Raw genomic sequence first — 112795 nt, forward strand, 5'->3', positions numbered from 1 at the left:
TGCCCGCGGTCACGCACGCGATCGACACGCTCGGCGTCGCCGATTCGACGCTCGTCCTGCTGCTCCAGCCCACGTCGCCGCTGCGGACGGCCGAGGACATCGCCGAGTGCCTCGACATCCACGCGGACCGGCCCAGCGGCTCGGTCGTGCAGATGTGCCGGACGGCCGAGCACCACCCGCTGAAGGTGTGCCTGGAGACGCCGGACGGCGGGATCGCCCCGGTCCGGGACTGGGCCGACCTCGAAGCCCCGCGGCAGACGCTGCCGGTCGTGCTGCGGCCCACCGGCGGGATCTACCTCGTCCGCGCCGGCGACCTCCGCCGGCACGAACGGTTCTTCATCCCCGAGGTGCGGCCCCAGTTCGTGCCGGTCGAGCGCGCGATCGACGTCGATTCCGCCGCCGACCTGGTCCTGGCCGAGCAGCACGCCGCCGGCTAGCGGTCCACGAAGGCCTTGTACAGCGAAGGCCGCCAGATCTCCTCGCCCTCGAGCAGGTCGATGATCCGGCGGTGCGCGCCCGGCTCGCCGAACTCGGTGTGCGGCTCGCAGCGGCCCATGGCGCGGGCCTTGCCGATGCCGGCCGTGACGGCTTCGGCCGTGGGGTCGACCGACAGCACGCTCGGGGCCATCGTCCGGTTGCGCTGCCGGGTGCCGACGGTGACCGACGGCGTCCCCAGCACGGGCGCCTCCCGCACGCCGGCGCTCGAGTTGCCCAGCACGACGGCCGCGTTTTTCATCAAGGTGACGAAGTACTCGAACCGCATCGACGGCAGGCGGACGAACCGGGGCCCCTCGAGCCGGTCGAGTTCGCTCCTGATCTCGCGGCAGCCTTCGTCGTTGTTCGGGTCGATGACGACCCAGTTGCCTTCGGTGAGCACGGCGTCGACCACGGCCGCCGCGTTCCGCCGGTTCTGGTCGCGCTCGGTCGTCACCGGGTGCAGGGCGAGCAGGCCGTAGTCGGTGAACGGGATCTCGTAGTGGCGCCGGACCTCGTCGAGGTCGGGCAGCCGCGCCGACGTCAGGACGTCGACCTCCGGACTGCCGACGACGAAGATCCGGTCCTCCTCCTCGCCGAGCTGCAGCAGCCGGCGCCGCGCCTGCTCGTTGGCGACCAGGTGGACGTGGGCGTGCTTCGACAGCGAGTGCCGGATGACGTCGTCGATCGTGCCGCTGACCTCGCCGCCCTCGATGTGCACGACCCGCACGTTCGCCAGCGACCCGACGATCGCGCCGGCGAGGGCCTCGACCCGGTCGCCGTGCACGACGATCGCGGCCGGCTGCTCCTCGTGCACCAGCCGGGCCAGCGCCTGGACGGTGTTGGCCAGCACGAGCGCCATCGGCTCGTCCTCGATCTGGTTCGGGATCAGGTGCAGCCGTTCCAGCCCGGCCAGCTCGATCTCGCGGACCGTGTAGCCGTAGCTGCGCAGCATGTGCATGCCGGTGACCACGATGCGGGCGGACAGCACCGGGCTCTTCTGCACGGCGAGCATGACGTCCCGCAGCTTGCCGAAGTCGGCGCGGGTCCCGGTGAGGAACAGGACCTCACGCCGCCCGGTCTCAGCCAAGGTCCGCCCAGCTCACCTGCGTGTTCGCGGGCAGCGCCCGCACGGTGGTCCGGCCGAGCAGGCCGTCGAAGTCCTTGGCCTTGATCTCGCCGGTGCCCGGGCGCTTCACCCAGATGTTGTCCGTGGTCAGCGACTCACCCTCGGCGACGTCCTTCGTGGTGACCACGCAGGCGTAGGCGAAGTCGATCGTCGGCTGTTCCTCGGCCAGGATCTGCTTCGAGCCGCCGCGGGACGCGTGGATCAGGCGCGAGCCCTCGACGAGCTGCTTGAACTCCGCGGGCGTCGACGAAACGGGGATGTCCGGGCCGGGCCAGCTCATGTCGGACGTGAAGTGCCGTTCGAGCACGGACGCGCCGAGCGCGACCGCGCCCAGGCACGGGTAGATCGTGGTCGTGTGGTCGGAAAGCCCGAGTTCGGCGTCCGGGAAGGCGGCGTGCAGCTCGGCGAGCGCACCGAGGCGCACCTGCTCCGGCGGCGTCGGGTACAGCGACGTGCAGTGCAGCAGCGCGAACCCGACCCCCGCCGCACGCAGGATCTCCACCGCCGGGGTGATGGACGCGATGTCGTTCATCCCGGTGGACAGGATCACCGGCTTGCCGAAGGACGCCACGTGCCGGATCAGCGGGTAGTTGTTGCACTCCCCCGAGCCGATCTTGAAACCCTCGACGCCGAGCTCGGCCAGCCGGTCCGCGGCCGCGCGGGAGAACGGCGTCGACAGGAAGACGAGCCCGCGCTCCTCGGCGTGCGCCTTGATCTCGCGCTCGTCCTCGGCGGTGAGCGCGACGCGGTTCATCATGTCCCAGATCGGCTCGTCGGCGTTGCCGGGCACGACGTCGTTCGGGATCATCTCGTCGTCGACGACGTGGGTCTGGATCTTGACGACCTGAACGCCGGCGTCCGCGGCGTCGTCGACCATCTTGTGCGCCTTTTTGGGGTCGCCTTCGTGGTTGATCCCGATCTCGGCGATCACGAGAGGGGGGTGGTCGGCACCGACCGGGTGCTCGCCGAGCATGAACATGGAAACCTCCGGGTCGCTGCGGGGCTGCGGTCCGTCCCCGACCCTATCCCGTGGCCCGTCCGGGCCGGTCCCGCCCGACGCCAGTGCCCATCAAGGCCGCCGCACATCCTCTCGGTACCCTCGTCCACGTGCATGCCACCAGCACGGTTCAGGCCGCGGACTCACCTGTAGCGACGCCGGCGCCGCCGACGTCGGACAGCAAGACGTTCTCGCGCGCCTTCGCCGACATCAAGGCCGGTTTCCGCGCCCGCGAGCTGTGGGGTCACCTCGGCTGGCAGGACATCAAGCAGCGCTACCGCCGCTCGGTGATCGGGCCCTTCTGGATCACGATCAGCCAGGCCGTCATCGCGCTCGGGCTCGGACTGCTGTACTCGCAGCTGTTCAACTCGCCGATCCAGGTGTTCCTGCCCTACCTTTCCACCGGGTTCATCCTGTGGGGCTTCATCAGCGGCTGCCTGGCCGAGGGCATGGAGACGTTCATCTCCAACGAGGGGCTGATCAAGCAGCTCCCGGCGCCGCTGAGCGTGTACATGCTGCGCACGGTGTGGCGGCAGACGCTGCTGCTGGCGCACAACATGATCGTCTACGTCGTCGTGCTGGTGATCTTCTTCGGCGCTCTCGACAACCCCTACTCGCTGGGCTCGAAAGACGGTCTCTGCACCGGCGACCTGTTCTGCCACCCCGGCCTCAGCTGGAAGATCCTGCTGGCCATCCCCGGCTTCCTGCTGCTCGCGCTCAACGCGGGCTGGGTGACGCTGCTGCTGGGCATCATCTCGACCCGGTTCCGCGACATCCCGCAGGTCATCAACTCGCTGATCCAGCTGCTGTTCTACGGCACGCCGATCGTGTGGCCGGTCGACCAGCTGCTCGGCGGCGGGGCGCGCGAGGGCATCTCCTGGGTGCTGCCGATCATCCAGCTGAACCCGCTGTACCACTTCATGCAGGTGGTCCGGGCGCCCTTGCTCGGGCAGTCGTTCACCCTGGGCAACTGGATCGTGGTCGTCTCCATCACCATCGTCGGCTGGGCGCTCGCGCTCGTCGCGATGCGCAATTACCGTGCTCGCGTCTCCTACTGGGTGTGACAAATGGTCAGCATTGACGTCCAGAACGCCTTCGTCGACTTCCCCATCTTCGACGCGAAGACCCGGTCGATGAAGAAGAAGGTCCTCGGCAAGGTCGGCGGCAAGATCGGCACCGAGACCAAGGTGCCGATCATCGAGGCCCTGCACGACGTGACCCTGAACCTCCGCGAGGGCGACCGGGTCGGCCTGGTCGGGCACAACGGCGCCGGCAAATCCACGCTGCTGCGGCTGCTGGCGGGCATCTACGAGCCGACCCGGGGTTCGTCGCGGATCCAGGGCAAGATCGCGCCGGTCTTCGACCTCGGGGTCGGCATGGACCCGGAGATCTCCGGCGAGGAGAACATCATCATCCGCGGCCTCTTCCTCGGCATGACGGCCAAGGAGATGGAGAAGCGGGTCGACGACATCGCGGAGTTCACCGAGCTCGGCGACTACCTGCAGATGCCGCTGCGGACGTACTCGACCGGTATGCGCGTGCGGCTGGCTCTTGGTGTCGTCACCTCGATCGACCCCGAGATCCTCATCCTCGACGAGGGCATCGGCGCGGTCGACGCGGCGTTCCTCAACAAGGCGCGCGACCGGCTCAAGGACCTGGTGAAGCGCTCCGGCATCCTGGTGTTCGCCAGCCACTCGGACGAGTTCCTGTTCGAGCTGTGCGACTCCGCCCTGTGGATGGACGAAGGCCACATCAAGCAACGCGGTTCGCTGCGGGACGTCCTCACGTCGTACAAGGGGCGCGACCCCTTCGAAAACATGAGCCAGGAAACCCTGGACCGCTTCGGCATCGAGCCGGTGGCGACGACGAACGGCGGGGAATGATGGCGAGCGAGACCCGGCAGCTGCCCGACGGCGCGGTCGTCGGCGTGGTCGTCACGCGGCACCGGCGGGAGCTGCTCGCGGACTCGCTGAAGGTCATCGCGGCCCAGACCCGGCCGGTCGACCACCTGGTGGTCGTGGACAACGGACCGGACGACTCCGCACGCGAAGTCGTCGCGAACTACCCGCTGCCGTACACGTACCTGCCGTCGCACCGGAACCTCGGCGGCGCCGGCGGGTTCGCGCTGGGCATGCTGCACGCGCTGTCGCTGGGCGCGGACTGGGTCTGGCTGGCCGACGACGACGGGCGTCCGGCCGACGAGAACGTGCTGGCGATCCTGCTGGAGGAAGCGGAAAAGCGGGACCTGGCGGAGATTTCGCCGGTGGTGTCGAACATCGACGCGCCGGACAAGCTGGCGTTCCCGCTGCGCCGCGGCCTGACCTGGAAGCGTTCGCAGTCCGAGCTGGGCGTGGACTTCCTGCCCGGCATCGCGTCCCTGATGAACGGCGCGCTCTTCCGGGCGTCCACTTTGGACGTCGTCGGGGTGCCGGACCTGCGCCTGTTCTTCCGCGGCGACGAGGTCGAGCTGCACCGCCGGCTGGTCCGCTCGGGTCTGCCGTTCGGCACGTCGCTGAAAACGAAGTACCTGCACCCGGACGGCTCGGACGAGTTCAAGCCGATGCTGGGCGGCAAGTTCCACGCGCAGGACCCGGAAAACGAGGTCAAGCGCTACTACACCTACCGCAACCGCGGATACCTGTTGTCCCAGCCGGGGATGCGCAAGATCGGCGCGCTCGAGATCGTCCGCTTCGGACTGTACTTCGTGGGCGTGAAGCGGGACCCGAAGGCGTTCCTGCAGTGGCTGAAGCTGGTGCGGCAGGGCCGCGCGGAGAAGTTCTACCGGTACTGACGAAAGGGCCCCCGCTCTTCAGCGGGGGCCCTTTTGTTTGCCTTATTCTCCGATGACCGGCGGCGCTGTGCGCATGTCGGTGCCGAAGACCTCGTCGGGGTCACCCTCGACCAGGTACGTCGGACGCGAGTGCTCGGTGTCCTCGTCGCCCTCGCCCTTCTGGCCGCGCGCCATGCCCCCACCGGGTCCCATGCCACCACGGCCGCCGGCGCCCGCACCGAGGCCACCCATCCCGCGTCCCGCGGCCGCTTCGGCCGCCCCGATCCCGCCCGGCCGGGCGGCCCCCGACGCGGCGCCCGCGCCGGTCGCGTTGCCGGCGGCCGAGCCGCCGGGGCCGAAGCCACCGCCACCGCGCCCGCCGCCACCGCCGCCGACCTTGGAGTTGTAGGCCTCGTCGCCGCCGAAGTTCATCCCGCCCATCGGCATCGGGCTCATCGGCGGCATCCCCCCGAACTGCTGGTTCGGGTTCGGCGCCGACGTGCCGGGGATCGAGCTGGGCGAGAAGCTGGACGGCGTGGTGGTGCCAGCCGGGACGAACCCGGAGCCGGTGGTCGAGCCCGGCCCGGAAAAGTGCGCGGCCGGCCCGCCGGTGCCGCCGGGGACGTTGCCGGACACGAAGCCCTGAGCGGTGCCGCCGGGCGTGTTGACCAAGTTGCCACCCGGCATGTTCACGCCGGAGGGGTTGTTGATGCCGTTCTTGTCCCCGGTGCCGTTGGGGTCATCGCCGCCACCGCCGGTGCTGAAGCTGGGCGGAGGCGCGAAGGCGGGCTGCTTCGACGCGGCCTCGTAGAGATTCTTGTCGTAGGTCGCCATGACACCGGCGGCTTCGTCGTGGGCTGCCTGGCTGTCCTTTTGCTTCTGGAGGGACTTGTCGACGTTGTCGGGCAGGTTGAACGGGTTCGACGTGGCCCAGCCCTTGAACTCGTCGGTCCAGCTGAACGGGATGGGCGCCGGCATGGAGTTCTTCGCCGTGGCGGCGGCCTGGCCCTGGTCGTAGATGGTTTCCGACGCCAGTTTGGCGTTTTGGGAGTTGGCGTCGGACCACTTGCTGAGGCTGGTGAAGTACTGCTGCGCGTTCTCGGCGGCACTGCCTTCCCAGGTGCCCTTGGAGGCGTTGACCGCGGTGGTCATCGACTGCGCGAACTTGTCGAAGACCTGGTGGACCTTGTGGTACGCCGTCGAGACGTCCGAGACCTGCTCGACGTTCAGGTTGCTCTCGAGGAAGGCCTGCAGCTGGGCGTGGTCGCTGCCCTTGTAGTCCGCGTTGGGCGCGTTCAGGCCCTGGACGTACTCGACGTCGCGCCCCTTGGTGGCCTCCGCGACGTTCTTGTCGCCCATCTGCTGGGCCTGGTTCTTGGCCTGGGCCTGAGCGATCCACTGCTGGACGGGCCCGAAGAGCCAGCTGCCGGGGTCGACGCCTTCTTCGGCCTTCTGCTGCAGGTAGGCGTCCCGCTCGGCCGGCGCCATGTTCTGGACTTCTTGGGGTGTCTTGTCTTCTGTCTTCGGCGTCGGGCCCTGTCGCGTCGTCATCTGGATCCCCTTACCCCTTGGGCAGCTTCGGCTCGACGGTCTTCGTGGCCACGTCTTCGGCGATCTGGCAGGCTTTCTCGACCGTGTTCACCGAGGTGACGTTCACGTCGACACGCCCCTTGTCGCCCACACCGAGGGCGACCGTGCAACCGAGCGGCGTGTTGCCGGACGCCTCCTTGGCCTTGCGGCCGTTGACCTCCAGGTCCTTGACGCCGTTCCCCGTGTCGTTGACCGAGTCGAGCGAAGCGTCGTCGCGGATGGCGACGTTGATGCCCATGCTTTCTTCGCTGGCCGTGGTGGTCTTGTTCAGGTAGCTGCAGACCCGCGCCGCGCCGAGCTTCTGCTCCTCGGCGTCGCCGAACGTGCTGTACGGGCTGACATCGGAAGCGGTGAGCAGGGTGCACGGCTCGAGCGACGCGGTCGTGGCACTGCCCGGGTCCGCCGAAGCCGAACCACCGGACGTGGGCGCGGCCGGCTCCGAGTTGGCGGGCGACGCGGTTCCGGGCTGAGTGGTCGTGCAGCCGGCCAGCAGGAGGGCACCTGCGGCGACGGGCAGGACAGCGCGTGCGAGGAGTTTCATCGTTCCCTACGGCTTGGACTTCATGGCGTCGAGAGCAGCGTTCTCGGATTCGTGGTAAAGGCCGGCGGCGCGCGCGAGTGCCTCGTCAGCCTGCTTGGCCACCTCGCGGAGCTGGGTCAGCACGACACCCGCAGAGCCCTCCGCCTGCGTCGCGCCCTTCTGGTCGTGGGCCGCGATGGTGTGTCCGTAGGGGTGGTTGCCCAGCTGCGGCGATTGGTTGAGCGTGTAGGTGGTCTGCTCCAGGCCACGGAGGTCGGTGACCAGGTCGTTCAACGCGTCCCGGATCGGTTTCACGCCCTCCGGGGTGATCTTGAAGCCCCCGCTCGCAGCCGCGGCGACCAGCTTCTCGGTCTCGGCCTTGACGCTCTGCACCGCGGCAACCATGCTCGCCGAAGAAAGCGGATTGACGATGTTCGCGATCGAGCCGCCCCCGCCGTCAGCCATCTGCATCGCTGTTCACCCCGATATCGCTTCGCCCGTGCGTGTGCACCCGGAAGTCTACTAGCCGGGCACCCTCTGCCACTGCCGTTCACCGATCTTCACCTTCGACGCGGTCACGCGGCGAGCGGTTCCGGAAGGATCAGAACTGGCCTTCGAGCTGGGCGTACAGCTGCTGGGCCAGCCGGGCGTTGTCCGCCGGGGCGTAGGTGATCCACCGCTGGCCGTCGGCCGCGGCCCGGGAGGACATCAGCCAGCGGCCGTTCGGGGTGTCGAACCAGGCCAGCGGGGGGAACGTGCCGCCGCGGGTTTGGGCCGTGAACTGGCCGACCCGCTTCTTCGGCTCCTGGAACACCCGCTCGATCATGCGGACCTGCGGCCCGCCGGCACCGCTCTGGGAACGCGGGCCCGTGACGCCCGCGAACGGGTCGTACGCGTCGTCGCGGCGCTGGTGGCGGGGCTGCTGGACCGGCCGGGAAATCGTCACCGACTGGCCGGGCGCCGCCGGGGTCAGCGGGAGCAGGTCGACGATCGCCGGGACAATGCCCGTCGGGCGGACCTCCTCGAAGACGATGAGGTTCTCCTCCTGGCGGGCGAGCACCGCGAACTGGCCGTCGGTGGCGACGCGGGCGAACAGGTGGCGGTCGCCCAGCTCGGCGGCCGCGCTGATGGTCACGCTGCCGCGGACGAACGTGGCCAGCGCCAGCTCCGCGTCCGGGTCCAGGCGGCCGCGGCTCCACAGCCCGCGGCCGGTCAGGTCGCGGACGACGGCGTCGCGGATCATCGCGCGCTGCTCGACGGTCGTCCCCACGTGCGGGACCTCGAACGGCGTCGGCGCGCGGCCGAGCCCGAGCTGTTCCAGCAGGATGTCCACCGCTGCCAGCGACAGCGAGAACGAGTGCGGCATTCGCTTCCAACCCCCCGCGGATGAGTCCGGCCTTCGCCGAAAACGGTAGTCCACCGGAAAGCTCCGCCCTCAGCGAACCCACTTGCCGGGGCAAGATCGCCGCTGGTCCGATGGACGCATGGCTGATCCGAAACCCGCCCTCGTCCTGCACCTCGCCACCGGCGGGGAGCCGCTGCTGTTCGCGCTGACCACCGAAGAGTCCGGGAAGCTGGCGGGCAAGCTCGCCCAGCTCGTGCAGACCGGCACCGTCGAGACGGTGACCACCAAGGACGGCTCCGAGGTCGCGATCAACTTCGCCCACGTCGCCGCCGCATACGTCGACGACCTCGCCCGGAAGAGCACCGTGTTCGGCATGCACGGCTAACGGCGAAGGCCGCCTCACGACGTACGTGAGACGGCCTTCGCGAAGAGCCTCAGAGCTTGTACAGGCGCTTCCAGTTCTCACGCGAGGTGAGCTCCGGCATGGCGCGCTTGTACTGCTCCTGCACCGCGGCGCCTTCCTTGCGCAGCCGCTGGACGACCTTCGCGCCCTGCTTGGCCAGCGCGAACATCTTCACGCGGTCGTAGGAGCGGACGCGGACGCCTTCCTGGCTCGCGTCGGTGACCACCGCCGTGTCGAACAGCGCGATGTGCCACCAGTTCGCCTCGTCGATCGGCACCGCGCCGAGCCCGAAGCGGCTGCGGCCGAGCACCCGGTCGAGGACGCGCTTGATCAGCACCAGGCGCTGCATGCTGGGCCGCGGCGCGCTGTTGATGATGCCGATGTCGTTGGACGCGATGCCCGGGACGTCGGTCGCCTTGTGGCGCTTGGTCTCCGGGTACTCGTCGCGGATGCGGCGGATCTCCTTCATCGCGTCGACCCCGCCGTCACGCAGGATCTCCGGGCCCTTCAGGAAGTCCTCGACGGCCTTGATCAGCGTCGCCGACAGGCCGTACTGCATACCGAGCAGGTAGCGCACCAGCTGCGCGATCAGCACCCGCGAGAGCAGGTTCAGGTTGAACGGCGAGTGCAGGGCGGCGGTGATGATCGAGTTGCGCAGGTTGAAGTACCGGTGCCACTCGTCCCAGTCCTTCATGTGGAAGTCCGCGTGCCACACGCCCGCACCCGGCAGGGTGACGGTCGGGAAACCGTGCGCGCGGGCCCGGTAGGAGTACTCGGCGTCGTCCCACTGGAAGAAGAACGGCAGCGGGTAGCCGGTGGCCTGGACGACCTCGTAGGGGATCAGGCACGACCACCAGCCGTTGTAGCCGGCGTCGAGACGGCGCTCCTGGCGGTTCGGCTTCAGCGTCTCCTCGTCCACGCCGAGCAGGTCGGCGGTGGACAGCGAGTGCTCGACCGGCTGGCCGGGCTCGAGCGTGTTGAGCCGGGCGTACTCGGCGCCGACGTGCAGCTGGTTCGGGTGGAACAGGTTCAGCATCTGGCCGCCGACGATGATCGGGTTGGCGGCGCGGTTGGAGAACGCCGTCATCCGGATCACCAGGTCCGGCTCGAGCAGGACGTCGTCGTCCATGAACAGGACGTTCGCGTGCTCGGTGGCGGTGTGCCCGGCCACCTCGAAGAGGCCGCGGGTGAAGCCGCCGGCGCCGCCGAGGTTCGGCTGCTTGATGTAGTGCAGCTTGTCGGCGAGGTCCTTGGCGACCTGCTCGAAGCCCTCGCGGGACTCGACGAGGTCGGTGCCCTGGTCGGCGACGTAGATCGCGTCCAGGGTCTCCAGCGAGGAGACGTCCGCGGCGAGGGCCTGGAGGTTCTTCAGGCAGTCGTCGGCGCGGTTCATCGTGCAGATGGTCACCGCGGTCGGGCGGATCTTCTCCGGGGCGTCGACGGTCCAGCGGACCTGCTCGACGCGCAGCGTCTGGCCGCCCTCGGTCTCGAGGTCGAGCCAGAGCGCGCCGCCGTCGTAGAACTTGTCGAGCTTGCCGGTCAGCGACACCTTCGCCTGCTTGGCGTCCTTGACCTGCTCGGCGGCCACCACGCGGGGCTCGCCCTCGACGTCGGAAGCGCCCATGGACAGCAGGCCGGTGCCGGTGACGACGGCCTCGACCGAGACCTCGGTCACCGTCGTCCAGCGCTGCCAGTAGCTGGCCGGGAACCGGCCGAAGTAGGTGTTGCCCGACACCTTGGAGGCGGGCTCGAGGGTGATCGACGCACGTTCCCGCACGGCCGCGCCCCACTCGAGCTCGGCGTACAGGTCCTTGCTGACGATCGGGGCGGGGCCGGCGTAGAGCCCGCGCTGCGCCGTCAGGCGGCCCTGCGGAGTGTGCTCGGTGAACCGCGTCTCGGCGGCCGCGCCGGCAGTGGTGGTCGGCGCCGGGGTTGCTGTTTTACCGGGCATTGAGTTCCTCAGTTCTCCTCGGTCGACGGCTCGCGGAAGACGACCCACTTGAGCATGACGAAGTTGATCACGGTGGCGGTGGCCTGGGACACGGCCCAGCACAGCGTGTGCTGCCACGCGGACTCCGGCAGGACCTGCAGCATGAGCTGGTTCACCCCGACCGCGACGAAGAACGTCACGGTGTAGAGCAGGACGAACGAGCCGATCTGCGCCTTGCCGTCGCGGCGGCCGCCGGCGAAGGTGAACTTCCGGTTCAGGAAGAACGCCGTGGTCGTGCCCACGATGAAACTGATAGCGCGAGCGATGTCGACCCACGGTGAGGTGGCCATCCCGGCCACCTGGGTCAGCAGCGTGTAGGTGCCCAGGTCGACCAGGGCGCAGAAGCCCCCGACCAGGGCGAAGCGGATGAGCTGGCCCAGCAGTCCAGGGGAGGACTGAGCAGCCGTCATGTCGGCTTGCGGATCGGTCGCCACCACTGCGTTACCTCGTTGCCTGAGTCATGGTCACCCGCGCGGGCGCTTGTGCCTTGATGCGCAAAGTGTAGAGACGAGCACTTCAGGGTCACGTTCCGGGCGTCGGTCGGCGTGGCTACCCTGGTCGGGTGACCCACGTACCCAACACACAGCGTCGCACGCTCATGGGCTGGGCGCGGACGGCACCGACCACGGCCGACGTCCTGACCACGCCGGACGTCGAGACCATCGCGCGCGCCGTGGCCCAGGCCGGTGCACGCGGCGTCATCGCCCGCGGCCTCGGCCGGTCCTACGGCGACCCGGCGCAGAACGCCGGCGGCCTCGTCGTCGACATGACGGCACTGAACCGGATCCACTCGATCGACCCGGACAGCGCGCTCGTCGACCTCGACGCCGGCGTCAGCCTCGACCAGCTGATGCGCGAGGCGCTCCCGTACGGCCTGTGGGTCCCGGTGCTGCCCGGCACGCGCCAGGTGACGATCGGCGGCGCGATCGCCAACGACATCCACGGCAAGAACCACCACAGCGCGGGCAGCTTCGGCAACCACGTCGTGTCGATGGACCTGATCACCGCCGACGGGCAGATCCGCACGCTGACGCCGGAGGGCCCGGACGCCGAGCTGTTCTGGGCGACCGTGGCCGGCATCGGCCTGACCGGCATCATCGTCCGGGCCACGATCCGGATGACGAAGACCGAGACCGCGTACTTCATCGCGGACAACGAGCGCACGAACAACCTCGACGAGACCCTGGAACTGGTCAGCAACGGCTCCGACGACAACTACACGTACTCGTCGGCGTGGTTCGACACGATCTCCACCGGCGCGAAGCTGGGCCGCGCCGCCTTCGGCCGCGGCTCGCTCGCCAAGCTGGACGAACTGCCGCCGAAGCTGCGGGCGAACCCGCTGAAGTTCGACGCGCCGCAGCTGGCGACGCTGCCGGACATCTTCCCGAACGGCCTCGCGAACAAGCTGACCTTCGGCACGATCGGCGAGCTGTACTACCGGAAGACGCCGAAGGACGCCCGCGGCGTCATCCAGAACCTGACCGCCTTCTACCACCCGCTCGACATGTTCGGCGAGTGGAACCGGGCCTACGGCTCGAAGGGCTTCCTGCAGTACCAGTTCTCGACGCCGCTGAACGCGCACGAGCCGCTGCGGAACATCGTCCGGAAGATCGCCGAGTCGGGGCACGTGTCCTTCCTCAACGTCTTCAAGCGCATGGGCGAGGGCAACGCGGCGCCGCTGTCGTTCCCGCACCCGGGCTGGATGGTCTGCGTCGACTTCCCGATCAAGGACGGCCTGAGCCGGTTCTGCCAGGAGCTCGACGAAGACGTCCTGGCGCTGGGCGGGCGGCTCTACACCGCGAAGGACTCGCGCACCTCGCCCGAGACGTTCGCGAAGATGTACCCGCGGCTCGAAGAGTGGCGCAAGGTACGCGCATCCATCGACCCCGAAGGCGTTTTCGCCTCTGACATGAGCCGGAGGCTCGAACTGTGATCGACGCGGTGGGCAACCCCCAATCCCTGCTCCTGCTCGGCGGCACGTCCGACATCGCGCTGGCGATCGCCGAGAAGTACCTGGCCGAGAAGCCGCTGCGGGTCGTGCTGGCCGCCCGGCCCTCGCCGCGGCTCGACGCCGCCGCCCAGCGCCTGAAGGACCGCGGCGCCGAGGTGTCCACTGTGGACTTCGACGCGAAGGACACGGCGGCGCACCCCGGCGTGCTGGCCAAGGCGTTCGAGGGCGGCGACATCGACGTCGCGGTCGTGGCGTTCGGCCTGCTCGGCGACCCCGAAGAGGTCTGGCAGGACCACACGAAGGCCGTCGAGCTGGCGACCGTGAACTACACCGCCGCGGTGTCGGTCGGCGTCGCGCTGTCGGAGAAGCTCAAGGCCCAGGGCCACGGCACGGTGATCGCGCTGTCGTCGGTGGCCGGCGAGCGCGTCCGGCGCTCCAACTTCGTCTACGGCTCCACCAAGGCCGGTTTCGACGGCTTCTACCTGGGCCTCGGCGAGGCCCTCGCGCCTTTTGGGGTGCAGGTGACGGTCGTCCGTCCGGGTCACGTCAAGACGAAGATGACCGAGGGCCTGAAGGACGCTCCGCTGGCGCAGACGGCCGAGCAGGTCGCGGAAATCGCCGTCGGCGCGGCCCGCGCGGGCAAGGACCTGGTGTGGGCGCCGGCGCAGTTCCGGCTGGTGATGTCGGCGCTGCGGCACGTCCCGCGGCCGATCTTCCGCAAGCTCCCGATCTGAGCCTTTCCCGGCTGTCGGGCCTGAAGCGCTCAGCCGCCGACGGCGTGGGCGGGCACCAGGTAGAGGTTCTGGCTGCCCATCCACGGCGAGTCGATGTGCCAGCTCGCCAGCGCGGCCGGCGGGGGTGCGCGGCGGGTCGTCGCCAGGACCAGGTCCGGGCTGATCGGGGCGACGCTGTGGTCGAAGTTGTGGAAGTTGGCTTCCAGCAGCGCGCGGCCGAGATCGTCGCTGCGGCGCTTGGTCTCGGTGATCGCCGGGTCGACCGCGCCGCGGTCGGAGAACTCGTCGACCAGCTCGCAGTCGCACGCGTACGCCAGCGCGCCGACCTCGCCCGCCGTCTCGACCTTGCGGCCGTGCGCGATCGCCGCCAGCTCGTGGCCGATCTCGCGGTACTCCGTCGTCGACGCGTGGTTGCTCGTGATCGGCGCGAACTGGCGGGGGACGCCCGGCAGCGCGTACACCGCGACGCTCGCCGCGAGCGCCGCTCCGGCCAGCGTCCACGTCCCGCGCCGCACCCGCTCTGGGACCGCTGAAGCGCAGGCGGCGAGGAAGATCGTCGCGCAGATGATGCTCGGCGCGTAGTACCAGTGGTACGGCGGCACGCCGAGCCGGCTGTACGCCACGTAGTGCAGCGCGCCCCCGACGGCGAGCGCCGCGAACGGCGTCAGGCGGCGGGCCGTCTCCGAGCCACGGCGGAAGTGGGCGATCCAGGCCACCGCGGCCACGCCCGCGAGCAGCAGCGGCAGGAACGAAAGTGTGGCCGCGGCCGGGAAGTTGCGCCAGTACAGCAGCGGGCCGTTGGTGAAGCTGAACGGGCCCCACGCCTGCTGGCTGATCTTGATCACGAGCGTGTCCGGCACGGCCGAGCCGAGCACCACCCAGCTGAACCCGAACCAGGGCAGCGTCACGGCGAGCGCCGCGAACGCCGTCCGCCAGATCCCGGTCCAGAACTCGCGCCGGGCCGCGAACAGCACCGCGGCGATCAGCAGCAGGTCGATCCGGACGAGCGCGAGCAGCCCGACGACGACACCCAGCCGCCCCGGCTGCCGCTCCCCCGCGTAGACCAGCGTCCACACGACACCGGCGGCGCCGAGCGCCACCTCCAGCCCGATCGAGGACAGCAGCAGCGGGTTCACCAGCAGGAGCCCGAACGTCAGCGGCGCGAACGCCGCGGGCAGGCCGGCGCGCTCGCCCACGCGGCGCAGGCCCAGCACGAGCAGCACCTGCGCGGCGACGAACACAACCCCGGCGGCGAACACGGCGTCGCGCACGACGAACGTGACCGCGCCGAGGGCCAGCACGTTCAGCGGCGACGTCGCGGTGTTCGCCGTCCCCTGTTCGATCAGGCCCCAGTGGCCGTGGAAGGCGAGGTTCTTCGCGTAGGACAGCGTGATGTAGGTGTCATCGATGAGATGGCTGCTGACCAGGGCGAACACCAGTGCGGAAGCGGCCGCGGCCCCCGCGGGCAGGGCCCACGAGCGGGCGACCGGACCGGCCGCCGGCAGCGCACGGACGGCTTGGGGGAGTTCTGCGGAGGCGCTTCGCATCCGGGACACCATACCTCGCCCGTGATGCTTTTGTGATCTGAGCCGGGTAGGGGTGGCCCAGGCCACAGTCGGCGATCAGATGCCGTCCCCCGAGCCGGAGTTGCCGGTGTTGCCGGTGTTTCCCCGGCCGCCGAAGCCGGGACCACGGCCGTTGAAGCCCTGGTTGCCGTTCGGGCCGTCGTACTGGCGGTGGATGCCGGGCCGGCCGTCGCGCGGACCGTGGTGGGTGGCGGCCGCGATGCCACCGACGATGCCGCCGCCGACGAGCAGGCCGAGCACGCCGACCCCGACGAGCTGGGTGGCCCGGTGGCCGACGAACCGCCGGAAGCCGCCGGGCTGCCGTGGGGCCGCCTGCGGCCCCCAGGCGGCGTAGGCCTGGCCGGGGCCGGGCTGCGAGAGCTGCGGAGTCGGCGGCGCGGGCGGCGGCTGCTGGCCGTGGACAGCGGTCTGGTCGGCCGCGCCGGCCCCGGACGCCTGGCCCGCACCCGCCGTCCCGCCCGCCGCACTTTCACGTGAAAGTGCGGGGTCGGGACCCGAGCTTTCACGTGAAAGCTCGGGCTCGGTCGGTGTGCCGTGGGCGGCCGTTGGCTGTTCGGCCGTTGGTTGGTCGGCCCCGGACGGGGGCTTCTCCTCGCGCGGCTGGTCGTTCATCGTCGCTCCTGTGGTCACGGGGACGGGCGCAGTGCCCGCCCCCACCACCTCAGGGTGCGCCGGTCAGCTGTGTGTCACCTGAAGCGAACCTGTCGATCCGCCATGAGAGCTCACAGGTAGAACGCCAGGAACAGCGTGATCACCCAGGTCGCGCCGAGCACCTGCAGGATGCGGTCCTTGAGCGCGATCTCCTCGGGCTCGCCCGCGATGCCGCCGTCGACGTCGACGGCGTAGCGGAGCACCGCCACCAGGAACGGGACCATCGAGATGAGCGCCCACACCGAGTTGTGCTCGGTCTGGCGGATCTCGAACGCCCACAGGCAGTACGACATGATCAGGATCGCCGCCGACGTCGCCCAGACGAACCGCAGGTAGCTGGCCGAATACTTCTTCAGCGACGAGCGGATCTTCGCGCCGGTGCGCTCGAACAGCATGATCTCCGCGTAGCGCTTGCCGGCCACCATGAACAGCGAGCCGAACGCCGTGACCAGCAGGAACCACTGCGAAAGGGCGATACCGCCCGCGACACCACCGGCGATCGAACGCATCAGGAAGCCCGAGCCGACGATGGCCAGGTCGACCACCGGCTGGTGCTTGAGGCCGAAGCAGTAACCGAGCTGGACGGCCTCGTAGACCCCCAGCACGACCGCCAGCTGCCAGCTGGCCAGGAACGACACGCCGAGGCCGGCCAGGAAGAACACGACCGCGGCCCCGTACGCGACGGGGACCGGCACGAGCCCGGCCGCGATCGGCCGGTTGCGCTTGGTCGGGTGGGCCCGGTCGGCCTCGACGTCGATCGCGTCGTTGATGAGGTAGACCGAGCTCGCCACCAGCGAAAACGCCACGAAGGCGACGATCGCGTCGAGCAGCAGGCCCGTGCGGTCGGTCGACTTCGAGAACGCGAAGAACGGGGCCGCGAAGACCAGGACGTTCTTCACCCACTGGCGCGGCCGCGCCGTCTTGAGGACGCCGCCGACCAGGCCCAACGGCCCGCGGGTGGCGGTCGCCGTGGTCGCCTCCGAGGACTTCACCGTCACCGGGGTCTCCGGTGCCTCAGGAGTCACGGCCGCTTCGTCGCTGTTGCGCTGCTCGGTCGTCTCGCTCATGGGTTCTTCTTCAGCTTCCGTCGTATCAGACCACCGACGAGCCCCCCGAGAGCTGCACCGGCCAAAACGTCTGTCGGATAGTGAACGCCGAGCACGAGCCTCGAGGCCAGCATCGGCGGTACCAGGGCGGGCACCAGGTTACGCCCGGTCAATCCGGAGTAGAGCACCGCCGCCGCCGTCGTGGACGTCGCGTGCGACGACGGGAAGCTCAGCTTGCTCGGCGTGCCGACCAGTACCTCCACGCTCGGGTGGTCCGGTCGGGGCCGCCTGACCACGCGTTTCACCGCGATCGACGCGGCGTGCGCACCGACGACACCCACCGAGGCGACCAGCCAGTCCTTGCGCCGCTCCTTGTCGACCGCGGCTCCGATCAGGCCGAGGGCGAACCACCCGGCGCTGTGCTCGCCGAAGTGCGAAAGCCCGCGCGCGGCTTTCACCGAAGCTTCACTCTTCAGAAAGCCCTGCGCCTTGGCCAGGACCGCCACCTCTCCGGTGGACTGCCCCTTCTCAAGCATCGAGGGACCCGTCGAGCGGCGCGCCGTCGGTCAGGTGCGGGGCGATCTTGTTGTCGAACGCCGACAGCGCCGAGCCGATGGCCATGTGCATGTCGAGGTACTTGTAGGTGCCGAGCCGGCCGCCGAACAGCACGTTCTTCTCGCGGGCCTCGACCTTGGCCAGCTCGCGGTAGGCCTCGAGCTTCTCGCGGTTCTCCGGCGTGTTGATCGGGTAGTACGGCTCGTCTTCCTCGCCCGCGAAGCGGGAGTACTCGCGGAAGATGACCGTCTTGTCCTTCGGGTAGTCCCGCTCCGGGTGGAAGTGCCGGAACTCGATGATCCGCGTGTAGGGGACTTCCTGGTCGTTGTAGTTGACGACCGAGGTGCCTTGAAAATCACCGCAGTCACTCATCACCTCGGACTCGAAGTCGACGGTGCGCCAGGTGAACCGGCCCGCCGAGTAGCCGAAGTAGCGGTCCAGGGGCCCGGTGTAGACGGTCGGGGTGCCCGCCGGGATGTGCTCGCGCACGTCGAAGTAGTCGACGTTGAGCCGGATCTCGATGTTCTCGTGCTCGGCCATCTTCTCGAGCCACGCGGTGTACCCGTTGACGGGCAGGCCCTCGTAGGTGTCGTTGAAGTACCGGTTGTCGAAGTTGTAGCGGACCGGCAGGCGCGTGATGATGTTCTCGCCCAGGTTCTTGGGGTCGTTCTCCCACTGCTTCGCGGTGTACCCGCGGATGAACGCCTCGTAGAGGGGACGGCCGACCAGCGAGATGGCCTTCTCCTCGAGGTTCTGCGCGGCGCTGGTCTCGAACTCCGACGACTGCTTGGCGATGAGCTCGCGCGCCTCGTCCGGGGTGTGGGACTTGCCGAAGAACTGGTTGATCAGGGCCAGGTTCATCGGGAACGAGTAGACCTGGTCCTTGACCCGCGCGAACACCCGGTGCTGGTAGTTCGTGAACTCGGTGAACCGGTTCACGTACTCCCACACGCGCTTGTTCGACGTGTGGAACAGGTGCGCCCCGTACTTGTGCACCTCGATCCCGGTCTCCGGGTCCGGCTCCGAGTACGCGTTGCCGCCGAGGTGGCTGCGCCGCTCGAGGATCAGGACCTTCTTGCCGAGCTCGGCCGCGGCCCGTTCGGCGACGGTCAAGCCGAAGAAACCGGACCCGACGACGATGAGGTCGTAACCTGCGAAATCGTCTTCAGTAATCTGTGCGGGGTTCGTGTGCGCGCTCACGGGCGTCGAGGGTACGCAGGTCGGTCACACGGCCCGCACCCGACTATCACATTTCGGCCTACGACACACCTGGAAAGCAGTGCCTGCACCCGAGGACTTCTGGAGCTACTTCGCCGCGGTGGCCACCTACCTGGCCGTGCTGGCGGTCCCCGGCGGGGTCGTCGGGTGGGCCGCCGGCCTGCGCGGCTGGGCCCTCGCCGGGCTCGCGCCGCTGCTCAGCTACGCCATCACCGGCCTGGCCGGTCCCTGGCTGGCCATCGCGCACATCCCGTACGGCTCGCTCAGCGTCGCCGCGGTCACCCTGCTGCTCGCCGCCGTGCTCTACGGCCTGCGCCGCCTGGCGACCGCGCGCGGCTGGCTCACGCCGGGTGCCGAGGAGCCCGCGGTGCCGTGGACGCGGCGGGCCCACTTCGCCGTGGGCGCCTGCGTCGCGATCGCCGTCGCCGTGTCGATCGCCGTCGTCGTCTCCGGCCGCGGCGGGACGACGGCGGTGTTCCAGCGCTGGGACACCGTGTTCCACGCGAACGGCATCCGCTACATCGCCGAGACCGGCGACGGCTCCCTGACCGGCATGGGCACCATCAACTGGTACCCCGACGGCTCCTTCTACCCGAACGCCTACCACCTGGCCGGCGCCCTGGTCTACGAGCTGTCGGGGACGTCGATCCCGGTCACGCTCAACGCGATCACGATGCCGATCGCCGGGCTGTTCGCGCTGGCCATGGCCGCGCTGGTGCGCCAGCTCGGCGGCCGCGCGGTGTTCGCCGGCAGCGCCGCGCTGGTCGCGGGCGGCGCGACGACCGGGGCGTACGAGTCGGTGTCCAGCGGGCTGCTGCCGTTTGCGCTCGGCATCGTGCTGACGCCGCTGGCGGTGGTCGCGCTGCAGCGGTTCGTCGTGCGGCCGGGCGTCGGCACCGGCGCGGTGCTGGCACTGAGCGCGACCGGCCTGCTCGCCGCGCACTCGAGCGCGCTGTTCGGGGCGATCCTGTTCGCCTTCCCGCTGGTGGTGCAGCGCTGGTACCGCGCACTGCGCGGCCGCCGCGTCGACGGCGTCCCCGACGCCAAGCGGGCCTGGCGGGTCGTCGGCGGCGACGTCCTGCGGGTGGTGCCGGTGATGGTGGCGGCCGGGCTGCTGGCCGCGCCGATGATCCTCGGCGCGATCGGCTTCACGTCCGGCGCGTACCCGTACCACGCCTGGGGCTCGCACATGCCGGTGTGGAAGGCGCTGGCCATGCTGGCGACGTTCAAGCAGGTACTGCCGGTGCCGCAGATCTGGCTGACGGTGTTCCTCGCCATCGGCGTGTTCACGCTGGCGCGGCTGCGGCAGATGCGCTGGCTGGTGCTCTCGGCGCTCGCGCTGTCGGCATTGTTCGTGGTCGTCGCGTGCTTCGGCGGCGAAGACTGGGTGATCAGCCTGTCGCGGCCCTGGTGGAACGACCGGTTCCGGCTGATGGCGCTGGCGTCGATCCCGATGTGCCTGCTCGCCGCCCACGGCATGAGCGAGGCCCAGCAGTGGCTGGCGAAGCTCGCGAGCGCACGCGCCTGGGTGCGGGCGCGGCCGTGGCTGACCGGCCGCGTCGGGCTGGCGACGGCGGTGCTGCTGGTCGTCGCGATGGGCGTGCTGACCGGCGGGTTCTACCGCGCGGCCAACGCCAAGACGGTGTCGCTGCTCTACTACAACGGCCTGCCCGGCGAAACGGTCCCGCCGGTCAGCCAGGACGAGATCGACGCGATGGACCACCTCGGCACGCTCGGCATCCCCGCCGACCAGAAGGTGCTCAACGACCGGCTCGACGGCACGGCCTGGATGTACGCCCTGACCGGCGTGCACCCGGTGGCCGGCCACTACGACGCGGGCGTGGCGCCGCCGGACGCGCTGTACCTGGCCCAGCACTTCGCCGACTACGACAGCGACCCGCAGGTGCGCGCGGCCGTTCAACGACTCGACGTCCACTACGTGCTGGTGGGCAGCGGCACCATCCGCCGGGACACGCCCATCGCGCGGGGCCTGCAGCACCTGGACGGGCACGACTTCCTGAACGTCGTGTACCGGAACCCGGGTGCGGTCATCTACCGGATCGTGAAGTAGAACGCCCTCGTGGCCGCGGCTCCCCCGCCGCGACCACGAGGGCCCCCGCACCCCCCCCGGGGCGATCTCGGTCGTCTGCAAGTACCGACGCCACAGGAACGACAATCGGTTTCCCGATCGCCCCAATGTCACTCGTTCGGACTAGTGGAGCTCCGGCAGGACGTCGCTCGCGACCTGCTCCAGGACGGCTTCCCGGCCCTCGTAGGGCGACGACGACCGCGGCCAGTGCGAGATCACGTCGGTGAAGCCCAGCTCTTGCGCCCGGCCTGCCGCATCCCGGAACGCCTCCACGCTGCTCAGCGAAAACACCGGGGACGCGTCCAGGCTGAGGTGGCGCTGGATGCTCGCGCGGTCGCGGCCCGCCGCGTCCAGCCGCTGGTCGAAGACCTCGGTGAGCTGCTTGATGCCGGCCCACCACTCGTCGGCGGTCGCGCCGCCCTTGCCGGTGGTCACCCAGCCCGCGCCGAAGCGCGCGGCGAGGGTCATCGTGCGCGGGCCGTTCGCCGCGACGACGAACGGCAGCCGCGGCCGCTGGACCGGGCCGGGCAGGTTGCGGGCCTCGCGGGCCCGGTAGTACTCGCCGTCGAAGTCGAACTTGTCGGTCATCAGCAGCCCGTCGAGCGCCTCGACGAACTCCGTGAAGCGGTCCACGCGCTGCTTCGGCGTCAGCTCGGGGGCGCCGAGCACCGCGCCGTCGTAGTGGTGGTGGTCGACGCCCGCGCCGACGCCGAGGACGAGCCGTCCGTCGGAGACGTCGTCGAGGGTGTTCAGCTCGCGCATGAAGGGCACGGGGTGCCGGGCGACCGGGGACGCCACGAACGTGCCGAGCCGGATGCGGGACGTCACCATCGCCGCCGCGGTCAGGGTGGGGATGGCGGAGAACCACGGGCCGTCGACCAGGTTGCGCCAGCCCAGGTGGTCATAGGTCCAAGCGTGGTCGAAGCCGTACTCCTCGGCGGCGCGCCATTTCGGCTCGGCGGCCCACCAACGATCTTCCGGAAGAATGACGATGCCTACTCGCACAGTTCCGGACGCTATCGGTTACCACCGGCAGTCGCACGGACGGGGAAGCCTTCCCCCGAACGAGTCAGGGACAATGGTCGGGTGGAGAGACCCCAGTTGATCGCGTCCGACGTCGATGGCACCCTGCTCGGCCCCTCCGAATCCCTCACCGGCCGCACGATCGCGGCCGTCCGCCGGGCGATCGAGGCCGGTGTGCCGTTCGTGCTGGCCAGCGGCCGCCCGCCGCGGTGGATCGCCCCGATCGCGAAGCCACTCGAGCTCACCGGGTACGCGGTGTGCGCGAACGGCGCCGTCCTGTACGACTGCGCCAGCGAAGAGATCATCGAGGTGCACGGCCTGCTCGAGCCCACCCTGCTGCACGACATCGCACACGCGCTCGACAAGGCGCTGCCCGGCTGCCGGCTGGCGACCGAGCGCGTCAGCACCGGCGCGGTGGACCACGACATGCGCAACTTCGTGATCGAGCCGGACTACCACAACCCGTGGGGCGACGGCGAAGGCCGCACCGGGCCGCGCGCCGAAGTCCTCGGGCACCCCGCGATCAAGCTGCTGGTCAGCCACCGCGGGATGTCGTCGGAGGAGATGGCGGCGGCGATCAACGCGCTGTTCGACCGGGACGTCGACGTGACGTACTCGTCGTCGGGCGGGCTGGTCGAGCTGTCCGCGCACGGCATCACCAAGGCGACCGGCCTCGCCGACGTCGCCGAGCGGCTGGACGTCGACGCCGAGCAGGTGATCGCCTTCGGGGACATGCCCAACGACGTCGAGATGCTGCGCTGGGCCGGCCACGGCGTCGCGATGCAGAACGGGCACCCGCAGCTGCTCGCGGTGGCCGACGAAGTCACCGGCCCGGCCGGCGAGGACGGCGTCGCGCAGGTCCTCGAGCGCTGGTTCTAGCGGCGGTCGAGCTCGGCCGCTTCGGCCGGGGTCGGCGCCGTGCCGCCCAGGTGGGCGGGCAGCCACCAGCGGTCCTCGTCCGACGCGGGCCGGTCCGGGTACTCGGCCTGGGCGCGCTCGAGCAGCGCGCTCATCCGGGTGCGCAGCTCCTTCGTGACGACGTCCCAGTCGTCGCCCTTCGCCGGGTGCATCGGCTCGCCGATGAGGATCGAGATCGGCACGTGCCGCCGGGTCAGGTCCTTCGGACGGCCCTTCGTCCACAGCCGCTGGGTGCCCCAGAGCGCCATCGGCACGACCGGGACGTGGGCCGCCGCGGCCATCCGGACGGCGCCGGACTTGATCTCCTTGACGGTGAACGACCGGCTGATGGTGGCTTCGGGGAAGACGCCGACGACCTCGCCCGCCTGCAGCTTCCCGAGTGCCTCGCGGTAGGAGGCCAGCCCGGCGGAGCGGTCGACGGAGATGTGGTGCATCCCGCGCATCAGCGGCCCGGCGATGCGGTTGTCGAAGATCTCCTTCTTCGCCATGAACCGCGTCAGCCGCTTGGCCGGGCGCGCGCCGAGCCCGCAGAAGATGAAGTCGAGGTAACTCACGTGGTTGCACGCGATGACCGCGCCGCCGCGGCGCGGGATGTTTTCCGCGCCTTCGATCCGGATGCGGTTGTCGAGCACCCGGAACATCGTCCGGGCCGCGCCGATCACGGGCGGGTAAACCAGGTCAGCCATCCGGCAAGGTTACGGGACCGTAGGTTCGGAACGGCGGTTCAGCGGGGAAGAACACAAAACGAGGGCGATCAGGATCGCGAACAGGGCGACGGACTGGTGCTTGATGCCCTCGATGCCGTCGCCGAGCGCCGCCGTGCCGAACTGCGTCACCGAGACGGCGAACAGGAACGCCGACGCGACGCCGAGCGCGGTCCGCCGCCGCAACCAGGCCCTGACCAGCACGAACAGCCAGATCGGCACCAGCGCGAACAGCCCGAGCGGCGCGATCAGGCCGGTCAGCCACGACACCACCGGCACCCGGTGCTCCTGCGCGTGCGGCGGGAACCCGGCGCTCTGGTCGAAGCTGCCGAGGTAGTCCGGGCGCGCGGTGAGCTGGTCGGTGGCGGCGCGGTCGAGGACCTCCAGGGTCCGGCCGGGGTGGGTCGCGAAGTACGTGACGATGTTCCGGCGGCTGATCCGATCGCGGTACTGCGGGTAGTGCGGGTCCATCGTGGCCGGGTGCGGGTGCCACCAGCCGTTGCCCGCGTACTGCGCGAACGACGGCGGCAGCCCGAGCTCCGCCAGGTCGGCCCGGGTGTCGTGCTTGCCGTCGACGATGTTGAGGAAGATCGAGTTGGAGGCGTTGATCTCGCGCGAGTCGTCGCCCGGGAACTCGGTGTACGTGCCGTCGGGGGCGCGCGCCGGCTCGACGCTCTGCTGCGCGTACAGCGTCACAGCTCCGATGGCCCCGATGACCAAGGCCGCCGACGCCCACCGCCGCACGCCCCGCAGGTCGCCCGGCCGGACGAGCAGGATCGCGACCGCGAGGATCGGCAGGACGGTCAGCGTCTGGACCTTCGCGTTGACCGCCAGGACCCCGCCCACGAACGTCACGGCCATGCCCGCGTAGCTCCACCGGCCCTCGCGCGCGGTCAGCAGCAGGCCGCCGACGGCGAGCAGCAGGCCGAGGAAGGCCGCGCCTTCGCCGAGGATCGCGGCGAAGTAGCCGAAGAACGCCGAATCGGCGACGACCAGCAGCAGCCCGGCCGCCACGGCCGGCCGGGTCCGCGGCGCGCACGGCAGGCCGAGCACGATCGCGGTGATCGCCGCCGCGGCGATGACGCTGCTGAGCAGGCCCAGCACGACCAGGCTGAGCGTCCCGTGGAGGCCGATCAGCCGCCCGATCCGGACGGCCAGGTCCGCGAGCCAGCTCTGCGTCAGCAGGTACGTCGGCCGGCACGGCGCTCCCGGTGCGGGCGGGTAGGCGAGGTGGACGAACGGCTCGGGCAGGCCCTTCCAGGTGATCCCGGCGCCGCACAGCACGCGGCCGCCGTCGCCGTTGTTGGACATCGCGATCGGGCGGGGCACCAGGAACCGCACCACGAACAGGGCGAGCGACGCGCCGAACACCCCGATCCCGAGCCGCGCGTCCGCGCCCAGCTGCCGGTCCGGGGCCTCGAGCTTCACGAAGGACAGGGTACGTAGCGGAAGTCCGGGCCCTTGTCGAGGTCGGCGACCAGTGCCTTCGCCTGTTCTGCCCGCGGGTACACGGCCACCCAGTACGGGGTGCCGACGCGGCGGAACGTCGCGACCTCGTACTTGCCCGCGTACACCGGGTCGATCGCGCAGTGCTGGCGATCGGCGTAGCCGCCGTCGGCGGGCACGGCGACGGTCGGGCGCCGGCCGTTGACGACGTAGTCGTAGTCGGTCGCGACGCCGTCGTCGTACCGGCCCTCGCGGGCGATGTGGTCGTCGGTGCGGCCGAGGACGTCGATGATGAGCAGCTGCCCGCCGCGGTCGGCGAGCGCGCCCGGCGCGGCGGCGCTGACGACCGATCCGGGCGGCAGGTAGTCGCCGAGCCAGCCGCCGATCTCGGCGAGCTCGGTGCCGTGCGAGCGCCAGTCGCGCACGCGGTCGAGCATCTCGGGGCTGAACACCGAGACGAGGACCGCGATGCCGGCGAGTCCGCAGGCGGTCACCGGCACCAGCCGCGACGCGAGGGGCCGGGGCTGCGGCGACGGCTTCCCGGCGACGTCCGCGGCGAGCACGCCGTACACCCCCGCGGCGGCCACGGCCAGCAGCGGCGGCACCGGGGCCAGCAGCCGCCACGACGGCCCGGGGTCGCCGCCGATCAGCACCGCGGCCACGGCCAGCCCGGCGCTCGTCGCGAACAGCAGCCAAATTAGGGCGCGGCCCTCCACGGCTGCGACAAGCGGGGGCTCCGCCACCCGGACCCCCGAAGAGCGGGCTGTGCCAACCGGGGGCTCCGCCACTCGGACCCCCCGAACCGCAGCTGGCGTGCGCCGCAGCACCAGCGCGACCGCGGCGACCACGCCGAGCAGCAGGAAACCCTGGTGCGCCAGGGCGAACCCGGACAGGTACGGCCAGCCGGCGGCGAGGTGCGAGCCGAACGGGCCGCCGAGCTTCGCGACCAGCGGCGCGGGGAGGAAGTGCTGGTAGAACGTCGCGCGCCAGGCCAGCCGGGGAATCAGGAAGACGAGCGCACCGAGCACGTACCCGACCGGTGCCCACCAGCTGTGCTTCCGCTTCAGCGCGGCGCCGGCCAGCCACAGACCGGCGAGCACGGCGACCACCAGGCCTTCCGGGCTGGTCATCACGGCGAAGGCGACGAGCACCCCGGCGACCACCGGCCGGCGCGCGGCGAGCGCGTAGCCGACGGCGAGGACGAGCAGCACGAACAGCGGGACTTCGGAGCCCGAAGCCCCGTAGACGGCGAGGCCGCCGGCGCTCGCGGTGAGCACCGCGGCGGCCACCCCGATGGCGGGCCGGGGCTCGGCGCCGTCCGGTGCGGCCGCGGCGACGATCCGGTTGACCAGGAAGCAGGACAGGAGCACGCAGCCGAGCGCGGCGAGGACCCCGAGCCCGACGGCGGCGGCGCGGACGTCCGCGCCGAACGCGGCCCGCGGAAGGGCGATCAGCACCAGCCAGAGGAAGTTCGTGTACCCCTCGACGCGTTCGCCGGGGTTGAAGACCGGCCCGTTGCCGTCGGCGATGTTCTGCGCGTACCGGAACGTGACGAGCGCGTCCTCGGTGATGGTCGCGAACAGCAGCTGGTGCAGCAGGGACAGCCCGAGCGTGAGGGTGAGGACAACGCCGCGCCAGCCGCGGTCGGTGTCGAGGCGGTTCCAGGTCAGCACCACGATCGCGGCGACGACCAGCCACGCCACCACGACCGCGTAGACCACCCGGCCCCCTCCACGTCGTCACCGCACCCGCCCCGGCCGGCTCTTCGCCAGGTTATCGATCGCCGGCGGCGAGGCGTTTCCCGTGGACCGGTCACTTTGCCCGAATGGGTTGGAGCACTTCGCCGGCGACAGTCAAGCAGGGATATTCACCCGTCAATATAACCCGATCGGGTGTTGCCTCCGACGGTTGAAGTGACGTCTCGGAAAAGCGCCGCCCGGGGTATCGCCCCGAGCGAGACCGGCGGGGCGGTGCCAGCGGGCGCGGTCGCCGTGACGGCGGTAGGGCCGATGATGGGCGTCTACGTTTGCCGAGAATTCGAACGGTTGTTGCCGGCGAACCGCTTTCAAAACCATTGGACGGACCCCGCGGTGCGGCGGTTGAACTTCCATTCGGTCGTTTTGGGAAAGTCGTCGAGCGAACCGGGCAATCCTCATCAGCCGGGCCGGCCGGGAGCCGCAACCGGACGCGGTGATCTACCGGCCAGCGCGAGTTGTCCACATGTGCGCAAGCCCTGTGGACAACCGGTGGACAGCTGGGTCAGGCGGCGGGGACCGGCGGGCGGGTCGAGCGGGCCGCGATGGCCGCGAAGCCCGCCGTCAGCAGGTCGGCCACCGTGAACATCACGCGGGAGGCCACCGCGAAGGCGGTGGCCTGGCCGACCGTCAGGCCGCTCGCCGTCAGGACCGCGACCTGGGCCACTTCGCGGACGCCGACGCCGCTCGGGAGGATGAACGCGAACGTGCCCACCGTCATCGCCACGGCCATCGCGCCCACGCACAGCACGAAGCCGCTGAGGCCCGGGGTGCCCACCGAGTTCGCCAGGAGCCACAGGTGGACTCCCTGCAGGCACCACGCCGCCGTCGAGGCGCCGAAAACCTTGCCGATCACGCGCCAGCCCAGCGGGTGCGCCAGCGGCGGGCGGCGGAGGATCCGCAGCACCAGCGAGGTGCCCCAGGTCAGGACCTTCGGGTGCAGCATCGCGAGGCCGAGCGGGATGAGCACGAACAGCCACAGCGCGCGCGGGCTGTTGCTGAACACCGCCGGCGCCGCCAGCAGCGACACCACCAGCGCCGACACCATGCCCACGCCGAGCTGGATCAGGGAGCCGGTGAAGATGCGGGCGCGGGCCAGGCCCGCCTTGCGGCCCAGCTCCATCTGCAGCAGGTACGCCCAGACCGAGCCCGGCACGTACTTGCCGAGCGAGCCGACCAGGCAGATCTGCGCGCCGCGGGCGTAACCGACCGGCTCGCCCAGGTCGTCGACCATCACCTGCCAGCCCCAGGTCGACACCATGATCGCCGCGACCAGGGCCACCAGGCTCAGCAGCGACGACTCCCAGGCGACGTCGCGCAGGGTGTGCCAGAACTCGCCCCAGTTGGCCGCGAGCTGTTTGGCCGCGAAGCCGATGACCAGCAGGATCGCGACCCACCGGACGACGTCGAGGATCTTCGCCCTGGTGGACTTCGGCTGCTTGCCCGCAGCCGGCAGGTCCTCAACCGTCGTCATCGACTGTCTCCTCAGGCCTGGACCGTGACCAGGCGGCTGAACTCGGAGAGCAGATCGTAGCCGTCCCACACCGCCGAGAAGGTCAGGGCGGAGCCGAACGGCACGATCCGGTCGACACCGCGGCCCGCGAGCTCATGGGCGAACGCCGTCAGTTCCTCGGCCGAGAACCCGAACTGGCTGACCGTCTGGTCCTTGCGGAGGACGATCGGCACCAGATCGGACAACGAGGGCACCCGCGCGTTGGCGAACGTGCCGGCACCGAGCCACTCGCGCGGCAGCACCGCCGGGTCGGCCAGCTCGAGGGTGGCCAGGCCGTTGCCCTGGAACTCGATCTCCTTGACGAGGCCGTCCACCGCCGCGCCGTACGCCGAGACGCGCTTCTGGACCGCCATCGCGGGCTCGGTGACGTGCTGCTTCGTCTCCAGCACCGCCGCCAGCAGCGTCCGGAACTCCTGGCCGGCGGCCTGGGCGCCGGCAGCATCGCCGACCCAGAACACCGCGCGCGGCGACGAGCAGGCGGCCTGGTCGAACCAGTACGAGTCGTTGTAGAAGCCCTCGGCGGCCGCGCGGCGCTCTTCGGAGGACGCCCGCTGCCAGCCCGCGACCGACGCGACGGCGAAGGACGAGCGGTCCGGGAACGTCAGGTCACGCGCGTGCGGGGCGAGCGGGTACTTGCGCAGGGCCGCGACCGAGCCGTCGCCACCCCAGATGACGCGCAGGTCGGCGGCCAGGGACAGGGCGCCGCTCACCTCGTCGCTGCGGTCGTAGGTCACCATGCGCTGGGTCGCCCGGACGACGTCGGCGACCACAGGGTCCACTTCGGACAGAGCCGCGTTGAGCGCCTCCAGCACCGCTTCCGCGGCACCGGCCGAGCGCGACGAGACCCGCACGACGTTGTGGTTGCCCGCCAGCGCCGACAGCGCCCACGAGTAGACGAAGATCGTGTCGACGTTCGCCGGCGGCACGTGGAACACCAGCCCGCGCGGGAACCGCAGCGCGTTCCCGGAAGTGTCCAGTGTGGACAAAGCCTTGGCGATTTCGCCCTTGCGCAGGAAGAAACCGAGCGACGCCAGCTCCGGGAAGCGGCGGGCGGTGGCCGGGGCCAGCAGCTTGCGCGCGAACTTCGTGACGAACTCGACGATCCGCGGGTCGCCCACGCGCAGCCGGCCACCCGGCGGAGACGCACGCAGCTCGTCGACCAGGTCGCTCACGGGAACCGGCGGAGCAGCAGGAAAACGCTGGGTCAGAGAAGTCACGCCGCCGCTCCCGAGAACGTGTCCGAGCACCCGCGGGCTTCGGCCTTGGGCAGCCGGCCGAGCACGGAGAAGTGCTTACCCGGCCAGTCGCCGTCGTCGATGCCGTTGTAGACACCGAGGTCTTCGGTCAGCAGGACGTGCCCCGGGTAGGACCGCGGCAGCGTCGAGACGACCTCGATCACGCCCGGCTCCCCGACCGGCTGCTCTTCCCACGTCTCCGGGTTCCGGATGACGACGTCGGCGAAGTCCGGGCAGTACAGCGAATTCCCGGACGGGCCCTCGAGGAACACGGTGCCGATCTGCTCGATCATCCCGTAATAGTTGTGGATCCGGGTGAGCCCGGTGTCCTCTTTGAAGCGCCGCCGGAACTCCGTGTTGTCCACCGCGCGGTCGATCAGCTTCTTCCAGCCACCGCTGTGGATCAGGATCCCGTTCGACAGGTCGAGCCCGTGGTCGCGCGCGACCTCGTACAGGTACAGCCACACCATGAACGTGAAGCCGAAGATGAGGAACGGCTTGTCGCCGTACTCGGCGAGGAACTTCTTGACCGCCTCGACGTCCGGCTGGTCGTTCTCGTCGAGCACGTACGTGTGCTTGCGGCCGAAGTTCGCCATGCCGAGCACGCCGGCGCCGCGCGCGGAGAACGAGCGGCGGTTCTTGATGATGCCGATCGTGTCGACCATCAGCATCGGCAGCCGCTCGCCGCCGAGGACCTCCTGCAGCGTCGCGCCGAGCTGCTTGGTCTGCGCGCCCGCCGCTTCCTTGTCGAGGTAGATCCGCGAAGCACCCGCGCCGGTGGTGCCCGACGACGTCAGCGTCTTGAACACCTCGCTGTCCGGCACCGACTTGAGGTCGTGCGTCTTGAACATCCGGACCGGCAGCCACGGCAGGTCGGCGATCGAGCCGAAAGCAGCGTCCGGCGCGATTCCCAGCGACGCCAGGATCCGGTCGTAGCCTTCGGAATTCGCCCGGTGGTGGGCGGTGAGCGAAGCCAGCTCGGGCAGCAGCAAGGCTTCCCGGTCGGCCTGCGACCGCGTGAACACACTCATACCCGCCCCTCCAAGGTCCGGTAGTCGATCTTGCCGCTGGCCAGCAGCGGCACGGTGTCGATCGGGCGGACGTCGAACCCGCTGACGTGCAGGTGCAGCCGCTCGGACAGCGCCCGCGACGCGTCCTTGCAGATGTCCTTGTCGACGCCCTCGGCGAACAGCACCACCTTGTCGCCAGCGGGCACCGCCGCCACCACGTCGATCCCGACCGCCGCCGTGCGCGCGGCGTGCTCGAGGTCGTCGAGGCTGACGCGGTTGCCGAACACCTTGCCGATGCGCTTGAGCCGCCCGGTGATGAACAGGTAGCCCTCTTCGTCGAGGTACCCGAGGTCACCGGTGGCCAGCACGCCGCCGCATTCGTCGCCCTTGGCCAGTCCGGACTCGTCGTCCGCATAGCCCATCATCACGTTGGGCCCACGGTAGACGACCTCACCGACAATTTTCGGGTGCGTGGTCTCGGAGCCGTCGTCCCGGCGGACCGCGAACTTCCCGCCCGGCAGCGCCGGCCCGGCGGAACCGAGCTTTTCGGCCAGCCGCTCGGCCGGCACGGTCGTCATCCGCGGCGCGGCCTCGGTCTGGCCGTACATGACGTACATCCGCCCGCCGACGGCGAGCATCTTGCCGTTGAACTCGGCGATCAGGTCGTCGCGCAGCTTCCCGCCGGCCTGCGTCAGCGTGCGCAGCGTCGGGTACTTCGCGGGGTCGAACTTGAGCCGCCGCAGCATTTCGTAGTGGTACGGCACACCCGAAAGCGACGTGACGCCGTAGGTGTTGACGGCGTCCCAGAAGCCGCGGCCGAGCACGCCGGACGGCTCGATCACGATGGTCGCGTCCCGCACCAGGTGCGAGTTCAGCACCGACAGGCCGTAGCTGTAGTGCAGCGGCAGGCAGGTGGGCGCGACCTCGTCGGCGTTGATGTGCAGCACCTGCGCGATGGCGTCGGCGTTGGCCAGAAGACTCTGCCTGCTGAGCCGCACGAGCTTGGGGTTGCCGGTGGACCCGCTGGTCGGGAGCAGGACGGCGAGGTCGGGGTGGGGCCGGACGCCCTCGGCGGCGTCGCGAACCCAGTCGGCGCCCTGCGTGGTGTACCCGTCCGGCGCGTCCCCAGAGGCCGACAGCACGGCCGCCGGCCGGAAGCGCGAGACCAGGCCGGCGAGCACGTCGGCGTCGAGCGCCGGGTCGATCAGCGCGATCGCCCGCCCGGACTCGAACGCGCCCAGGTAGGTCAGCACGCTCGGCAGGTCGATCGCCATCCGCGCGAACACGACCCCGGCCGGCAGCGCGGCCAGCTCTTCCATCCGCCGGCCGACCTCGGCCGACAGTTCCGCGCCCGCCAGCGTGCGGCCCCCGGCCACGTCCACCAGCCGAGCTCCCGCACCCAGCAACGTCACAGCACCAAGCCTCCGTCGATCCCCAGCACCTGGCCGGTGATGAACGACGCGTCGTCGCTCACCAGGAACCGGATCGCGTTCGCGACTTCTTCGGGCCGGCCCAGCCGCCCGAGCGGCGTCTTTCCGGCGTTTTCGGCCTTCGCGTCCTCGCTCAGGCCCGCGGTCAGGTCGGTTTCGATCACGCCCGGCGCGACCGCGTTGACGCGGATGCCGGACCGGCCGAGCTCCTTCGCCGCCGAGCGTGCGATGTTCGCCACCGCCGCCTTCGACGCCGCGTACAGGGTCTGACCAGCACTTCCGTGCTCGCCGACGATCGAGGCGAGCACGACGATCGAGGCTGTGCTTGAGCCTCTATCGCCGGCGGGCGAGGCTTTCTTCCGCATCATCGCCCGGGCCGCGGCCTGGACGGTGTGCAGCGTGCCGGCGACGTTCGTGCTCAGCGTCGTGTCGACGGTCTCCTCGCGGATCATCCCGAGGAGCGCGTCCTCCATGATCCCGGCGTTCGCGACGACGATGTCCAGCTTGCCGTGCTCCTTGGCAACCCCCCTGACCAGGGAAGACACCGCTTTTGCGTCGGTGACGTCCAGCGCGAGCCCAGAGGCGCCCACGGAGGCCGCCGCTTCCTTGGCGCGCGCCTCGTCACGGCCGGTGAGCACCACCGTCGCGCCCGCCTCCGCCAAAGCGCGGGCGGTGGCCAGGCCGATCCCCCGCGTCCCGCCGGTGACGAGTGCGACGCGACCCGACAAATCAGTCATTCTTCGACTGCAGCTCGGTGACCATGTCCACGGCGACCTTGAAGCTCGACATGTCGATGACCTGGTCGGTGTCGAACTCGACGTCGAACTCGTCCTCGATGGCCGCGACCAGCGCCATGTGGCCGACCGAGTCCCACGCCTCGATCTCGCGGTACTTCAGGTTCTCGACGTCCACAGCGCCGTCGAGGTCCAGCGCCTCGACGAAGACCGCACGCAGCTTGGGGGCGACTTCCGACATCTGCACAGCTCCTAGTGCTCGTCGCGCGGGCGAGCGTCCCACGCCTTTACCAAGGTAGAGAGGTCTTCGGGCAGCGTGACGTCCGGGAGAGCTTCCTTACCCTTGAGCCACGGCCCGAGCGCCTCGATCGTCTCCTCGTCGAGACCGCGGCGGGACAGGCCCACGACGTTGACGCCGGTGACGCGGGCCGGGTTGCCGACGGCGATGGTGAACGCGCCGATCTCACGCCGCACCGCCGAGCCCATCCCGATCATCGCGCCGGGGCCGATCACGACCGTCTGGTGCAGGATCGCGCCCATGCCGAGGTTCGCGCCGTCCCAGATGTGGCAGTGGCCACCCGTGACGGCGTTGGAGGCGATCGTCACGCCGTCGCCGACCAGGCAGTCGTGCGCGATGTGGGAGTTGCGGAGGAAGTAGCTGCCGTTGCCGACCGTCGTCGTCCGCCAGGTCCCTTGGTGGACACTCACGTACTCGCGGATCCGGTTGCGGCTGCCGATGACGACACCGTGTCCGTCGAGATCCGGGTCACCGGTCGGTGCGTCTTCCCAGGCCGCGGGATGCGGACGGCTACGGTGCTCGCCGGGCGTGCCGATCGTCACGTGCGGGCCGATCCAGTTGCCGTCGCCGATCCGCGTGGGCCCGGCGATCACCGCGAACGGGCCGATGACGTTGTCCTCGCCGAGTTCGACGCCTTCGCCGATGACGGCGGTCGGGTGGATGCGGTTGGCCACGGGCGGGTATCCGTTCGTCGGCGGCTGGGTACTGGGCGTGCTACCGCGCCCGGTAACGTGTGGCCCGCGTTGCTGCAGGGCGGCCGGGCGCAGAACCGGCGGCTCACTGTACCGGACGCGCCGAAATCGCCTGCCGAGAGAGACTGCCCATGATCCCCATCACTGTGGTCGACGTCCGCGACGCGGAGGACCTCGTCGTCGAGGTGCTGCGCTCCGGCGCCATCGCACAGGGACCGATGGTCAAGCGCTTCGAAGACGCCTTCGCGGCGGTCTCCGGGACGAAGCACGCGATCGCGGTCAACAACGGGACCACCGCGCTGGTCGCGGCCCTGCAGGTGCTGGACCTGAAGCCGGGTGACGAGGTCATCACCTCGCCGTTCACCTTCGTGGCGACGCTGAACGCGATCCTCGAGGCCGGCGCGACCGTCCGGTTCGCCGACATCCGGCGCGACGACTTCGCGATCGACCCCGACGCCGTCGCCAAGGCGGTGACCGGCCGCACGAAGGTGCTCATGCCGGTGCACCTCTACGGCCAGACCGCGGACATGGGCAAGCTCGCTCCCCTGGCCGCCGAGCACGGCCTGCAGGTGATCGAGGACTCGGCGCAGGCCGTCGGCGCCTCGTTCGAGGGCAAGCAGGCCGGTTCGTTCGGCATCGGCTGCTTCTCGCTGTACGCGACGAAGAACATCACCACCGCCGAGGGCGGGGTCATCACCACGGACGACGACGCGCTGGCCGACAAGCTGCGCGTGCTGCGCAACCAGGGCATGCGCGCCCGCTACCAGTACGAAGTCGCCGGCCACAACTACCGGATGACCGACCTGCACGCCGCCGTCGGCATCCCGCAGCTGGCGAAGCTCGACCAGCTGACCGCCGCCCGCCAGGCGAACGCGAAGCGCCTCTCGGACGGTCTCGCCGGTACGCCGGGCCTCGAGGTTCCGAAGGTCCTGCCGGGCCGCGAGCACGTGTGGCACCAGTACACCGTGCTGGTCGGGCCGCACGCGTTCCTCTCGCGCGACGAGCTGGCCGCGGCGTTGACCGAGCGCGGCATCGGCAACGGCATCTACTACCCGAAGATCGTCTTCGACTACGACTGCTACACGGGTCACGACCTGATCCCGGGCGCGCGCGTCGAGGACTTCCCGGTGGCTCGCGCCGTCTCGGAGCAGGCGCTGTCGCTGCCGGTGCACCCGCACCTGACCGAGTCCGACCTGGACACCATCATCGAAACCGTTCGCGAGGTACTGGGCGCATGACGCATCGGATCGCTCTTGTCGGTACCGGGAACATGGGTTCCCTCCACGCCCGCGTGCTCGCCGGGAACGAGCGCGTCGACCTGGTCCGCGTGATCGATCCGCGTGCGGAAGCGGGCAAGGCCGTCGCCGAGCGGTACGAAACGCAGTGGACGCCGGAGATCGGCGAACTGTCCGATGTGGACGCCGTCGTGCTCGCGTCGGCCACCGAGGTGCACTACGACCTGGCGCAGGAGATCTTCCGGCAGGGCAAGCCGATGCTGGTCGAGAAACCGGTCTGCAACAGCTTCGAGAAGTCCCAGGAAATCGTCGCGCTGTCGGCGAAGAACGACATCCCGCTGATGTGCGGGCTGCTGGAGCGCTACAACCCGGCGGTGATGACCGCGCGGGCGCTGGTGCAGGAGCCGATCCACCTGATGGCCCGCCGCCACGGCCCGTACGCGCCGCGCATCAAGACCGGCGTCGCGTGGGACCTGCTGGTGCACGACGTCGACCTGGCGATCCAGTTCTTCGGCGGCGCGACGCCGTCGCGCGTCACCTCCGGCGCGGGCTACTTCCACCCGCAGTCGGCCGAGGGCGCCGAGGACACCATCGAGACGGTCCTGACGTTCCCGACCGGCCTGGCCACCGTTTCGGCGTCCCGCCTGGGACAGCGGAAGGTCCGGTCGCTGATGGTGTCGGAGCTCGACCGGCTGATCGAGATCGACCTGCTGCGCCGCGACGTCACGATCTACCGCCACATCTCGCACGACTCGGTCACCCCGGACGGCCTCGGCTACCGGCAGCAGACGGTCATCGAGATCCCGGAGCTCGTCACGGCGCGGGAGCCCCTCGCGACCCAGCTGGACCGCTTCTGCGACCTCCTCGAAGGCAAGATCGACGCTCAGACCGAGCGCGACCTGATCCTGCCGTCGCACCACGTCGTCGAGCAGGTCCTGACGCAGGCCGCGGCCTAGGGCGGGTCCGGCCAACCGGCAGGGCTCAGGTGGACAGGCAGAGGGGGCGGATTGTTCGGCCGGAAGAAGAAGCGCCACGATCTGAACGATCTGAACGATCTGATGGCGCAGCTCAAGCCCGAACTGAGTCGGGAATCGCTCGGCGTCGGGCCCAACTTCCCGGGCGTCGCCCCGAACCCGCTCCTGAGCGGTGAGGCCCGGAAGCGCACCGCGGAACTGCGTACGGGGGCGCTTGCGCTCGGCGTTCTCGTCGACTGGCGCGAGGTCAACGCCGGCAGTCCACGCGTGGTCCTGATGTTCGACGTGGAGACCGCCGACGGCAGCTCGTTCCGCGGTGTCGCGGACGAAGACCTCACGATCACCGAGCTCACCCGGCTCGCCCCAGGACAGACGTTGCCCGTGCGCTACCGGCCGGCCGTCATGGACCACTACGTCGCCCTTGCCCGGGACGCGGACCCCGCCCGTGTACAGCAGCTCTCCGACGAGATCGCGCGCCGCAAGCGGACCTGACCCGAAGCCACCGGCCGGGTGCCCGGTGATCAGCTCACCGGTGCCGGGAACGCGGCCGGGCTCCGGCGACCACCGGGGCCCACCGCGCGGACGCCGAAGAAGACGTTGTCCTTCGACAGGTCGATCTTCGCCGTCAGCGCCGGGCCGACGTCGATGACGTGCGTCCAGTCCGGTGCGGTCGTCTCGCGCCAGAGGACTTCATAGCCCGACGCGCCCGGCGTGGCGTCCCAGAGCAGTTCCGAGTCGTTCGTCAGCGCCGTCGTGCGGATCTTCACGCCCTTCGGCGTGCCCGGTGCCGTCGCGAGCGACCACAGCGCGGCGCCGTTGACCCGCGCGACCCGCGCGATGAACGGGAAGTCGCAGAACTCCGGCAGATCGCCGTACTGAACGCCGTTTTCGACGCGGACGTCCTGGTGCTGGTGCGCGAAGTCCTCGTTCGGCTCGGTGAACCGCGCCGCCGGATAACCATGCTCCAGGAAGCCGATGTGGTCGCCGCCGCGCAGGTAGCGGTCGCGGCGGTAGATCACCCGGACCGTCATGCCGGTCGCGTCGTTCTCCGCCACCGACTTCACGAACCGGGCCAGCTGCCGCGGCGGCGAGTCGTTCTCGCCGCCGATGCTGCGGCGCAGGCTCGCCTCGGCCGGCGTCTCCGCCGTCGGGACGCCCTCGGCGAACAGGCGGATCGTGAACTCCTCGCGCGTGCCGTCGTCGGCGCGGCTCGAGCCGACGATGTCGTCGGTGAACATCGCCTGGACGTCGGTGCCGGCCGCCTTGAACTGCTGCGCCATGAACCGCGAGCCGTACAGGCCCTGTTCTTCGCCCGCGACGGCGGCGAAGACGATCGTCGCGGCCGGCTGCCGCGTCGAGAGCACCCGCGCCAGCTCCAGCGAGACCGCGACGCCCGAAGCGTCGTCGTCGGCTCCCGGCGCGTCCCCGGTGAAGTCCATGACCTCGGAGCGGCGCGAGTCGTAGTGCCCGGAAACGACGTACACCCGGCCGGGATCGGTGGACCCGCGCAGCGTCGCGACGACGTTGGTGATCTTCGTCGGCACCGGGATCCGGTCGGCGGGCGGCTGGACGTACGACTGCAGCTCGACGCTCAGCCGGCCGCCGGAGGCCGCCGCGACCCGCTGGAACTGCGCGAAGAGCCAGTCACGCGCGGCGCCGATGCCGCGGGCCGGGTCGTCCTGGGCGGACAGCGTGTGCCGGGTGCCGAACGCGGCCAGCCGCCGCACGGTCGCTTCGATCCGCCGTTCGTCGACCTGGCGCAGCAGGGCCCGCAGCTCCGGATCCGGGCGCTGCGGGCGCACCGGACGGCCGGGACCGCGGTCCCCCAGTTCGGCGGCACCCGCCGGGACACCGGCCGCGGAAGTCAGACCGAGAGCGGCCGACGCGGTGAGGAACGCTCGTCGAGAGGTCACGATTCACGTCTTACGCCCGCGCAGCGTGGCCGGGTACCGCCTACTTGGTGAGCCGCTTGCCGTCGGCGTCGTAGGCGATCAGGGGCGTCATGACGGCGGAGTCCGGGACGGCGTCGGGGTTGAACCAGAAGAAGACCACGTTGGGATCCGCGGACCACTTCGCCAGCTTCGCCTCGACGGTGAAGCCGTGGACCGTCGTGGTGATCCGGGCCGCCGGACCGGCGAAGTAACCGAAGACCGGGATGAGCTGGTCGCGGATCACCTCGCCGCCGTCGGTGGCGTGGAAGCCGAACGACCGGTCGGAGCCGCGGAACTCGTTCGCCACGAGCAGGGACTGCAGCGAGGTCCCGGACCGGACTCCCGCCACCAGGCCGAAGTGGGTGTCCGGCAGCTCGGGCAGGTTGATGGCCCGCGCGTAGAAGACGAGTTCGCCCGCGCGGGTCCGGATCCCGGTGCCGACGACGTTGCCCATCGGCTGCTCCGCGGGCGGTCCGGCCGTCGTCGACAAGGCCGGCGCCGGGGACGGCGGCTGCGCGACCGGCGCGGGCGCGGGCTGCCGCAGCTGGATGGCGAAGACCACGACGAGCACGACGGCGGCCGCGGCGGCGACGCCCGCGGTGCCGGTCAGCAGCCGGCGTCGACGTCGGATGCGCGTCCCGTCGGCCATGATCTTGGCCAGGTCGGGTTCGGCGAAGGGCTCCTCGGGCGGCTGCCGGAGGGCGGCGCGGAAGTCGTCGAGCTCGTTCACCGCCCGCTCCTCCCGATCAGCGTGTCCTCCGGGTCCGCCTCGACCCGCAGCTTGGCCAGCGCCCGCGAGTTCGTGCTCTTCACGGTACCCAGGGAAACGCCGAGCTCACGGGCCACGTCGGCTTCCGGCAGGTCGAAGAAGTGGCGCAGCACGACGACGGTGCGTTCGCGGTCGGTGAGGGTCTTGAGCACCGCGGTGAGCCACGCGCGCTGGGTGACGACCTGGTCGACGTCGAGGCGGTCCTGCTGCTCGGGCATGGCCTCGGTGGCGTACTCGCGGATCGGCCGCCGCCAGCCGTCGATGACGTGGTTCACCAGGACGGTCCGGGCGTAGCCGTAGGCGTCCTTGTGCCGCACCCGCGACCAGGCGGCGTAGGTGCGGGTGAAGGCGGTCTGGGCGGCGTCTTCGGCCTGGTGGCGGTCACCGGTCAGCAGGAAGGCGGCGTGGGTGAGCCGGGCCGACGACGCGCGGACGAACTCCGCGAACTCCTCGTCGCCGCGCGCCATGGATCACCTCGTTCCGTCCCTTCCCAGCGACGGCCGGGGCGGGGAAAGGTTGCTTTCCCACCCTGCCCGCGTTCACTGGACGGCGAGGCTCGACTGAAACGTTGTGTAACCGAGATCTCGCGCTCGGTCACTGCGTACTAGATTGTGCTGCGTGCGGTTTCGTGCGTAAGACTTCGCCGCCGGACGGCCCCGGGTCGATCGGGCGGTTTCCACGACGGCGGCGCCGACGGCCGGCGCCGGCGCCGCCGTCATCCACGTCAAGGTCGCTGGGCGCGCGGGGTAGTGAGAGCGTTCAGGTCGATGGTGAGCTCGGCACCGGCGAACTCCAGCTTGGCGACGCCGGAGTGTTCCCCGAAGTCTTCGTAGTCTTCATCGACCAGCCGGTAGGTGATCATGCTGACCGGCGGGTCAAGATCGACGATCCAGTAGTGGTCGATACCCGCCTCGGCGTACTCGGAGAACTTCGTGACCCGGTCGGTCCGCTTGGTCCCCTCCGACAAGACCTCGACGACCATCCGCACATCACCGGCTTGGAGCCGAGCCGGGCTGCTTTCCATGACCTTGGTACGAGCCACAACCACGTCGGGCACACGCACGGTGAGCGGGGCCTCGGCGATGACCACCTCGACCTCGCTCCACGCGCTGTACTCGGCCGGGAGCCGCTCGTTCAGCCAATATCCGAGACGTATGACCGCCCACTGATGAGCCAGCAACGGACGCGGCGACACTGAGAGAACCCCTTCGACCACTTCGACATGGAACTCCCGGGTTTCCGGAAGTTCCGTCCAGTCGTCGAGGGACAGCAGATCGTGAGGCCATTCCATGACACTCATCCGCCTTCTCCTCACCGTCAGTTACTGGACGTTATCCTCGCACGCCAGTCTGCCCGTTCGCTACTCCTCTGAGTAGTCGCCCGATGGGGCTCCCCAGCCCGAAGTGTTCTGCCCTTGTGACTCCGCGATCGCCCGCCGCCGGGCGTTCTCCGCCCGCACCCGCTCCACTTCGGACTGGATGTACTCCTCGTCGTAGCGCTGGAACACCCGGGCCGGGTTGCCCGCGACCAGCGTCCGCGGCGGGACGTCCTTCGCCACCACCGAGTTCGGCTGCACCGTGGCGAAGTCGCCGATCGTCACGCCCGCCATGATCACCACCAAGCCGCCGATGAAGCAGCCCTTGCCGATCTTCACCGGCTTGCGCTCGATCAGGTCGCTGCCCGAGTGGTTCTGCAGCGTCATGTTCGCCAGCCAGCTGGAATGCGTGAAGATCAGCGTGTTCAGGCCGATGCTGGTGTGCTCGCCGATCTCCAGGCCGCCGCTCGCGTCGATGGCCGCGCCTTCGCCGATCCAGCAGTGGTCGCCCATCTTGAGGTTCTCGGGGCTGATGATCTTCACGCGCTCGCGCACGCGGCACGTCCCGGGCAACCCGTAGAACTGCGCCCGTTCGGCGTCGTTCATGTACTGCGAGACGAGCTCGGTCAGGATCTGCGGACGCAGCCGGTGGCTGCGCTCGTCATCGAAGAACATCGGCTTCCGACACCAATTTCTCAAAAGTACGAAGGTGCTCTTCCGCGACGACGTCGAGGCCGAAGTTCGACCGCACCAGCTCGCTCTCCCGCTGCGCGATCAGCGCGCGCCGCTGCGGGTCGTCGAGCAGCTCGATCACCGTGCGGGCCACGGCTTCCGAGTCGTCCGGCCGCACGAGCAGCACGTTCTCGCCGTTGCGCAGCTCGATGCCGGGGTAGTTGTCCTCGGTGACCGACGCGATCGTCGCCGTGCCGGACAGCATCGCCTCCAGCGACGCCGTGCCGCAGCCGCCGTTGAGGTCGTGCGTGACGATGTCGGCCGCCGCGAAGTACGCCGGGACGTCCTCCTTCGGCACCGCGCCCGTGACGATCAGCGCGTCCGAAACGCCCAGTTCCGCGGCCCGCTTCAGGAACGCGTCGTGGTACACGCGGCCGACGACGACCACCCGGACCTCGGGGTGTTTGTCCAAAATGGACGGCAGGGCCTCGATCAGCGGCAGCCGGTTGCGCAGCGGGATCACGTGCCCCAGCGACACGATCAGCGGTGCGTCGCCGATCTCGTGCTCCGCCCGGACGTCCTTCGCCACCGGCTTCGCGAAGTGACCGGTGTCGACCGCGATCGGGAAGTACTCCGAGTTCGCGTCGCTCGTGCCGTAGCGCTCGACGCAGTAGTCGACACCGAGCTTGTCGAGGATGACGTACCGCGGCCGCATGTACGCGAGGAGCGGCCGCACGAGCACCGCGTCGAGCAGCCGGAACACGCCGCCGTACAGCTTGTTGTCGCTGATCAGCAGCGTGTGGATGGTCAGCAGCGCCGGAACGCCGTGGCGGCGCGCCCAGATGCCGGCCAGCCAGGACAGGTCGAAGAACTGGCCGTGCAGGTGGATCGCGTCCGGCTTGAACTCGTCCAGCAGCTTCCACAGCCGCCGCCAGTTGCCCGGCCGCAGCGACGCGAAGCTCATGTCGAAGTCGATCGACAGGCCGATCTGCGGCATCTTCACCGCGGGGAGGCGCACGACGCGGTAGCCGTCGCGCTCCTCATCGGCCGGCGCCTCGTCGTACGCGGCCGTGATCGCGAGGACTTCGTGCCCGGCCGCGGTGAACTGCGCCGCCAGCGAAGCCGCCATGTGCGCGCTGCCGCCCACGCGCGGCGGGAAGAAGTTGTTCACCACCGCGATGCGCATCGCACGCCCTTGAGCCGGCCCCGCGGTCGTGCTCACTCCGTTTCCTTGACCAGATCCCGCATCCCGTCTTCGACGGTGATCCGCGGCTCCCAGCCGAGCACGTCCCGCGCCCGGCTGATGTCGGCGGCGCGCCGCGAGACCAGCACGTCACGCTCGTTGAACAGCGGCTCGACGTCGACGCCGACCGCCTCGATGAGGATCTTGGCCAGCGCGGCGATCGACGTGTCGATGCCGGTGCCGATGTTGATCGGCAGGTTCGCCTTCTCCGACTCCAGCGCCGCGACGACGGCGTGCGCCAGGTCGGTGACGTGCACGAAGTCCATCGACTGGTCGCCGCGGCCGTCGATGATCGGCGGGCGGCCGCTGCGCAGGCGCTGGATGAAGTGGTTGATCACCGACGTGTAGTAGGCCTCGATCTTCTGGCCGGGGCCGTACACGTTGAAGAACCGCAGCGCGTTCCACGAGAGGCCCTTCTGGCGCTCGTAGAAGCCGAGCAGGTCCTCGCCGGCGCGCTTCGAGATGCAGTACGGCGTCAGCGGGCGCAGCTCGTCGTCTTCGTGCATCGGCAGCCGCTTCGGGTCGCCGTAGACCGACGCCGTCGAGGCGAACACCAGCCGCTCGACGCCCTCGTCCGCGGCCGCGGCGAAGACGTTGTGGTTGCCGATCATGTTGATGTCGATCGACTCGTGCGGGTCGGCGATCGACTTGTTGATCGACACCGTCGCGAAGTGGATGACGTGCGTGCAGCCGCGCATGGCCTCGCGCACCGCGCCGCCGTAGCGGACGTCCTTCTCGACGAGCTCGACCTTGCCGGTGGCGACGAACTCGTTGACGCGGGCGCGGTCGCCGCGGGTCATGTTGTCGAAGATCCGGACCGTGTAGCCGCCCTCGAGCAGCAGCGGGATCACGTGCGCGGCGATGAACCCGCCACCCCCGGTGAAGAGCACCTTCTTGTCGGACACCAAATTCTCCTCGGTCGGCGGCTTCAGGACAGGGACTGCACGGCTTCGCGCACGACCTCGGCGACGCGGGTGACTTCGGCGTCGGTGAGGTTGGCGTGCATCGGGATGGCGAGCTGACGCGCGAACGCGTCGGCCGAGACGGGCAGCGGGGCCTGAGGCCCGTAGATCGGCTGCAGGTGCGAGGCGTAGGTGCCGAAGTTGCACTGGACGCCCTGGGAGCGGATCCGCAGCGCCAGTGCGTCGCGGCTGACCTCGGGCGCGACCGTGAGCAGGTAGGCCTGCCACGGGTGCTCGCGGTCGGGCAGCTCGACCGGCACGGTCAGCGCTTCGACGTCCGCGAAGGCCTCGTGGTAGCGCTTCGCGACCGAGCGGCGGGCGGCGAGGAGGTCCGGGAGGCGGTCGAGCTGGACGTTCATGATCGCGGCCTGGACGTCCGAGAGGCGGAAGTTGTAACCGAGCTCGTGGAACTCCGGGATGGGCAGCGTGGCCGAGCCTTCGCGGCTGATCGCCGGCTCGATGCCGTAGGTGTGCAGCTTGCGGGCCCGCGCGATGAGGTCTTCGCGGTCGGAGACCAGTGCGCCGCCCTCACCCGCGGTGATGCCCTTGCGGCCGTGGAAGGAGAACGCGGCGAGGTCGGCGAGGCTGCCGGCCGGGCGCGTCTTGTACGTCGCACCCGCGGCGCAGGCGGCGTCCTCGAAGAGCCAGAGGCCGTGCTCGTCGGCGATCGCGCGGTACTCGTCGAAGTCACCGGGCTGGCCGGCGACGTCGACGGCGAGGATCCCGACGGTCCGCGGGGTGACCAGGGCTTCGACGTGCGCCGGGTCGGCGCTGAAGACGTCCGGGCGGATGTCGGCGAACACCGGCTTCGCGCCGGCCTGCACGACGGCGTGGCCGGTGGCGGGGAACGTGTAGTCGCCGACGATCACCTCGTCACCCGGCTGGACGCCGAGGACCTTGAGGCCGAGGAAGAGCGCCGAGCCGCAGTTCGCGGTCGTCAACGCGTGCGCCGTGCCGGTGACCTGGGCGAACCGCTCCTCGAAGCGGCGGCACGCCGGGCCTGCTCCGGCGAGCCAGCCGGACCGGAAGACTTCGGCGACGGCGGCGAGCTCCTCTTCGCCCACGGTGGGTTGACCTAGGGCAATGCTCTCGGACGACATACCTCTCCCATTGCGTGGGGACCCGGCGAAGTGTATAGACGCTCGCTCAGGTGATTCACAGGCCACCGTCGAACTCCCCTGTGGAGTGACGCTTCCCCCAGGTCGGGGACGTCCTAGGCTGGTGTCCATGCGATTCGGGGTGCTGGGGGCGGTCGCCGCGTGGCGCCCGGACGGCACGCCGGTGGCGGTGGGCGGCCCGCGGTCGCGGACGCTGCTGGCGCTGCTCGCCCTCGAGGCCGGGCGGTTCGTGTCCGCCGAACGGCTGATCGACGGGATGTACGGCGAGCACCCGCCGGACGGCGCCGCGAACGCCCTCCAGTCGCAGGTGTCGCGGCTGCGGACGGCGCTGAAGGACCTCGCGCCGGTCGAGTTCACCGCGGCCGGGTACCGGCTGGCCGTCGAACCGGACGAAGTGGACGTTCACCGCTTCGAGCGGCTCGTCCGCGAAGGCCGCGCGCTGGTGAAGAACGGCCAGCACACGCGAGCCGCGGAGGTACTGGACGAGGCGCTGGCGTTGTGGCGCGGGCCCGCGTTCACCGACCTGGCGGACGCGCCGTTCGCCGCCGCGCAGGCCACGCGGCTCGAGGAGCGGCGAGCGGACGCCGTGGACGACCACGTCGAGGCCCGGCTGGCGCTCGGGCACGCGGAAGACGTCCTCGCCGGCCTGCGGGAGACCGTCGCCGCGCAGCCGTTGCGGGAACGGCCGCGCGCGCAGCTGGTCCGGGCGCTGGCCGCCGCGGGACGGCCGGCCGACGCCCTCACCGCGTTCGAGGACGCCCGCCGCACGCTGGCCGGCGAGCTGGGCGCCGACCCCGGTCCCGAACTCGCCGAAGCCCACCTCGCGGTGCTCCGCGGCGAAACCGAGAAGCCGGTTCTGCCGGCGTTGCCCGCGCAGCTGACCGGCTTCGTCGGCCGCGACGCCGAGCTGCGGCAGGTCGCGGAGCTGCTGACGCGCGCCCGGCTCGTGACGCTGACCGGGCCGGGCGGCACCGGCAAGACCCGGCTGGCCGTCGAGGTCGCCGCGGCCCAGGCCGGTCCGGTGGCGTTCGTCGAGCTCGCCCCGCACGACGGCGACGGTGTCGCCGTCGCGGTGCTGGCCGCCCTCGGCCTGCGCGAGCGCTCGCGCGGTGGCCCGCAGGAGCCCGTCGAACGGCTGGTGTCGGCGCTGCGCGACCGTTCGGTGCTGCTGGTGCTCGACAACTGCGAGCACGTCGTCGACGTGGCGGCCCGGCTGGCCGCGCGCCTGCTCGCCGCGTGCCCGGGGCTGCGGGTGCTGGCCACCAGCCGCGAGCCGCTCGGCATCACCGGCGAGCAGCTGGCGCCGGTGCCGCGGCTGGCCGTCCCGCCGCCGGGTACGTCCGCCGCGCGGGCCCGCGAGTTCGCGGCCGTCCGGCTGTTCGCCGACCGCGCGGCCGCGAGCGATCCGGCGTTCGCGCTCGACGAGTCGACGATCGGCGACGTCCAGCACATCTGCGCGGCCCTCGACGGCCTGCCGCTGGCCCTGGAGCTGGCCGCGGCCCGCGTCCGGACCCTGGACCTCGGCGAGATCGCCGCCCGGCTCGACGACCGGTTCCGGCTGCTGGCCCGCGGCAGCCGGACGGCCGAGGCCCGCCACCGCTCGCTGCGCGGGGTCGTCGAGTGGAGCTGGGACCTGCTGACCGCCGAGGAACGCTCGCTGGCCAGGAGGTTGACGGTGTTCTCCGGCGGCGCGACCACCTCGGCCGCGGCCGAGGTGTGCGGCGCCGACGTCGACCTGCTGCCGGAGCTGGCCGACAAGTCGCTGGCCGAGGCGGTCGGCGGGCGGTTCCGGATGCTGGAGACGATCCGGGCGTTCGGCGCGGAGAAGCTGGCCGAAGCGGGTGAGGCCGAGGCGGTCCACCGCGCGCACGCCGAGTACTTCCTGCGGTTCGCCGCCGAGGCGGACCCGATGCTGCGGACCGCGGAGCAGCTGGAATGGCTGGCGCGGATCGACGCGGACTACGACAACATCCTGGCCGCGCTGCGCTGGTCGACCGAAAACGACGTTGTGCTTGCGCTGCGGCTGGTGCCGCTCCTGGCGATGTACTGGTGGATGCGCGGACGGCGGTTCGAGGGCGCGGGGCTGTCGCTGGCCGTGGTCTCGCGGTGTTCGCCGGAGGTGCGCGAGGAGTACGCCGAGGAGTTCCTGGTGTGCGTGCTCGGCGCGCTGGCGGGGCGGTCGCACGAGTCGCTGGAGCAGTACCTGCCGATGGTCCGCCGGTACGCGACGGGCGATGACTGGGCGCCGCGGAACCCGATGCTGGTGATGCTGCTGGGCGTGGTGGCCGGCCCGCCCGGCGATGACATCGAGCTGCTCGGCCGCGGCAAGAGCCTGCTGGCGACCGGCGACGCGTGGAGCTGGGCGCTGCTGCCGATGGGCATGGGCCTGCAGGCGATGATGTCGGGTGATTTGGCGGCCGCGGAGGAGGGGCTGCGCGAGGGCGCGGCGCAGTTCCGCGCGCTGGGCGAGCGGTGGGGTCTGTCGATGGCGCTGGACCACCTGTCCCAGCTGCTGACCTGGCGCGGCGAGTACACGGCGGCGTTGCCGCTGATGGACGAGGCGCTGGGCCTGATGCACGAGATCGGCGCAACGGACGACGTCGCGGACCTGATCTGCCGCCGGGCGTGGAACCACCTGCTGTCGGGCGAGCTTCCCCGAGCCCGCGCGGACTACGAACTGGCAGCGGCGACGGCCGGCCGATCGGGAATGCCGGAATCCCGCGCGGCGGCGTACCTGGGACTGGCGAACCTGACCCGCCTGTCCGGGGATTTCGGGACGGCCCGCGAGTTGTGCGAGCGGGCGCTGGCGGAGTGCACGGGCGGTTCGTTCGCGGCGGAGTCGGTGCGGGCGACGGCGTTGATCTCGCTGGGCTGGCTGGCTCTGGCGGAAGGCCGGACATCGGAGGCGGCCGGGCTGCACCGCTCGGCGCTGGCGGTGGGACGGCGGTGGAACGGCGGTGACGTGGTGGCGTTCGCCCTGGAGGGCCTGGCGGGGGTGGCCGAGCCGGCCCAGGCGGCGGTACTGCTGGGCGCGGCGGCGGCAGTGCGGGGAACGGCGATCAGCGGCGACCCGGACGTGACGGCGGTGCGCGGGCGGGTGGTGGCATCGCTGGGGGTGGACGGGTTCGAGCGGGCGTACCGGACGGGCCTGGGGATGACGGCCCAGAAGGCACTGGAGCACTCGATCGAGGGAGAGATGTCCACGAGTTCGGACACGTAAATTGCCACCATGCCGAAGACGGACACCGTGACCCCGCGAGCCCGGACCCTCGCGGCCGCGATCCGCGAAGTGCGCACGGACGCCGGTTGCGGCTTGCGAGAGCTGGCGCGCCGGATCGGGATCCACTTCCAACTGCTCAGCCAGTGGGAGTATGGCTTGCGCACCCCGCGATTGGAGGACGTAACCGCCATCCTGGGTGCTCTCGGGGTGGTCGGGGATCGGAAGCAGCAGATTCTCGCCCTCGCGAGAGGCGCGTCGGAACCGGGTTGGATCACCTACGGCCCTTCAGGCGTGCAACTCGCCGCGGTGATCGAATGCGAGAAGGCGGCGAAGTCCATCGTCGAATGGTCGCCCATGGGCATTCCCGGGTTGCTCCAAACGCCGAGCTACGCCCGCGCAATGTTCACCGCCTACGGCAGGACTGCGGATGAGGCAGATCGAAGAGTCGCCGTGCGCATGAAGCGCGCGGAGATGCTCGCGGCCGATCGAACCTTCGAAGCGATCATCGGTGAAGCCGCCTTGCGTAACCGGATCGGTACTCCGACCACGATGTTCGACCAGCTGCATTCGTTGATCGAGAAATCCACCCGGTCAGTCACCGTGCGGGTGGTTCCGGCTGTGTGTGGTTGGCATCCCGGCCTCGCCGGACCGTTCCTCCTGTATTCGCTGACCGACGGTACCTCGGTGGTCTACCTGGAGCACCTGTCTTGCGGGGCATTCGTTCTCGACGGTCACGATGTAGGGGTGTACCGGGCCGGGCTTAAGAAGCTCCGTGCGCTGGCGATGAGCGAGACCGACTCCAAAGCGTTCATCGGCCGGCTCGCCGACGAAATCGAAGGGGTCGAGCTGTCGGCCTTGGCCGGCGAGTAGCGCCCGCCGGCTTGGCGGGCCTTCCTTAACCACCTGGTGAGACTCGCGTAGCCTGATCGATCGTGCGTAACGTGGTAGTCGTCGGGGGCGGGATCGTCGGTCTGGCTGTGGCCTGGGAGCTGACCAGGCGCGGGCTGGACGTCACCGTCCTGGAAAAAGAGTCCCGGTGGGCGGCCCACCAGACCGGGCACAACTCGAACGTCGTGCACGCCGGCCTCTACTACAAACCCGGCTCCTTCAAGGCGCGGATGTCCGTTGCCGGGAATCGGTCCATCGTGGACTTCGCGCGCCAGTACGGTGTGCCCGTCGAGGTGTGCGGGAAGCTCGTTGTCGCTACCCGTGAGAGTGAAATTCCCGCGCTGAACACCCTCGCCGAGCGCGCCGAGGCCAACGGCGTCCCGGCCAAGCAGATCTCGCCCGCCGAAGCCCGCGAGTACGAGCCCGAAGTCGCCTGCGTCGCCGCCTTGCGGGTCGAATCCACCGGGATCATCGACTTCCCGGCCGTCTGCCACGCGCTCGTGCGGCTGCTCGACGAAGCCGGCGTCGACCTGCGGCTGAACAGTCCCGCCGTCGGCATCCGGGCCGGGAGCAACGGTGGCGTGGAGGTGGCAACCGGCGACGACGTCGTCCAGGCCGACGCGCTCGTCAACTGCGCCGGCCTGCACTCAGACCGCGTCGCGCGGCTGGCCGGGCTGACGCCGTCGGCGAAGATCGTGCCGTTCCGCGGCGAGTACTACGAGCTCAAGCCGGACCGGCGGCACCTGGTCAAGGGCCTGATCTACCCGGTGCCGGACCCGACGCTGCCGTTCCTCGGTGTGCACCTCACGCGCATGCTCGACGGCAGCGTCCACGCCGGCCCGAACGCCGTGCTCGCGCTGCGCCGCGAGGGCTACCGCTGGGGCGACTTCTCCGCGAAGGACGTCGCCGAGGTCGCGACCTTCCCCGGCGTCTGGCGGCTCGCGCGCAAGTACGCGTTCCCGACCGGGCTCGACGAGGTCCGCCGCTCGTTCTCGAAGAAGCGGTTCGCCGCGAGCCTCGCGCGGCTCGTCCCGGCCGTCACCGAGGACGACATCGTCCGCCACGGCTCCGGCGTGCGCGCCCAGGCGATGCGCCGCGACGGCTCGCTCGTCGACGACTTCCTCATCGAGACCGCGCGCGACCAGGTGCACGTCCTGAACGCGCCGTCGCCGGCCGCGACGAGCGCGCTGGAGATCGCGCGCCACATCGCTGACCAGGTGTCGTCGGAGAACTAACCCGGCAGGTTCGCGGTCACCAGCGGCAGGCCCTGCTTCACGAGGTCGCAGGTCTTCGCGTCGTCGCCGATGAACCCGCTGACCACCTGCACCGACGAGGTGTCGGTGATCGCCAGGGTCGCGCCGCAGGTCACCCGCAGGCCCCCCATGTTCGGGAACAGGCCCCACTTCCGGCCGCCGACGTCGACGGTCTCGGTCGGGCTGACCCCCTTCGCCCCCGGCCATTCGCCGACGGGTGTGCTGGGGCCGAACCAGACCTCGAACGCCTTCTGGCCGCCGTCGCCGTCGGTGTCGTCCCAGAGGCAGAAGGTCGCGTTCGGCACCGCCGACGAGTTGTCCTTCTCGCCGGTGGGCGAGATGTCCTTCAGCTGGGACGCCTGGTCCGGCTTCAGCATCGTGCACGGGTCCACCGACAGCAGCGGGCCGCCCGGCTCCGGCTTCGCCGGGCCCGACGGCGTGATCGGCGGCGCCTCCTGCCCGCCCGGCAGGTGCGCGGCGACCTGCGGGATCGCGACCTTCGCCAGCTCGCACGACTTGTCGAGCTTGCCGGCCGAGACGCTGACATAGGCGAAGGACCCGGCGTCCAGCAGGGCGTAGAACACGCAGTCGTCGGGCAGGATCGACGCGTACTGCGTCCAGTTCAGCCCGCCGATCGGCTGCGGCTCCGACTTCTTGACCGCACCGGAGATGTACTCGTTGAAGTCCATGTCCGTGGCCCGGCCGACGTTGAGGATGGCCGACGGCTCGATGTCGTCCTTCGAGTTCCACAGGCACATCGGCGGCTGGAGCCGCTCCTTGTTCTCCTTCACCGAGCGGCCCGGCGTCTCGTAGCCGAGGGCGTCGACCTGAGCCTCGTCGAGCAGCGTGCAAGCGTCGAACGCTTTGGCGATCGGGCTCTGGCCGGGCACCGGCGACGCCGACCCGCCGACCGTCACCGTGCACCCGGTCACCACGGTCACGACCGCCAGCGCCGCCGCGACCTGCCACCTCTTACGCATGCGAGTCCTCCCGTTCGGCCCGGACACTACTGGGACGAACGGAGCAGCACCGCGGATCCACCCGATTCAGCGGGGCGTGAGGACTTCCTTGCCGCCGACGAACGGGCGCAGCGCCTCCGGCACGCGGACCGAGCCGTCCTCCTGCTGGTGGTTCTCGACGATCGCGACGATCCAGCGGGTGGTGGCCAGGGTGCCGTTGAGCGTCGCGGCGATCTGCGGTTTGCCGTTCTCGTCGCGGTAGCGGACCGCCAGGCGGCGGGCCTGGAACGTCGTGCAGTTGGACGTCGAGGTCAGCTCGCGGTAGGTCTCCTGCGTCGGGATCCACGCCTCGCAGTCGAACTTGCGGTGCGCGGACGTGCCGAGGTCGCCGGTCGCGGTGTCGATCACCCGGTAGGGCACCTCGATCTTCGCGAGCATCTCCTCTTCCCAGCCGAGCAGCCGCTCGTGCTCCGCCTCGGCGTCCGCCGGCTTGGCGTAGACGAACATCTCGACCTTGTCGAACTGGTGGACGCGGATGATGCCGCGGGTGTCCTTGCCGTACGAGCCGGCCTCGCGCCGGTAGCAGGACGACCAGCCCGCGTAGCGGTTCGGGCCGTCGTTCAGGTCGAGGATCTCGTCGGCGTGAAAGCCGGCCAGCGGCACCTCCGACGTGCCGACGAGGTAGAGGTCGTCGTCCTCGAGGTGGTAGATCTCGCTCGAGTGCTGCCCGAGGAAGCCGGTGCCGGCCATGATCTCCGGGCGGACCAGCGACGGCGTGATCATCGGCGTGAAGCCGTTTTCGAGGGCCTGCGCGATGGCCATGTTGAGCAGGCCGAGCTGCAGCTGCGCACCGACGCCGGTGAGGAAGTAGAACCGCGAGCCCGACACCTTCGCGCCGCGTTCCATGTCGACGCCGCCGAGACCTTCGAGCAGCTCGAGGTGGTCCTTCGGGGTGAAGCCGAGCTTCGTCGGCTCGCCGACGTGCTTGACGACGGTGAAGTCGTCCTCGCCGCCGATCGGCGCGCTCGGGTGGACCAGGTTCGGCACGGTCCGGAAGAGCTGGTCGAACTCCTCCGACGCGGTGTTCTGCTCCGCCTCGGCTGCCTTGACCTGCGCGGCGAGCTCCTTGGCCGTGGCCAGCAGCCGCTGCTTCTCCTCCGGCGGCGCCTTCGGGATCTGCTTGCCCAGGAGCTTCTGCTCGTTGCGCAGCTTGTCGGCGGCCGCGATCGAAGACCGGCGCCGGGTGTCGAGGGAGAGCAGCTTGTCGACCACTCCTTCGTCTTCACCACGAGCGCGCTGCGACGCGCGCACGGCTTCCGGGTCATCGCGCAGAGTCCTGGGGTCAATCACGGGTCAGAGGGTAGTCCGTACAGACTGTGCGGCCCTACTGGGTTATCCCGACAGTCTGATCGTTGAAGCGCTGTTCACGGCGTCCCCATACTCCAGGGAAACCTTGAGGAGGCGCCCCGATGACCGACGAGCTGCTCGCCCGGCACCGCGCTGTCATGCCGTCCTGGATGTCGCTGCTCTACGAAGAGCCGATCGAGATCGTGCACGCCCACGACCGGCGGATGACGGATTCCCAGGGGCGCACCTACCTCGACTTCTTCGCTGGGGTGCTGACCAACTCGATGGGCTACGACGTCGCCGAGATCGGCGACGCGGTCCGCAAGCAGCTCGACACGGGCATCCTCCACACCTCGACGTTGTACTTGATCCGCTCCCAGATCGAGCTGGCCGAGCGGATCGCGAAGCTGTCCGGCATCCCGGACGCGAAGGTGTTCTTCACGAACTCCGGCAGCGAGGCCAACGACACAGCGCTGATGCTGGCGACGCAGTACCGGCGCAGCAACCAGGTGCTGGCGATGCGGAACTCCTACCACGGGCGCTCGTTCGGAACGGTCGCGATCACCGGCAACCGCGGCTGGTCGGCGTCGGCGCTGAGCCCGGTGAAGGTCAGCTACGTCCACGGCGGCTACCGCTACCGCAGCCCGTTCCGGGACATGTCGGACCCGGATTACATCGAAGCGTGCGTCGCGGACCTGGTGGACGTGCTGGAGACGGCCACCGCGGGCGACGTGGCGTGCCTGATCGCCGAGCCGATCCAGGGCGTCGGCGGGTTCAGCCTCCCGCCGGACGGCCTGTTCCGGGCGATGAAGGAGGTGCTCGATTCCTATGGAGTGCTCTTCATCTCGGACGAGGTCCAGACGGGCTGGGGCCGCACGGGCGAGCACTTCTGGGGCATCGAGGCGCACGGCGTGACGCCGGACATGATGACGTTCGCCAAGGGCCTGGGAAACGGTCTCGCGGTCGGCGGCGTGGTGGCGCGCGGAGACGTGCTCGATTGTTTCCAGGCCCAGTCGTTCTCGACGTTCGGCGGCAACCCGGTCTCGATGGCCGGCGCAACGGCGGTGCTGGACTACATCAAGGACCACGACCTCCAGGCGAACTGCGCGGCCCGGGGAGAGCAGTTGCTCGCGGGCTTGCGTGCCGCGTCGTCGCCGCTGGTGGCCGAGGTACGCGGCAAGGGCCTGATGATCGGGGTAGAGCTGATCAAGCCGGGAACAACCGCACCAAACGTCCCAGCCGCCGCCCGAATGCTGGAGGAGACGAAGAAGCGAGGATTGCTGATCGGCAAGGGCGGCCTGCACGGCAACGTGCTGAGGTTGGGGCCGCCAATGACCCTCACAGCCGACGAAGCCCAGGAAGGGTTGAACATCTTGATCGACTCGCTGGCAGCCACACACGCGGCACTGGCCTGACCCAGATCAAGGAGCGGGGTGGTCATCCCGTCGCCTGAGGCCGTGAAATCACTTTGAGCCAGGCCCGCAACCTGGAGACCAAGGCGAGACGAGGACGCAAGCTTGCGGGCCTGGCTCAAAGTGATAGGCCTCAATCAGGCGACGGGATGACCACCCAGCGGCCCCAGACGAGAAGGTGAGGGGGACGCGGTTCTGGTGGTCATCCCAGAGCCTGCCCGTCCGGCGAGGACAGGCTTTGTTTTTGCCGCGGAAGCAACACGTTCTGCCGCGGTAGGGGGACGGGTTCTGCCGTGGCAAAGAGGCGGGTCCGACCTCCCCCGCCCCTCCGGTGGGAGTTTCAGCCGCCGCTCGGGTTTGTCAAGGCGGGAAAGCGTGCCTTGACAAACCCGATCGCCGACTGAAGAGCGGCTGGGATGAGGGGCGGGGGAGGTCTGGTGACGTCGTGGTCGTCCTGCGCTGCCGGCCGCCGGTTCGTGGCGTTCCCTGTGGACAACCTCGGTGGCGGGCGCCGATTTCGTCGGTGCCCTCCGGTAGCGTGGAAAACGGGGGCTGCTCAGCTCAGCCGCGGACGAACCGTGCCACGTGGTCGGCCAGCTCCTCGCCCGCGTCCTCCTGCAGGAAGTGCCCTGCCCCGGCGATCACCGGGTGCTCCAGACCCTGTGCGCCCCTCATCGAACGCTTCAAGATCGGGCCCATGCCGCCCGTGATCGGGTCGCCGTCGGAAAAGGCCACCAGGAATGGGGTCTGCAGCTGCGTCAACGTCTTCCACGCGTCCCGGTTGGCCTCCGACGCCGGGTCGTCCGGGCGGTGGGGTACCAGGCCCGGCATCGCCCGCGGGCCGGCCTTGTACGTCTCGTTCGGGAAGGGCGCGTCGTAAGCCGCCCGCTCGGCGGCCGAAAGAACCGAAGCGCACCCCGACTGCACGAACCGCCCGACATCCAGCACCGGCGCCTTCTCGACGGCCGAGCGGAACGCGTGCCAAGCAGCCGGCATGTCGACGTCGCCGGTGGGCAGGCCCGTGTTCGCTGCCACCACCCGTGCGAACCGGGACGGCTCCGCCGCCACCAGCCGCAGGCCGATCAGGCCGCCCCAGTCCTGGCCGACCAGCGTCACGTCACGCAGGTCCAGCGCGTCGAACGCGAAGCCGCGCATCCACTCGACGTGCCGGGCGTACGAGTGGTCGGCCACCGCGCCCGGCTTGTCGGACCGGCCGAAGCCGACCAGGTCCGGTGCGATCGCGCGCAGCCCGGCGGCCGCCAGCACCGGGAGCATCTTGCGGTACAGGAACGACCAGCTCGGTTCGCCGTGCAGCAGCAGCACAACCGGGCCGTCGGCCGGGCCCGCCTCCACGTACCCGACTCTGATGCGGCCGCCGTGCGGGTCGTCGAGTTCCGCGTAGCGGGGCTCGAAGGGGAAGTCGGGCAGGTCCGTGAACCGGTCGTCCGGTGTCCTCAGCAGGCGCACGGACCCCACGTTAGTGCGAACCTCAGGAGATGCCGACCGCCACCACGAGGCCCAGGCCGAGGTGCGCCGCCGCGACGACGATGCTCACCGGGGCGAACTTCTCGCTCTGGATCGTCGACGCGACGTCGATGCGGGTCGCCCACTCCAGGAGCCGGACCGCGACCACCTGGACGATGATCCCGAGCAGGCCGTAGACCAGCGACGTGATCAGGCCCTCGGTGAGGTCGCTCGCCGAGTTGAAGATCGCCACGACGACGATGAACGCCATCGAAAGCAACCCGGACGCGGTCACGATCACCGCGTTCGGCAGGCCCTGCGAGACCAGCTTCGACAGCTTGCCCGGCGTGGTCCAGTCGATCGCGTAGAAGCCGGCGAACATCAGCAGCAGGCCGATGACGCCGTAGAGCAGGATCGCGCCGATCCCCCGCACGAGGTCGGAGCCGAACGTGTCGGACAGCGCAAGGGTCGTGTTCACGAATTGTCTCCCAGGAGAAAGAGCTGATCAGCAGCGGTGTTGTATCACGACTCGGGGATGCGATGTGGGACAAATGCCGCACCGTCGTCGGTGACCAGGCCCCCGGTCTCCCGGATGCCCAGCCCGGCCGAGCTGTCGCCGACGATCCAGGCACCCAGTGCCGGCCGGTAGCCGTCGAACTCCGGCAGCGGGTCGAACGCCTGGTAGACGAAGCCTTCGGCGCCGTAGACGCCGTCGGTCTGGGTCTCGTAGCCGGTCGCGACGATCTGGACGTTCGCGCCCTCGCGGCCCAGTTTCGGCTTGCGGACGTACTCGGTGAGGATGCCGGGGTCGTCGGCGAACGCGGGCAGCAGGTTCGGGTGACCCGGGTAGTTCTCCCACAGGATCGCCAGCAGCGTCTTGTTGGAGAGGATCATCTTCCACAGCGGCTCGATCCACAGCGTCCGCGGCAGCGACTCGACGGCGTTGCGGCCGAACTCCTCGTCGACCACCCACTCCCACGGGTACAGCTTCAGCACGGTCGCCATCTGCTGCTCTTCGAGGTCGACGAACCGCTTGAGCACCGGGTCCCAGCCGATCTCCTCGATCGCCAGGCCCACCGTGTCGAGCCCGGCCTCGGCCGCGGTCTCCTGCAGGTACGCCGTGGTGACGTTGTCCTCGCCGGAGGGGTCGGCCGCCGACCAGGTGAAGTGCAGCTCGTTCGACGGCAGCTTGTCTTTCAGGAACGCCCACCGCTCGACGAGCTTCTCGTGGATCGAGTTCCACTGGTCGTCGTCCGGGAAGACGTCGGTCTTCCAGTGCCACTGCAGCAGCGACGCCTCGAGCAGCGTGGTCGGCGTGTCCGCGTTGTACTCCAGCAGCTTCGCCGGCGACTTGCCGTCGTAGCGCAGGTCGAACCGGCCGTAGACGTGCGGGTCCTGCCGCTTCCACGACTCGGCGATGTGCGGCCACACCCACTCGGGGATGCCGAACCGCTGGTAGCCCTCGGTGGTCACGACGTTGTCGACGGCTTCCAGGCACATCGAGTGCAGCAGTTCGACGTCGGCTTCGAGCGAGAGGACCTCGTCCATGTCGAAGACGTAGTGCACCGACTCGTCCCAGTACGGCCGCACGCGGCCGCTGCTGTCGCGGGCCGGCGTGCCGTAGACGAGTCCCTGCTCTTCGACGATCCGCTGCCAATCTCGCCGCGGCTCACGCCGGTCCCGGTACACCTACGACCCCCCGCTCTTGCCGCTGCCGCCGCTGCCGCTCTTGCCGCTGATGCCGAACCCGCCGCGCTGGACGGACTTGCCGGATTTCGTCGTGACGTTCGTGCGTGCCGACGGCGGGTCGTACGAACCACCCGTCACCCGCTGGCCGACCACGCCGCTGCCGCCGTAGTTGTAGCGGTAGCTGTTGTAGCCGCCGCCCCCGATCGGCAGGAACAGGAAGCCGCCGCTGTGGTAGCCGCCGTGGCTGGAGACGTAGTTGTCGTCGCAGTAGTCGTCGTTCTGGACGACGACGCCATCCTTGTCGGTGCAGACGGCCGTGACGCTGTCCGTCTTCGCGACCGTGTAGAACGTCGCGACCAGGCCGACGAGCCCGACCGTGACGCCGCTGCCGATCAGGATCTTGCGCCGCGTGGCCGCCTTGGCGTCGGCCTGGCGGGCCAGTTCCTCGTCGCGCTCCTCCTGGACGAGCGCCTGCCGACGGGCCCGCTGCTCGGCCAGCGAGGGCTCACGAGGCTGGGTGTTCGCGTCCTGGAATCTCATCGAGCCGCGCTTCGGCGGCTCGGGGGCCGGCTGGTCCCCGGTGTTGTTGTCCTGCGTCATGTGCGCTCCGTAATCCCGGCCACCACGAAACCGTGACCCACCCTAACCACCCGGATCGCGCACGTCGCGCGCGGCGCGGGCATCATGGACTGCGATGTCTCCCAGTGCCGATCGGTTCCCCACTGCCATTCAGACGTTACGCACCCGCGTCGTGATGGGCGGGATCTTCGCGGGCGCGCTCATCGCGCTCGCGCTCAGCGTCGTGTTCTCCTGGAGCGACGGCATCACCGGCGGGTCCGGCGGCGGTGCCGGCAAGCTGTCCGCTGCCGCGCAGGAGGCGTTCCACTCGCCGCCCGGCAGCTGCCTGACCTGGGACAACCCCGACGCGAGCGACGCGCGCAAGGTGGCCTGCACCCAGTCGCACCTGTTCGAGGTGACCGCGCTGGTGGACATCGGCGCCCAGTACCCGGAGGGCGCGCCGGTCCCGACGCTGGACCAGTGGCAGCAGATCGCGCAGCAGAAGTGCACCTCCGACGTGAAGCCCTACCTCGGGCACAAGCTCGACCCGTACGGCAAGCTCACGACGAACCTGCTCCGCCCGACGCCGTCGCAGTGGGAGGACGGCGACCGCCAGCTGCGGTGCGGCCTGCAGTGGGCGGGCCCCGGCGGCAAGCTGCTGCCGACGACCGGGCCGGCGAAGGACCAGGACCAGTCGCTGGTCTTCGAGCCGGGCACCTGCCTGGCGCTGCTCGGCAAGGGCGTCGGCGATCCGATCGAATGCACGAAGCCGCATTCGTACGAGATCGTCGCAACCCTCGACCTCAAGTCGAAGTTCAAGGAGGGCTACCCCTCCCAGGACGACCAGAAGGCCTGGCTCGACACCGAGTGCAACAAGGCGGTCTCCGACTACACCGGCGGCGCCGACCTCGACGCGAAGAAGCTGATCCTGACCTGGGACCTGCGGGAGCAGGAGAGCTGGGACGCCGGCTCGACCAAGGTCAACTGCAAGGTCGCGGCGGCGCTGCCCGACAAGAGCGGCCTGCAGGCGGTGACCGGCAGCCTCAAAGCCGCCCCGGCGGGCGCCGACGGCGGCCAGCCCCAGGACGGCGGCCCGCCGTCGGACGGCGGCGGTGGCCCCGCCACGCCGGGTTCCACCCCTTCGTCGACGAAGCAGAACGGCTGATGCCCGTCGAGATGAGCCGGGAGCGGTTCGAAGAACTGGTCGCGGAAGCCCTGGACGAGGTACCGCCCGAGTTCGCGCGCGCGATGGACAACGTCGTTGTGCTCGTCGAGGAGTTCAACGACGAGGCACCGGACATCCTCGGGCTCTACCACGGGATCGCGCTGACCGAGCGGACGTCGTCGTACGGCGGGGTGCTGCCCGACCGGATCTCGATCTACCGGGAGCCGATCCTGGCCATGTGCGAGGACGAGGACGAGGTCGTCGAGGAGGTCCTGATCACCGTCGTGCACGAGCTGGGCCACCACTTCGGCATCGACGACGCCCGGCTCCACGAGCTCGGCTGGGGCTGACCGCGCACCAGTAGTGACACCGTGACCACAATCGGGTGACAGCTCGCTTATCCTGTTGCCCGAAGTCATTGGGTGACTGCGACGCGTGCCGGGGGCCCCGATGGACCAATCCCGAAGACTCACGTGGCTGCTGACGTCGAGCGCGGCGTCCCACCTGGGGGACGGCATCGGCAAGGTGGCCCTGCCCCTGCTGGCCACGACGCTGACCCGCGACCCCGTGCTCATCGCCGGGCTGTCGGCCACCCAGTTCCTGCCGTGGCTGCTGTTCGCCGCGGTCGCCGGTGCGCTGGTCGACCGGATCGACCGGCGGCGCGCGATGATCGTCGCGAACACCGCCCGCGCCGCCGCGGTCGCCGCGCTGGCCGTGCTCGTCGCCGCCGGCGGCATGACGATCTGGCTGGTCTACCTGACGGCGCTGGTCATCGGAACGGCGGAGACGATCGCGGACAGCGCGGCGAACGCCCTGATCCCGGCGGTCGTCGGCGACGGTTCGCTCGACGCCGCCAACAGCAAGCTGCAGGCCTGCGAGATCGTCGGCCAGACGTTCCTCGGCGGCCCGGTCGGCAGTTTGACGTTCGCGCTCTTCGCCGCCTTCCCATTCATCCTCAACTCCGCGGGCTTCGCGATCGCGGCCGCGGTGCTGCTCGGGCTGGCGGGCACCTACCGCGGGAAGGCGGAAACGCCGGTCCGGCCGGCGAAGCTGCGCACCGAGCTCGCCGACGGCCTGCGCTGGCTGCGCGGGCACCCGCTGCTGCTGCGGCTGGTCGTCGTGGCCGGGCTGCTCAGCCTGGTGAGCGAGCTCGCGCAGGCCCAGCTGGTGCTGTACGCGCTCGAGGACCTCCACCTGTCCGACGCCACCTTCGGGTTCTTCGCGTTCGTCGGCGGGATCGGCGGCCTGCTCGGCGCGGGCCTCGCGCCGCGGCTGGTGCGGGCCACCGGCCGGCTCACGGTCGTCGTCGGCGGGATCGCCTGCTGCGGCCTCGGGTTCGGCGGGATGGGCCTGGTGCGCTCGCCGGTCGCGGGCGCGGCGCTGTTCGGCCTGTTCGCGGCCGCGGTGGTGGCGGTGAACGTCGTGCTCGCGACGGCCCGGCACACGCTGGTGCCCGGCGAGCTGCTCGGCCGGGTGCTCGGGGTGTGGCGCACGGTCGTCTGGGGCGCGATCCCGGTGGGCGCGCTGCTCGGTGGCGTGCTGACCGAGCGGCTCGGCACGGCCGCACGGACGTTCGCGGTGTCCGGGCCGGCCATGCTGGTGATCGCCGGGTTCGCGTTCGGCGCGCTGCGGCGCAGCCGGCTCGGTGACAAATCGGACTCAGCCGCGGCGCTGACGCACCACGATCCGGGATTGTGAGCTGAAATAGCTCCTCACCCAGGTGGTGAGGAGGCAGTCATGCGCACCGTGGACCCGGGGACCGGCACCGACGCCGATCCCGATCCCGACTTCGACGAGCCTTCGGCCGAGTCCACGCCGCCCTCGCCGTCGCGCCGGCTGGCGGTGCTGTGCGCGGTGGCCGGGTTCGTGCTGGGCGGCAGCGTGCTCGGGCTGCTGTGGGGCTTGTCCGGGGTGCACGCCGGCGCGCTCGAAGACGCCGTCGCGGCGTGCCAGGCGCTCGACCGCGTGGGCGAGCTGCCCGACACGAGCCGGGACGCGCAGCCGTCGCTGACGCCCGGCCTCAGCTCGGAGCGGCTGCACCGGATGGTGGCGGCGCGCGAGCTGTCCGCGGCCGCCGCCCAGGTGAACGCGAACTACCAGCCGCTGGCCGACCACATCGACGGTGTCAGCCGGATGGTGCTCAGCCTGCACTTCAACGACATCTCCGGCCAGCGGCACTTGACCGAAGCCAAGGAAATCTGTGGCCGCATTTAGGCCGGGTGGACCGTCTTGACCGCGAGCTGGTTGCCGGGGATCTTCGTGCTGGCGCAGCCGGTGCCGTCGCTGGGCACGAAGTTCGACGCCGTCTCCTGCGGCAGGTAGATCCGCAGGCCCTTCACCGCCGTCGGCTGGCAGGTGCCCGGGTCGAAGTTCTGCACGTTGACGAACTGGATGTCGGCGGCGGCGGTCTGACCGGGGTTCAGCTTGACGGCGTTGCCCTTGGTGCCTTCGCGGAAGGCGTCCTTGCCGACCTGGTGCCCGTCCGAGCCGGCCACGTAGGACACGCCGGGGAACCCCTGGATGGTGCAGGGCTTCGCGCTGGAATTGGTGATGAGCAGCGGCTTGAACACCGAGCCGGCGCCCGCGTCGCCCCGGCCGAGCGACAGCTTGACGTCGCCGGACTTGCAGAGCCCGTTGTCCGCGGGCTGGGCGACCGGCGGTGCGGCCGGCGTCGAAGCCGGGCTCGACGTGGCGGTGGTGACCGTGGTGGTGGCCGTCGGCGACGTCGAGACCGACGGCGTCGAGCTGCTCGCCGCGGGCGTGGTGCCGCCGCTGCCGCAGGCGGAGAGCGCGAGAACGCCCGCCGAAGCCGCGACGACCGGGAACAACCGTGAAAGCTTCATGTCAATCGCCTCCCTGGTGTGGTGCTACTGGGTAGACGTACCGGGTCGCGGACGGGTTGGCTGGTTTCGTAAATTCCCCACCAAGCGTGTTCTAAACGTGACGAGATCACACGTTCGTGACCTTCAGAGCGGCGTGTCGACCCAGGTCAGGCAGCGCCACTGCCCCTCCGGCTCGGCCACCAGCTCCACGAGCCCCGTGTTCGGGATCAGCGCCGCGTTGGCGACGTCCGCGTGGACGTTCGGGGCCAGCCACTCCGCCGACAGCCGGATCGCGCCACCGTGGCTGACCAGGGCGATCACGCCGTCGGGGTCGGCCTGCTCGTGCTTGGCGCGCAGCCGGCCGACCGCGTCCAGCATCCGCGTGCGCACGCTCGTGCCGCTCTCGCCGCCGGGCAGCGCCGGGGCCAGCTCGCCGAGCGTCCAGCGCCGGACCGTGTCCATGTAGGTCCGGATCGACGCGTGGTCGGTCGCCCCCTCCAGGTCACCCGCGACGACCTCGTGCACCCCGTCGACGACCTGCACGTCCAGGGAGAACCGCGCGGCCAGCGGGGCCGCCGTCTGCTGGGCGCGCGTCGCCTGCGACGCGTACACCGCGACCAGCGGTTCCCCGGCGAGCCGCGTGGCGAGGGACTCCGCCTGCCGACGGCCGAGATCGGTCAGCGGCGGGCCGGGCAGGGCGGTGTCCAGCGCGCCGCGGACGTTCCCGTCGGTCTGACCGTGGCGGATGAGCAGCAGCCTCACGCCAGGTCCCCCTTGCGGACCGCGTCGGCCCACACGGCCGCTTCGACGAAGTCGTCGTTGCCGAAGCCGGGCTCGATCGTGGTGCGGATCCCGTCGGCCCGCGGGTGCGAGCCGAGGAACCGCAGCTGGCGGCAGTGCCGGCGCAACGCCGTCAGGGCGTCCAGGACCCGCGGCTCGGCCACGTGGCCCTCGAAGTCGATGAAGAAGCGGTACTCGCCGAAGTTGCTGCGCGTCGGCCGGGCGTCGAGCCGGGTCAGGTTGATGCCGCGGCTGGCCAGCTCGGTGAGCAGCTCGGCGAGCGTGCCGGTGCGGTTCGCGGCCGCGGCGACCACGGACGTCCGGTCGGCGCCGGTCGGCTCCGGCAGCTCGCCCGGCGGGCGCACGAGCAGGAACCGCGTCGCCGCGTCGCCGACGTCGGCGACCTCGGTGGCCAGCACCTCCAGGGCGTAGTGCTCGGCCGCTACCGGCGCGCAGACCGCCGCGTCGAAGTCGCCCTCCAGCACGCCGACCGCGGCGGCGGACGTCGAGGACGACGCCACCGGGTGCGCGCCCGGTAGGTTCGCCTCGAGCCACTCGCGGACCTGGGCCAGCGCGTGCGGGTGGCTGGCGACGGTCCGGATCTCCCCGCCACCGGGCCGGGTCAGCACGCTGAAGTGGATCGGCAGGATGGCCTCGGCGACGGCGACCAGCGGAGTCGCTTCGCTGAGCGCGTCAAGCGTGGCGGGCACCACGCCTTCGACCGAGTTCTCGATGGGGACGCACGCCGCGTCCGCCTCGCCCTCGCGGACGGCCGTCATCGCCAGCCGGACGGTCTCGACCGGAATCAGCTCTTCGCCGGCGGCGAGCACCCGCGCGGCCTGTTCGGTGAAGGTCCCTCGGGGGCCGAAGTATGCGATCCGTGACACAGCACCCAGGCTACGGGGCCCGGCCGTGGCGACATTCACTCGGACAGCCGGTACGGGAACCGGTTACGCCGGGTGGCATTTTTTGCGATGCTGGGAGCGTGACCGCCGAATCGGGCACGCACCCCGGCCGTGAGGGCGTCCAGTCGCCGACCTCTCCCCGCGCACCGGAACTGGTGCTGTGCGCCGTCGATGAACCACTCGCCGATGCCTGGACCGCCGCCGCCCGGAAGCTGGCCGGCCGGGTCCGGGTGCACCGCGGGTCGGTGCTCGACGTCGTCGCCCAGGCGGTGGTCAGCCCGGCCAACTCCTACGGCTGGATGCGCGGCGGCATCGACGCCGTCTACGCGCAGGCGTTCCCGGGCGTGGAGCAGAGCGTCCGCAGCGCTGTCCTCGCCTTCCACGGCGGTGAGCTGCCGATCGGCGACGCCGTGGTGGTGCCGACCGGCGAAGCCCAGCCGGCGTGGTTGATCAGCGCGCCGACGATGCGGGAGCCTGGTGAGCTGCTGCCCGCCGACACCGTCCACCCGTACCTCGCCGCCCGCGCGGTGTTCCTGACGTGGCGCGACGGACAGCTCGACCACGGCCCGGTGCGCGAGGTCGTCGACACGATCGCGATGCCCGGGCTCGGCACCGGCGTCGGCGGAGTCGCCCCTGAAACCTGCGCCCGGCAGGTCGCCGCGGCCTGGGACGAAGTCTTCGGAAAGCGTGACGCTCGGTGATCACCCCTAGTTAGGGGGTGGACTACGTCACAGCGCTTTAACCGGCCGCAAGCCCTACCGTTGAGCACGCAGGTTAAACGTCCGCAGTGACATCCGGGGCTCCGCCCCGGGCCGGGGGCGCCGCCACCCGGGCCCCCGCGGGACAGTCGGTGCAGGCGACGGCCGGAGGAGTGTGCGATGACCCGGGTCCGCGAACTCAGCCCGTATGTCGAGCTGCACCGGGAACAATGGAAAGAACTGCGGAGTTCGACTCCGCTGCCACTGACCGCGGCCGAGCTGCTGCGGCTGCGCGGCCTCGGCGAGCAGGTCGACCTGGCCGAGGTGGCCGACGTCTACCTGCCGCTGTCCCGCCTGATCAACCTGCAGGTCGCCGCCCGCCAGCGGCTCTACGAAGCGACGACGACGTTCCTCGGTGACGACTCCCGCGGCACGAAGGTCCCGTTCGTGATCGGCATCGCCGGCAGCGTCGCGGTCGGCAAGTCGACCACCGCCCGCATCCTGCGCACGCTGCTCGCCCGCTGGCCGGACCACCCCCGCGTCGACCTGGTCACCACCGACGGCTTCCTCTACCCGCGCGCCGAGCTGATGCGGCGCGGGATCATGCACCGCAAGGGCTTCCCGGAGAGCTACGACCGCCGGGCCCTGCTGCGGTTCGTCACCGAGGTCAAGTCGGGCGCCGAGCGCGTCGCCGCGCCGGTGTACTCGCACCTGGCCTACGACATCCTGCCCGGCCAGGAGCAGGTGGTGCAGCAGCCGGACATCCTCATCGTCGAGGGCCTGAACGTGCTGCAGCCGGGGCCGCGGCTGATGGTGTCCGACCTCTTCGACTTCTCCATCTACGTCGACGCGCACACCGACGACATCCAGCGCTGGTACGTCGAGCGGTTCCTCGAGCTGCGGCACACGGCGTTCGCGGACCCGGCGTCGCACTTCCACCACTTCGCCGGCCTGCCCGACGACGAGGCCCGCGCCGAGGCCCGGCACCTGTGGCACTCCATCAACGAGCCGAACCTGATGGAGAACATCAAGCCGACGCGGCCGCGGGCGACGCTGGTGCTGCGCAAGGACTGCGACCACGCCATCAACCGGGTCCGCCTGCGCAAGCTCTGACCCGTCACGCACCGCGTCACCCACATGCTCGACATTCGCACGCTGCGCGAGCGTCCGGCCACGATTCGTTGCGCCCTGGCGACTCTCCGCGCCGGAATCCGGCCGATCGGCCGAGGTGCGCCGTTCAGCCGTAACCGGTTGGCCGATACCCCCGGCCGCCTGCGAAAGCGACCCTGAAGGAGTCAGGAAAACGGCTCTGAGCTGGGGAGGAGGCCCACGATGTTCTCGATGATCCTCACGTGGGTCGGTGCGGTGCTCGGTCTGGCGTTGCTGATCGCGATGGCCGCCGGAACGTTCGTAGTCGACTTCGACGACAAGTTGCAGGAACGCCGCCGCAAAGCGAAGCCGGTCGAACCGGCAGGCCCCCTCCCCTAGGCGTCAGAGTTCGGCCAGCGCCTCGAGGTAGGCGTCGGCGTCGTATTCGAGGTTTTCCCCGTCCAGCAGGCTGTTTTCCAGCGCGTCGATCAGCTGCTCGAAGATCTCGTCGCGGTCGAGCTCGCCCTCCTGGAGGCGCTCGACGGCCGGCCAGACCTCGGCGGGCTCGTTGTCCCACAGCTGGTCGACGATCGTCGCGCGCAGGATCAGCCGCTGCTCTTCCTCGTCCTCGTCGGCCTCGGCGATGACGAGCGCCCGGCGCTGGTCGGGGTCGGTCGGGTCGAGGTCGACCTCTTCCTCGTCGATCTCCGTGGTCGTCGTCGGCACGGCGAACATCCGGCGCTCGAGCGCGTCGGCCAGTTCGGTCGGCGACAGGTCGTCGGTGTCGGCGAAGTAGCGCTCCAGCGGTGAGTCGTCATCGTCGCCGTATTCACTCAGGTAGTCGGCGACGGCCTCGTCGAGGGCGGCGATCGCGGTCTCGGTCAGCCCGGCCCGCTCGCCCGTCCACTGCACCCAGGCCAGCACGACCCGCTCCACGGCGTCTTCGTGGTCGGCGTCGAGCTCGTACTCCTCGCCCAGCAGACCCTCGAGGAACCGGGCGATCTTCTCCGGCCCGACGCGCAGCGGGTTGCCGGGGTCGGTGCGCAGGCCGTGCTCCAGCAGCAGGCCACCGAGCGTGCGGGCGGCTTCGGCGTCCTCACCGCTCGCCGCGACGAACTGCTCGACGACGGCGGCGCGCTCGGCCTCGGACCACTCGGCCACCTCGGGCACGAGCGCGGGCTCCGGCAGCGCCCGGCACCAGAGGAGCGCGACCGCGTGGAAGCGGGCGTAGTCCTCGCTGACGTCGGCCTCGTCGAGGTGGTCGGTGGCGGCGAGGCCGTCCGCGATCAGCCGGTGGGCCTCGGCGGGGTCGACCGCCTCGAAGACGACCAGTTCCGGGTCGGCGTCGGACTGCTCCCGCATTTCGGCGAGGACGTCGGCGGGCTTGTCGATCACGACGAGGTCCCGGACCCGGCCGCCCTCGGTGAAGTCGAGCAGCGCGAGCAGGCCGTACGCCTGGTCGCCGTGGGAGAAGACGCAGAGCAGGGACGACTCGTCGCCGTAGACGTCACCGGTCCGCCAGCACTCGCCGGCGGTGATCCGGCCCAGCCCGGCGGCCCAGGCGGGCTGGGGGATGCCGCGGCCGAGGACGACCTGCAGCCCCGCGTCGGCGGCCTTGCGTTCGACGTCGGTCTCCGCGACGACCTTCAGCGCGGCCAGTAGCGCGGCGGCCCCCGGGGTGATCTTGCGCTGCGCGAAGGCGATGAGCTCCAGGCCGAGCGGCTCTTCGCCGTCCTCGACGGGCAGGTCGTGGAACTGGCCGAGCACCTCGGAGGCGAGCAGCTCGACGTCGGCGGGCGCGGGGTCGGCGCCCAGCGCCGAGAAGTCGTTCAGAACGTCCTTGAACAGGCCGGTCACGCTGTGCGTGACGGGCTGCGGCGGCTTCTTGCGGGCGCGACTGACCGGGCTCATGCCGTCATGCTTTCACCTCACCGCAAGCCGGTCGCGGTGGCCCTGGCGCGGGTCCCGCCGCTCGCTCGACGGGGAGGCGCCGAGCCGGACGACGGAACTGGGCCACCGCGACACTTGGCGCGCTCACGATGTCCCGGTGCACGTGTAACACCGGTTCTCCCGGGTCAACGAGGTGCGCGCGCGGAGGTTACGGCTTTGGGCAGGGCGATCCGGGCGGCCCGGATTTCCGTGATCAGCCGGGTTTTCCGCCGGTGGTTTTCCACCAGCGCGGCCAGGTAGGCGGTGAATTCGTCGGAGGTCCCGGCGCGCTTGTGCAAGGTGCGCAACAGCTTCAGCCGGCGCGCGGCTTCCCGGTAGGCCTGCGGGTCCTTGCGTTCGATGAGCTCGTCGACCTGCTCGCGGAAGACGGGGATCGTCTCGGCCGGGTGCTCGGCCGCCCGTTGTTCCGCCAGCTCGAGCTTGAGCTCGCCGGACGCGCCGAACCGCACGCAGGCCCGCCAGGCTTCGTCCGGGCGGCCGTCGTCGAGCAGGACGCGGACGAGCTCGCCGGCCTGCTCGGCACCCTCGGCGGCGCGTTCGCGCAGGCACGCCAGCGCGTCCCGGCGCTGCACCGTCCACTTCCCCTCGGCCTGCGCGGCTTCGCGGAGAGCTGTGTAGGTCTCTCGCCCCGGCTTGGCGTCGAACTCCCGGCGACGCCGGGAGGTTTTGTCCTCGGGCCCGGGTGGCGGCGGGTGCTTGTCGTGGGTGAGCGCGCGGGCGGCGTGCGCGATGGCCTCGCTGTGCCGCCCGGCGGCCCGCAGCACGCGGACGATCTTGAGGCTGACGTCCACGCGCGGCGGCTTGGCCGACAGGATCGCCACCAGCTCGTCGACGTCGCCGAGCACCTCGGCCAGCTGCTCCCGGAGCCGTTCGGCCACGTCACGGCGGTGGCCGGGGCCGTTCGCCGCGAGCACGTCGTCCACAGTGGACTTGATCCGCTTGAGCCCCGGCTCGCCCAGCGCCGTCGCGAACTCGGCGAGGTCGATCACCGGACGGCCGGGGCCGTCGAACTCGACTTCGAGGATCCAGTCGGCCAGCTTCTCCGGGTCCGGCGGCCGGGCGGCGCACGCGCGGGCGTAGAGCTCCACGGCCCGGTCGAGCCGGTCGGCCAGGTCGCCGGCGTGGTCGCCGGACTGCTCCAGGACCTCGCTGATGTCGTCGACCGTGCGCCGGGCCAGCGGGGCCAGGTCGGCGCGGCTGCCGGCGTCGAGCATCCGCTGCAGCGTGTCGAGGACGGCGCCGATCTTCGCGGTGTACTCGACGTTCCCGTCGGTCACCGCCGTGTCCAGCAGCCGGTGCGCCTCGCTGACGTCACCGGATTGGGTGGCGGCGCGCAGTTCGAGCGAATGCCGCAGCTCCGGGTCGCGCTCAGCCTGGGCGAGCAGCAGGTCCGCCAGCGTCTCCGCGTCCAAAGTGCGCAGGTAGGGGCGAAGATCCGAGGGGGGACTCACGCGCATCAGTCTGCCCGAAGCCCGCAGCCACGCGTGTGGGCCAACCGCGTGCTCTTTTCGGAGTAATCAGTGACGTTACGTGATCGTCTCATCGACGGCGCAGGTCGTCGAGCACGGCTTTCAGCGGCCACGGCTCCGGCAGGCCCGGCCGTCGTGACCGTGCGTGGCGGGGTCGCGGGATGGCCGGGCGGACGGTCGGCACCATGATCGGGACCACCGGCACCGGCACCCGCGCCACCAGCCGCCGGACCACCACCATCAGGAGCCCGGCGAACAGCAGGAGCGCCGTCCCCGCCGCGAGGGCGCCGGCGAGGGTGCGGCGGCCGTCGTCGAGCGTCAGCTGCACCGCGTACTGGCTCTGCTGCGTGTACAGCAGCCCGAGCCGGCCGGAGACGGCGTAGGCGGCGCTGCGCCACGCGGACTCGGGTACCGGCAGCGGTTCAGCAGCCGTGAAGGCGTTCTCGGCCGCGGCCAGCTTGCTCCATTCGGCGCTGCGCGTGAGCGATTCGTAAGCCATCCGGCCACTCTCGGTGAGCTGCGGAACGACCCGGGCCAGCTCGGCCCGGTAGGAGGCCACGGCGGAGGTGAACGACCCGCGGGTCACGTTGTCGAGCCCGGCCAGCGCGAGGGAATCGGAGCGATCCATGCCTTCGGCGACGGAAAGCAGCTCGACGGCGGTCGTCTGCTGGTAGGCGGACTCGGCGTCCGGAGCGTGGCGCGCGTAGTCGCGCAGACCGGCGATGGCGGATTCGATCCGCTGGGTGTAGGCCGCGTACGCGGCGCTCCGCTGGTCGGGCGCGGCCATCGCCGCGCTCCGCTCGCCTTGCAACGCGACCACCGCGCGGGCCGTCCGGTCCGCGACGACCGCCGTCTCCATGGCCGCATCGCGGGTCCGAACCGCTTGGTGGACCAGCAAAACCGCGATCACCGCGGCCACGACGACGAGCGCGCCGCCGGGGATGAAGGCGATGCCCAGCATGCGGCCGCGGACGGATCGCAGGTACTTCAAGACGTTCCCTTCCCAGCCTTGGGCCCCGCAAGCATCCCGACAAAGTTCAACCTATTGAGTGAGAGATTTACCGGTCAACGCCAATCCGCCATACGGCCGTTAGCGCTCGGTGACTACGGGGACAATCACGTCCGTGACCTTCGACGACGTGACCCAGCGCCTGCGCGGTTTCGCCGCGGCCCGCTCCTGGGAGCCGTACCACACCCCGAAGAACCTCGTGATGGCGCTTTCCGGCGAGGTCGGCGAGCTGACCTCGCTGTTCCAGTGGCTCACGCCGGAGGAGTCCGACGCGTGGCGCGAGGACCCCGCGCTGGAGGGGAAGGTGCTGGACGAGATCGCGGACGTGACGCTGTACCTGTTGCAGCTGGCCGACCGCCTCGGCGTCGACCTGGCGGAGGCGGCGCACGCGAAGATCGACCGCAACGAGGTCCGCTTCCCGCCGCCGGCCCAGACCCGGAACACCTAGCCCCAGAAGACCCCGCCGGGGTTACGGTCGATCTCGTCGAGCAGCGCGGGCGGCGTGCTGGCGACCGGGGCGTCCGGGTAGCTCAGCCACCGCCCGTTGCGATCGGCCCACCACACCGACCAGATGCCGAATTCGTCGAGCCGCAGCTGCGCGATCTTCTGCTCGGTCCACTCGGGACCGGCGTTCGGTGACCAGGGCGCGCGGCGTTCGACGATCGTCACCGCGCGGCCCCGCGTCCGGCACTCGACCCGGATCCGGTCCTGGAGGTGCTCGGGGACGCGCTGGGCGCACCACCGTTCGATCTGCCGCAGCGCGAGCTCCGGAATAGCCGCCATGGTGCCAGTGAACCGGGTCCCGTTCAGCCCGGCCGCACGGGGTCACCGGCAAGCGCCGCGAGCACGGCTTCTCTCACCGCGGCGCCGGCTCGGCGAGCCACCAGCCGCCGAGCAAGGCGCCAACTCCGAGCGCGGCGAGGAAGATCCCCGCGGCCAGCGGCGTCCCGCCGAACATCGCAAGAACGACGACAAGCATCAGCAGCAGCCCGGCCCCCATCAGGATCCGGCCGCCGACGAGCCTTGGCACCGCGGCCTTCGCCGGGGCCGGCGGTGCGGGCGGCGGCTCGAAGCCGAGTGCCACCGGTGCGGCACCGATGTCGAGGACGACGGCGCCGAGCTCGGTGGCCCGCGCCAGCCGGGGCTCGTCGGCGGGCACGGTCGCGTCGGCCACCAGGTGGGTGACACTCGCGGTCAGCTTCTTGGCCAGCCGGCCGCCCTCGGCGAGGACCCGCGCGCGCAGCCGGTCCGCCGCCACGGTGGTGCCCAGCACCAGCACCCGGGTCGGCTTCCCGCCCGCGGAGGGCCGCAGGTCGCCGGCCTCGGCGACACCGAGCGCGGTCGCCACCTGCCGCAGCTCGCGCGCTTCCGCGGTGGTCACGACGCCGTCCCGTTCCGCGATCGTCCGCAGCGCGGTCACGAGCTGCTCGTGCGTCGACCGCACCTGCGCTTCGGTCAACCCGGCCTCGCCCGCCGCCGCGGCCAAGACCGCCACCTCGTCCGGGGTGAGGTGCTGATCGGCGATGACCCCGGCGAGCAGATCCAGGTAGGCGTCCCCGCTCCCGCCGCCGGCGATCCGCTCGACGGCCTCGGCCATCCACCCCGGCTCGGCGGCAGACTCCTCGGCGCGGGGAAGCAGCCGGCCGGCGGCGAACCGCGGCAGGCCGGGGAAGACCGGCGGCGACGCGAACGTCAGGCCGTACCGCCCGAACAGGACGGTCGCCAGCCGGGCGATCGTCCTCGCCCCGGACAAGGCCGAAGGCCCGGTGGGCACGCCGAGGGCGTGCGCCACGGTCGCCGGCCGGTAGTTGGGCAGCCGCACCACCGACTGGGCGGCCGCCAACGTCGAGACACCCGGCAGTGCGGGCAGCCGGACGCCGAGGAGCCCGATTTCGCGGTCGAGGAAAGCCTCGGTGAAGGCCGGATCGTGCGTCACGACCACGCTGCCGGCGCACAGGTCGAGCAGCGGACCCAGCACCTCGCCGAACGACGGTGCGTCATCGAGTTCGCCGCGCGTGATGCCGTGCACGAGCGCGGTACCAAGGGGAATTGCGGCTCCCGGGTCGACCAGCGTCGAAAGCTCACCGGCGAACGAGCCGTCGGCGTCGACCCGCACGGCGGCGAGCTCGACGACGCGGCCCGGGCGCAACCCGGTGGTCCGGATGTCCACGGCGGTGAAGCCGACGCCGTGCGCGGGATGGCCGCCGGCGGCGAGCAGCGGGAGTAATTCGATCACGTCCGCAGGTCGTTTCCCGCTCGGCCGTTGTGACAGCTTTTCGGCGGGCGAGCGTGGTTCGTGACGTGATCGTGACGGCAACATTCCGCCGGATAACGACTGATGGTCGATCACGAGCTCCCGCGTAACAACGGCGGGAGATTTCCCGAGTACACCGTCAGCACGTCGCTCGAGGAACGAGGAAATCCCGCATGCAGCCGAAGAAACGCTTTCCGAACTGGCTGAAGATCGTCCTGGCCGCGTTCACGGTCCTGTTCGTGCTCGGCGCGATCTTCGGGGAGGCACCCGAGCCGGAGGTCACGACCGCCGCCGCCCCCGTGTCCTCTACACCCCCGGCCACCAGCACTTCTCCGTCCACGACGCCGACGCCGGTGGCCGTCACCTACACCGTCGGCAGCGTGCCGGACGGCGCCACCGTCGTGGTCGCCGGCAGCGACGGCACCAGCAAAACGGTGCACGTCCTCGGCGTCATCGCCCCCCTCGTGAGCAACGGCTGTTACGCCGTGGAATCGCTCGCCTGGGCCACTTCGACGCTTTCCGGCAAAGCCGTCACGCTGGGCGCGGAAACGGCGCAAGGCATCGCACTGACGCTGGCCGACGGGCAGGACTACGCGACCCTGGCGATTCAGCAGGGCTATCTCAAGTACGCGGCCACCGCCGCATTGCCCGCGCTCGCCGCCACCGAATCCGTGGCGAAGCAGGCCGTCAGCGGGCTGTGGGGACCGCCGTGCCACGGGACCATCGACGCGCCCGCCCCGGCACCGGCGCCCACCCCCGCTCCGGTCGCGACCCCGAAGCCGGCGCCCGCCACCAAGGCGGCCCCGGCCACCAAGGCAGCTCCGGCCACCAAGGCGGCTCCGCCGCCGGCCGTGAAGACCACCGAAGAAGCACCGGCTCACAGCGCCTACTACGCGAACTGCTCCGCCGCGAAGGCCGCCGGCGCCGCGCCGTTGTACCGCGGCGAACCGGGTTACCGGTCCGGGCTCGACCGCGACGGCGACGGCGTCGCCTGCGAACGGTGATCTAGCCTGGGCCGATGACGACCGCCGACGAACTTCTCGGCAGGCTCGCGGGCCTGGACAAGGACGCGCTGGCGAAGGTGCTGGCCCACCGGCCGGACGTGCTGGAGGAGCCGTGGCCGCGGCGGCTCGACGTCGTGGCCGCGCGGCTGGCGGCGCCCGAGTCCGTCGATCTGGCGCTGCTCCAGCTGCCGATGCCGCTGATGCAGGTCATGCGCGCGGTGCAGCTGTGTTACGCGCTGGGGCGGCGGCCGGCGCCCGTCGGGGAACTCGCCCGGCTGCTCGGCACGGACGCCGGCACCATCGAGTCCTCGGTGGACGAACTGGCCGAGCGGGCCCTGCTGTGGAGCGACGAGGACGGTGTCAAGCTGCCGGAATTGCTGCACCGCAACAGCTTCCAGCCCGAAGGCCTCGGCCACCCGGTGGCGAACCTGCTCGGGGAGCTCGGCACGGCCCGGCTCGCGAAGCTGTCGCGGGCCCTCGGCCTGCCGGACACCGGACGGAAGCCGGAACTCCTGCTCGGGCTCGTGCACTTCTTCCGCGACGGCGAGCGCGTCCGCGAACTCTTCGCCACCGCGCCCGAAGAGACGCAGAAGCTTTTGCGGGACATGGCCGACGACGTCCCCGAAGCCCAGGGCCTGGCCCCGGCGGGCTGGGCGTTCGACCACGGCTTCCTGTTCGGCACCTACTACGGCACCGTGGCCATGCCGATCGAGGTGTCGCTCGCGCTGCGCGGGCCGGACCACCAGCTGCCGTTCACACCCGTGGAACCGGAGTACGGCGTCACCCACATCGGGGCCGAGGCGGCCGAAGCGGCGTCGTCGGCCGCGGCACTGCGGCTGCTCGACCGCGTGTCGGCGATCCTCGACCTGGCCGCCACGGAGCCGTTGCCGCTGCTCAAGGACGGCACCATCGGGGCCCGGCTGGTCAAGAAGCTCGCCAAGGACACCGGGGGCACACCGGCGGAAATCGAGCTGGCCATCGACCTTGCCGCCCAGGCCGGGCTGCTGCTGGCCGACGAGCCACCGCCGCCGCGCCGAGGCCAGAAAGCACCCTCGCCCACGCTTGTGCTGAACCCGGAGGTCGCCCGGCCCGAGCCGGCGTTGCTGTACCGCCTGCTGCTGACGACCTGGTGGGATCCGGCGCCGATGGAGTTCGAGGTCGACGTCGAGGCCCTGGCGCGGCGGCTGGTCGTGCGGCTGCTGGCCCGGCTGGACCCCGGCGACGCGATCGCCGACGTCGACGCGCTGACCCGGCTCGCCGAGTGGCACGCGCCGATGCTGCCGACCGACGACTTCGCCGGCCACCTCCGGGACGCGCTCGCCGGGGCCGAGCTGCTCGGCGTCGTCGCGCACGGCGCGGTGAGCGCGGCCGGGCGTGCGCTGCTCGCCCCGGACCGGCTCGTCGACGTCACCGGCGAACTGGTTTCCCGTGCGCGGACGACGGCGTTGTTCGGGACCGACCTGACCGCGATCGTGCCCGGGTCGCCCGACGCCCGGCTCGCCGCGCTGCTGGACCGCGTCGCCGACCGCGAAGCCCAGGGCACCGCGACCAGCTGGCGGTTCTCCCCGGCGTCCGTGCGGCGGGCGTTCGACCAGGGCGCGACGACCGCCGAGCTGCTCGACGACCTGCGCGCCATCGCCGCGGGCGACCTGCCGCAGCCGCTGGTGTACCTGGTGAACGACGTCGCGCGGCGGCACGGCGAGGCGCAGGTGATCGACGTCGCGAGCGTCGTCGTCGGGGAGCCCGCCGTGCTGGCCGAACTCGCCGCGCACCGCAAACTGGCCAAACTCGGCCTGCGCGCGGTGGCACCGACCGTGCTGACGTCCACTGTGGACGCCACGGGCACGCTGGAGGCGTTGCGCGGAGCCGGGTACGCGCCGACCCGCCACGCCGCGGACGGCAGCATCGTGCTGCCCGCCCGCGACCAGGCCGAGCCGGCGGTGGCCGTCCTCGACCCCGAACCCGGCGGCCTGCCCGCGGATCCGGCCGGCCACGCCGAGCGGCTGCTGGCCGCCCCGGTGCGCGGCCCGGCCCTGCTGCGCGGCCAGCTCGCGCGGGCGATGAGCGACCGCTACGCGGGCCGGCTCACGCCGAAGCAGCAACAGCTCTGCTGGCAGCTCGAAGCCGGGCTCCCGGTGGACATCGCCTACCGCGGCGAGCGTCTGGTGATCGCGTACCCCGAACTCGACGGCGACGTCCTCGACGTCTGGTCGCTCGACGAGCGCACCTACCGGCGGCTCGAGCTGTCGGGGATCGACCTGGCTCAGGCTTCCACGGCGGTCAGCTTCGCGTAGGCCACGACGTTGTCGAGGTAGTTGCCGCTCGCCCGGTCGAACGCCCCGCCGCAGGTGATGAGCCGCAGTTCGGGCGCCGGCGTGTCGCCGTAGACCTGATCGGTCGGGAACGCGGCCTTCGGATAGCGGTCGACGCGGTACACGGTGAAGACGGCGACCCGGCCGTCCGCGCGGCCGACCCTGGCCTGCTCGCCGGGACGCAGTTCCTTCAGCCGGGAGAAGGCGCCGGGCACGTGCCTGTAGTCGACGTGCGCGGCCAGCACCGCCGGCCCGGGCTCCCCCGGCGACGGCGCGCCGGTGAACCAGCCGACCGTCGTGGCGTCGCCGGGGACCTCTAGTGCGCCGTCGGGCCCCAGGCCGAGGTCCGTGATCGCGTCGGCCCGCACACCGATCGCCGGGATGGTCAGTGACGCCGGTTTCGCCGCGGGGAGGCCGTCGGCGGTCGCTGCCGTGGGGTGCGCGACGCTCGCGGTGCCCGCCGGGTTCGTGGCGGCCGGGCTCGGCGGGGCGAGCTCCTGCGGCGCCCGCGGCGAAAGGACGAGGACGAGGGCCACGGCCAGGACGACGCCGAGCGCAGCGGCGACCGCCGTGACCGCGGGCCACAGGCGCGGGTGCCTCAACTCGGGCGCCGGCGCAGGTAGAGCACCATGCCGCCGGACACCGTGGCGGCGAGCAACGTGCCGCTGAGCACGAGGAAACCGGGGGCGTCGCCCTCCGGGTCACCGCCGCCGGTGGCGACGCCGCCGACCGGCTTGACCTTCACCTGGCTGCCGGTGGCGGCCTTCTTGCCGGGTGTCTTCGGCGCGGTCTGCGTGGGCTTTTTCGCCGTCGACGCGGTGGTGCTCGGCTGTTTCGGACGGTGCGGCAAGGATTCGCAGGCGATGCCGTTCTTGTCGCGGTCGAGGCCGTTGGGATCACCCGGCGTTGCGTCGAGCACCGCCTGGGCGTCTTCCTGGTACTGGAAATCCGGGCAGTTCTTGTCGCCGGCGAGGGGCGTCGCGAGCTGCGCGGAAGCGAAGGGAACGGGGCCGAGAAGAGCGAACCCGGCGACGGCAGCGGCCGTCGTCAAGACACGGCGAAACAGGGACAACGGAATTCCTTCCGAACGGAATCTGAGGCGATTGCGTGGTAACTATCGCCGTCTCGGCGACGCTGTTACGGATCATTCCGAAATTCCGGAAATGCCAGCGTCCCACGAAGAGCGTCATGTTCCGTGATTCTTTCGCATTTCCGCTCCGACCTGCGGATTCGCGGGCCAGGAATGCGTACCGGCCGGAATGTTACGGGTCGCGCGGTCACACCTTTGAGGTAATTCACGTGTGACGGTGCCGACCGGCCGCCACCGCGGGGTCCGCGCACCCCGTAACCTCGGGGTATGCCGATCCAGGTACTGCTCGTCGACGACCACGAACTGGTCCGCCGCGGGCTCCGCGACCTCCTCGGCGACGAGCCCGACATCGAGGTCGTCGCCGAGGCGAGCAGCGTCGAAGAGGCCTTGGCGGTGGCGATGCACGTCGAGCCGGAGGTCGCGGTGGTCGACGTCCGCCTCGGCGACGGCGACGGCATCACCCTCTGCCGCGAGCTGCGCTCGAAGCCGAACCCGCCGGCCTGCCTGATGCTCACCGCGTTCGACGACGAAGAGGCGATGGTCGGCGCGATCATGGCCGGTGCCGCGGGTTACCTGCTGAAGCAGGTGCGGGGGCAGGACGTGGTGAACGCGGTCCGCGAGGTGGCGGCCGGCCGGTCGCTGCTGGACCCGGTGAGTACCGCGCGGGTGCTGGACAAGATGCGCCACCCGCCGACGGACGAGCTGGCGGCGCTCACCGAGCGCGAACGCGACGTGCTCGAGCTGATCGGCCAGGGCCTGTCGAACCGCGAGATCGCCGAGCGGCTGTTCCTCGCCGAGAAGACGGTCAAGAACTACGTCACGTCGGTGCTGGCGAAGCTCGGCATGCAGCGCCGGACGCAGGCGGCCGCTTGGATCGCGCGGCGCGAGAAGTAACCGCTCTCCGCAATCCGCCGTTCGCTGCGACCTTTCCGGTTCTCGTCACGGTCCGCCATGTCGATCAGGGCTTTTCACGTGCGAGATTCACTCGATCGTGAGTCGAATATATGTTCGACGGGCCGGTAAGATCATGACGAGGGCCAGGAAGGGAGGCTGGATGACCCGAGAAGGATAGGTCGCGGGCAAGGACGGATCAATCGAGTGGAAGGTCGAACGCGACGAGCGTGCCGAGACTGGGTGACGAGTTCAGGAAGAACTTCCCGCCCGCGGCGTCCGCGCGTTCGGCGAGATGACGCAGGCCACGGGTGGCGACGCCTTGGGGAACGCCGGAACCGTTGTCCCGGACGCGGAGTTTGACGCCGTCGGAGTCCCTGGTCAGCGTCACGCGGGTTTCGCTGGCGCCGGAGTGCCGGACCACATTGGACAGTGCTTCGCGCAGGGCGGCCCGGATGTGGTCGGCGCGTTCCGCGGGGACGTCGGCGAATTCGCCGGACAGCTCCAGGGTCGGCGGGTAGCCGAGCAGCTCGCCGGCGATGCGGACCTCGCCGCGCGCCGACTCGGCGAGGTCGGTGGGCGTGCCGGTGTCGTGGCGAGGCTCCGGTGACCGCAGCGCGCGCACGGTGCCGCGGATTTCCTCGATGGTCTGGTCGAGCTGGTCGATCGCGTCGGACAGCCGGACCCCGTCGGCTTGGGCGAACCGCTTGCGCATGTTGCGCCGGACGCGGTCCAGTTGCATGCCGGCGCCGTAGAGCCGCTGGACGATGACGTCGTGGAGCTCCCGGGCGATGCGTTCCCGCTCTTCGTACAGCGCCACCCGGTGCCGCGCATTGGCCCCTTCGGCGAGGGCCAGAACCACGCCGGCCTGCGCCGCGAAGGCGACGAGCATCTCGACGGTCCCCGCGGAGAACGGCGCACGCCCCTGCTTCCGGTAGACGGTCAGCGACCCGAGAACCCGCCCACCGGACCCGAACGGCGCGGCCGCGAAGGGCCCGTAGCCGTGGAGCTCGGCGGGCACGTAGGGCGCGGTGCGCGGATCGACGGTGAAGTCCGCACTGGCCACGGGCTCCCCACCCCGGGCGACCTGCCCGGCCGCGGAGTCGGCGGGGAGGGCCAGGCCACGCAGGGACTCCCCGGCGGCGACGCCGGCGGGCGCCCCCGGCTCCGGGGCGGCGACACCGGCGAGCGCCCCCGCCTCCGGGGCGGTGGACGGCTGGGCAGAGCGGCTGAGGGGCACATCGCCCGCCGAGGCGCCGGGCGGCCGCGAGCCGCCGAGCGCGGCCGGCGGCTCGCCGGGACGCGCATCGCCCGCCGGCGCCGCTTCGCCATCCGCCGCCGGGTGGGCTGTTGCGTAATGCGCCGCCTCGGTCGGCGGGCCGCCGGGGCGCGCACCGCGCGCGGCCACCGACTGACCGGCGTCCATGCCGGACTCCGAGCCACCGGGGCCCGCAGACGCCGCTTCGCCCGCCGCCGGGTGGGCCGTTGCGTAATGCGCCGCCTCGACCACTACCCGGCCGTCCTCGGTGCTCACCATCGCGAGGCCCAGGTCGGCGTCGGCCAGTTCCGCCGCTCGGGCGACGACCGTGTCCAGCACCGCTCCCGGGTCGTCGCCGGACAGGGCGGTGCTCGTGATCTCGGTGGCGGCGGACAGTGCCCGCGCGGCAAGCGTCGGATCCATGAGTTCCGTCATTATCGCGCGGCGCGAGGGCGACGCGGCAAGGACACCGCGGGAATCGATCACGGCACCGGCACCCGGGTGACGACGCGGCCGTCGCGGACCTCGAGGACCACGTCCGCGCCCGCCGCCTCCTCGGCGCGGTGGGTCACGTGCACCACCGTGCGGCCCGCCAGCGCCTCCCGCAGGTGCGCGCGCACCGCCTGGGCCGTCGGCTCGTCGAGGTGCGCGGTGGGCTCGTCCAGCAGCACCAGACCCGCCGACGGCGCCCCGAGCAGCGCCCGCGCCAGCGCCACCCGCTGCGCCTGGCCGCCGGACAGGCCGCTGCCGGCGCTGCCGAGCACCGTCTCCGGCGAGATGCCGGTCAGCGCCGCGCCGTGCAACGCCGAGCGCAGCTCCTCCTCGGTCGCCGTCGGGCGGGCCAGCCGGAGGTTCTCCGCGACCGTCGTCGCCGCGAGCATCGGCTCCTGCGGTGCCCACGCCACCTCCGCCGGGACCGCCACCACCCCGGTCCGGGGCGCGAGGAACCCCAGCAGCGCGGCGACGAGCGTCGACTTGCCCACTCCGCTCGGGCCGACCACCGCGGCGTACGTGCCCGGCGTGAGGTCGACGTCGACGTCGTGCAGCACCACCGGTCCGCCCGGCCAGCCGAGGTCCGCTCCCCGCAGGGAGACGCCCTCCTCGCGTCGAGCAAGTGCAGGCGCTTCCGGCACGTCGGCGAGACGGCGACGGGCGCGCTGCAGCGTGTCCCAGTGCTGCGCCACCGGCGGGAGCAGCGCCAGGACCTCCGCCAGGGCCAGCGGGACCAGGGCCGGCAGCGGCGCCAAGACCGGGTCGAGCCGTCCGTTCGCAACCGCCGCCGCGGCGAACGCTGTGCTGACGACCGCGGCCGCGCCGCAGACCAGCGTGACCAGCGCTTCGGCCGCGCCCACCCCGAACGCCTGCCGACGCGCCTGCGTCACCAAGCGCGTGTCGGCGTCCGCGAGGGCGTCGCGGTGGTCGCCGGCCTTGCCGAACGCGAGCAGCTCGGCCGCCGCTTCGAACACCACCAAGACTCGCGTGGCCACCTCACGACGGCCGTCCGCCAGTGCCGACGTCGCCCGGCGTTCGACGCGCAGGGCGACCCACGGCGCGCCCAGCCCGAGCGCCACCGCCGCGGCCAGCGTCAGACCGGCCGCGGGCAGCACCCACGTCTGCACGGCGATCGCCCCGGCCGCGACCAGCGCCACCACCAGCGGCGGCGACACCACCCGCGGCAGCAGGTCGCGCACGGTGTCGACGTCGCCGACCAGCCGGCGTTGCCCCTCGCCCGCACGCAGGTTCCGCGCGGGACCGAGCCGGACCAGGGAATTCCACAGCCGCACCCGGACGCGGCCGGCGATGCGGAACGCGGCGTCGTGCGTGACCAGCCGCTCCACGTACCGGAGGCCCGCGCGGCCGAGGCCGAACGCGCGGACGCCGACGACCGCGACCGTCAGGGTCAGGATCGGCGGCTGCTGGGACGCCTTGGCGATGAGCCAGCCCGACGTCGCCGTCAGCGCCACCCCCGCCAGGAGCGCAAGAGCTCCCAGCGCGGCGCCGCCGAAGAGCCGTCCGTCGAGGAGCGCACGCCACCCCAGCGGCGCGGCCGAAGAGTCCACTGTGGACGTCTCGGCGGCCGCGACGGCCGCTGACGACATGCCGACCGCCGCGGTGCGCTCGTGGGCCGCGATGACGGCGGCGGCGCCGCTGTCGACCGCGCGCTGCACCGCGTCGAGCACCAGCCACGCGCTGGCCTCGTCGAGGTGGGCCGTCGGCTCGTCGAGCAGGAGCAGCCAGGCGCCGTGGCGCACCCGTTCCAGTGCCCGGGCGACGGCGACGCGCTGACGCTGGCCCGATGACAGCTGCGACACCGGCCGATCGGCCAATCCGGCCAGCCCGAGTTCGGCGAGCACCGCGCCGGAGGAGCCGACCTCCTCGCGGACCGTGCCGCCGGCGAACACCGGCGACTGCGGCACCCAAGCGACCTGCTCGCGCCAGCGCGCGAGGTCGGCGTCGGCGAGGTTCGTCGAGCCGACCGTGACGGCGCCGTCGTGCGCCGGGACAAAACCGAGCAGCGCCGAGAGCGTCGTCGACTTGCCGCCGCCGCTCGGGGCGCGGAGCCAGACCGTCTCACCGGGCCGGACCGTGAACGATTCACCGTCCGGCGCGAAGCCGCCGCGTCGCGCCACCCGCAGCGACGACACCCGCAGCTCGCCCGGCGCCGGGATCGCGGTCCCCGCGGGGCGCACCGGCAGCGCCAGCAGGTCGGCGACGCGCCGGACCGCTTCGACGCCGTCCTCGCTGGCGTGGAACGCGGCGCCGACCGCGCGCAGCGGCTGGTAGCACTCCGGCGCGAGGATCAGCACGCCGAGCCCGATGGCCAGCGGCAGGTTGCCGCCCGCCAGCCGCACGCCGATCACCACCGCGACGAGCGCCACCGACAGCGTCGCGACCAGTTCGAGCACGAACGCCGAGGAGAAGGCGACCTTCAACGTCTTGAGCGTCGCGCGGCGGTGGCGTTCCGACAGCCGCCGGACGGTCTCGGCCTGCGCGCTCGCGCGGCGGAACGCGGTCAGCACCGGCAGCACGCGCACGAGCTCCAGGAGCCGATCGGACATCCGGTGCGTCGCGTCGGTGGAACCCGCGACGCGGTCGGCGGTGTACTTGCCGACGAGGATGGCGAACATCGGCAGCAGCGGCACGGTCAGCGCGACGATCACGCCGGACGGCCAGTCGGCGAACAGGATCGCCGCACCCGCGCCGAGCGGCACGACGGCCGCCGTCACCAGGGCCGGGAGGTACTCGCGGAAGTAGGCGTCCAGCGCGTCGAGGCCGCGGGTGGTGAGCGCGGTCAGCTCGCCGTGGCCGCGCTGGGCGATCCACTCGGGACCCAGGCGCAGCGCGTGGTCGACGGCTTTGGCGCGCAACTCGCGCTGCGCGGTCGCGGCGGCGCGGGCGGAGACCGTGCGCACCGCCCAGCCGGTCAGCGCGCGCGTCGCGACGAGCGCGAGCAGCGCGGCCAGCTGGGCGGTGCGTCCCCCGGAACCTGCTCCGACGATCGCCGCGAGGACGTCGGCGAGCAGGAACGCCTGTGCCACCAGCGTGGCGGCGTTGACGAACGAGAGGAAGCCCACCAGGGCCAGCGCCCGGCGCACGGACGGCACGAGGGCCGGCAGTGCGCCGAGCGGGCCCTTTCCCGGCCGCGCCGAGTCCACTGTGGACTCCGAGGCGAGAAGGGTGGCGCGGCCGGGAAGCTTGCTCATGCGTGGACCGCCGCCGGAATGTGCTGGGTGCCGATGCGCTTGCGGAACACCCAGTACGTCCAGCCCTGGTAGATCAGCACCGCGGGCGCACCGAAGACGGCGACCCACGTCATCACGGTCAGCGTGTACGGGCTCGACGCGGCGCCCTCGATGGTCAGCGTGTTGGCCGCGTCGAGAGTCGAGGGCAGGACGTTCGGGAACAGCGAACCGAACATGACCACCGCGGCCCCGGCGATGACGACGCCGAGCGCGGCGAACGCCTGCCCGTCGCGGTCGGCGCGCAGCCGCAGCCAGGCGACGACCGCGGCGAGAGCACTGATCCCAAACGAGAGCAGCGTCCACAGCGTGCCGGAACGCCACTGGACGACCGAGAGGAACGCGACCATCGGCACCATGGCGACCGGCAGCAGCCTCAACGCCAGGATGCGCGCGCGTTCTCGCAGGTCACCGCTGGTTTTCAGGGCGAGGAAGGCAGCACCGTGGGTGATCGAGAAGGCGGCGATGGCGAGGGCGCCGAGCAGGGTGTCCCAGCGGACGGCGGCGAACGCGGAGCCGACGCGGTTGCCGTCGGCGTCCAGCGGCAGGCCGAGGACGGTGGTCGCGAGGATGAGGCCGACGCCCAGCGGCGGGATCCACGAGCCGGCCATGATGACGCGGTCCCAGTTGCGCCGCCAGCGGTCGGAGTCGACCTTGCCGCGGTAGTCGAAGGCGACGCCGCGGCCGATGAGGGCGAGCAGCACGAGCAGGAGCGGCAGGTAGGCGGCCGAGAACAGCCCGGCGTACCAGGCGGGGAAGGCGGCGAACATCGCTCCGCCGGCAACGATGAGCCAGACCTCGTTGCCGTCCCAGACGGGCCCGATGGTGTTGACCATGACGCGGCGTTCGGTGTTGTTCTTGGCGAGAACGGGCAGCAGCATGCCGACGCCGAAGTCGAAACCTTCGAGGAAGAGGTAGCCGAGCCAGAAGAAGGCGATGACGGCGAACCAGGCGATTTCGAGGGTCATCGGGCACCTCCGGCCGGCCGGTGGCCGGGAGTTATCCACAACGGGTTGAGTTGTCCACAGACGAACTGTGGGTAACTCGTGCGAGTGGTCACATTGACACTCATCGTCAACACCTCAGTAGGCGAACGCGAGGGTGTCCTCGCCCGGTTTGTCGGAGTCCGTTGGCTTCTGCGGGGGCATCACCGCGTCAACGCCGCCGCGGATGTACTTGCGCATCAGGTACAGCTCCACCACGCCGAGGGCGGCGTAAACGCTCGTCAGGGCGATCAGCGACGTCCACACCTCGCCCGTCGTCACGTGGGAGACCGCCTGGGCCGTGAACATCCACACGCCGTCGACGCCCGTGGGGTTGGGCACGACCACGAACGGCTGACGCCCCATCTCGGTGAAGATCCAGCCGGCGCTGTTGCCCAGGAACGGCGTGGCGATGCCGCCGAGGACCAGCCAGGGGAACCAGCGGCGGCCCGGGATGCGGTCGCGGCGGGTCAGCCACAGGGCCAGGAGGCCGATGCCCGCCGAGACCGCGCCGAAGCCGATCATCGTGCGGAAGCCCCAGTACGTCACCGGCAGGTTCGGCACGTAGTCGATCGGCCGGCCGGCCAGCGAACCGAGCGCCGGGTCGTCCGGGTAGTTCGTGCCGTACTTGGCCTGGTACTCCGCAACGAGGTTCTCCACACCCTTGACCTCGGTGGTGAAGTCGTTGTGCGCCAAGAAGGAGAGCAACGCGGGCACGTTGAACGTCTTCACGTCTTCGCAGTTCGCGCCGGCCACGTCGCCGATCGCGATGATCGAGAAGCTCGCCGGCTTTTCCGTGTGGCACAACGCTTCCGCCGACGCCATCTTCATCGGCTGCTGCTCGAACATCAGCTTGCCCTGCGCGTCGCCGGTGATCGCGAGGACCGCGAACGCGGCCACGCCGACCCAGCCACCCAGTCGCAGCGAGGAACGCCAGACATCCTCGTGGTCGCCGCGCCGCCACAGGTGCCAGCCCGCGACACCCACCAGGAACGCCGCCGCCACCGAGAACGCGCCCGCGAGGGTGTGCGGGATCGCGGCCAGTGCCGTGTTGTTCGTCAGCACCGCCCAGATCGAGTTCATGGTCGGCTTGCCGTTCTCGAACGTCACGCCGACCGGGTGCTGCATCCACGAGTTCGCGGCCAGGATGAAGTACGCCGAAGCCATCGTGGCCAGCGAAAACGCCCACGCGCACGCCAGGTGCACCTTCTTCGGCAGCCGGTCCCAGCCGAAGATCCACAGGCCGAGGAACGTCGACTCGACGAAGAACGCGACGAGCCCTTCCATCGCGAGCGGCGCGCCGAAGACGTCGCCGACGAAGCGGGAGTAGGCGCTCCAGTTCATCCCGAACTGGAACTCCTGCACGATCCCGGTTACCACGCCCATGGCGAAGTTGACCAGCAGCAGCTTGCCCCAGAACTTGGTCATCTTCAGGTGCCGCAGCTCACCGGTGCGGACCCAGCGGGTCTGCATCGCCGCGACCAGGATCGACAGCCCGATGGTCAGCGGGACCATCAGGAAGTGGTAGACGGTGGTGATGCCGAACTGCCACCGCGCTAGCTCAAGGACCTCCACGTGGTCCAGCGTGCTCCGGGGCTGGTGACGCAGCCAGATCAACTGGTCCCGTTCGCGCCGGGACCAACGTCCTACCGCTGGTCGAGCGCCTTCCGCGCCTCGTCCGCCACGGCCCGCCGCGGGCCCGCGTCGCCGAGCTCCAGCACGTGCCGCAGGGCCAGCGCGTACGCGGTGTCGAACGCCTTGTCCGCGGCGACCGGGACGTCCGGCGGCACGCCGGTGCCCTCCCAGTTCTCCCCCGACGCCGGGTCGTACGAGCGGGCGATGGACACCGTCACGTCCAGGTAGGTGTCCACTTTGTACTGTTCACGCGGGTGGGCGCCGCCTCGCGTGACCTCGCCGACGGTCTTCGCGCGCCCCTGCCGCTGCAGCGAGAAGGCCAGGTCCTCACCACCGGAGAACGTCGCCGGGCCGGTGAGCACCCAGATCGGCTTGGTGCCGCCGAACTTCGGGCCCGGGACGTACGGCAGCGTCCACATCTGGGTGACGCGGTCGCCGTCGCGCTCGTAGATGTCGAGGTAGTGGGTCCGCTCGTCGACGAGGTAGCTCTGCAGGAACGCGCTCGTCTCCGGGGTGCCGCCGCGGTTGCGCCGCACGTCGAGCAGCAGCGCGTCGGCCGGCGCGACCAGCGTCATCGCGGCCGAGACCGCCGGCGCCGCGAGGTCGAGCGGGTAGAGCAGGGTCGTGTCGACGTAGCCGACGTTGCCCGGGAGCCGCCGCACCGACGCGATCCCGAAGTTCTCCAGCTCGGCCGCGCGCCGGAAGTCCTCCGAGGCGTACTCCGCGTCGCCGTCCTCGGCCACCGGCTCGGCGTGGTGCCGCAGCCGCAGGTGCTTGTCGTCGTTCACAGACTGGAGGTCGGCTGTGACGACCGTCGCGAATTCCGCGTCGCCGAGGTCCGCGTACGCGCCTTCCTCGAGCCGCGCGCGAAGCACCTTCGCCAGCTTTTCGGCGACGTCCGGGAAGACGTAGTGCGCTTCCAGCCGGCGGATGACCTCTTCGACCTGCGCGGCGCGCGCCTGTGACCCCATGCCGAGGAACCTACCGCAGGCCACAACCGAAAATTAGGCACACCGAAGAAAATTGTGTGACACCCCTGGAAGTCAAATTCATGGCCGCCGATCGGGCAATTTCGCGGAAGCCATCAGCTTGCGGCTTTCCGAAGCGCGCCTTTATCGTTGCAGTGAAAGGGGCGAAAGAATACTCATGACTGCCTCAATGGTGGCGTTGATCAGCGCGTTCGGCCTGGTCCTCGCCGTGGAGCTGCCGGACAAGACGCTGGTCGCGACCCTGGTGCTGACCACCCGTTTCCGCGGCTGGCCGGTTTTTGCCGGGGTGTGCGCCGCGTTCGCCGTGCAATGCGTCATCGCGGTCGCGTTCGGCAGCGTGTTGACGCTGTTGCCGGACGTAGTCCTTTCGCTGGTCGTCGCCGCGATGTTCGGCCTCGGCGCTTTCATGCTCCTTCGCGAGGGATTCAGCGAAGCCGACGAAGCCGGCGAAGACGCTTCGCGCACCGGCCCCAAGGCGCTGTCCTTCACGCGCTCGGCGATGACGTCGTTCGGCGTGCTCTTCGCCGCCGAGTGGGGTGACGCGTCCCAGCTCGCGACGGCGAGCCTCACCGCCCGGATCGGCAACCCGTTCGCCGTCGGCGTCGGTGCCTTCAGCGCGCTCGTCGTGGTCGCCGGGCTCGCCGTGTTCATCGGCGCGAAGCTCCGCAGCCGGATCCGGCCGAAGCTGATTCAGCGCTGCGCCGGGTTCGCGTTCGCCGGGTTCGCGGCGTTCGCCCTGCTCCAGCTGGCTTTCTGACCGCTCTCTCACAGGTTCACCCGGTAACCTTTCGGAAACGAAAGGGAGAGCACCAGGTGAACACGCCCTCGACTGCGGTCTCGCCGCTGCACGGCCGGATCGCGCTCGGCGGCATCGGACTGGCCGTGGCCATCTCGATCGACCTGCACCTGCGGCTGTCCGGCCAGGTCAGCCCGATCTGGCAGACGCTGTCGGAGTACGTCTACGGCAAGCTCGGCGCGTCCTCGGCCGCTCCCCTGTTCAGCGTCATGTGCCTGGCCCTGTCCCTCGGCTCGGTCGCGCTGCTCGCGGGCATCGCCAAGGCTCACCGCCCCGGCACCACCGCCGTCTGCGTCCTGCTCGGCGTCTGGGCGGCCGGACTGCTGGTGTGCGGGCTCGTGCCGGTCGACCCCGACGGGCAGGCGCGTTCGCTGTCCGGCCAGGTCCACAACATCGCCGCCCTCACGGCGTTCGTCGCCCTGCCGGCCGCCGCGTTCGTGCTGACGAAGAAGGGCCGCGAGCGCTGCCCCTGGGAGCCGCGCCGGACGACGATCCGGCGGCTGGCCACGGCGAGCTTCGCCAGCGTCGGCGTGGTGCTCGGCGGGTTCGTCCTCACCCTCGTCCTCGGCCCGGCCCAGCAGGACGTCACGCTGGGCCTCTTCGAGCGCCTGCTGTTCACCGTCGACGTCGCCCTGCTGCTGACGATGGTCCGGCCGCTGCGCTAACCCTCGGTCTTCAGGACGTCGGTCAGCCGGGCGGCGGCCGCGACGACCTGAGGGCCCACTTCGGCCGCCTTCAGCGGCTCCATCGAGACGACGCCGACACTCGCCCGCAGCCCCGGTACCCCGCGCACCGGCGCCGCGACGCCGGACGCGCCCGCCTGGAGTTCGCCGGTCGAGGTCACCCAGCCGTCGCCGCCGGGGCGCAGGGTCATCGCCTTGCCGGCCGCACCGGCGGTCAGCGGATGCCGGCTGCCGACGCGGTAGGCGACGTGGAAGCTGGTCCACGACGGCTCGACGACGGCCACCGCAAGCGCTTGCGGTCCTTGCGCGACCGACAGGTGCGCGGTCGCGCCGACCTTCTCGGCCAGCTCGCGCAGCACCGGCCCGGCCGCGTCCCGCAGCTGCGGGAGCACCTGCCCGGCCAGCCGGAGCAGCCCGACGCCGAGCCGGACCTTGGTGCCGTCGCGCCAGACCAGCCCGCGCTCCGACAGCGGCACGAGCAGCCGGTAGACGGCCGCGCGGCTGGCCCCGATGGCTACGGCCAGCTCGGAGATGGTCGCCGCGTCCCCGCCGGCGTCGGCCACTGCCTGCAGCAGCGCCAACCCCCGGTCGAGCGTCAGCGACCCCTCCCGGCCGGTCACAGCAAGCCGAGTTCGCCCATGTCGGCGACGGGCTCGTCGAACGACGCCGCCGCGTAGGACGCGAAGAGCGCCCGCACGGCCTTCGCCGCCGGTTCGGACAGCGCACGGGCCTCGTCGGCCAGCGTCTGCGCGTCGGTCGACTCCAGGGCGCCCCGGACGTCACCGCCGGCGAGGCTGCGCGCGGAGGCGACGAGCAGGTTCAGGAAGCCGTGATGCACGAACCCGCTGTCCGGATCGGTGTGCCGGACCGCGCGGTGCAGGCTGTTCGTCGCCTTGAACGACGCCCCGGTGGACCCGCTGACGACGGCGAGGAAGTCCGCCACCTCGTCGACGCTGGGGAAGTTCTCGCCCGCCTGCCCGCCGCAGCGGATCTTCGGCCAGCTGCCGTGCTCGATCACCTTCCGGACGCCGTCGAGCCAGCCGACGCCGCGCCGCGGCTCGACCACCCGGATGACGTCCTCCGGGACGAACTCCGAGACGCGCTCCAGCCACACCTCGTCGACGTCCGACGGCGCGGGCATCTCGACCATCCGCAGCGCGAGCAGCTCACTGCGCGACTCGACGATCGAGATGGCCTTCGGGACACCGCCCAGGCCGGTGTCGATGATCAGCGAAAGCGGCAGCGGCTGCTTCGGCTTGATCTTGATCAGCTCGGTGATGAGCTCGGGCAACCTGGACGCCTGGCAGAGGAAAACCCCCAGTACACCGGCGTGTTCGGAGTCCCGGCTCGCGAAGTGCGCACGGAGCGCTTCGGGCATGGCCGCACCGACCGGAGGGAACAGCGCCGAGTCGTCGACGAGCCTCGCGAACAGGGGAGGAATTCCACGGGGGCCGGGTGGCGTGAGTTCCACAGCGCTTGACACGACTGACACGCTAGTAGCGTACGACATCAGGACAAAATCGTTCGCACAACGGACACGTCAGAAGGGGACGTCGATGCCTTACTACCGGCGAGTAGGCGAGATCCCGCACAAGCGGCACACCGCGTTCCGGAAGCCGGACGGCGGGCTCTACGCCGAGGAGCTGATGGGCGTCGAGGGCTTCTCCGCCGACTCCGCGCTGCTCTACCACCGCGGGCTGCCGACGGCGATCGTCGACGCCGTCGCGGTCGCGGAGGACCGCGGGTCGCTCACCCCGAACCACCCGCTCAAGCCGCGGGCGTTCCGGACCCAGGACCTGAAGTTCGGCGGCGAAGCCGACGCGGTGACCGACCGGCGCCGCCTGTTCGGCAACAACGACGTCACCATCGGGTTCGTCACGGCGACCGCTCCCAGCCCGCTGTACCGCAACGCGGCCGGCGACGAGCTGTTCTACGTCCACGGCGGCTCCGCGACCTTCGAGACGATCTACGGCCGCCTGGAGGTCGGCGACGGCGACTACGTCGTGATCCCGACGTCGTGCACCTACCGGGTCGTCCCCCACGGCGAGGTCAACCTCTTCACCCTCGAGGCGCGCGGGCACATCGGGCCGCCGAAGCGGTACCTGTCGGCGAAGGGCCAGTTCCTGGAGCACTCGCCGTACTGCGAGCGCGACATCCGCGGCCCGTCGGAACCGCTGCTGGAAGACGGCGAGGACGTCGAGGTGCTCGTGCGGCACCGCGCCGGGCTGACCCGCTACACCTACGCGACGCACCCCTTCGACGTCGTCGGCTGGGACGGCTGCCTCTACCCGTGGGTGTTCAACATCGACGACTTCGAGCCGATCACCGGCCGGGTGCACCAGCCGCCGCCCGTGCACCAGACGTTCGAGGGGCCCAACTTCGTCGTCTGCTCCTTCTGCCCGCGGAAGGTCGACTACCGCGAGGGCGCGATCCCGGTGCCGTACAACCACGCGAACGTCGACTCCGACGAGCTGATGTTCTACGTGCGCGGCAACTACGAGGCCCGCAAGGGCTCGGGAATCGGGATCGGCTCCCTCTCGCTGCACCCGTCCGGCTTCACGCACGGCCCGCAGCCGGGCGCGGCGGAAGCGTCGATCGGCGCGGAATTCTTCGACGAGACCGCGGTCATGGTCGACACGTTCGCGCCGCTGGAGCTCGGCGAAGCCGCCGACGCGTCCGAGGACCCCGGCTACGCGTGGACGTGGTCGCGCCGCGGCCCTAAGTCATAGTCAAGTTTCGGGAAATACCGTCCCCTCTCCGTTCCGGCGCCCGGATAATGGCATTCCGGGTGGCGGAACGGGGAGGGTTCGATGATCAATTCCCAACCAGCGCGGCAGAAGCGGGGAAAAATTCTCCCCTTCCTGGCCGCGATCGTGGTCGCCGCCGGGTTGATCATCGGAATCCGGTACTGGACCAGCAGCTCGAGCGACGACGCCGACGCGCCGAAATGCTCGGGTGCCGACGCGGTCGCGCTCACCATCGCGTCTTCCCCGGAAAAGGCCGGAATAGTCCAAGAGGCCGCGAAGGCCTACTCCGGACGGTCGGTCGCCGGGCACTGCGTCGACGTCGTCGTGAAGTCGAAGTCGTCGGGAATCGCGATGCAGGCGCTGGCGAACGGCTGGAACGAAGCCACCGACGGGCCGCGCCCGGACGTCTGGACGCCGGCCGCGAGCGGCTGGGTCAACCTGCTGCGCGTCAACGCGAAGGGCGACACCGGCTCGATCGTGCCCGACGGCGATCCGCAGTCGATCGCCAACGCGCCGCTGGTCGTCGCGATGCCGAAGCCGATGGCCGAAGCGCTCGGCTGGCCCGGCAAGGCGATCGGCTGGACGGACCTGGCCGCGCTGGCCACCGACCCGGCGGGCTGGGCGAAGTACGGCCACCCGGAGTGGGGCAGGTTCCGGCTCGGCAAGACGAACCCGAACATCTCGACGTCGGGCCTGAACGCCACGATCGGTGCCTACTACGCCGCCACCGGCACGTCGTCGGACCTCACCGCGGCCGCGCTCGAGAAGCCGGACGCGAAGCAGTTCGTCACGAACATCGAGCAGGCGATCGTGCACTACGGCGACACCACGCTCACCTTCCTGACCAACCTGCAGAAGGCCGACGACAAGGGCGCGGCGCTGTCGTACATCTCGGCGGTCACCGTCGAGGAGAACTCGCTGATCGGCTACAACCAGGGCAACCCGACGAACGACCCGGCCAAGGTCGGGCAGCACGGACCGCCGAAGGTGCCGCTGGTGGCGATCTACCCGGGTGACGGGACGCTGAACTCCGACCACCCGTTCGTCACGTTGAACTGGGCCGACCAGACGCGCAAGCAGATCGCCGCGGACTTCCTGGGCTACCTGCGGATGGACGAGACGCAGGCGAAGTTCGCCGCGCTCGGCTTCCGGTCGTTCGATGGCAAGCCGGGCCCGCAGGCGACCCCCGCGAACGGCGTTCAGCCGGACGCGAAGATCACCTTCCTGCGGCCGCCGTCGCCGTCGGTGCTGTCGAAGCTGCTGGCGTCGTGGACAGACCTGCGCAAGAAGGCGAACGTGCTGCTGGTGGTGGACGTCTCGGGCTCGATGGGCGATGAGGTGAAGGGCACCGGCAAGAGCAAGATCGACCTGGCGAAGCAGGCCGCGATCGACTCGCTCGGCCAGTTCGTGCCGCGGGACCAGGTCGGGCTCTGGCAGTTCTCGACCCGCCTCGACGGCGACAAGGACTACCAGGAGCTGCTCCCGGTCCAGGCGCTCGGGACCGGCGGCAAGGAGACGCTGGCGATGCGGCTGAGCGGGCTGACACCCCAGTCCGGCACGGGGCTGTACGACTCGTCGCTGGCCGCGTACGAGTACCTGAAGGCCCACCTCGACCCGGCGGCGATCAACGCGGTCGTGGTGCTCACCGACGGCCGCAACGAGGACTCCGGCGGCATCGACCTGGAGCACCTGGTGCCGCAGCTGCGTCCGGAGGGCAACGCGGAATCGGTCCGGCTGTTCACGATCGCCTACGGCTCGGACGCCGACCAGGACGTGCTGAAGCAGATCGCGGAGGCGACCGCGGGTTCGGAGTACGACTCGTCCAAACCGGACTCGATCAACCAGGTCTTCACGTCCGTGATCTCGAATTTCTGATGAAGTTCGCCCGTGAGCTCGCCGAACCGTGGGGGCTGCTGCTCGCCGCCACGTCGGCCGGGGTGGCGTGGGCCGTGCAGCTGCCGGTCGTGGCCGCCGTCGGGGTCGGGGTGGCGGTGCTCGCCGCGCGGGCGGGCGTGGCCGTGGCAACCCGCGAGAAGGAGCCCGCACCGCGCGAAGTGCGGGTGCTCAACGTCGCCGCCGGGTCGGCCGAGGAGAACTGGCTGCACCGGGCGTCGGCCGCGGCGGCGGGGTTCGCCTCGCTGAGCGGCTCGCTCGCGTCCGGCCCGCTCGCCGACCGCGTCGCGGACATGGAGCCGGTGGTCCAGGAGACGCTGTCGACGCTCAACCGCCTGGCGGGCCGCGCTTCGGCGACCGGCCTGGCCCTGTCCCGGGTCGACCTCGACGCCGTCGCCCACGAACGACGTCGGCTGCAACGCGAGCTGCGCACGGCCAACCCGGAGGTGCGAAGCGACCTCGAGCAGGCACTGACGGCGGTGCAGGCCCAGGCGGACGTCCACGCGCGGCTGTCGGGCGCCCGCAACAAGCTGCTGGCCCAGCTGCAGTCGGGGGCACTCGGCCTGGACAGCCTGGTGGCCCGCGTGGCGGAGCTGACGGCGGCGACCACGGACATCGCGGTGGACACCGGCGCGGTCCGCGAGCTGAGCGACCAGCTGGAGGGCATCCGGCAGGGCGTGCTCGAGACCGAGCAGGCGACCCGGAAGTCGCTGGGTTAAGCGGCCACCGGCGTCCGGTCGTGCCGGGGCAGCAGCAGCGGCGTCGCCAGCACGAGGATCCCGGCGACCCCGATCGCCACGCGCGGCCCCGCGACGCCGGCGAGCAGGCCCCAGATCGCGGTCAGCGTGGCGATCGCCGCCTTGGTGCTGACCGACCACGCCGAGAGCGTCCGCGCGATGCGGTCCGGCGGGAGCTGTTCGAGCCGGTAGGTCGCGAGCACCGGGTTGAAGACGCTGCAGCACACGATCAGACCGAGCTCGACGACCATGACGTACCCCAGCCCGCCGGGGCCGGCCGGGATGAAGGCGAGCGCGAGCAGCCAGCACGCCCTCAGCGCGCCCGCCGTGACCAGGACGGGGTGGCGGCCGAACCGCTCGACGAGCCGCGGGGTCAGCCGCGAGCCGGCGAGCCCGCCGAGGCACGGCACCGCGAACGCGAGCCCGTACTGCCAGGGCGTGAACCCGAGCTGGTTCAGCATCAGCACGGCGAGCAGCGGCTCGGTGCCCATGACCAGGCCGTTGAACACCATGGCGTTGAGGAGCAGCGGCCGCAGGCCCGGGTGGGCCAGCAGGAACCGCCACCCGTCGGCGAGATCGCTGACGCGCAGCCGGGCGGCGTTGCGCGGGCGCGGTTCGTCCCCGCCGATGGCGCGGATCCCGAGTGCGGAGAGCAGGAAGCTGACGGCGTTGGCGACCACCGACGTCACCGGCCCGAACAGCGCGAACGCCGCCCCGCCGAGCGGCGGGCCGAGCGCGGTGGCGGTCCAGTTCGTCGATTCGAACCGGCCGTTCGCCACGAGCAGGTCCTCAGGCGGCACGAGCCCCTTGAGGAAGGCGCCGCTCGCCGAGGTGAACGTGATGTCCGCCGCGGCGACGACCACCGACACGGCGAGGAGCTGGGCGAAGCTCAGCACGCCGAGGGCGTAGCAGGCGGGCACGCTGATCAGCGCGGCGAACCGGACCAGGTCCATGCCCACCATCACCGGCCGCTTCCGGCGGCGATCGACCCACGGCCCGAGCGGCACGGCCACGAGCGCACCGACCGCGGGCCCGACGGCGGCCAGCGCCGAGACGGCGGCGGGCCCGGCGTGCAGCACGAGGATCGCCAGCATCGGGAAGGCGCCGAACCCGAGCCACGTCCCGAACGCGCTCACGGCGTAAGCCGACCAGAGCCACCTGAACCGCGGTCCCAGCGACCGCCCGCGCATCACCGGGAGATCAAAGCCGGGAACGGCCGCGCGGGGCAAACAACCGACGCGGCGGCGTGCCACAACGCCGCGTTGTGAATCTAGAGTCGGTCGTCGTGGACCTCGAGGCCGTGCGCACCTTCGTCGCCGCCGTGGAGGCGGGCCGGTTCCAGGACGCCGCCACGGACCTGTCGATCACGCAGCAAGCCGTCTCGAAGCGCATCGCCGCGCTGGAGAAGACCCTCGGGGCCCGGCTGTTCACGCGCACCGCCCGCGGCGCCCGGCTGACCGGTGACGGCGAGGCGTTCCTCCCCCACGCCCGCGAGCTGCTGTCGGCCGAGCTGCGTGCGCTGGCGTCGGTGCGCACCGGGCCGCTGCGGGTCGACGTCATCGGCCGGCGGCTGGGCCCGGCTACGTTGCTGCGCGGATTCCACGAGGCCCACCCGGACGTCGCGTTGGAGGTCGTGACGCTCCTCGACACCGCGGTCGCCGCGATCCGGGACGGCTCGATCGATGCGTCGTTCCGCGCCGTCCTCGCGCTGCCCGAGGACCTCGAGGCGCAGTGGGTGCTCGACGAGCCGATCCAGCTGTTGTGCGGCCCCGGGCACCCGCTCGCCGAATCGCCTTCGGTGGCCCCGGCCGAGCTGGCCGGGCACCGGATCTGGCTGCCCGGCGTGGTGCCCGGGACCGAGTGGGGCGCGTACTACGCCGAGTTCGCGGCCGCGTTCGGCCTGTCGATCGACGCCGCCGGTCCGAACTTCGGCACCGAGGTCGTCCTGGACACGATCGCGGCGTCGACGGAGGTGGCGACCCTGGTCGGGGCGGGGAGCCGGGTGTTGTGGCCACCCGAGCACGACCTGCGGCGCGTGCCGGTCGAAGGGCCCGTGCCGGTGTACCCGCATTCACTGGTGTGGCGCCGAGGCAACGCGCACCCCGGGCTCGCCGCGCTGCGGCGTCACCTCGCGAAGAGCGAGCGCGCCGCCGATGCGTGGCGGCCGGACTGGGCGCGCTACCCCAGCCAGACCGTGCCCAGCACCGGGTAGCCCGGGAGGCCCGTCTTGGCTGCGCCCGGCTTGGGTGCTCCGGCGATCCACAGGCGGCCCGTGGCCGCGATGTTGGCGGCCATCGACGGGTCCGCCTTGGGGAGGCGGAACGGGACCACGCGGCCGTCGGCGAGCATGGTCAGGCCGCTCAGCCTGGCCGCGCCGTGGCGGCCCATGCGGACCGGGCCGTCGGGGACCGCGCGCAGCTCCGTCCAGTGGTCGGCCGCGAGGGGGCGGGCGAGGGCCAACGAGCGCAGGACGGCCGCGAGCGCGCCCAGCAGCGCGCCGGCTCCGGACGTCCACGCGATCCAGCCCACGGCCGGGAAGTCGAGCCCGACCCAGCCCGCGAACAGGGCCAGCACCAGCAGGAACGCCGCCGTCGCGCGCAGGTCGCGGGCGATCTGGCGGCGGTGGGCGGTCAGCACCGGGTCGAGCCTCGGGGAACCGGACCCGGCCGGTTCCGGCACCGGCGACGCACCCGGCGGAGGCGTGTCGTGGATCCGGGCGCGGCGGACCCGCACCACGCCGGGGAAACCGACGAACACCTTCGGGCCCCGCCCCAGCAGCCAGACGCGCCGGTGCCCGGCCACCAGCAGCCGGTGCGCTTCGTCGAGCCGGACGCGCAGCCAGCGGCCGTCCGGCAGGCGCACGCCGACCGTCCGCCCGGCCGCGACCAGGCCGCCGGCGGTGATGTCCACCTGCCGGAACGCTTCCCGCTTCAGCCGCGTCTCGGGCACCCGGACGTACGCGCGGTACAACCACCACGCCTCGATCGAGCCGGCCAGCACGAACGTGCCGAGCGCCAGCGCCACCCCCGCGCCGGCAACGAACTGGGCGACGCCGAACACGACGAAGAACCCGGCCACCAGCCGCCGGTTCACCGTGTCGCGGCCGAGGCGGTCGAGGTACTCGCCGAAGATCGGCAGTGCCCCGGACGGCATGGCGGGGTCGAGTTCGAAAGCGCGGACGCGCTCGGGGACCGGGACGATCGGCACGCGGAACCCCCAGGGGGTCGGAACGGTTACCGGCCTTTTCGACAAACTGGGCACCGGCGTTACCGGATGCGCCGTTCAGCGGAATGGACGTGATCGCCACGACTATCCAGACCGGCAAATTCAGGTTAGGCTCACCTAAGTAGGAGGGGAGCCGTGACCGAGGCCCCCACATCCGTCCGCCGCCCGCCGGCACCGAACCCCGCCGAGCGCGCCAAGACGATCGCGACCCGCAACGGCCCCGCGTCGTTGCTGCCCACCTGCGATCGCGCCGACCTCAGCGGCGAGCGCGTCGTGCCGGTCCTGCACCACGTGCACCACAGCGGCAGCGTCAGCGTGCTGCTGCCCGACGACCACCCGATGATCGGCGCGGCGAAGCAGACCCAGCGCGGGGAGCTGGCCGTGATGGTCGAGCTCGCCGACCAGGCCCCGGTCGCCCTGCGGGAACCGATCCGCGGGCTGCTGTGGATCACCGGCTGGCTGCGGCCGCTCTCGCCGGTGTCCGCCCGCGCGCGGGCCGTGGCGATCGCCGAGACCCGGCCGGACGAGCGGCTCCTCGACGTCGGCCACGGCGTGACGCTGCTGCGGCTCACCCCGGCGTCGCTCGTGCTCGCCGACGCCGAGGGCACGCACTCGCTGCGCCCGCACATGTTCAGCGCCGCGCCGCCGGACCCGTTCCACGACTACGAGGCCCGGTGGCTGCGGCACCTGGAGAGCGACCACTCCGACGTCGTCGAGCAGCTGGCGAAGCACCTGCCGGCGGCGCTGCGCGGCGGCCGGATCCGCCCGCTCGGGCTCGACCGGTTCGGGCTGCGGCTGCGCGTCGAGTCCGACACGGGCGACCACGACGTGCGGCTGGCGTTCTCGAAGTCCGTCGACGACCCGTCGCAGCTCGCGTCGGAGCTGCGACGGCTGGTCGGCTGCCCGTTCCTGCGCGGGCGGTCAGGCTAGCTCGGCGGGGAAGCCGCCCTTCGCGATCGGCCCCCAGCTTTCGATCGTGACGCGGATGATGCTCTTGCCCTGCTTGACCATGGCTTCGCGGTATTCGTCCCAGTCCGGGTGTTCGCCCGAAATGCTGCGGAAGTAGTCCACGAGCGGCTCGACCGAATCCGGGACGTCCAGCACCTCGGCGGTGCCGTTGAGCTGGACCCACTGGTCGTTCCACTCGTCGGACAGCACGCAGGCCGAGACCTGCGGGTTGCGCTTGACGTTCACGACCTTCGCGCGCTTCGGGTAGGTCGAGACGACCAGCCGGCCCTCGGCGTCGGCGCCGCACGTGACCGGCGAGAGCTGCGGGCCGCCGTCGGCCTTCGTGGTCAGCAGGATCGCGCGGTGGCGGGTCGACAGGAATTCGACCAGCGCGGCGCGGTCGACGGTTTCGTTGGTGGCGATGCTCCTCGGCATACCCCGAAGGTAGCGTGCGTCCATGACGTTCACCGCGCGATCGTGGCTGGCGCCGGCCCGCCCCGAGTTCCCCGGGACGATCGAGGACCCGGCCGAGCGCCGCGCGATCAAGCTCGAGCTGCTGATCGTCTTCGGGATCACGCTGGGCCTGTCCGGGGTGCGCAGCCTGCTGTCCCTTGTGGACTCGCTGCTGCAGCCGGTGCCGCTGGCCCAGCAGCAGACCCAGCTGAACGTGCCGCAGGCCGCGGCGAGCCTGATCGACCTGCTCAAGCAGCTGCTGTCGGCGGCCCAGCTGGTCGGCTGGGGCGCGCTCGGGCTGTACCTGCTGTGGCGTGCGGGCATCAAGGTCACGCAGCTCGGCCTGGACCGCCGGTCGCCGGGCCGGGACGCGCTGCTGACCGTCGCGCTCGCCGCGCTGATCGGGATCCCCGGCCTGGCGCTGTACTTCGTCTCCTACCAGCTCGGGTTCAGCCTGGCGGTGCAACCGTCCACTTTGGGCGATACGTGGTGGCGGCCGATCTCGCTGACGCTCTCGGCGTTCGGCAACGCCTTCGCCGAAGAAGTCCTGGTCATCGGCTACTTGCTGACCCGGCTGCGGCAGCTGGGCGTCCGGGAGAACACCGCCGTGTTCGGCGCCGCCGTGCTGCGCGGGTCGTACCACCTCTACCAGGGGTTCGGCGGGTTCGTCGGGAACCTGATCATGGGCCTGGTGTTCGGGCGGCTGTGGCAGAAGACCAACCGGTTGTGGCCGCTGGTCGCCGCGCACACGCTGTTCGACTTCGTGTCCTTCGTCGGATATGCCCTGTTGAAGGGGCACGTTTCCTGGTTGCCCTGACTAAGATCGGGGGGTGATCGACGAAACGGCACCTCCCCGGGTGGACAGCGAAGTCGGACCCCTGCGCGCGGTGCTGCTGCACCGGCCCGGCAACGAGCTCAAAAGGCTGACGCCCCGCAACAACGACCAGCTCCTGTTCGACTCCATCCCCTGGGTCGACCGGGCCCAGGCCGAGCACGACGCGTTCGCCGAGGTGCTGCGCAGCCGCGGCGTCGACGTCCTGCTGCTGGCCGACGCGCTGCGGACGGCACTGGAGGACGACCGCGCCCACGCGGCGGGGGTGCACGCGGCGGTCGACGACCGGCGGCTCGGCGGCGACCTGGCCGACTCGCTGCGGTCGCACCTCTCCGGCGTCGATGCGGCCGGCCTCGCCGAGGTGCTGATGGCCGGGATGACGTTCGAAGAGCTCCCGTCGGCCGAAGGTGCGTCGCTGGTGCGGATGATGAACCACCCGCACGACTTCGCCGTCGACCCGCTGCCGAACCTGCTGTTCACCCGCGACTCGTCGGTGTGGATCGCCGACCGGGTCGCGGTTTCGTCGCTGAACATGCCCGCGCGCCGCCGCGAAACCGCGGTGCTCGACCTGATCTACGCCTACCACCCGCAGTTCCGCCACGCCGCCCGCGCGTACGGCGCCCACTCGGCGCCCATCGAGGGCGGCGACGTGATGCTGCTGGCGCCGGGGGTGCTCGCCATCGGCGTCGGCGAGCGGACCACGGCGGCCGGCGCGGAGTCGCTCGCCCGGTCGGTGTTCGCCGACGGCATCGCGCACACCGTGCTGGCGGTGCCGATCGAGCAGTCCCGCGCGACCATGCACCTGGACACGGTGTGCACGATGGTCGACGCCGACGCGGTGGTGATGTACCCGCTCGCGCGCGATTTGCTGACGGCGTTCACGCTGCGCCCGACCGGCGACGGCGGGGTGAAGGTCGCCGGCCCGGCGCCGTTCCTGGTGGCCGCGGCCGAGGCGATGGAGATCGACCGGCTGCGCGTCATCGACACCGGCCTCGACCCCGTGACGGCCGAACGCGAGCAGTGGGACGACGGCAACAACACCCTCGCGCTGGCGCCCGGCGTGGTCGTCGGCTACGAGCGGAACGTCGAGACGAACGAGCGGCTGGAAGCGGCCGGCATCGAGGTGCTGCCGATCGCGGGCTCCGAACTGGGCTCCGGCCGCGGCGGCCCGCGGTGCATGTCCTGCCCGGTCCGGCGCGATCCACTGTGATGGAGCCTTCCCGGAAACGCGCACGCCATTAGGGAAGGCTTACCTAAATTAGGTGAGTCTTCTTTAGGAATGGTAAACCTAATAGGGGGCAGATCACCAGTACCAAGTGGTCGAAAATCGAATTCTGCCGTATCGTGGTGGCCATGGCCCTCACGAAGAAGAAAGAGCCGCGCTCGAAGTTCTACGAACTGCTGCAGGCGCAGATCCACAACGAGTTCAACGCGTCACAGCAGTACATCGCGCTCGCGGTGTGGTTCGACGCCGAGGACCTGCCGCAGCTGGCGAAGCACTTCTACAAGCAGTCCGTCGAGGAGCGCAACCACGCGATGGCGCTCGTGCAGTACATGCTCGACCGCGACCACCACGTCGAGATCCCCGGCACCGGGGAGGTGCGCAACGACTTCTCCGGCGTCACCGAGCTCATCGAGCTCGCGCTCGAGCAGGAGAAGGAGGTCGCCGCCGACATCTCCGCGATGGTGAAGGCCGCGCGTGCCGAAGAGGATTACATCAGCGAGCAGTTCACGCAGTGGTTCCTCAAGGAGCAGGTCGAAGAGATCTCGCAGATGAGCACGCTGCTGAACGTCGTCAAGCGCGCGAACGGCAACCTGTTCGAGGTCGAAAACCACCTGTACCGCGAGTCCGTCGGCGACGGCGGCACCGACTCGCAGATGCCGCCGGTGGCCGGCGGCAAGCTCTGACGCTTTCGCAGTCCTGAAACCGGAAACCCGGGCTCTCCCCCTGTGGACAGCCCGGGTTTCCGCATGCGGCCGGCCCGTCAGCCGGCGCAGTCCTGGGTGACGCTCATCAGGCTCGTCTGCACGACACCGGCGTCGCCGAGCCGGAAGTGGTAGTCGGCGGCGGCGCTCGCCGGGGCGACAACACCGCCGGTCTCCTCCTTCGCCGCCGGGTAGGCCGCGAGGATCTGGTCCTTCGTGGACCCGGCGCCGATGCCTTCGGCGGTGTGCGCGGCCACGTCCGGGGTGACGACGACAAGGCCGCCCGCCTTCGAAATGACGACGCTCGCGGCCGCGGGCACCCCGCTGCCCTGTGCCTTGTAGACGGTGCAGCTCGCCCCGGCCTGCGCGTCGCTGAGCGTGACGGTCTGCGCGAGGACGTCGGCCTCGGACATGCCGAGCTTGAGCTTGCCGAAGCCGTCAGCGGCGAGCAGCGGCCCGCTGGTCACCCCGGCGAGCGTGGACGGCGAGGGGGAGGACGGCGGCCGCGGCGAAGGTGACGTCGACGCTCCCGGCGGCGCGGAAGCCTGGATGCTCTGCGTGCTGGTCGGCCCGGGCGTGGACGGCTCCGGCTGCCGGCCCGGCGTGAGGTTTTCGGGTGGCTTGACGCTGCTCACGGTCCCGTCGGCGGTCATCACCGCGGTGCCGTCCTCGGTGTGGAGCCGGATCATGGTCAGCCCACCCGCGACGGCGACCACGGCCGCCGCGACCCCGGCCACGGCCTGCACGACGTGGCGGCGACGGCGACGCCGTTGCGCACCGGCGACGATGACCGTGCCGGCTTCCGGCGGCGGAGGCAGGTCCAGCCGCTCGTCGGCGAACAGCGCGCGCAGGCGCTGCTCCAGTTCGTCCTCGGAGATGTTCAACCCGCACCACTCCCTTCGCTTTCGCCGTCGGCCGACTTCAGCTTCATCCGCAGCGAGGCGATCGCCTTGCTGGCCTGGCTCTTGACGGTGCCCTGGGTGACACCGAGGGCACCGGCGATCTCCGCTTCCGAGAGACCTTCGTAGTAACGCAGCACCATCACGGCACGTTGTCTCGGCGGCAGGGTTCGTAACGCACGCCACAGCGGCTCGTGCTCGAACGGATCGGCCGGCACGTGCGGGCTGGTGTCCGGCAGGTCCGCCACGAGGTTCTCGCGACGCGTCCGGCGCCAGCGGCTCACGTGCGCGTTCGCCATCGACCGGCGGACGTAGGCCAGCGGGTCGCCCGTCTTCTCGTGGACGTAGGCCCAGCGCGAACCCATCTTTTCCAGGACGGTCTGCACCAGGTCCGCGGCGTCGTGCGGGTTGCCGGTGAGCGCGTGGCCGTACCGCAGCAACCCCGGCAGGGTGGCCTGCACGAAGTCGCCGAAGTCGACGAACTCGCCAGGCAACGTCGCGGCCCTCCCTCGGCCTGCGCTGGTCACCCAGCTCCCTTCCCCGGTGAAGACGGGTGCCGCAGCCGTCACCGTATCGCCTCCCATCGGGGTCGGGTAGCCAGAAGCCGAGCCGCTTTCCTCCCCAACACGCATCACAGCCCCCTCAGGTTGCCCGCGTCCCCGGCCGATTTCGCTCTCGATCGGCCGGGGGATGATCTGCCCACGTCAGCGGTGGGCGAGCGAGCCGGGCAGCCGGAAACCGCCGCCTTCGGACTCGCGGAACTCGTGCACGCCGACGACGGCCGCGTGCGGGATCGGGCCGTAGACGTGCGGGAACCAGATCCCCGCCGGATGCGGCGGCGCGCCGTCTTCCCAGCGAACCGGCGACCCGACCTTCGCCGGGTCGATCTCCAGGAGCACCAGATCGGTGCGGCCCCGGTAGCGCACGTTGGCCGGCAGGTGCGCCGTGCCGAAGTCGGAACAGTGGATGAACCCGGCTTCCCCCAGTGAAGGCGGCCGGTACTCGCCGCCTTCGCCCACTTCGGCCCACTCGGCCGCCCCGCAGATGTGGAGTATCACGCCGAGAATCGTCCCACCGGCACGATCCGGCGGCGGTGTCTCTTACACCACATAATGCCTGGTTGAACGCTCATTCAGCGGTGAAGGACCGCCGGTTCGTACCGACGGTCCGGCACCTGCCGACGACGCTCAGCGCAGGGTCAGCTGACGGCCGATGAGGCCGTCGCGCGCACGACGCTCGGTCGCGTTCAGCGGCTCGTCGTCGAGCGACTTCAACGCCGTCTCGAGCCGGGCGCCGAGAGCGTCCTTGGCTTCCGCCCATTCGCGGGCGTGGGCCTCGGAGTCGAGGTCCCAGACCGGGACGAGCAGGCCGTGCGCCCGGAACGAGCCCGCGTACCGCGAGCCCTCGCCGAGGCCGAGCTCGCCGGCCGCGGACAGCCGGGCCAGCGCCTGGAGCAGCAGGTTCTCCGGCTCCGGCCGGACCCAGCGCAGGTGCGCCTTGTCGCCGGCGAGGACCCAGTAGGCGCCCGAGCCGAGCCGTTCGGTCGGCATGATCGCGGCGTTGGCGCGCTCGAGCGAGACGGCGACGTCACCGGTGGCGTCCGCGTCCTCGGGCAGCCACCAGCCGAAGTCCTGGTGCAGCGTGACGTCGAGCTCGGCGCCCGGCGTCAGCAGGTCCTGCAGCCGCGTGTGCTCGTCGGCGGACGGCGGGGTGGTGGTGTCCGGCACGCCGAGGACGTCACCCTCCTTGGCGTCCAGCAGCCACTTCAGCGACCGGCCGAGGTCACGGCTGATGTCGGAAGAGCGCGTCTGCACCTGCAGGCCGAGGTAGCGCCGTCCGTCGGAACGGACGAACGCGGCCGCCGCCATCGGCAGCACGGTCCCGAGGGTGACGTCACCACCGTCGGCGAGGGTGAGCTGAGCCGTCGCGGACGGCACGAACTCACGCAGCGCGATCAGCTCGGGCTCCGCCACCAGCCCTTCGAACGGCTGGCCGACGAAGACGTCGCGCACCTTCGGCTTGCGGTCCGATGCCTGCTTGGGACCCTTCTTGCGCGCGCCCTTGCCCACTGCTGCCTCCTCTGGCTCGGCTTCAAACGCTATCGAAGGGTTAGTCTCGCGACGTGTTCGACCCCCGCGATCCCGCGTTCCTGGAAGACCCCTACCCGGCGTTCGCCGCGCTCCGCGCACGAGGCGAAGTCCATTTCCACGAAGGGCTCGGCCTCGCCGTCGCGGTGTCGCACGCCGCGTCGTCGGCGGTGCTGCGCCACCGCGGGCTGGGCCGGATCTGGCAGGACGCCCAGCCGCTCGAGCGGTTCGCCTCGTTCAACCTGCTGCACCGCAACTCCCTCCTGGAGAACGAGCCGCCGGCCCACACCCGCCTGCGCCGCCTCATCGCGGGCGCGTTCGGCCGCGGCCACGTGCAGCGGCTGCGTCCGATGGTCGCGACGCTCGCCACCCGCATGGTCGACGACCTGGCGGCCGCGATCGCCACCGACGGCAGCGCCGACCTGCTCGAGCACCTCGCCCAGCCGCTGCCGGTCGCGGTGATCGCCGAACTGCTGGGCGTCCCCGGCACCGACGGGCCCCGGATGGTCCAGCTGTCCAACGCCATCGTGAAGATGTACGAGTACGACCTTTCCGAGGAAGGACGCGACGCCGCCGAGCGGGCAGCCGCCGAGTTCGTCGAGTACGTCCGTTCGGTCGCCGCGGCCCGCGCGGACTCCCCGGGCGACGACATCATCAGCGACCTCCTCCGCAGCGAGCTGACACCCGACGAGCTGGTGGCCACCGCGGTCTTGCTGCTGATGGCCGGCCACGAGGCGACGGTCAACGTGCTCGGCAACGGCATCACGGCCCTGCTCACGCACCGCAACCAATGGGAGCGTCTGCTGGCGTCACCTGCCCTTCTGGATTCGTGCGTCGAGGAGCTGATCCGCTACGACGCGCCCCTGCAGCTGTTCGAGCGAACGGCGACCGAGGACGTGTCGATCTGTGGACATGTCGTTTCCCGTGGCGAGAAGATCGGCGCTCTGCTGGGCGCCGCGGCTCGCGACCCGAAGGTGTTCGACGAGCCGGACCGCCTGGACATCGGCCGGACGCCCAACGCCCACCTGGGATTCGGCCTCGGGATCCATTACTGCGTGGGTGCTCCTCTCGCTCGGGTGGAAGTCGCCGCCGCGCTGAGTGCGTTGGCGGAGAAGCTGCCGGGGCTGCGCCTGGTCGAGACTCCGCGGCGGCGGCCGGAGTTCGTGATCCGCGGGTTGCGGGAGCTCCGGGTCACCGCGTGATGGTGACTGCGCCCGGATCTCGCGTGATTCTGGGCGGAACTCGCGTGATTGGGGGCGGAACTCGCGTGATTGGGAAGGCATCTCGCGTGATTGGCGGGGCATCTTGCGTGATTGGGGAGGCATCTCGCGTGATTGGCGGGGCATCTTGCGTGATTGGCGGGGCATTAGGGGGTTACTCCGGTGAAGAGGTCTTCTTCCGGGGTGGGGCTTGGGGTGGGGTGGGCCAGGTGGTAGTCCTCGTAGGGCCAGATCTGGCGTTCGATTTCGCGTGAGTGGGCGAAAAACGGGTGGGCTGGGTTCACTTGGGTGGCGTGGGCCAGGAGGGCGCGGTCGCGGGTCGCGAAGTAGGACTCGCAGCGGATTCTGGTGGTGACCGGGACTTTGTCGGGTGGGAGTTCGTTCAGGACTTCGGCCATGGATGACTCGAGGCCGGCGGCGAGGGTTGCGTCGTGGAGGGCCTGGAACCAGGCTCGGCTCAGGGTTGCTTGGTAGTACAGCTTTTGGGGGCGCCAGGGCGGGCCGCAGCCGGGGTAGCGGGTGGGGTCGGCCGCCGCGGTGAAGGCTTCGAGCGTCACCTCGTGGGTGCGGATGTGGTCCGGGTGCGGGTAGCCGCCCGTTTTGTCGTACGTGATCACCACGTGCGGGCGGAACTCGCGGATCAGCGCCACCAGCGGAGCCGCCGCCACGGACAGCGGCAGAGCGGCGAAACAGCCGTCGGGCAAGGGTTCGCCCTCGGGCGGCAAGCCGGAGTCGGGCAGGCCGAGGAAGCGCTGGCGGACACCGAGGATCTCGGCGGCCGCGGCCACCTCGCGACGGCGGATCGCCGGGAGGTCCGCCCACGTCTCGGGGGTGTCCAAAGCCGGGTTCAAGACGTCGCCGCGTTCGCCGCCGGTGCAGGTGGCGACCAGGACGTCGACGCCTTCGGCCGCGTAACGCGCCAAGGTGGCCGCGCCCTTGCTGGACTCGTCGTCGGGGTGGGCGTGGACGCTCAGGAGGCGGAAAGTCATCGTGGCTCCTTAGGTCGAACCTCAGATTAGGTCGGACCCAGTAACTGGGTCAAGCACAATCTTGGGTTCGACCCAGTAGAGTGACGCCATGAGCGAGGGACTCCGAGACCGGAAGAAGCTCGAAACCCGGAAGACCATCTCCGACGTGGCGACGCGGTTGTTCATCCGCAACGGCTTCGAGGACGTGACGATCGCGGACATCGCCGCCGAGGCGCAGGTCGCCAAGATGACCGTGACGAACCACTTCCCGCGCAAGGAAGACCTGGTGTTCGACGTCCGCGAAGACTTCGCGGCCTGGCCCACCGCCCTGATCCGCGACAGCGTCTTCCACGACACGCGCGAGCTGTACTTCGAGGCGCTGGGCGCCAAGCACGCGCTGGTCGGCTTCTCGGGCCCCGGCTTCGTGCGGATGATCAAGGAGAGCCCGGTCCTGACGAACGCGCTGCACGAGCTGCACCGCGAGCGGGAAGCGGCGCTCACCCACCTGCTGATCCGCCGCCACCCCGAAGAGGAACTGGGCCCCACACTCGCCGCCGCTCACCTGGCGACGGTCCTGCGGGTGCTCTTCCAGGAGGTCTTCGACCGGACGCTCGAAGACCGAACCCTCGAAGACGGGAAAGCGATCGTCGACGAGGTGTGGCCCCTCGCGGAACAGGCCTTCGACCAGCTCGAACCGGTCTTCGGCGGCTACTAGCGCGCCGCGCCGGCGGGCCGCGCGGTCCGCAGTTCCGGTTCCGGCGCACCCTCGACCTTCAGCACGCGCATCTCGCGCACGTCCCGCGCGTCCGAAGGGGCCAGCAGCGCGCAGAACCGCCGCACCACCAGGGCCGTCAGCACCGCCAGCGCGGCCGCGGAAAGGTCGGTCAGCGCGACCAGCACGACGCTGTCGGCCATCGACTGCACGTCGTCGCGGAAGCGCCAGAGGATCGAACCGCCCAGCAGAACCCAGTTCAGCAGCCAGGCGCCCCACCACACGAGCACCTGGCGCGACGGCTTCGGCCGTACGTCACGCGAGCGGCCCAGCACCGCGTGCTCCAGCTCGCCGACGACCGACAGCGCCAGCGGCAGGTTCGCTACCGGGACGAGGACGCCGACCAGCACCTGCCACACCGGCCGCGGCGGGGCGTCGCCCGACACGTCCGCCGCCGCCTGGCGGGCGACCAGCAGCCACCAGAGCGACAACCCGGCGGGCAGCAGCGCGAGGATCGACGCCAGCAGCCCCGCGGTCAGCACGAACCCGTCGGAAAACGCCACCACCGAACGGGACAGCGCGGAGTCGCGGCCCTGGACGAGCAGCACGTACCGCCAGATCTCCGCGCCGGCGGCGACGACGGCGAGCACGGCGAAGGCGAAGAGGACGGCGACCAGGCTGCGGCTGAGCACCGGCACCCGGTCGATCGGGCGGATCTCGTCAGACGCCGTGCCGGGCACCGACGTCGGGCGCCGCCAGACGAGGTTGGGGAAACCCCAGCGCGGCGGCACCGGGTACGACGGTGGCCCGAGGTACGGCTCGGGCGCCACGACGCGGCGGCGCGGCCACGCACCGGGCGGCGGGGCCGCCACCCAGCGCAGCTTCGGCCGGTGCACCGGCCGACGGTGGAAGGGGTACGGCTCCGGCTGGGCGGCCAGCGTCCGGCCCTGCAGCTGCTGGGCGGTCGGCGGCGGCGCCTGGCGCGGCCAGTACCCGGGCGGGTACGGCCGGCCTTGGGGAGGCTGCCCCGGGTGCAAGCTAGATCACTTCGGGTTCGATACCGGGGTGCTCGCCGACCATCGGGCGGCCCTCGCGCTGCCACGCGCCCATGCCGCCGGCCACGTTCACCGCGTCCCAGCCGCTCTGGTTGAGCCACGCGGCCGCCCGCGCGGACCGGCCGCCGCTGCGGCAGATCACGTGGATCGGCTGGTCGGGCAGGTCGGCCAGCTCGCCGACGCGAGCGGGCAGCTCCCCCATCGGGATGTGCACCGCGCCGGGTGCGTGCCCGGCGGCCCACTCGTCGTCTTCGCGGACGTCGAGCAGCACGAGGCCGTCCTGGGGCAGGTCGCGGACCTCGGCGGTCGGCAGTTCAGCAGGGCTCACCACAATCTCCATGCTGCCACGTCGGTGCGTTGCCCGCGCGTGAGGTCAGCGCATCACTTGCGGTGCCGGCCGCGGCTGGTGACGCGGGTCTTCTCCTCCGCCTGGCCGAACCGGGCGACGGCCCGGTCACGCATGAAGCCGAGCGGGTCGGGCGCGTGCAGCCGCAGCATGATGTCGTGGACGTGCTCCGGGCGGCCGTACCCGGTCACGCGGCTGACGAGGTACGTCGTCACGAAGGCGGCCGGGACGGTGATCAGCGCGGGCTGGTTGACGAACCAGGGCGCCCAGCCGCCGGTGTAGCCGCTCACGACATTGACCACCAGCGCGGCCAGCACCAGGCCGCCGCCGACGAACATCCCGGCCAGCGCGCCCGGCCAGGACAGCTTGCGCCACCAGATGCCCAGCACCAGCAGCGGGCTGAACGTCGACGCGGCGAGCGCGAACGTCAGCCCGATCGACAGCGAGATGTCCTCCGGCCGCAGCACGACCGCCAGCGCGATCGGGCACAGGGCGACCAGCCCGGCCGCCACGCGGAAGTCCCGCACCCGGCCGGGCAGCAGGTCGGTCGACACCACCCCGGCGACGCTCACCAGCAGGCCGGACGTGCTGGACAGGAACGCCGAAAAGGCGCCGGCCGCGGTGACCGCGCCGAGGATCTGGCCGCCGATCCCGGGCAGGATCGCCGAGGGCAGCTGCAGGATCGCCGCGTCCGCCTGGCCGGTCACCAGCAGTTCGGGCACGTACATCCGCGACAGGGCGCCCAGCAGCGTCGGGAACAGGTAGAACAGGCCCAGCAGCAGCAGGACGTGCACGGTCGTGCGGCGCGCGGCCTTGCCGTCGGGGTTGGTGTAGAAGCGGACCAGCACGTGCGGCAGGCCCATCGTGCCGAGGAACGTCGCGAACATCAGCGAGTACGTCTGGAGCAGGTCGGTCAGGCTGCCCGAGGCGGGGTGCAGCCAGTCCGCGTTGTCCGCGCTCGCGTCGCTGACCACCGGGACCGGCGTGCCGGCCATGAACTTCAGCTTGGTGCCTTCGGAAACCGTGTGGGGCGCCAGCGGGGTCCAGTGCGTCGGCCCGGCCGCCGGGCCGTTGTCGGTGCGGCCGTAGGCGTAGAGGTAGGTGTCCGAGGTGACGTGCAGCGTGACGTCGGTCTGCACGTCCACCGTGGTGTCGCTGACGAACACCGGCGGTGCGGGCGCGCCGAGCGGCCGGAAGCCGTCCGGGCCGCCGCCGGTGAAGAACACCATGCAGAGCACGAAGGCGGGCACCGAGATCGCGAACAGCTTGATCCAGTACTGGAGCGCCTGGACGACGGTGATCGCCCGCATGCCGCCGGAGATCACGTTGAACGCCACGAGGACCATGACCGCGACGCCGCCCGCCCACGCCGGCACCGGGAGGATCGTCGCCAGCGTCAGCCCGGCGCCCTGCAGCTGCGGGACCATGTAGAGCACCCCGATGAACACGACGAACGCCGTGGAGAACCGGCGCAGCCCCTGCGAGCCGAGCCGCATTTCGACGAAGTCGGGCAGCGTGTAGGCCCCGGACCGGCGCAGCGGCGCCGCCACGAAGAGCATCAGGGCGAGGTAACCCGCGGTGAAGCCGATCGGGAACCACAGCGCGTCGGCGCCGTCCTTGAGCACGATCCCGGCGATGCCTAGGAAGGATGCGGCGGACAGGTACTCGCCGGAAATCGCGGCGGCGTTGCGGCGGGACCGCACGGTCCGCCGCGCGACCAGGAAGTCGTGCGTGCTCGTCGCCGACCGCGAGGAGCGGTGACCGAGGTAGGGGGTCACCACGGCGACCAGCACGATGCCGGTCAACGCCCACGGGTTCAGCTGCACGGGAGGAATCCTCGCACGGGTCAGTGCGAAACTAGTTTTCGATCATGTCCACGAACGCGCGTTCGTTGCGTTCGGCGAGCCGGTTGTACCAGATCCCGACGCCGAACAGGAACGGGAACGGCAGCACGCCGAGGATCAGCCAGGCCACCGGAATGCCCAGCAGGCTGGCCCGGGAGAACCCGGGCAGCAGGTAGAACAGCACCGGCAGCGAACCGAAGACGCCGACGACGAGCAGCGAGAGCAGCAACGCCGTCCGCAGCTGCACCTTCACCAGGTGGTCGCGGACGAGCAGCTTCCCCCAGCTGGTCTGCTCCTCCAGCTCGACGCGGGCGCGCAGGGTGCCGGCGCCGCGGCGCGGGTCGGCGAGGATCACCCGTTCCCGCTTGGGTTTTGCGTGGTGTTCCGGCTTCGGCGGCTCGTCCTCCGGCGCCGGCGGCAGCGGCTCGACGACGGCCCGGTCGGCGGGCTGCGGCAGCGGCCGGTGCCGGGCGCGCCTGCCGAGCGTCGGATCCGGTTCGCGGACGCCGTTCGCGCGGCGCTCGTAGAAGTCGTCGGTCATGGCCGGTCCCGGCTCAGCCGTTCCGGCCCGAACCGACCAGCCGGTCCTTCAGCGCGCGGGTGTGCCGACGGCTCACCGGCAGCACCTTCTCCTCGTTGCCGATGACGACCTGGTAGCCGCCCTGGCCCATCCGCAGCTCGGTGATCAGCGGCAGCGCGACCAGGAACGACCGGTGGATGCGGACGAACCCGGCCTTCTCCCAGCGCTCCTCGAGCTGGGCCAGCGGGATGCGGACCAGGTGGCTGCCTTCGGTGGTGAACAGCCGCGCGTAGTCGCCCTGCGCCTCGACCCAGCGGACCGAGGAGCGCGGGATGAGCTTGGTGGTGCCGGCCAGCTCGACCGGGATGACCTCGTCGTCGTTCTTGACCGGCTCGCCGCCCAGTGCGCCGGGCGGGGGCGCCGCGGCGGCGGCCAGCTTCTCCATCACGCGCGAGATCGCGCGGTCGAGGCGGTCCTGCTGGTAGGGCTTGAGGACGTAGTCGAGGGCGCCGAGGTCGAAGGCGTTGACGGCTTCTTCGGCGTGCCCGGTGACGAACACCAGCGCGGGCGAGGGCCGCAGCGCCGCGAACACGCGCGACATCTCCATGCCGGACAGCCCGGGCATGTCGATGTCCGCGAAGACGGCGTCGACGATCGGCAGGCCGCGGTCCTTGCGCTCGCGCAGCCGTGGGTCGTCGGTGGACAGCAACCGCAGCGCCTCGGAGGCGTCGATCGCCGGGAACACCTTCGCCACGTGCGGGCTGTTGCGCAGGCAGTGGACGAGTTCGTCAAGACCGTTCGGCTCGTCGTCCACGGCCAGGACCACGAGTTTCCGGGTGTCATCGTGAGCACTCACAGTGAAACGCATCCTGCCCATTGCCGAGTGCAATGTCCAGCCCCCGTCTGCCTGAAGCGGGAGGACCCGCGGCCGGGGCCGCGGGTCCCTCGTCTCAATGCACGAACGTGAACCAGTTGAGGTTCACGAAGTCGGCAGGCTGGCCGCTGTTGAACGTCACGTACACGTTGTGCACGCCGGTCACCGCGCTGGTGTTCGCCGGGACGGTCCGCCAGCTCTGCCAGCCACCGGTGTTCCCCACCGCGAAGCTGCCGATGGGCGCGTTGGAGCGGCTGTCGAGCCGCACCTCGACGAGCCCGCTGACGCCGGCCGCCGCGCCGGACGACACGCGGGCCTGGAAGTTCGTCGCCGCGCTGCTGCCGAAGTCGACGTTCGGGTAGAGCGCCCAGTCGCCGTTGGCGATCGCGCCGACGTTCTGGCCGCCGCCGGTGTCCGTGGTGGCCTCGGTGATCAGACCGGACTGCTGGCTGTACGACTCGGCCTGGATGGTGCGGTAGGCGCTGCCGCCACCGGACGGCGGTGTGGTGGTGGTCGGCGGGGTCGTCGTGCCGCCACCGCCGCCGCGCGTGGACACCGTGACGTAGTCGACGACCATCGGGTGGCCCGGCACGATGCCCGGCCCCGGGGTGGTGGTGCCGGAGTTGTTGTTGGGGAACGCGCCGCCGATGGCCACGTTCAGCAGCACGAAGTAGCCCTGGTGGGTCGTCATGTTGGCCCACGTCGTCGCGTCGACCTGGTTCTGGCTCACCGAGTGGAACTGCTGCCCGTCGACGAACCAGCGGAACACCTGCGGGCTGGTGCTCGCGTCCCATTCGAAGCGGTAGGTGTGGAAGGCCGACTGGCAGCTGCTGCCGGGGCAGGCCCGGTTGGCGGGCAGGCCGGTCGTCTCGTTGCACGGGCCGCCGGGGTTGACCCCGCAGTGCAGGACGCCCCAGACGGAGTTGATCCCGTTGACGTTCTCCATGATGTCGAACTCGCCGATGGCGGGCCAGTTCCACCAGTTGCCGCGGTAGGGGCCGCCGAGCGCCCAGAAGGCGGGCCAGTAGCCGAGCGCGGCCGCGCCGGTGACGTTCGGCATCTGGATCCGGCTCTCGATCCGCATGACGCCGCCCGCCGGGGGCTTGAAGTCGGCGCGCTGGGTTTCGATCCGCGCCGAGGTCCAGTTGCCCGCGCCGTCGCGCAACGGCGTGATGCGGAGGTTGCCGCTGCCGTCTTGCGAGAGGTTGCCGGTGCTCGACGTGTAGTTCTGGATCTCGCCGGTGCCCCAGTTGGCGGGGCCGCCCGGGTAGCTGTGGCCGGTGTCGATGATCCAGTTCGCACTGGACGGGAGCGAGCCGGAGCCGCCGGTGAAGTCGTCGGCGAACACCGTCGTCCAGCCGGTTTCGGGCGGCGGGATCGACGCCGCGGCGGGCATCGTGAGGGGGATGGCGATGAGCGCGGCGCCGAGCACCGCGCCGAGGGCGAGTCTGCGGGAGTGGGGCATCGGGGACGACCTCCTTGTCGACCGGATTTGTTGCCGTTCGCAACAAAGCCCGTCGACAAGGAGACCTGACGCCCCGACCCAGCTCCAGAGGCGTTACCCGGCTAGGGTGATCCAGGTCACAAAGTCTGCCCGGAAGTACCCGAACCGGACATCGACGCCGGAGGCTCCAGAGGATTTCGGAGACCTCAGAGACCGAAGCGCGACCACGCCGCCTTCTGCGTCACCGCGTCCAGCACCGCCGACGCCGCGGCCGGCGCCCCGATGCCCAGGCGGGCGAGCAGCGGCTTCTTCGGCTCGGCCACCGAGATGTCCGCACCCGGGTAGCGCTCGGTGATGATCTGCCGGAGGCTGCCGAGGCCGTCGACCAGACCGAGCTCGACCGCCTTCGCGCCGAGCCAGACGTCCCCGGTGAACAGGTCCTCCGAGTCGGCCAGCCGCTCGCCGCGGCGCTCCTTCACCCAGCTCACGAACAGCTCGTGGAGCTGGGAGTGCATCTTCTTCAGCCACTCGACGTCTTCGGGCTTCTCCGGCGAGAACGGGTCCAGCCGCGACTTGTTCGTGCCCGCCGTGTGCAGCCGCCGTTCGATGCCGAACCGCTCCAGCAGCCCGGTGAACCCGAAGCCGCCGCTGATCACGCCGATCGAGCCGACCATCGACGTGCGGTGCGCGTAGATCTCGTCGGCCGCGCAGGCCAGCCAGTACCCGCCCGACGCGGCGACGTCCTCGCAGAAGGCGAGCACCGGCACGCCCTTTTCGTCGGCCAGCTGCCGGATCCGCTCGGCCACCAGCCCCGACTGCGTCGGCGCGCCACCCGGCGAGTTCACCAGCAGCGCGACCGCCTTCAGCCGATCGTGCCCGAACGCCCTGGTCAGCGCCGATTCGACCGCGGCCAGGTTGATCGCTCCCCTGGCCAGCGGCGACGGCGACGGCGTGATGACGCCGTGCAACTTGACCACGGCCACGACGTCCTTGCGCTCGACGCGGTCGGCGAGCACCGGGATCCGCGAAGCCAGTTTGTCCGTAACGCTCATGAAGCCAGGCTAGCCGGATTTTTCGGGGGTCCGGGTGGCGAAGCCCCCGGCCCGGGGCGAAGCCCCGGATGTCACAGCGGATTCAGCCCATGGGGAGGATGCCGGAGCGCGTGCCGTTGACGCCGTTCACCTCGGCGCCGTTCAGCTGGGCGGGGCCACCCTGGGCCGGGACGTCGGCCTCGCCGGTGTCGTTGTCGGAGCTGTAGTCGGGCATGTTCGGCCGGACGCCCGGGACGAACTTCGGCACCCGCAGCGTCACCTTCATGCCGGCACCGGGGGCGGTCTCGACCATCACCGCGTAGTCGCTGCCGAAGACCTGCTGCATGCGCTGGTTGATGTTGCCGAGCCCGACGTGCGCACCGGTCCGGTGCGCGCTCTTGAGGTCGTTGAGCCGCCGCGGGTCCATGCCGATGCCGTCGTCCTCGACGCTGATCAGCGCCTCGGTGCCGTAGTCCTGCGCGATCACCGTGACGCAGCCGCCGCTGGGCTTGCTGGCCAGCCCGTGCTTGACCGCGTTCTCCACCAGCGGCTGGATGATCAGGAACGGCACGACCACGCTGAGCACCTCGGGCGCGATCTTCATCCGCACCTCGAGCCGGCCGCCGAAGCGGGCGTTCTCGATCGTCAGGTAGCGGTCGATGTTGCGCAGCTCCTCGGCGAGCGAGGTGAACATGCCC

The 112795-nt window shown here is 71.0% G+C and carries 110 protein-coding genes (2 of these 110 cut by a window edge); 39 read left to right on the plus strand and 71 right to left on the minus strand.

Features of this window, described 5'->3' with window-relative positions; genetic code table 11:
- Positions 1 to 437, plus strand: the 3' portion of a protein-coding gene (locus tag Q5425_RS08970; RefSeq protein ID WP_308671652.1) for an acylneuraminate cytidylyltransferase family protein. It extends 238 nt beyond the left edge of the window; the window shows 437 of its 675 coding nt (coding positions 239-675); the start codon falls outside the window, past its left edge; the stop codon is at positions 435 to 437.
- Here Q5425_RS08970 and neuC read toward each other — a convergent pair.
- Positions 434 to 1564: a UDP-N-acetylglucosamine 2-epimerase gene (gene neuC / locus Q5425_RS08975; protein WP_308671653.1), complete on the minus strand. Its 1131-nt coding sequence runs from the start codon at positions 1562 to 1564 to the stop codon at positions 434 to 436. The two genes, Q5425_RS08970 and neuC, sit on opposite strands and share 4 nt — an antisense overlap.
- Positions 1557 to 2582 (minus strand): N-acetylneuraminate synthase family protein, encoded by a 1026-nt coding sequence (locus tag Q5425_RS08980; protein WP_308671654.1) that lies wholly within the window; start codon positions 2580 to 2582, stop codon positions 1557 to 1559. The genes neuC and Q5425_RS08980 overlap by 8 nt, the downstream gene beginning before the upstream one ends.
- Before the next feature lie 128 nt (positions 2583 to 2710).
- Here Q5425_RS08980 and Q5425_RS08985 point away from each other — a divergent pair, with 128 nt between their 5' ends.
- From Q5425_RS08985 to Q5425_RS08995, 3 genes are read left to right on the plus strand one after another with little or no spacing between them, the layout of a single operon-like run.
- The gene (locus tag Q5425_RS08985; protein ID WP_308671655.1) at positions 2711 to 3664 is read left to right on the plus strand and encodes an ABC transporter permease; all 954 of its coding nucleotides are present in this window, start codon (positions 2711 to 2713) and stop codon (positions 3662 to 3664) included.
- A 3-nt stretch (positions 3665 to 3667) separates the two neighbouring features.
- Positions 3668 to 4483 carry an ABC transporter ATP-binding protein gene (locus Q5425_RS08990; protein WP_308671656.1) on the plus strand — a complete coding sequence of 272 codons (816 nt, stop codon included), beginning with the start codon at positions 3668 to 3670 and terminating at the stop codon, positions 4481 to 4483.
- The gene (locus Q5425_RS08995) at positions 4483 to 5391 is read left to right on the plus strand and encodes a glycosyltransferase family 2 protein (RefSeq protein WP_308671657.1); all 909 of its coding nucleotides are present in this window, start codon (positions 4483 to 4485) and stop codon (positions 5389 to 5391) included. The genes Q5425_RS08990 and Q5425_RS08995 overlap by 1 nt, the downstream gene beginning before the upstream one ends.
- A 42-nt stretch (positions 5392 to 5433) precedes the next feature.
- On the opposite strand, the gene Q5425_RS09000 is transcribed toward Q5425_RS08995, so the two are convergent.
- The 4 genes from Q5425_RS09000 to Q5425_RS09015 all read right to left on the minus strand — a co-directional run bounded on the left by Q5425_RS09000 (position 5434) and on the right by Q5425_RS09015 (position 8846).
- Entirely contained in the window at positions 5434 to 6921 is a 1488-nt protein-coding gene (locus Q5425_RS09000) for a hypothetical protein (RefSeq protein ID WP_308671658.1), read from the minus strand.
- A gap of 10 nt (positions 6922 to 6931) precedes the next feature.
- Positions 6932 to 7501, minus strand: coding sequence for a DUF3558 domain-containing protein (locus Q5425_RS09005; protein WP_308671659.1), 570 nt, complete (start codon positions 7499 to 7501; stop codon positions 6932 to 6934).
- 6 nt (positions 7502 to 7507) lie between these two features.
- The gene (locus tag Q5425_RS09010) at positions 7508 to 7951 is read right to left on the minus strand and encodes a hypothetical protein (RefSeq protein WP_308671660.1); all 444 of its coding nucleotides are present in this window, start codon (positions 7949 to 7951) and stop codon (positions 7508 to 7510) included.
- Positions 7952 to 8081: 130 nt separating this feature from the next.
- Positions 8082 to 8846: an ESX secretion-associated protein EspG gene (locus Q5425_RS09015; RefSeq protein ID WP_308671661.1), complete on the minus strand. Its 765-nt coding sequence runs from the start codon at positions 8844 to 8846 to the stop codon at positions 8082 to 8084.
- A 118-nt stretch (positions 8847 to 8964) separates the two neighbouring features.
- Here Q5425_RS09015 and Q5425_RS09020 point away from each other — a divergent pair, with 118 nt between their 5' ends.
- Complete coding sequence (locus Q5425_RS09020) at positions 8965 to 9210, plus strand: hypothetical protein (protein WP_308671662.1); 246 nt, start codon at positions 8965 to 8967, stop codon at positions 9208 to 9210.
- A gap of 49 nt (positions 9211 to 9259) precedes the next feature.
- Here Q5425_RS09020 and Q5425_RS09025 read toward each other — a convergent pair whose 3' ends face one another.
- Entirely contained in the window at positions 9260 to 11179 is a 1920-nt protein-coding gene (locus tag Q5425_RS09025; RefSeq protein WP_308671663.1) for a glycosyltransferase, read from the minus strand.
- 8 nt (positions 11180 to 11187) lie between these two features.
- On the minus strand, positions 11188 to 11655 hold the full coding sequence (locus Q5425_RS09030) for a GtrA family protein (RefSeq protein ID WP_308671664.1): 468 nt from the start codon (positions 11653 to 11655) through the stop codon (positions 11188 to 11190).
- Positions 11656 to 11816: 161 nt separating this feature from the next.
- On the opposite strand from Q5425_RS09030, the gene Q5425_RS09035 reads away from it, so the two are divergent.
- Entirely contained in the window at positions 11817 to 13151 is a 1335-nt protein-coding gene (locus Q5425_RS09035; protein ID WP_308671942.1) for an FAD-binding oxidoreductase, read from the plus strand.
- Entirely contained in the window at positions 13148 to 13903 is a 756-nt protein-coding gene (locus Q5425_RS09040; protein WP_308671665.1) for a decaprenylphospho-beta-D-erythro-pentofuranosid-2-ulose 2-reductase, read from the plus strand. The genes Q5425_RS09035 and Q5425_RS09040 overlap by 4 nt, the downstream gene beginning before the upstream one ends.
- 29 nt (positions 13904 to 13932) lie before the next feature.
- On the opposite strand, the gene Q5425_RS09045 is transcribed toward Q5425_RS09040, so the two are convergent.
- The 5 genes from Q5425_RS09045 to glf form a co-directional block, all read right to left on the minus strand.
- Positions 13933 to 15450: a glycosyltransferase family 87 protein gene (locus Q5425_RS09045; RefSeq protein WP_308671666.1), complete on the minus strand. Its 1518-nt coding sequence runs from the start codon at positions 15448 to 15450 to the stop codon at positions 13933 to 13935.
- Between the two features lie 75 nt (positions 15451 to 15525).
- Positions 15526 to 16101 (minus strand): hypothetical protein, encoded by a 576-nt coding sequence (locus Q5425_RS09050; protein WP_308671667.1) that lies wholly within the window; start codon positions 16099 to 16101, stop codon positions 15526 to 15528.
- A gap of 110 nt (positions 16102 to 16211) precedes the next feature.
- Positions 16212 to 17207 (minus strand): decaprenyl-phosphate phosphoribosyltransferase, encoded by a 996-nt coding sequence (locus tag Q5425_RS09055; RefSeq protein ID WP_308671668.1) that lies wholly within the window; start codon positions 17205 to 17207, stop codon positions 16212 to 16214.
- On the minus strand, positions 17204 to 17722 hold the full coding sequence (locus tag Q5425_RS09060) for a phosphatase PAP2 family protein (RefSeq protein ID WP_308671669.1): 519 nt from the start codon (positions 17720 to 17722) through the stop codon (positions 17204 to 17206). The genes Q5425_RS09055 and Q5425_RS09060 overlap by 4 nt, the downstream gene beginning before the upstream one ends.
- On the minus strand, positions 17715 to 18941 hold the full coding sequence (glf, locus tag Q5425_RS09065; protein WP_308671670.1) for a UDP-galactopyranose mutase: 1227 nt from the start codon (positions 18939 to 18941) through the stop codon (positions 17715 to 17717). The genes Q5425_RS09060 and glf overlap by 8 nt, the downstream gene beginning before the upstream one ends.
- Positions 18942 to 19020: 79 nt before the next feature.
- On the opposite strand from glf, the gene Q5425_RS09070 reads away from it, so the two are divergent.
- Positions 19021 to 21030, plus strand: a complete 2010-nt coding sequence (locus tag Q5425_RS09070) for a DUF6541 family protein (RefSeq protein ID WP_308671671.1) — start codon at positions 19021 to 19023, stop codon at positions 21028 to 21030.
- 141 nt (positions 21031 to 21171) lie between these two features.
- On the opposite strand, the gene Q5425_RS09075 is transcribed toward Q5425_RS09070, so the two are convergent.
- Positions 21172 to 22053 carry an LLM class flavin-dependent oxidoreductase gene (locus Q5425_RS09075; protein ID WP_308671672.1) on the minus strand — a complete coding sequence of 294 codons (882 nt, stop codon included), beginning with the start codon at positions 22051 to 22053 and terminating at the stop codon, positions 21172 to 21174.
- Positions 22054 to 22149: 96 nt separating this feature from the next.
- On the opposite strand from Q5425_RS09075, the gene Q5425_RS09080 reads away from it, so the two are divergent.
- On the plus strand, positions 22150 to 22950 hold the full coding sequence (locus tag Q5425_RS09080) for an HAD family hydrolase (RefSeq protein ID WP_308671943.1): 801 nt from the start codon (positions 22150 to 22152) through the stop codon (positions 22948 to 22950).
- On the opposite strand, the gene Q5425_RS09085 is transcribed toward Q5425_RS09080, so the two are convergent.
- The 10 genes from Q5425_RS09085 to Q5425_RS09130 form a co-directional block, all read right to left on the minus strand.
- Positions 22947 to 23675 (minus strand): lysophospholipid acyltransferase family protein, encoded by a 729-nt coding sequence (locus Q5425_RS09085; protein WP_308671673.1) that lies wholly within the window; start codon positions 23673 to 23675, stop codon positions 22947 to 22949. The genes Q5425_RS09080 and Q5425_RS09085 overlap by 4 nt on opposite strands.
- A gap of 9 nt (positions 23676 to 23684) precedes the next feature.
- The gene (locus Q5425_RS09090) at positions 23685 to 25121 is read right to left on the minus strand and encodes a hypothetical protein (protein WP_308671674.1); all 1437 of its coding nucleotides are present in this window, start codon (positions 25119 to 25121) and stop codon (positions 23685 to 23687) included.
- Positions 25118 to 26860, minus strand: a complete 1743-nt coding sequence (locus Q5425_RS09095; RefSeq protein ID WP_308671675.1) for a hypothetical protein — start codon at positions 26858 to 26860, stop codon at positions 25118 to 25120. The genes Q5425_RS09090 and Q5425_RS09095 overlap by 4 nt, the downstream gene beginning before the upstream one ends.
- Positions 26861 to 27398: 538 nt before the next feature.
- Positions 27399 to 28367, minus strand: coding sequence for a lysylphosphatidylglycerol synthase transmembrane domain-containing protein (locus Q5425_RS09100; protein WP_308671676.1), 969 nt, complete (start codon positions 28365 to 28367; stop codon positions 27399 to 27401).
- 11 nt (positions 28368 to 28378) lie between these two features.
- Positions 28379 to 29623, minus strand: coding sequence for an acyl-CoA reductase (locus Q5425_RS09105; RefSeq protein ID WP_308671677.1), 1245 nt, complete (start codon positions 29621 to 29623; stop codon positions 28379 to 28381).
- The gene (locus Q5425_RS09110; protein ID WP_308671678.1) at positions 29620 to 30672 is read right to left on the minus strand and encodes an acyl-protein synthetase; all 1053 of its coding nucleotides are present in this window, start codon (positions 30670 to 30672) and stop codon (positions 29620 to 29622) included. Before Q5425_RS09110 ends, Q5425_RS09105 begins: the two co-directional genes overlap by 4 nt.
- Positions 30669 to 32063 (minus strand): AMP-binding protein, encoded by a 1395-nt coding sequence (locus Q5425_RS09115; RefSeq protein WP_308671679.1) that lies wholly within the window; start codon positions 32061 to 32063, stop codon positions 30669 to 30671. Before Q5425_RS09115 ends, Q5425_RS09110 begins: the two co-directional genes overlap by 4 nt.
- Positions 32060 to 32818, minus strand: a complete 759-nt coding sequence (locus Q5425_RS09120) for a glucose 1-dehydrogenase (RefSeq protein WP_308671680.1) — start codon at positions 32816 to 32818, stop codon at positions 32060 to 32062. The genes Q5425_RS09115 and Q5425_RS09120 overlap by 4 nt, the downstream gene beginning before the upstream one ends.
- Positions 32811 to 33056 (minus strand): acyl carrier protein, encoded by a 246-nt coding sequence (locus tag Q5425_RS09125; protein WP_308671681.1) that lies wholly within the window; start codon positions 33054 to 33056, stop codon positions 32811 to 32813. The genes Q5425_RS09120 and Q5425_RS09125 overlap by 8 nt, the downstream gene beginning before the upstream one ends.
- Before the next feature lie 11 nt (positions 33057 to 33067).
- Positions 33068 to 33787, minus strand: coding sequence for a UDP-N-acetylglucosamine acyltransferase (locus Q5425_RS09130; RefSeq protein WP_308671682.1), 720 nt, complete (start codon positions 33785 to 33787; stop codon positions 33068 to 33070).
- A gap of 149 nt (positions 33788 to 33936) precedes the next feature.
- On the opposite strand from Q5425_RS09130, the gene Q5425_RS09135 reads away from it, so the two are divergent.
- Genes Q5425_RS09135 through Q5425_RS09145 form a run of 3 tightly spaced genes read left to right on the plus strand, consistent with a single transcriptional unit; the run spans position 33937 to position 36506 of the window.
- Entirely contained in the window at positions 33937 to 35043 is a 1107-nt protein-coding gene (locus tag Q5425_RS09135) for a DegT/DnrJ/EryC1/StrS family aminotransferase (RefSeq protein WP_308671683.1), read from the plus strand.
- Positions 35040 to 35996, plus strand: coding sequence for a Gfo/Idh/MocA family oxidoreductase (locus Q5425_RS09140; protein ID WP_308671684.1), 957 nt, complete (start codon positions 35040 to 35042; stop codon positions 35994 to 35996). Before Q5425_RS09135 ends, Q5425_RS09140 begins: the two co-directional genes overlap by 4 nt.
- A 51-nt stretch (positions 35997 to 36047) precedes the next feature.
- On the plus strand, positions 36048 to 36506 hold the full coding sequence (locus Q5425_RS09145; protein WP_308671685.1) for a hypothetical protein: 459 nt from the start codon (positions 36048 to 36050) through the stop codon (positions 36504 to 36506).
- A 29-nt stretch (positions 36507 to 36535) separates the two neighbouring features.
- Here Q5425_RS09145 and Q5425_RS09150 read toward each other — a convergent pair whose 3' ends face one another.
- From Q5425_RS09150 to Q5425_RS09185, 8 genes are all read right to left on the minus strand, one after another.
- Positions 36536 to 37927, minus strand: a complete 1392-nt coding sequence (locus Q5425_RS09150; protein ID WP_308671686.1) for a M20/M25/M40 family metallo-hydrolase — start codon at positions 37925 to 37927, stop codon at positions 36536 to 36538.
- A 40-nt stretch (positions 37928 to 37967) separates the two neighbouring features.
- Entirely contained in the window at positions 37968 to 38675 is a 708-nt protein-coding gene (locus tag Q5425_RS09155) for a hypothetical protein (protein WP_308671687.1), read from the minus strand.
- On the minus strand, positions 38672 to 39181 hold the full coding sequence (locus Q5425_RS09160) for a SigE family RNA polymerase sigma factor (RefSeq protein ID WP_308671688.1): 510 nt from the start codon (positions 39179 to 39181) through the stop codon (positions 38672 to 38674). The genes Q5425_RS09155 and Q5425_RS09160 overlap by 4 nt, the downstream gene beginning before the upstream one ends.
- 257 nt (positions 39182 to 39438) lie before the next feature.
- Positions 39439 to 40014, minus strand: coding sequence for a Uma2 family endonuclease (locus Q5425_RS09165; protein WP_308671689.1), 576 nt, complete (start codon positions 40012 to 40014; stop codon positions 39439 to 39441).
- 60 nt (positions 40015 to 40074) lie between these two features.
- Complete coding sequence (locus tag Q5425_RS09170) at positions 40075 to 40704, minus strand: acyltransferase (RefSeq protein WP_308671690.1); 630 nt, start codon at positions 40702 to 40704, stop codon at positions 40075 to 40077.
- Positions 40691 to 41887, minus strand: a complete 1197-nt coding sequence (locus tag Q5425_RS09175) for a glycosyltransferase family 4 protein (protein ID WP_308671944.1) — start codon at positions 41885 to 41887, stop codon at positions 40691 to 40693. Before Q5425_RS09175 ends, Q5425_RS09170 begins: the two co-directional genes overlap by 14 nt.
- A 32-nt stretch (positions 41888 to 41919) precedes the next feature.
- Positions 41920 to 42849, minus strand: coding sequence for an NAD-dependent epimerase/dehydratase family protein (locus Q5425_RS09180; protein ID WP_308671691.1), 930 nt, complete (start codon positions 42847 to 42849; stop codon positions 41920 to 41922).
- Between the two features lie 23 nt (positions 42850 to 42872).
- Entirely contained in the window at positions 42873 to 44006 is a 1134-nt protein-coding gene (locus Q5425_RS09185) for a DegT/DnrJ/EryC1/StrS family aminotransferase (RefSeq protein WP_308671692.1), read from the minus strand.
- Between the two features lie 127 nt (positions 44007 to 44133).
- On the opposite strand from Q5425_RS09185, the gene Q5425_RS09190 reads away from it, so the two are divergent.
- From Q5425_RS09190 to lhgO, 3 genes are all read left to right on the plus strand, one after another.
- Positions 44134 to 47244: a BTAD domain-containing putative transcriptional regulator gene (locus Q5425_RS09190; protein WP_308671693.1), complete on the plus strand. Its 3111-nt coding sequence runs from the start codon at positions 44134 to 44136 to the stop codon at positions 47242 to 47244.
- A gap of 9 nt (positions 47245 to 47253) precedes the next feature.
- Positions 47254 to 48114 carry a helix-turn-helix transcriptional regulator gene (locus Q5425_RS09195; RefSeq protein ID WP_308671694.1) on the plus strand — a complete coding sequence of 287 codons (861 nt, stop codon included), beginning with the start codon at positions 47254 to 47256 and terminating at the stop codon, positions 48112 to 48114.
- A 62-nt stretch (positions 48115 to 48176) separates the two neighbouring features.
- A complete protein-coding gene (gene lhgO / locus Q5425_RS09200) occupies positions 48177 to 49367 on the plus strand; it encodes an L-2-hydroxyglutarate oxidase (RefSeq protein ID WP_308671695.1) in 1191 nt (396 codons plus the stop codon).
- On the opposite strand, the gene Q5425_RS09205 is transcribed toward lhgO, so the two are convergent.
- Together Q5425_RS09205 and serS are read right to left on the minus strand one after the other, a co-directional pair.
- Positions 49364 to 50365, minus strand: a complete 1002-nt coding sequence (locus Q5425_RS09205) for a DUF3558 family protein (RefSeq protein WP_308671696.1) — start codon at positions 50363 to 50365, stop codon at positions 49364 to 49366. The genes lhgO and Q5425_RS09205 overlap by 4 nt on opposite strands.
- Positions 50366 to 50431: 66 nt before the next feature.
- Positions 50432 to 51694 carry a serine--tRNA ligase gene (gene serS / locus Q5425_RS09210; RefSeq protein ID WP_308671697.1) on the minus strand — a complete coding sequence of 421 codons (1263 nt, stop codon included), beginning with the start codon at positions 51692 to 51694 and terminating at the stop codon, positions 50432 to 50434.
- Between the two features lie 119 nt (positions 51695 to 51813).
- Here serS and Q5425_RS09215 point away from each other — a divergent pair, with 119 nt between their 5' ends.
- The gene (locus tag Q5425_RS09215) at positions 51814 to 53106 is read left to right on the plus strand and encodes an aspartate aminotransferase family protein (protein ID WP_308671698.1); all 1293 of its coding nucleotides are present in this window, start codon (positions 51814 to 51816) and stop codon (positions 53104 to 53106) included.
- Positions 53107 to 53664: 558 nt separating this feature from the next.
- On the opposite strand, the gene Q5425_RS09220 is transcribed toward Q5425_RS09215, so the two are convergent.
- From Q5425_RS09220 to Q5425_RS09235, 4 genes are read right to left on the minus strand one after another with little or no spacing between them, the layout of a single operon-like run.
- Positions 53665 to 54579, minus strand: a complete 915-nt coding sequence (locus Q5425_RS09220; protein WP_308671699.1) for a haloalkane dehalogenase — start codon at positions 54577 to 54579, stop codon at positions 53665 to 53667.
- A 13-nt stretch (positions 54580 to 54592) separates the two neighbouring features.
- A complete protein-coding gene (locus Q5425_RS09225; protein ID WP_308671700.1) occupies positions 54593 to 55045 on the minus strand; it encodes a DUF350 domain-containing protein in 453 nt (150 codons plus the stop codon).
- 44 nt (positions 55046 to 55089) lie between these two features.
- Positions 55090 to 56256 (minus strand): glutathionylspermidine synthase family protein, encoded by a 1167-nt coding sequence (locus tag Q5425_RS09230; protein WP_308671701.1) that lies wholly within the window; start codon positions 56254 to 56256, stop codon positions 55090 to 55092.
- Positions 56257 to 56856, minus strand: a complete 600-nt coding sequence (locus Q5425_RS09235) for a hypothetical protein (RefSeq protein WP_308671702.1) — start codon at positions 56854 to 56856, stop codon at positions 56257 to 56259.
- 94 nt (positions 56857 to 56950) lie between these two features.
- Between Q5425_RS09235 and Q5425_RS09240 the strand changes: the two genes are divergently transcribed.
- The 4 genes from Q5425_RS09240 to Q5425_RS09255 all read left to right on the plus strand — a co-directional run bounded on the left by Q5425_RS09240 (position 56951) and on the right by Q5425_RS09255 (position 60193).
- Positions 56951 to 57979 carry a septum formation family protein gene (locus Q5425_RS09240; RefSeq protein ID WP_308671703.1) on the plus strand — a complete coding sequence of 343 codons (1029 nt, stop codon included), beginning with the start codon at positions 56951 to 56953 and terminating at the stop codon, positions 57977 to 57979.
- Positions 57979 to 58329: a metallopeptidase family protein gene (locus Q5425_RS09245; RefSeq protein WP_308671704.1), complete on the plus strand. Its 351-nt coding sequence runs from the start codon at positions 57979 to 57981 to the stop codon at positions 58327 to 58329. Before Q5425_RS09240 ends, Q5425_RS09245 begins: the two co-directional genes overlap by 1 nt.
- 100 nt (positions 58330 to 58429) lie before the next feature.
- Positions 58430 to 59677 carry an MFS transporter gene (locus Q5425_RS09250; RefSeq protein ID WP_308671705.1) on the plus strand — a complete coding sequence of 416 codons (1248 nt, stop codon included), beginning with the start codon at positions 58430 to 58432 and terminating at the stop codon, positions 59675 to 59677.
- 39 nt (positions 59678 to 59716) lie between these two features.
- A complete protein-coding gene (locus tag Q5425_RS09255) occupies positions 59717 to 60193 on the plus strand; it encodes a hypothetical protein (protein ID WP_308671706.1) in 477 nt (158 codons plus the stop codon).
- Here Q5425_RS09255 and Q5425_RS09260 read toward each other — a convergent pair.
- The 3 genes from Q5425_RS09260 to pheA all read right to left on the minus strand — a co-directional run bounded on the left by Q5425_RS09260 (position 60190) and on the right by pheA (position 62468).
- Positions 60190 to 60828, minus strand: a complete 639-nt coding sequence (locus Q5425_RS09260; RefSeq protein WP_308671945.1) for a DUF4232 domain-containing protein — start codon at positions 60826 to 60828, stop codon at positions 60190 to 60192. The two genes, Q5425_RS09255 and Q5425_RS09260, sit on opposite strands and share 4 nt — an antisense overlap.
- Before the next feature lie 117 nt (positions 60829 to 60945).
- Positions 60946 to 61563, minus strand: a complete 618-nt coding sequence (locus Q5425_RS09265; RefSeq protein ID WP_308671707.1) for a histidine phosphatase family protein — start codon at positions 61561 to 61563, stop codon at positions 60946 to 60948.
- A complete protein-coding gene (pheA, locus tag Q5425_RS09270) occupies positions 61560 to 62468 on the minus strand; it encodes a prephenate dehydratase (RefSeq protein ID WP_308671708.1) in 909 nt (302 codons plus the stop codon). The genes Q5425_RS09265 and pheA overlap by 4 nt, the downstream gene beginning before the upstream one ends.
- Before the next feature lie 98 nt (positions 62469 to 62566).
- On the opposite strand from pheA, the gene Q5425_RS09275 reads away from it, so the two are divergent.
- The 3 genes from Q5425_RS09275 (at position 62567) to Q5425_RS09285 (ending at position 64672) form a co-directional block, all read left to right on the plus strand.
- Complete coding sequence (locus tag Q5425_RS09275) at positions 62567 to 63187, plus strand: macro domain-containing protein (protein ID WP_308671709.1); 621 nt, start codon at positions 62567 to 62569, stop codon at positions 63185 to 63187.
- A 177-nt stretch (positions 63188 to 63364) separates the two neighbouring features.
- On the plus strand, positions 63365 to 64297 hold the full coding sequence (gene coaA, locus Q5425_RS09280; protein ID WP_103341605.1) for a type I pantothenate kinase: 933 nt from the start codon (positions 63365 to 63367) through the stop codon (positions 64295 to 64297).
- A 219-nt stretch (positions 64298 to 64516) separates the two neighbouring features.
- On the plus strand, positions 64517 to 64672 hold the full coding sequence (locus Q5425_RS09285; protein WP_308671710.1) for a hypothetical protein: 156 nt from the start codon (positions 64517 to 64519) through the stop codon (positions 64670 to 64672).
- Between the two features lie 3 nt (positions 64673 to 64675).
- Here the strand turns inward: Q5425_RS09285 and Q5425_RS09290 are convergent, their stop codons facing one another.
- From Q5425_RS09290 to Q5425_RS09300, 3 genes are all read right to left on the minus strand, one after another.
- On the minus strand, positions 64676 to 66184 hold the full coding sequence (locus Q5425_RS09290; protein ID WP_308671711.1) for a hypothetical protein: 1509 nt from the start codon (positions 66182 to 66184) through the stop codon (positions 64676 to 64678).
- 164 nt (positions 66185 to 66348) lie between these two features.
- Entirely contained in the window at positions 66349 to 67680 is a 1332-nt protein-coding gene (locus tag Q5425_RS09295) for a DUF6880 family protein (RefSeq protein WP_396135138.1), read from the minus strand.
- Between the two features lie 82 nt (positions 67681 to 67762).
- Positions 67763 to 68683 (minus strand): nitrate- and nitrite sensing domain-containing protein, encoded by a 921-nt coding sequence (locus Q5425_RS09300; RefSeq protein ID WP_308671712.1) that lies wholly within the window; start codon positions 68681 to 68683, stop codon positions 67763 to 67765.
- Positions 68684 to 68816: 133 nt separating this feature from the next.
- On the opposite strand from Q5425_RS09300, the gene Q5425_RS09305 reads away from it, so the two are divergent.
- Positions 68817 to 69149, plus strand: coding sequence for a nucleotide pyrophosphohydrolase (locus Q5425_RS09305; protein ID WP_308671713.1), 333 nt, complete (start codon positions 68817 to 68819; stop codon positions 69147 to 69149).
- On the opposite strand, the gene Q5425_RS09310 is transcribed toward Q5425_RS09305, so the two are convergent.
- Positions 69146 to 69484, minus strand: a complete 339-nt coding sequence (locus tag Q5425_RS09310) for a DUF3024 domain-containing protein (protein WP_308671714.1) — start codon at positions 69482 to 69484, stop codon at positions 69146 to 69148. The genes Q5425_RS09305 and Q5425_RS09310 overlap by 4 nt on opposite strands.
- 73 nt (positions 69485 to 69557) lie before the next feature.
- The gene (locus tag Q5425_RS09315) at positions 69558 to 70937 is read right to left on the minus strand and encodes an exonuclease domain-containing protein (RefSeq protein WP_308671715.1); all 1380 of its coding nucleotides are present in this window, start codon (positions 70935 to 70937) and stop codon (positions 69558 to 69560) included.
- A 191-nt stretch (positions 70938 to 71128) separates the two neighbouring features.
- On the opposite strand from Q5425_RS09315, the gene Q5425_RS09320 reads away from it, so the two are divergent.
- Together Q5425_RS09320 and Q5425_RS09325 are read left to right on the plus strand one after the other, a co-directional pair.
- Entirely contained in the window at positions 71129 to 71959 is an 831-nt protein-coding gene (locus tag Q5425_RS09320; protein ID WP_308671716.1) for an excalibur calcium-binding domain-containing protein, read from the plus strand.
- 14 nt (positions 71960 to 71973) lie between these two features.
- A complete protein-coding gene (locus Q5425_RS09325) occupies positions 71974 to 74253 on the plus strand; it encodes a helicase-associated domain-containing protein (RefSeq protein WP_308671717.1) in 2280 nt (759 codons plus the stop codon).
- Here Q5425_RS09325 and Q5425_RS09330 read toward each other — a convergent pair.
- The gene (locus Q5425_RS09330) at positions 74223 to 74873 is read right to left on the minus strand and encodes a class F sortase (RefSeq protein WP_308671718.1); all 651 of its coding nucleotides are present in this window, start codon (positions 74871 to 74873) and stop codon (positions 74223 to 74225) included. The two genes, Q5425_RS09325 and Q5425_RS09330, sit on opposite strands and share 31 nt — an antisense overlap.
- Positions 74870 to 75343 carry an excalibur calcium-binding domain-containing protein gene (locus Q5425_RS09335; protein WP_308671719.1) on the minus strand — a complete coding sequence of 158 codons (474 nt, stop codon included), beginning with the start codon at positions 75341 to 75343 and terminating at the stop codon, positions 74870 to 74872. The genes Q5425_RS09330 and Q5425_RS09335 overlap by 4 nt, the downstream gene beginning before the upstream one ends.
- Positions 75344 to 75628: 285 nt before the next feature.
- Here Q5425_RS09335 and Q5425_RS09340 point away from each other — a divergent pair, with 285 nt between their 5' ends.
- Positions 75629 to 76255 carry a response regulator transcription factor gene (locus Q5425_RS09340; RefSeq protein WP_020642740.1) on the plus strand — a complete coding sequence of 209 codons (627 nt, stop codon included), beginning with the start codon at positions 75629 to 75631 and terminating at the stop codon, positions 76253 to 76255.
- Positions 76256 to 76451: 196 nt separating this feature from the next.
- On the opposite strand, the gene Q5425_RS09345 is transcribed toward Q5425_RS09340, so the two are convergent.
- From Q5425_RS09345 to Q5425_RS09365, 5 genes are all read right to left on the minus strand, one after another.
- Positions 76452 to 77933, minus strand: coding sequence for a histidine kinase (locus tag Q5425_RS09345; protein WP_396135139.1), 1482 nt, complete (start codon positions 77931 to 77933; stop codon positions 76452 to 76454).
- 59 nt (positions 77934 to 77992) lie between these two features.
- Positions 77993 to 81214 carry a thiol reductant ABC exporter subunit CydD gene (gene cydD, locus Q5425_RS09350; RefSeq protein WP_308671720.1) on the minus strand — a complete coding sequence of 1074 codons (3222 nt, stop codon included), beginning with the start codon at positions 81212 to 81214 and terminating at the stop codon, positions 77993 to 77995.
- Positions 81211 to 82218, minus strand: coding sequence for a cytochrome d ubiquinol oxidase subunit II (gene cydB / locus Q5425_RS09355; RefSeq protein ID WP_308671721.1), 1008 nt, complete (start codon positions 82216 to 82218; stop codon positions 81211 to 81213). Before cydB ends, cydD begins: the two co-directional genes overlap by 4 nt.
- A 114-nt stretch (positions 82219 to 82332) precedes the next feature.
- Entirely contained in the window at positions 82333 to 83808 is a 1476-nt protein-coding gene (locus tag Q5425_RS09360; RefSeq protein WP_308671722.1) for a cytochrome ubiquinol oxidase subunit I, read from the minus strand.
- Between the two features lie 71 nt (positions 83809 to 83879).
- The gene (locus Q5425_RS09365) at positions 83880 to 84839 is read right to left on the minus strand and encodes a S41 family peptidase (protein WP_308671723.1); all 960 of its coding nucleotides are present in this window, start codon (positions 84837 to 84839) and stop codon (positions 83880 to 83882) included.
- 187 nt (positions 84840 to 85026) lie between these two features.
- On the opposite strand from Q5425_RS09365, the gene Q5425_RS09370 reads away from it, so the two are divergent.
- Both Q5425_RS09370 and Q5425_RS09375 read left to right on the plus strand, forming a co-directional pair.
- Positions 85027 to 85614: a TMEM165/GDT1 family protein gene (locus tag Q5425_RS09370; protein WP_308671948.1), complete on the plus strand. Its 588-nt coding sequence runs from the start codon at positions 85027 to 85029 to the stop codon at positions 85612 to 85614.
- 56 nt (positions 85615 to 85670) lie between these two features.
- Positions 85671 to 86318: a DUF998 domain-containing protein gene (locus tag Q5425_RS09375; RefSeq protein ID WP_308671724.1), complete on the plus strand. Its 648-nt coding sequence runs from the start codon at positions 85671 to 85673 to the stop codon at positions 86316 to 86318.
- Here the strand turns inward: Q5425_RS09375 and Q5425_RS09380 are convergent.
- The gene (locus tag Q5425_RS09380) at positions 86315 to 86956 is read right to left on the minus strand and encodes a helix-turn-helix domain-containing protein (protein ID WP_308671725.1); all 642 of its coding nucleotides are present in this window, start codon (positions 86954 to 86956) and stop codon (positions 86315 to 86317) included. The genes Q5425_RS09375 and Q5425_RS09380 overlap by 4 nt on opposite strands.
- Complete coding sequence (locus tag Q5425_RS09385; protein WP_308671949.1) at positions 86953 to 87807, minus strand: hypothetical protein; 855 nt, start codon at positions 87805 to 87807, stop codon at positions 86953 to 86955. Before Q5425_RS09385 ends, Q5425_RS09380 begins: the two co-directional genes overlap by 4 nt.
- 85 nt (positions 87808 to 87892) lie before the next feature.
- Here Q5425_RS09385 and Q5425_RS09390 point away from each other — a divergent pair, with 85 nt between their 5' ends.
- The 3 genes from Q5425_RS09390 to Q5425_RS09400 all read left to right on the plus strand — a co-directional run bounded on the left by Q5425_RS09390 (position 87893) and on the right by Q5425_RS09400 (position 91695).
- Positions 87893 to 89065 (plus strand): homogentisate 1,2-dioxygenase domain-containing protein, encoded by a 1173-nt coding sequence (locus tag Q5425_RS09390; protein ID WP_308671726.1) that lies wholly within the window; start codon positions 87893 to 87895, stop codon positions 89063 to 89065.
- An 81-nt stretch (positions 89066 to 89146) separates the two neighbouring features.
- Positions 89147 to 90958 carry a substrate-binding and VWA domain-containing protein gene (locus Q5425_RS09395; RefSeq protein ID WP_308671727.1) on the plus strand — a complete coding sequence of 604 codons (1812 nt, stop codon included), beginning with the start codon at positions 89147 to 89149 and terminating at the stop codon, positions 90956 to 90958.
- On the plus strand, positions 90958 to 91695 hold the full coding sequence (locus tag Q5425_RS09400; protein ID WP_308671728.1) for a hypothetical protein: 738 nt from the start codon (positions 90958 to 90960) through the stop codon (positions 91693 to 91695). Before Q5425_RS09395 ends, Q5425_RS09400 begins: the two co-directional genes overlap by 1 nt.
- On the opposite strand, the gene Q5425_RS09405 is transcribed toward Q5425_RS09400, so the two are convergent.
- Positions 91692 to 92906, minus strand: a complete 1215-nt coding sequence (locus tag Q5425_RS09405) for an MFS transporter (RefSeq protein ID WP_308671729.1) — start codon at positions 92904 to 92906, stop codon at positions 91692 to 91694. The two genes, Q5425_RS09400 and Q5425_RS09405, sit on opposite strands and share 4 nt — an antisense overlap.
- A gap of 92 nt (positions 92907 to 92998) precedes the next feature.
- Between Q5425_RS09405 and Q5425_RS09410 the strand changes: the two genes are divergently transcribed.
- On the plus strand, positions 92999 to 93925 hold the full coding sequence (locus Q5425_RS09410; RefSeq protein ID WP_308671730.1) for a LysR family transcriptional regulator: 927 nt from the start codon (positions 92999 to 93001) through the stop codon (positions 93923 to 93925).
- Here Q5425_RS09410 and Q5425_RS09415 read toward each other — a convergent pair.
- Entirely contained in the window at positions 93892 to 94920 is a 1029-nt protein-coding gene (locus tag Q5425_RS09415) for a hypothetical protein (RefSeq protein ID WP_308671731.1), read from the minus strand. The two genes, Q5425_RS09410 and Q5425_RS09415, sit on opposite strands and share 34 nt — an antisense overlap.
- A 153-nt stretch (positions 94921 to 95073) precedes the next feature.
- On the opposite strand from Q5425_RS09415, the gene Q5425_RS09420 reads away from it, so the two are divergent.
- Positions 95074 to 95868, plus strand: coding sequence for a DUF2470 domain-containing protein (locus tag Q5425_RS09420; protein WP_308671732.1), 795 nt, complete (start codon positions 95074 to 95076; stop codon positions 95866 to 95868).
- Here Q5425_RS09420 and Q5425_RS09425 read toward each other — a convergent pair.
- Positions 95860 to 96321, minus strand: a complete 462-nt coding sequence (locus Q5425_RS09425; protein ID WP_308671733.1) for a PPOX class F420-dependent oxidoreductase — start codon at positions 96319 to 96321, stop codon at positions 95860 to 95862. The two genes, Q5425_RS09420 and Q5425_RS09425, sit on opposite strands and share 9 nt — an antisense overlap.
- Before the next feature lie 22 nt (positions 96322 to 96343).
- On the opposite strand from Q5425_RS09425, the gene Q5425_RS09430 reads away from it, so the two are divergent.
- The 3 genes from Q5425_RS09430 (at position 96344) to Q5425_RS09440 (ending at position 99079) form a co-directional block, all read left to right on the plus strand.
- A complete protein-coding gene (locus Q5425_RS09430) occupies positions 96344 to 97156 on the plus strand; it encodes a CPBP family intramembrane glutamic endopeptidase (protein ID WP_308671734.1) in 813 nt (270 codons plus the stop codon).
- Between the two features lie 40 nt (positions 97157 to 97196).
- Positions 97197 to 98381, plus strand: a complete 1185-nt coding sequence (locus Q5425_RS09435; protein ID WP_308671950.1) for an arginine deiminase — start codon at positions 97197 to 97199, stop codon at positions 98379 to 98381.
- 143 nt (positions 98382 to 98524) lie between these two features.
- Positions 98525 to 99079, plus strand: a complete 555-nt coding sequence (locus Q5425_RS09440; protein WP_308671735.1) for a ferritin — start codon at positions 98525 to 98527, stop codon at positions 99077 to 99079.
- A gap of 77 nt (positions 99080 to 99156) precedes the next feature.
- Here Q5425_RS09440 and Q5425_RS09445 read toward each other — a convergent pair whose 3' ends face one another.
- The 4 genes from Q5425_RS09445 to Q5425_RS09460 form a co-directional block, all read right to left on the minus strand.
- Positions 99157 to 99981: a hypothetical protein gene (locus Q5425_RS09445; RefSeq protein ID WP_308671736.1), complete on the minus strand. Its 825-nt coding sequence runs from the start codon at positions 99979 to 99981 to the stop codon at positions 99157 to 99159.
- The gene (locus tag Q5425_RS09450) at positions 99978 to 100490 is read right to left on the minus strand and encodes a SigE family RNA polymerase sigma factor (RefSeq protein WP_308671737.1); all 513 of its coding nucleotides are present in this window, start codon (positions 100488 to 100490) and stop codon (positions 99978 to 99980) included. The genes Q5425_RS09445 and Q5425_RS09450 overlap by 4 nt, the downstream gene beginning before the upstream one ends.
- A 210-nt stretch (positions 100491 to 100700) precedes the next feature.
- On the minus strand, positions 100701 to 101054 hold the full coding sequence (locus Q5425_RS09455) for a DUF952 domain-containing protein (protein WP_308671738.1): 354 nt from the start codon (positions 101052 to 101054) through the stop codon (positions 100701 to 100703).
- Between the two features lie 129 nt (positions 101055 to 101183).
- Positions 101184 to 102065 (minus strand): DUF5926 family protein, encoded by an 882-nt coding sequence (locus Q5425_RS09460; protein WP_308671739.1) that lies wholly within the window; start codon positions 102063 to 102065, stop codon positions 101184 to 101186.
- 53 nt (positions 102066 to 102118) lie between these two features.
- On the opposite strand from Q5425_RS09460, the gene Q5425_RS09465 reads away from it, so the two are divergent.
- Complete coding sequence (locus Q5425_RS09465) at positions 102119 to 103285, plus strand: cytochrome P450 (RefSeq protein WP_308671740.1); 1167 nt, start codon at positions 102119 to 102121, stop codon at positions 103283 to 103285.
- A gap of 164 nt (positions 103286 to 103449) precedes the next feature.
- Here the strand turns inward: Q5425_RS09465 and mca are convergent, their stop codons facing one another.
- A complete protein-coding gene (gene mca, locus Q5425_RS09470; RefSeq protein ID WP_308671741.1) occupies positions 103450 to 104292 on the minus strand; it encodes a mycothiol conjugate amidase Mca in 843 nt (280 codons plus the stop codon).
- Between the two features lie 88 nt (positions 104293 to 104380).
- Between mca and Q5425_RS09475 the strand changes: the two genes are divergently transcribed.
- Entirely contained in the window at positions 104381 to 104986 is a 606-nt protein-coding gene (locus tag Q5425_RS09475; RefSeq protein ID WP_308671742.1) for a TetR/AcrR family transcriptional regulator, read from the plus strand.
- On the opposite strand, the gene Q5425_RS09480 is transcribed toward Q5425_RS09475, so the two are convergent.
- The 8 genes from Q5425_RS09480 to Q5425_RS09515 form a co-directional block, all read right to left on the minus strand.
- Positions 104983 to 106020 carry a DUF4328 domain-containing protein gene (locus Q5425_RS09480; protein WP_308671743.1) on the minus strand — a complete coding sequence of 346 codons (1038 nt, stop codon included), beginning with the start codon at positions 106018 to 106020 and terminating at the stop codon, positions 104983 to 104985. The genes Q5425_RS09475 and Q5425_RS09480 overlap by 4 nt on opposite strands.
- Position 106021: 1 nt before the next feature.
- Positions 106022 to 106378: a rhodanese-like domain-containing protein gene (locus tag Q5425_RS09485; RefSeq protein WP_191308825.1), complete on the minus strand. Its 357-nt coding sequence runs from the start codon at positions 106376 to 106378 to the stop codon at positions 106022 to 106024.
- Positions 106379 to 106419: 41 nt separating this feature from the next.
- On the minus strand, positions 106420 to 108210 hold the full coding sequence (locus Q5425_RS09490; RefSeq protein ID WP_308671744.1) for a cation acetate symporter: 1791 nt from the start codon (positions 108208 to 108210) through the stop codon (positions 106420 to 106422).
- 31 nt (positions 108211 to 108241) lie between these two features.
- Positions 108242 to 108769, minus strand: coding sequence for a hypothetical protein (locus tag Q5425_RS09495; RefSeq protein WP_308671745.1), 528 nt, complete (start codon positions 108767 to 108769; stop codon positions 108242 to 108244).
- A gap of 13 nt (positions 108770 to 108782) precedes the next feature.
- Positions 108783 to 109616, minus strand: coding sequence for a LytTR family DNA-binding domain-containing protein (locus tag Q5425_RS09500; RefSeq protein ID WP_308671746.1), 834 nt, complete (start codon positions 109614 to 109616; stop codon positions 108783 to 108785).
- Positions 109617 to 109698: 82 nt separating this feature from the next.
- On the minus strand, positions 109699 to 111087 hold the full coding sequence (locus tag Q5425_RS09505; protein ID WP_308671747.1) for a carbohydrate-binding protein: 1389 nt from the start codon (positions 111085 to 111087) through the stop codon (positions 109699 to 109701).
- Positions 111088 to 111272: 185 nt separating this feature from the next.
- On the minus strand, positions 111273 to 112118 hold the full coding sequence (locus Q5425_RS09510) for a S49 family peptidase (protein WP_308671748.1): 846 nt from the start codon (positions 112116 to 112118) through the stop codon (positions 111273 to 111275).
- 82 nt (positions 112119 to 112200) lie between these two features.
- Positions 112201 to 112795, minus strand: partial view of a histidine kinase gene (locus Q5425_RS09515; RefSeq protein WP_308671749.1) — the end only. The gene runs 731 nt beyond the window's last position; 595 of the gene's 1326 nt are visible here — the last part of the coding sequence; the start codon falls outside the window, past its right edge; it ends in the stop codon at positions 112201 to 112203.

Source organism: Amycolatopsis sp. A133 (assembly GCF_031082405.1).
GTDB lineage: Bacteria > Actinomycetota > Actinomycetes > Mycobacteriales > Pseudonocardiaceae > Amycolatopsis.

Excerpts from the sequence above, each read along its gene's own strand:
- Q5425_RS08980 (WP_308671654.1), bottom strand. The coding sequence starts at position 2,582 with ATGTTCATGCTCGGCGAGCACCCGGTCGGTGCCGACCACCCCCCTCTC.
- Q5425_RS08990 (WP_308671656.1), top strand. The coding sequence starts at position 3,668 with ATGGTCAGCATTGACGTCCAGAACGCCTTCGTCGACTTCCCCATCTTC.
- Q5425_RS08995 (WP_308671657.1), top strand. The coding sequence starts at position 4,483 with ATGGCGAGCGAGACCCGGCAGCTGCCCGACGGCGCGGTCGTCGGCGTG.
- Q5425_RS09000 (WP_308671658.1), bottom strand. The coding sequence starts at position 6,921 with ATGACGACGCGACAGGGCCCGACGCCGAAGACAGAAGACAAGACACCC.
- Q5425_RS09005 (WP_308671659.1), bottom strand. The coding sequence starts at position 7,501 with ATGAAACTCCTCGCACGCGCTGTCCTGCCCGTCGCCGCAGGTGCCCTC.
- Q5425_RS09010 (WP_308671660.1), bottom strand. The coding sequence starts at position 7,951 with ATGCAGATGGCTGACGGCGGGGGCGGCTCGATCGCGAACATCGTCAAT.
- Q5425_RS09015 (WP_308671661.1), bottom strand. The coding sequence starts at position 8,846 with ATGCCGCACTCGTTCTCGCTGTCGCTGGCAGCGGTGGACATCCTGCTG.
- Q5425_RS09020 (WP_308671662.1), top strand. The coding sequence starts at position 8,965 with ATGGCTGATCCGAAACCCGCCCTCGTCCTGCACCTCGCCACCGGCGGG.
- Q5425_RS09025 (WP_308671663.1), bottom strand. The coding sequence starts at position 11,179 with ATGCCCGGTAAAACAGCAACCCCGGCGCCGACCACCACTGCCGGCGCG.
- Q5425_RS09035 (WP_308671942.1), top strand. The coding sequence starts at position 11,817 with ATGGGCTGGGCGCGGACGGCACCGACCACGGCCGACGTCCTGACCACG.
- Q5425_RS09045 (WP_308671666.1), bottom strand. The coding sequence starts at position 15,450 with ATGCGAAGCGCCTCCGCAGAACTCCCCCAAGCCGTCCGTGCGCTGCCG.
- Q5425_RS09050 (WP_308671667.1), bottom strand. The coding sequence starts at position 16,101 with ATGAACGACCAGCCGCGCGAGGAGAAGCCCCCGTCCGGGGCCGACCAA.
- Q5425_RS09055 (WP_308671668.1), bottom strand. The coding sequence starts at position 17,207 with ATGAGCGAGACGACCGAGCAGCGCAACAGCGACGAAGCGGCCGTGACT.
- Q5425_RS09060 (WP_308671669.1), bottom strand. The coding sequence starts at position 17,722 with ATGCTTGAGAAGGGGCAGTCCACCGGAGAGGTGGCGGTCCTGGCCAAG.
- Q5425_RS09085 (WP_308671673.1), bottom strand. The coding sequence starts at position 23,675 with ATGGCTGACCTGGTTTACCCGCCCGTGATCGGCGCGGCCCGGACGATG.
- Q5425_RS09100 (WP_308671676.1), bottom strand. The coding sequence starts at position 28,367 with ATGACGACGGTTGAGGACCTGCCGGCTGCGGGCAAGCAGCCGAAGTCC.
- Q5425_RS09110 (WP_308671678.1), bottom strand. The coding sequence starts at position 30,672 with ATGAGTGTGTTCACGCGGTCGCAGGCCGACCGGGAAGCCTTGCTGCTG.
- Q5425_RS09120 (WP_308671680.1), bottom strand. The coding sequence starts at position 32,818 with ATGACTGATTTGTCGGGTCGCGTCGCACTCGTCACCGGCGGGACGCGG.
- Q5425_RS09125 (WP_308671681.1), bottom strand. The coding sequence starts at position 33,056 with ATGTCGGAAGTCGCCCCCAAGCTGCGTGCGGTCTTCGTCGAGGCGCTG.
- Q5425_RS09135 (WP_308671683.1), top strand. The coding sequence starts at position 33,937 with ATGATCCCCATCACTGTGGTCGACGTCCGCGACGCGGAGGACCTCGTC.
- Q5425_RS09140 (WP_308671684.1), top strand. The coding sequence starts at position 35,040 with ATGACGCATCGGATCGCTCTTGTCGGTACCGGGAACATGGGTTCCCTC.
- Q5425_RS09160 (WP_308671688.1), bottom strand. The coding sequence starts at position 39,181 with ATGGCGCGCGGCGACGAGGAGTTCGCGGAGTTCGTCCGCGCGTCGTCG.
- Q5425_RS09165 (WP_308671689.1), bottom strand. The coding sequence starts at position 40,014 with ATGAGTGTCATGGAATGGCCTCACGATCTGCTGTCCCTCGACGACTGG.
- Q5425_RS09170 (WP_308671690.1), bottom strand. The coding sequence starts at position 40,704 with ATGTTCTTCGATGACGAGCGCAGCCACCGGCTGCGTCCGCAGATCCTG.
- Q5425_RS09175 (WP_308671944.1), bottom strand. The coding sequence starts at position 41,887 with ATGCGCATCGCGGTGGTGAACAACTTCTTCCCGCCGCGCGTGGGCGGC.
- Q5425_RS09185 (WP_308671692.1), bottom strand. The coding sequence starts at position 44,006 with ATGTCGTCCGAGAGCATTGCCCTAGGTCAACCCACCGTGGGCGAAGAG.
- Q5425_RS09190 (WP_308671693.1), top strand. The coding sequence starts at position 44,134 with ATGCGATTCGGGGTGCTGGGGGCGGTCGCCGCGTGGCGCCCGGACGGC.
- Q5425_RS09195 (WP_308671694.1), top strand. The coding sequence starts at position 47,254 with ATGCCGAAGACGGACACCGTGACCCCGCGAGCCCGGACCCTCGCGGCC.
- Q5425_RS09205 (WP_308671696.1), bottom strand. The coding sequence starts at position 50,365 with ATGCGTAAGAGGTGGCAGGTCGCGGCGGCGCTGGCGGTCGTGACCGTG.
- Q5425_RS09215 (WP_308671698.1), top strand. The coding sequence starts at position 51,814 with ATGACCGACGAGCTGCTCGCCCGGCACCGCGCTGTCATGCCGTCCTGG.
- Q5425_RS09235 (WP_308671702.1), bottom strand. The coding sequence starts at position 56,856 with ATGACGCAGGACAACAACACCGGGGACCAGCCGGCCCCCGAGCCGCCG.
- Q5425_RS09240 (WP_308671703.1), top strand. The coding sequence starts at position 56,951 with ATGTCTCCCAGTGCCGATCGGTTCCCCACTGCCATTCAGACGTTACGC.
- Q5425_RS09245 (WP_308671704.1), top strand. The coding sequence starts at position 57,979 with ATGCCCGTCGAGATGAGCCGGGAGCGGTTCGAAGAACTGGTCGCGGAA.
- Q5425_RS09250 (WP_308671705.1), top strand. The coding sequence starts at position 58,430 with ATGGACCAATCCCGAAGACTCACGTGGCTGCTGACGTCGAGCGCGGCG.
- Q5425_RS09255 (WP_308671706.1), top strand. The coding sequence starts at position 59,717 with ATGCGCACCGTGGACCCGGGGACCGGCACCGACGCCGATCCCGATCCC.
- coaA (WP_103341605.1), top strand. The coding sequence starts at position 63,365 with ATGACCCGGGTCCGCGAACTCAGCCCGTATGTCGAGCTGCACCGGGAA.
- Q5425_RS09285 (WP_308671710.1), top strand. The coding sequence starts at position 64,517 with ATGTTCTCGATGATCCTCACGTGGGTCGGTGCGGTGCTCGGTCTGGCG.
- Q5425_RS09290 (WP_308671711.1), bottom strand. The coding sequence starts at position 66,184 with ATGAGCCCGGTCAGTCGCGCCCGCAAGAAGCCGCCGCAGCCCGTCACG.
- Q5425_RS09295 (WP_396135138.1), bottom strand. The coding sequence starts at position 67,680 with ATGCGCGTGAGTCCCCCCTCGGATCTTCGCCCCTACCTGCGCACTTTG.
- Q5425_RS09310 (WP_308671714.1), bottom strand. The coding sequence starts at position 69,484 with ATGGCGGCTATTCCGGAGCTCGCGCTGCGGCAGATCGAACGGTGGTGC.
- Q5425_RS09320 (WP_308671716.1), top strand. The coding sequence starts at position 71,129 with ATGCAGCCGAAGAAACGCTTTCCGAACTGGCTGAAGATCGTCCTGGCC.
- Q5425_RS09325 (WP_308671717.1), top strand. The coding sequence starts at position 71,974 with ATGACGACCGCCGACGAACTTCTCGGCAGGCTCGCGGGCCTGGACAAG.
- Q5425_RS09340 (WP_020642740.1), top strand. The coding sequence starts at position 75,629 with ATGCCGATCCAGGTACTGCTCGTCGACGACCACGAACTGGTCCGCCGC.
- Q5425_RS09345 (WP_396135139.1), bottom strand. The coding sequence starts at position 77,933 with ATGGATCCGACGCTTGCCGCGCGGGCACTGTCCGCCGCCACCGAGATC.
- cydD (WP_308671720.1), bottom strand. The coding sequence starts at position 81,214 with ATGAGCAAGCTTCCCGGCCGCGCCACCCTTCTCGCCTCGGAGTCCACA.
- cydB (WP_308671721.1), bottom strand. The coding sequence starts at position 82,218 with ATGACCCTCGAAATCGCCTGGTTCGCCGTCATCGCCTTCTTCTGGCTC.
- Q5425_RS09365 (WP_308671723.1), bottom strand. The coding sequence starts at position 84,839 with ATGGGGTCACAGGCGCGCGCCGCGCAGGTCGAAGAGGTCATCCGCCGG.
- Q5425_RS09370 (WP_308671948.1), top strand. The coding sequence starts at position 85,027 with ATGGTGGCGTTGATCAGCGCGTTCGGCCTGGTCCTCGCCGTGGAGCTG.
- Q5425_RS09390 (WP_308671726.1), top strand. The coding sequence starts at position 87,893 with ATGCCTTACTACCGGCGAGTAGGCGAGATCCCGCACAAGCGGCACACC.
- Q5425_RS09395 (WP_308671727.1), top strand. The coding sequence starts at position 89,147 with ATGATCAATTCCCAACCAGCGCGGCAGAAGCGGGGAAAAATTCTCCCC.
- Q5425_RS09400 (WP_308671728.1), top strand. The coding sequence starts at position 90,958 with ATGAAGTTCGCCCGTGAGCTCGCCGAACCGTGGGGGCTGCTGCTCGCC.
- Q5425_RS09425 (WP_308671733.1), bottom strand. The coding sequence starts at position 96,321 with ATGCCGAGGAGCATCGCCACCAACGAAACCGTCGACCGCGCCGCGCTG.
- Q5425_RS09430 (WP_308671734.1), top strand. The coding sequence starts at position 96,344 with ATGACGTTCACCGCGCGATCGTGGCTGGCGCCGGCCCGCCCCGAGTTC.
- Q5425_RS09440 (WP_308671735.1), top strand. The coding sequence starts at position 98,525 with ATGGCCCTCACGAAGAAGAAAGAGCCGCGCTCGAAGTTCTACGAACTG.
- mca (WP_308671741.1), bottom strand. The coding sequence starts at position 104,292 with ATGACTTTCCGCCTCCTGAGCGTCCACGCCCACCCCGACGACGAGTCC.
- Q5425_RS09475 (WP_308671742.1), top strand. The coding sequence starts at position 104,381 with ATGAGCGAGGGACTCCGAGACCGGAAGAAGCTCGAAACCCGGAAGACC.
- Q5425_RS09485 (WP_191308825.1), bottom strand. The coding sequence starts at position 106,378 with ATGGAGATTGTGGTGAGCCCTGCTGAACTGCCGACCGCCGAGGTCCGC.
- Q5425_RS09495 (WP_308671745.1), bottom strand. The coding sequence starts at position 108,769 with ATGACCGACGACTTCTACGAGCGCCGCGCGAACGGCGTCCGCGAACCG.
- Q5425_RS09500 (WP_308671746.1), bottom strand. The coding sequence starts at position 109,616 with ATGCGTTTCACTGTGAGTGCTCACGATGACACCCGGAAACTCGTGGTC.
- Q5425_RS09505 (WP_308671747.1), bottom strand. The coding sequence starts at position 111,087 with ATGCCCCACTCCCGCAGACTCGCCCTCGGCGCGGTGCTCGGCGCCGCG.
- Q5425_RS09510 (WP_308671748.1), bottom strand. The coding sequence starts at position 112,118 with ATGAGCGTTACGGACAAACTGGCTTCGCGGATCCCGGTGCTCGCCGAC.